The organism is Paractinoplanes maris, assembly GCF_023544465.1.
Taxonomy (GTDB): Bacteria; Actinomycetota; Actinomycetes; order Mycobacteriales; family Micromonosporaceae; genus Actinoplanes; species Actinoplanes maris.
On the sequence record NZ_JALPVL010000010.1, the window covers coordinates 1 to 111,521 of the forward strand.

Consider the following 111,521-nt stretch of genomic DNA (forward strand, 5'->3'; position numbering starts at 1 on the left):
TTCCAAGACCTCCCACTGCCCGTCGGTCAGTGAGGACTCGTACGCGGGTTTACAGACACAACGACACACACGTGATCTTCGCTGACATCGTTACCGAAGATCACACCGAGGTATCACAACACTCTCTTAGGCGACCAGGGCCCAGCGCCCGCGACGGTGGCGCGGGCGGGCGGCATACAGCTCCTCGACCAGGCGGCGCGCCCAGCGCATGCGAGGGGCGGCCAGCTCGGGATGGTCACCGTATTCACCAGCCACATCGACGGCGCAGCCGCGGACACCGTGGTGGTCACGCACGGCTATCCGGATCGCGTCGTCGACCGTGTCGAACGAGGGCCGGCTTCCGGTGGCGATCGGGCTCGTGAACAGGGCCTCAGCGCGAGCAGCGGTTAGAAAAGTCGTCATCGTCATCTCCTCCTCAACAGTAAGACCGACGGACCGTTCGTAACTCATCGTTGAAGCTAGACCGGGGGTACGACATTTTTTAGGCCGCAGCCGCGCACGAGATGAGAAATGCGCGTTGACCATGGAGGACATGACTAGCCGCCGCGTTGGTCGTCACGGAAAGTGATCGAACGGGGTGGCCGGCCGGTCGGTCCCGACGGAACGCCGAGGTGTATCGAGACTTCTGGAAACAGGCCACCGGTCGTCTACCACAAGCTGACCGGACGGGCGGCTGTCGCACGGCGTCCGGTGGTTTACGGGCAGGTCGCCGCCATGATCGTGTACGAGGGCTGTGTGATCACGACCCGTGGCGGAGGCCTCATCCATGACTGCGACAACCGCTGCGGCCGGCCCGGCGACGGCCACCGCCCCGGCGGCGGCCAAGCCGTCTCGTAACCGCTACATCGATACTCTGCGTGCACTCGCGATCGTCCGGGTCGTGGTCTACCACGCGTTCGGCTGGGCCTGGCTGACCTACGTGCTGCCCGCCATGGGTGTCATGTTCGCGATCGCCGGCTCGCTGATGGCCGCGTCACTGTCCAAGGCGGGCGCGCGCAAGGCCGTCTGGTCGCGTATCCGGCGCCTGCTGCCCGCCCTGTGGACGTTCGCCGCGGTGGCGCTGCCGCTGATGTTCTGGCACGGCTGGTCGAGCAGCGACCCCGACCACCCGCTGCACAAGCTCAACCTGATCTTCTGGCTCTTCCCGCTGGAAGACCCGCCGGGCAGCTCGTGGGGCGAGCCGTTCTGGGAGGTGCTCTGGTATCTCCGGGCGTACCTGATCTTCGTCCTGGTCTCGCCGATCCTGTACTTCGCCTACAAGAAGCTCGGCTGGGTCGTAGTGGCGCTGCCCCTCGCCGTCCTCGCGGCGCTGCACTTGACCGGTTTCCGCCTGCCCGACCCGATCGACGGCATCATGTGGGACTTCGTCACGTACGCGGCCTGCTGGATCGCCGGTTTCGCCCACCGCGACGGCCGCCTGCACCGGCTGCCGGTGGCGGCCTGGGCCGCGATGACCGCCGTGATCGGCGGCATCGGCCTGTACTGGCTGTTCACGCATCCGACGGACTGGGGCTTCGACCTCAACGAGGAGCCCATCGCCCGTACGCTGTGGTCGCTGGCCTTCGTCCTGATCGTCCTGCGTTTCCGCCCGACGATGGCGATGCTCGACCGGGCCGGCTTCAAGTGGGTCGCCGAGTCGGTCCGGGTCATCAACGCCCGCGCCATCACGATCTACCTGTGGCACTTCCCGCTGATCACGCTGGGCGCGCTCGTCCTCGAGCACTACCAGGTGCCGTGGGCGACCTTCCAGTACGTGGTCTGGATGCTGGTCCTCGAGGCGGCCCTGGTGCTGGTCGCGGTGCTGCTCTTCGGCTGGGTCGAGGACGTGTCGGCCAAGCGCAGGGCGTCGCTCTGGCCGGCGGCGACGCCCGCCCTGGCCGGGGCGGGAGCTTCGGTCGCGCTGAGCGCGCCGGTCACGGTTTCCCCGGGTACGGCGTCAGTCCCGGCCGCCGGCAGCTCGGTGAGCCCCGGCTACGGCACCAGCGTCAGCCCCGGCTACGGCACCCGCGTCAGCTCCGGCGACGGCACCAGCGTCAGCCCCGGCTATGGCACCAGCGTGAGTCCCGGCTATGGCACCAGCGTGAGTCCCGGCTATGGCACCAGCGTGAGTCCCGGCTATGGCACCAGCGTGAGTCCGGGCTACCACACCGGCCCAGCCCCCGCCTCCGGCCGCGCGCCGGGCACGAGTGGTTGGCCGCAGGCTGGCGGTGCCGCCCACCTTTCGGGATCGGCTGGCGAGGCGCCCCCGTCGGCGGGCGGCGTGGTGCCCCCGGCTCCGGGAAATGCGGCCCGAGGCGTGGCCCGCGTCCAGGGACTGACCCCCGAGAACCCGCCGAGCTAGTTCGGCAACTGGGGCGGAACGCACCCTGGGACGCCTCGGACCTCCCGCCGGGTTGGCCGAGATACTCGACGAGTGCGTTGGGCGATGCTTTCCCGTCAGGGGCATCGCCCTTCGGCGGCCGCCTGCGGGGCTGGGTGCGTCCACCGCGGCCGAGCGGGAAATGCCGTCGGCGCGTGGCGGGGGAACGCCTAAGGTCACCGCATGACCGAGACCTTCGTGACTTCCGGCCCGCTGCGCCTGTGGACCGAACGGACCGGTGACCCCGACCGCCCCGCCGTCCTGCTGATCATGGGTTCGGCGGCGCAGGGCTACACCTGCCCCGACGCATTGGTCACCCGCCTCGTCGAGCGCGGCGTCCAGGTCATCCGCTACGACCACCGCGACACCGGGCGCTCGAGCATCGTCGACTACGACCAGCATCCGTACGGCATCGCCGACCTGGCCGCCGACGTCGTGGCCGTCCTCGATGCCTACGGTCTGCCGTCGGCGCACGTCGTCGGGGGGTCGATGGGCGGCGTGATCGCCCAGTGGCTGGCCGTCCACGAGCCTTCCCGCGTGCGCTCGCTGACTTTGCTCTCCAGCACGCCGATGGGCTACGACCCGGTCCCGGTCTGGCAGCGGGCTCAGGCCGGTGAGCCGGCCGATCCGGGCGAGCTGCCGCCACCCGCCCCACAGTTCCTGCGGCACCTGAGCGACACGGCCGGCAGTTCACCCGGCGTGGAGTCCGACGTGGCCCTGTTCCGGGTCATGAACGGCGACGTCCGCCCCTTCGACGAGCCGGCCGCCAGAGCGATGCTCCAGCGGTGCTGGGCCCGGGCCACCGACCCGTCCGCCGCCGCCCACCACGACCGCGCCGTCGGCCGGATGAGCCCGGACCGGCTCGCCCCGCTCTCCGCGATCACCGCCCCCACCGTGATCGTCCACGGCGACGAGGATCCGATCTACGCCCTGGCCCACGCCGAGGCGCTGGCCGCGGCCATCCCGCACGCGCGCCTGCACGTGGTGGACGGCATGGGCCACGTCTATTTCTCGCCCGGTCTTCCCGAAGATCTCGCCGACCTGATCCCGGTCGACGCGCCGGCGGCTCCCTGAGCCACCGGCTGAGCGGCTGCCACCCGCGGGATGCGGGCGGCAGCCGCCGTGAGGGGGTCAGCCCTTGATGCCGTTGACCGCCGGGACCTTGAGGGTCCGCTTCTTGGCGGTTCCGCCGAGGACGATCTTGCGCACGGCCGTGTTGTTGGTGGTGCTCAGCTCGCTCAGTTTGCCGGCCGGGTTGGCCTTCACCTGGATGTAGTAGGTGCCGTTGGGCAGGCTGGTGACGTCGAACGACTGGCCCGGGCGGTCCTGGGTGTAGGTGTCGCCGTTGCCGATGTCCAGGACTTCCCGCACGCCGACCGACGACTGGGTGCCGCACGACGTCTCGAGGTCGGTGTTCTCCGGCCGCCACTTGGCCAGCGGGATCGTGTAGTCGACCTGATCGGTGTTGGCGAGGCAGAACGCCTCCTTGCCGCTGCGCACGGCGAGCTTCTTGTCCGAGCGGAGCAGGTTGTACTGGGCGAAGTCGGTGAAGTGCCAGTGGAAGTGACCGGCCCGCGCGTCCCACTCCATGGTGCCGGCCGGCACCGCGCCGACCTGGTTGCCCTGGGCGTCGAAGAAGTACTGGTACGCGTCCATCAGGCCCTTCCCGCTGCGCCGGAACCCGTCGACCAGCAGCGGCGAGGTGCCCGAGTTCCAGACCGTCGCCCCGAAGTCGACGTAGGCCCGCTTGCCCTCCTGGTGCATCGAGATGCCCCAGGCCGGCAGCGAGCGCAGGTCGGGCTTCGGCCCGGTGGCCGGGATCTTGCCGGCGGCCGGCCGGGTCGCCGCGACCCGGTACTCCGGCCGGTAGTCCGAGACCTGCCGGCCGTGGTCATGCTTGGTGTCGAGCGAACGCGCGTCGTCCGTCGCCTTGACGACGTTCATGGTGAGCGCGACGGTGGCGTCCTTGGTGGGCATCGCGAACAGCGTCCGGTAGGCCTGGTTGACCATGACGGTGACGCTGTACTTGCCGACCGGCAGGTCGAACCGCTTGTCGCCGGCGGGCATGTCGCTGGTCGTGGCCGACCAGCCGGCCTGGATGCCCCACACCGACCCGAGCGTGAACGGGTTCTCCTCGTTGCAGCCCATGGGGTACGGCGTCTGGGCCGGCGCGTCCGGCCGGGTGCGCACCGAGTCGTACGTGTTGGGGCAGAAGTCGGTGGTGTAGAGCTTGACCACCTTGCCCTTGGAGTTCTTGATCGTGATGGTCAGGAAGCGCTTGAGCCCCGACATGTCGGTGACCGTGCCGGCCGGCAACCGCTTCTTGCCCTGCGGACCGACCAGGTCGGCGACGATCGGGTCGGCGTAGGACTTGCGCTTCGCCCGGATCTCCAGTGCCTCGGGCCCGGCGACGACGTTGAGGCCGAGATCGAAGTAGACGTTGCCGCCCTCCTCGCTGACATACCGCTCGACCTTCACAGTCTTCCCGGTGGCGGCGAGTCGCACCCCGTCCGGCGTCGCGGCCGCGTCGGCCACCTGGATCCCCACGATCGCCAGCGTTGCCGGCATCACTCCGGCCAGCGCGGCCAGGCCCCACCTTCGAGTACGACTCACAACCAGATCCCCCCACGAGCACAGCGAAACGATGTGCGCCCATCGAAGCGGTTTCTCTGTGAGATCGCTGTGAGCCGGCGGCCATCTCGGATCGCCTGTCGTGGATCCGACGGCCGGTGCGCCGGGGGACAGGTCTAGCGGCGGGTCGCCCGTGCCCACTTCCACACCGCTCGCTGCACCAGCAGGGTGAGCAGACCGCCGAGCACGATCGAGGCGAGGTTGATCAGGAGCTGCACGGCCGAGCCGGCCGCCTCGTTGCGGACACCGTAGGCGAGGGCGACCGCCGCGTTGGCCGCCGCCGGCACCGTGGTCACCGAGATCAGCACCCCGACCAGCGTGCCCGCCTTGGCCGAGGTCAGCGACAGGATGCCGGCCACCCCGCCCAGGAAGCCGATGATCCACGAGAGGGCGTCGGGCCGCCAGATGAACTCGGTCAGCGGCCGGTCTTCGAGCAGCATCGACTTGCTGACCAGGTCGATGGAGGTCAGATACCAGACCACGCCGACCGTGACGATCATGCCGACCGGGAAACCCACGCCCAGCGCCAGCAGCGAGCGCCGGACCAGCCGCAGCTTGCCCTGCGCGAGGCCGACGCAGAGGGCGGCCAGCGGCCCGAACTCCGGCCCGACCACCATCGACCCGACGATCAGGATCGGCTGGTCCAGCAGCACGCCGATCGCCGCGATGATCGTCGCGACGATCATGAAGGCCAGGAACGACGCCGACAGGGCGGTCTCCTCGCCGGTCTGCTGCTCGATCTCGTGCCACACCACCGCGTCCACGCCCAGGCCGGGCACCCGCCGCTCAGCACGCCGGGCGGCGGCCGACATGGACGCGTCGACCCGCTCGACGATGATCGCCCCGTCGTTGTCGAGTCCGAGGTGCCGGAGCCGGTCGAGGACGGGGTCCGCGCCCTCCCGGACGACGTCGAACTCGATGACGTCGCCCTTCGGCTCGCGCGCCGCCCCGGGCAGGACCACGACATGGGTGATGGCCTCGTCGCCGGCGAGCGTGTCCAGCGCCCGCTCGGTGACCCCGTCCGGCGCGATGACCCGTACGTGCAGCATGCGTGCCCCTCAAGATCGCGCGTGACCGGATTCTAGACCGGGCCGCAGTCGCTCCAGGATCACCCCGGCGCCGTGTACCGGCATGAACCTAGCCTCCTAGGATGCTTTACGGCGTGTGAGCAGGTCCTGGTCATCGGGGCCGAGAGCGCTTCATCGGACGGTGTGGACTATGGCCTACTGCGACGGACCACAAGAAGCGCGGCCAGGACGACTGCGGCCACGGCGACAGCGCCCGCGACCACGGCGATGTAGTTGAATCCCGGCGACTCCGCCTGGAGTTCCGCGGCTGCCGGTGACGAAGCCGGCGCCGCCAAAGGAGCGGCGGACGTGGGAGCAGCCGATGGGGGTGCGGCCGACGTGGGCGCCGCGGCCGGTCGGTCGGGCAGGGGATAGCGGAGGATCACCGGCCGGGCGCCCGCCGAATCGCCGGAGGTCTCCGAGACGGTGAGGAGTGAGCGCCCGTCGGCGCTGTAGGTCACCGACTCGCCCTGCGGCTCGTCCGGCAGGGCGACCGCCCGGGGCTGCCCGGAGGTGAGTGCCCCGACGACGTCGCCGTCGGTTACGTCGTACTCGAAAGCGTCCGCGTAGGTGCGGAGCACGACGTGCCGTCCGTCGGGTGAGGTGGCTCCGCCGGTGACGACCGCCCGTCCCAGGAACGAGAACGGATTGCTGGTGCCGGTCAACGGCACGGTGACGTCACCGGCCTTGCGCAGCGTGGTCGTGGAGCCGCGCCGGAGTGCCCCCGCCGCAACGTAGATCCCCGCTGTGCCACCGCTTTTGGTGACGATGATCGGGTTGCCGTCGGCCGGAACCAGCACGGCTTCCGCGTCGTGCGCACCGTCGGGATAGGTCAGGCGGTGGAGGATCGGGGTCTTGGCGCCCGGCGCCAGCTTCCACAGGGCGACCGTCGTCCGGCTGCCGCCGTTGTCGCCGATGTCGGCCACCCAGAGTGTCCCGTCGGCCGCCCGGCCCAGGTCCTCGGTGTCGCGCGGCCTCGACGGGTACCGCACGGTCCGGGTGACCTTGCAGCTACCGTCCAGGAAGAAGATCCGCCGCCGGTCGGCGAAGTCCGACCCGTCGTTCACGACGACGTAGCCGGCGCCGGCGGCCACCAGGCCGGAGAGCTCGTCGAGCCGCTCGTCGCGGATCGTGCACACCCGGGCCGGGGCGGCCGCGGAGGCGACGGCGGGCGGAGCGAGGACCAGCGCGATCACCGCCAGGAGAACCAGGGCTGTTGTGCGCACGATGACCGATTTAACATCCTCGTCATGAGCCGCCCGACGATTTACGACGTGGCGCGTGAGGCCGGGGTCGCCGCCTCGACCGTGTCGCGGGCCTATGCGCGTCCGGGGCGGGTCAACGCGGACACCGCGAAGCGCATCTTCGAGGCGGCGGAGAAGATCGGATACCGTACGGCGACCGCGCTCCAGCCCCGGGCCGGCGCCGTGCAGCACGCGATCGCGCTGGTCGTCGCCGATGTCACGAACCCGTTCTACGGCGACATCATCAAGGGCGCCTACGAGGCCGCGCGGGAAGCGGGATACCAGCTGATCTTGTCGCACACCAACGAGTCTCCCAAGGTCGAGCGACAGACGATCGAGCAGGAACTGGCTCAGGTCGACGGGGTGGTGATCGCCAGCTCGCGGATGACCGACTCGGCGCTGCGCATGGTGGCCAAGCAGAAACCGGTCGTCCTGCTCAACCGGATCATCCCCGAGGCGAGCTGCGTGCTCAACGACGCCGAGCGCGGCATCCGGCGGGCGGCCGAGCACCTGGCCTCGCTCGGGCACGACCGGATCACGTACGTGGCCGGTCCCGAGACGAGCTGGTCGGACGGCACCCGGTGGCGGGCTCTGCGGCACGCCGGGGCGGAGCTCGGCCTCGAGGTGCGCCGGCTGGGACCGTACGAGCCGACCGTGCTCGCCGGGATCAGCGCCGCGCTCCGGGTGGTCGAGACCGAGTCGACGGCCGTGCAGGCTTACAACGACCAGCTCGCGATCGGCATCGTCAAGGGGTTGAGCCGTCTCGGCATGGCCGTCCCCGAGCAGGTCAGCGTCATCGGCTTCGACAACATCATCTTCGACGAGCTGGTCGAGCCGCAGCTCACGACCATCGCGTCCCCGCTCTACCGGATGGGTTTCACCGGCGTCCAGAATTGCATCGCCGTCGCCCAGGGCGCCCGGCCCACCGGACGGCCCCTCGTCCTTCCCGTACGCCTCGTCGTGCGCGGCTCGACCGCCCAGGTCCGCCGGGTCAGCGCCCGCCCTCGCTGAGCCGGAACAACACCTCGCCGGCGCGCGGGACCACCATGGTGGCGGGGTCGGCCGTGAACGCGGCGATGTCGATGGTGGCCGGGTCGCGATAGCCGAGGTTCACCGCGCGGCACACCTCCTCGGGGATGCCGGTGGCCAGCGTGACCTGCACCCGCAGCTTCTCGACACCGGTGTCCGCGTCGTACGTGCCGGCGCCGCGCAGGTGGGTGGAGTGGGCCAGCACGCCCCAGTGGATGTGCTTGAAGCGGTCCCACTGCTTCACGAAGTAGTCACGGCAGTGGTAGCCGATCTCGTGGATCTGCGGGTGGCTGGTCGCGATCTCGGTGATGTGCGGGGCGTACAGGATGACCTCGCCGCCGTCGGCCACCACCGGCTCGACCTTGTAGAAGCCTTTCGCCCCGGTCCAGATCTCGTCGTACATCTGCGGGATGAGCGACAGCACCCGCTTGACGGGGTTCTCGAGGTACGTCACGTGGGTCGCCGCGCTGATCTCGGCGGCGCTCGACCACGACGCGACGCAGTCGCCGAACGAGATCGAGTGCAGCGCGCTGCTGCGGTCGCCCTCGGCCAGTCCCGGCACGTCCGGGTCCTCCGGCGTCTCGGCGGTGACCACACAGAACGCGTACGTCTCGGCCGGGATCAGGGCCGCGCCGTCGTTGATCAGGGCGCGCACCGGGGTGAGCTCGGTCGTCCCGATGATCTCGGCCGAGGTGATCAGCGCGCCCAGCCAGTGCGACACGTCGATGATCTGCTGGCCGGCGACCCCCGGGAAGAAGTATTTGTTGCCGCCCGACATGCCGACCACCTCGTGCGGGAGCACCGGCCCGACCACGATCGCCACGTCGTGGTCGACGACCGCCCGGTTGAGCAGCACCGGCACGTCGCCGCTCATCCGCCCGCTCGACAGCTCCTCGATCCGCGAGCTGGGAATCGTGCCCAGGTCGGCGAACGTCGACGGCTCCCACCACTCATGGTTGATCACCTCGGTGTCCGGGAAGACGCCGACGTGCGCGGCCAGAGCCTCAGCCGTCATCGCGCCGTGCGTGCCCAGCGCGATGAGCACGGTCAACCGCGAGACCCGTCCGTGCAGAGCCTCGTGCACCGCCCCCACCAGCAGCGGCAACGGACAGGTCCGCGTCGCGTCCGGCACGAGCACACAGACGCTGCGCCCGTCCACCTCGAGCCCGGCCAGCTGCGCGCCGACGAACTCCCGCACCTCGGACTCGCCGAGGACCCGGTCGGCGCCACCCACCCGAGCCGCCCGCCCGATCACAGCCGAAGTCATGCCCTGATCCTTCCCGTCGATCCTGCGGTAGAGCCTTCCCTACGGCCGGCGCCGTCGTGCGCCGACACCCCTATTCCGTCACCCGCCCGGCCAGCACCTTGTGCGCCCACTCGAACGACATCCGGTGCGACTCGAGCTTCGACTCCACCGACGGCTCGTCGACCTCGATCATGAAGTCGCCGTCGTAGGAAGCCGGGATGGCGTCGAGCACCGCACCGAAGTCGACCACCCCGAGCCCGGGCTCGGCCCAGAGCCGCTTCGACGCGGTCTTCTCCCGGTACGAGCGCGCGTCTCCGTCCGCATCGCTCAGGTGGTCGGGGAACACATCCTTGATGTGGATGCCGCCGAGGCGGTCGGCGTAGCGCCGGATGAACGCCGCCGGGTCGATGCCGGCCCAGCGCAGATGACCGGTGTCCGGCCCGAACCCGATCACGTCGGCCCCGAGGTCGTCGAGCAGGCGGCTGATCTCGTACTCGGTCTCGAAGACCCCGCCGATGTGCGAGTGGTGCAGCGGCCGCAGCCCCTCGGCGGCCAGCGCCCGGCACACCGCCCCGCACATCTCGATCGCCCGCGCCAGGCGCCCCTCGTCGAAGTCCGCCCCGACGGCCGGTTGCTCCAGCCGCGCGGGTACCGCCATCGACGACACCATTGTGCGGTCCAGGCCCAGCTCGACCTGCGCGGCCGCGAAGCGTTTGGCCTTCTCGACCTCCCCGGCCGCGGTGACGGTGTCGTCGAACGGCGAGTTGAACAGGCTCAGCGACGGCGCCAGCCCGTACCGGCCGATCCACACCCGGTAGTCGGCGGCGGTCATGTCGTCGGGCACGTCCGCCTTGACCGCCGTGAAGCCGATCGCGTGGAAGTCGGCGAACGCCTCGTCGAACACCTCCCGCGTCTTGCCGGCCGAGGCCCAGTACGGGATGGGGTTGGCGGCGATCCGGCTCATCGGAGCCTCACCGGCTTCCCGGTCCGCGCCGACTCGTACGCCCCGGTGATGACCGCGATCGACTGCCGGTTGGTCTCCAGGTCGACCCGCAGCCGCGCGTTGCCGGCCAAGGCGTCCAGGAAGTTCAGGTACTGCATCCGGTGCGCGTCGGACAGCTGGCCCGGGTTGCTGCTCGCGGTGTCGTCACCGCCGCCCGAGGTCACCTGGGTCGTGCCCATCAGCCGCTCCTCGATGTCCTGGCCGACCGGCGTCGCGTGGAAGAACGCGAGCTGGTCGTTGTCGATGACCGCCGACCCGCGGTCGCCGTGCACCTGCAGGCGGGCGCTCAGGCCCGGGTACGCCGAGGTGGTCGCGTGCAGAACACCCAGGGCGCCCGACTCGAACCGTACGACGCCGGTGGCCACATCCTCCACCTCGATGCGCTCGTGAGCGAGTGTGCCCGTGTAGGCGAACACCTCCACCGGCCGCCCGAGCGCCGCCACGAGCAGGTCGACGGTGTGCACGCCCTGGTTCATGAGGGCACCGCCGCCGTCGAGCTCCCAGGTGCCGCGCCAGTCCCCGGAGTCGTAGTAGCTCTGCCCGCGCCACCAGTCGATGGCGGCGATGCCCGAGCTGACCCGCCCGAACTCGCCGGCCCGGATGGCCGCGAGGGTCTTCTCGGTGGACGGGTCGAAGCGGTGCTGCGAGATGACCGTGACGAGGGTGCCCGCCTTGTCCCGGGCGCGGATGATCTCGTCGGTCTTGGCCACCGTGACCTCGGCCGGCTTCTCGATGATCACGTGTTTGCCGGCTTCGAGCGCCTCGATCGCGACCGTGCCGTGCAGCCCGGTCGGCGTGCACACGACGACGACGTCGATGTCCTCGGCGGCCAGGGCGCCGGTCAGGGACGGGTACGGGCGGCCGCCGCGGGCCGCTGTGAGCTCGGCCGCCCGCTCGGGGACGACGTCGGCCACCGCGACCAGCTCCAGCCGGTCGGTGAGCTGGCTGGTCACCAGCCCGTGCTGGCGCCCGATCACCCCGGCGCCGACGATGGCGAATCTCGGCCGGCTGCTGCTGGGCGAAGCCTGCGCGGCTTCGCTCGACTGTTGTTCGTTGGGCTGGCTCACGCGTACTCGATCTCCTCGGTCTTGAGCAGGCCGGTGAAGGCGCTGTGGGCGGTGCGGAACAGCTCGGGCCCGGAGAAGCCGCCGGTGGCGTGCCCGCCGGCCAGGTGCGGCTCCAGCGAGAAGAACCCGTCGAAGCCGTCGTGCCGCAGCGCCCGGATCGTCTCGGCCACCTCGCCGTCACCCTGGCCGGCCGGGACGACACTGCCGTCGGCCAGCCGGGCGTCCTTGATCTGCATGTATTCGACATGGGGGCGCAGCTGCGCGTACCCGTCGGTGTACGGGCGCACGCCGACCTGCACGAAGTTGGCCGGATCCCAGGCCAGCCGCAGATAGGGCGAGCCCACCGAGCGGATCAGGTCGAGGCACCGGCTCGGCACGTCGCCGTAGATCTCCTTCTCGTTCTCGTGCAGCAGGATCAGGTCGGCTTCCTCGGCGACCCGGGTGAGGGCGCGCATCCGCTCGATGACCTCGGCCCGGTGGGCGGCCGGGTCGTCACCGGCCGGGATGAAGAACGAGAAGATCCTGATGTACGGGGCGTCGAGCAGGCGCGCGACCTCGGCGGCGTGTTTCATGCGGTCCAGGTGCGGGGCGAAGTCGTCGGTGACGGCTATCTTCCCGATCGGCGACCCGATCGAGGACACCTTCAACCCGTACGCGGTCAGGGTCTTCTTGACCGTGCCGAGCTGGTCGGGGGACAGGTCGAGGATGTTGACGTCCCAGGCGCTGCGCACCTCCACGTGCGTCATGCCCAGGCCGGTGACGACTTCGCACTGCTCGGTGAAGTCGGGGGAGATCTCGTCGGAGAAACCGGAGAGAGTCCACATCGGCGGTGCCCTTCAGCTGGTGGTTCGATAGATCTCGTCGATCAGGCGTTGCGCTCCGAGCGCTTCCCGGGGCCCGATCCAGAACGGTTCGGGATCGGGCAGCGAGCGGTAGAAGTCGGCGATCAGCAGTTCGTGCGACGCGCCCCAGTAGGAGCGCCCACCGCCGTCCGGGGCGAGCTCGGCGATCGTCTCGACCCGCCCGTCGGCGTACGCGACGCTCAGGTCGCCGCGGATGAGCAGGCTGCCCCGCTCGGCGACGATCTCGATGGTCACCGGCGCGTCGGTGGCGTTGGTGACCGTGGCGAAGAAGACGCTGCGGGCGCCGCCCGCGTGGTCGAGCACCAGGTGCGCGGTGTCCTCGACGTCGCCGGGCAGCCCGCCGTACCGGCCTGCGTGCCCGCTCATGCTCGTGACCTCGCCGGCCAGCCACTGCAGCAGGTCGAGCGTGTGGATGGCCTGGTTGATGAGGACGCCACCGCCGGCGCGTTCGCGCACCGACCGCCACGGCCGCGCCTTGTAGTAGCCGGCGTCGCGATGCCACAGGACGGTCGCCGACCCACCGATCACCCGCCCCAGCTCACCGCTCGCGAGCAGATCGCGGGCGGCCCGCGTGGTCAGGTTGTACCGGTTCTGCAGGCAGACGCCGATCTTGACCTGCGGGTGGTCCTCGGCCGCGGCCACGAGAAGCTCGGCCTGCTCGATCGTGTGGGCCACCGGCTTCTCGAGCAGCACGTGCACGCCTCGCTCGAGCGCGTCGGTCGCTATCCGCACGTGCCGGTCGTGCGGGGTGCACACGTGGACAACGTCCGGCCGGACCTCGTCCAGGAACGCGCGGTGGTCCCGCGACGAGTCGCACACGCCGACCAGATCGGCCCCGAGCTTCTCGATCGCCGCGAGGTGCACGACCGAGACGGTGCCGGGGCCGATCAGCGCGACTCTCACTTGACGCCGCCCGCGGTCAGCCCGCCGACCAGGTAGCGCTGGAAAGCCAGATACAGCAGCACGACCGGGGCCGCGCAGATCAGGGCGGCCGCCATCATCTGCGAGTAGACCGGCAGCGCGCCGCCCTCCTGCTGCGAACCGAAGATCTGCAGGGCCACGGCCGCGGTGTGCGTTTCCGGCCGGGTGAGCACCGACGCGAACAACACGTCGTTCCAGCCGAGCAGGAACGCGAAGATGCCGGAGACGACGATCGCGGGCAGGCTCAGCGGGAAAATGATCTTCCACAGGATGATGACGGTGTTCGCGCCCTCGGTCCGGGCCGCCTCCTCGAGTTCGCGGGGCAACCCGCGCAGGTAGGTGACCATCACCCAGGTCGAGAAGGGCAGGGCGAACGTCAGGTACGCCACGAACAGCCCCCACCGGGTGCCGATCACCGTCAGCCCGAGGTAGTTGCCGGCCGACGAGAACAGCACGAACACCGGCAGCAGCATCAGCGTGCCCGGGATGCTCTGCAACCCGACCAGGCCGCGCAGGATCGTCAACCGCCCGAGGAACGAGTACCGCACCAGCACGTACGCCGTGGTCGTGCCCAGCAGCGCGGACGCCACCGCCGTGAACGCGCAGACGATCAGGCTGTTGACGATGCCGGTGGACAGATCCGCCGTGGTCCAGATCCGGGTGTAGCTGTCCAGGCTGAACGAGCTCGGCCAGTACTCGCCCGACGCCACGCCGACATCGCTGTTGAGCGACGCCAGCACGATGTACAGCACCGGGATGAGCACCATCACGACCAGCACCGTGGTCACGGTGACCAGCAGCCAGCGGGGCAGCAGCCGGGTCGCCTCGGCGGATGCGGGAGCGCTCATCGCCGGCCTCCTTCGTCGTGGACGTCCAGGCGTACGGCCCGCAGATAGACGAACAACGGGATCGCGATCAGGACCAGGGACAGCACGGCCATCGCCGCGCTCAGGCCGAAGCGCAGGCTCTGGAAGCTGGTGACGTAGACCAGCATCGGCATCACGTTCACGTCCTCGGGGGCGGGCGCCCCGAACAGCACGAACGGCAGCGTGAAGTTGTTGATGTGGTTCAGCGTGGCCAGCAGGCAGGCCAGCAGCACCGGCCCGCGCAGATAGGGCAGGATCACCCGGCGCAGCTTGGGCCACCACGGAGCCCCGTCGACGGCCGACGCCTCGTGCACCTCGTTGTCCACCGACTGCAGCGCCGCGAGCGCCATCAGATAGATGAACGGCCACGCCGCCCAGATCTCGACCAGGATCAGCGCCCAGTACGAGCGGGGCCCGGTCAGCCACAGCCCGCCCTCGATGCCCACCTTGGACAGCCACGCGTTGACGACCCCGTCCGGCTGCAGCATCGTGCGCCACACCGTGGCCACCACGAACGACGGCAACACGTACGGGATGAGGAACACCGCCCGGACCAGCGCGCGGCCCTTGTACTTGTTCTGGGTGACCAGCGCGGCCGCGATCCCGATGGGGATGGTCGCGATCGTCGACAGCACGGCGAACGACACGCTGATCCAGATCGAGTTCAACAGGCCCGAGCTGAACGACTCGACGAAGTTGTCGAGCCCGATGAACGGCGCCTCGACCCACCGGCGCAGCGAGTACTGGTCCAGGTCGATCAGCGAGATCCACAGCGCGACCGCGAGCGGGATCAGGACGACCAGGATCATCAGCACCCCGCCCGGGGTGAGCAGCCACAGCGGGCGCTGTCGCTCGGTCACACCCCGGCGGCGCTGTTCCTTCTTGCTGGCCGCCTTCTCCGGCGGCCGGACGAGGGTCGTCATCTACTTGGCCCGATCCAGCGCGGTCTGGGCGGACTTCTGCGCGTCGGCGATCCGGGAGTCGATCTGCTGCGTGCTGATCGAGCCCTTGCCCAGGTCGGGCAACGACTGCACGGCCACATTGGTCAGCGCGAGCTGGATGTCACCCCAGGCGCCGGTGAACGGTGTCGCCACCGACTTCTTGGCGGCCTCGGTCACCGGGGCCAGCTGCTCGTCCGACGCCAGGGTCTGCAGCGCCGCCGCGTTGGCCGGCAGGTTGCCGAACTTCTTGTAGTAGTCGAGCTGCGTCTCCTGGTCGGTGACCAGCTTGACGTACTCGAAAGCCAGGTCCTTGTTCTTGGAGTAGTCGGCGACCAGCAGGTTGTCGCCGGAGAGGATGCTCGCGGCCTCGACGCCGTTCGCCGGGCGGCTGGTGGCGCCGGGCGGCACGGTCGGCAGCAGCGCGAACTTCCACTTGCCCTTGACCGCGCCCTGCTCCAGCGAGTTGATCGCGGTCGGCGTGGTCAGCATGAAGTAGCCGGTCTTGCCCTTGGCGAACGCGGCCACCGCCTGCGGGTTGGTCCAGCCGACGGCGGCCGGGTCGACCACCTTGTCCCGGGTCAGCCAGCCGAAGTACGTGTCGTACGCCTTCTGCACCGTGGGGTCCTGCAGCTTGGCCGTCTTGCCGTCGACCAGCGGGTTGCCGGCCTGCACGGACATGCCCCAGACGAACTTCCACGGGTCGAAGTTGTCCTTGTAGGCGATCGCCAGCCCGTACTCGTCGCCCTTGGTCATCTGCTTGGCCTGCTGACCCAGCTCGTCCCAGGTGGTCGCCGGCTTGTCGATGCCGGCCGCCTTGAGCATGTCGGTGTTGTAGGCCATGACGAACGGCCGGCTGACCCACGGGATGCCGACCTGGTTCTGCTCGTCCGGGCCGGAAATGCCCAGTGTGGCCGGGTTGAACTTGTCCTTGCCGCCGATCTTGTTCCATTCCGCGTCGCCCAGCTTGACGAAGGCGCCGGTGGAGTAGGCCGTCGGGGTGAACGTGGTGCCGACCGCGTAGACGTCCGGGCCGGAGCCTGACACCACCGAGGTCTGGATTTTGGTGAGCTCGTCGTTGGCGCTGGCGAAGGTCTCGAACTTCACCTCGGCGCCGGTCGCCGTCCTGAACTTGGTGCTGATGTCCTTCTGCCAGGCCGCGAACTCGTCGGGGTACTGCGTATTGGCCGCGATCAGGACGTTGAGCGTCTTGCCGTCGCCGCCTTCGCCACCCTCGTCGCCGCCGCCACACGCGGCCGCGGCCAGCGCCAATGCCGTCACACCGGCCAGCGCCGTAAGCTTTCGTGAATTCATCGGGAGATCTCCTCTGAGCTGCTAGCCGGAGGGAGTGATGGGGGTCACTGTGAGACGCGAGTTAACCTCCGCGCAATGAGTTGCCAGTTGTTGCCCGGTCACTGAGGCAACATGTGGCAACCGATTGCGATCACCTGGCTTCGCCGATGAGGCTCGGGCGCATGGCTGCCCTCACGTTGCACCCCGATCGGCTGTTGCCCGCCGAACCAGGCCTACGATCGATCGCCCGCCGCCTCTACCAGGAGGTCCGCGAGCTGCCGATCATCAGTCCGCACGGGCACGTGGATCCGCGCCTCATCCTGGACGACACCCCGTTCGTCGACCCGACCTCGCTGTTCATCCAGCCCGACCACTACGTGACGCGGCTGCTGCACGCCGGCGGGATCCCGCTGAGCGACCTGGGCGTGGGGGAGGGGCCGCTTCCCGAGACGCGGGCGCGGGAGGCGTGGCGGCTGTTCTGTGCGAACTGGTCGCTGCTGCGCGGGACCCCCGTACGGTATTGGTTCGAGTCCTCGCTGTCGGAGGTCTTCGGCGTCACCGAGCGGCCGTCGGCGCACAACGCCGACCAGCTCTACGACGCGATCCACGACAAGCTCGGCCAGGACGGCTTCCGGCCGCGCGCGTTGCTGTCCCGGTTCGACATCGCCTTCCTGGCCACGACCGACGACCCGGGCGACGACCTGGCCGCGCACCGCGCGCTGCGCGACGACGAGACCATCGCCACCCGGATCGCACCGACGTTCCGCCCCGATCGCTACCTCGAGGTGGGCCGCCCCGGCTGGGCCGGCATCGTCAAGGAGCTGGGCGGCGACGTGGGCGACTACGCCGGTTATCTCGCGGCGCTGGAGGAGCGGCGGCGCTACTTCATCTCGCTCGGCGCGGTGTCGGCCGACCACGGCCACTTCGACGCCGGTACGGAACCTCTGGAACCCGCCGAGGCCGAGCGCCTCTACCGTTCCGCGCTCGCCGGGACGGTCACGCCGCGCGAGGCCACCGCCTTCCGCCGGCACATGACCTTCGAGATGGCCCGCATGTCGTGCGACGACGGTCTCGTGATGACGCTGCACCCGGGCATCTGGCGCAACCATCACCCGGCCACCCTGGCCGCGTTCGGCGCCGACACCGGTCACGACATCCCGGTCGGACTGGAGCTGACCGCCGCGCTGCGGCCCCTGCTCGAACGGTTCGGCACCCACCCCAACCTGCACCTGGTGCTGTTCACCGTCGACCCCGACGTCTACAGCCGCGAGATCGCGCCGCTGGCCGGCTTCTATCCCGCCGTCTACGCCGGGGCGCCGTGGTGGTTCCTCGACAACCCGAGCGAGATCCGGCACTACCAGCACGCGGTCACCGAGATCGCCGGGTTCAGCCGGATGTCCGGCTTCATCGACGACACCCGCGCGTTCTGCTCGATCCCGGCCCGCCACGACATGTCCCGCCGCCTCGACGCCGGTTTCCTGGCCAGCCTGGTCGCCGAGCATCGCCTCGACGAGGACGAGGCCCTGGACACGCTGACCGCCCTGGTGGCCACCCAGCCGCGAGAGGTGTTCAAGCTGTGAGGCCGATCCGCGTCGTCCACCTGGGCCTGGGTGGCTTCTTCCGCGCCCATCAGGCCTGGTACACCGGCTTCGACCAGGAATGGGGCATCGCCGCCTTCACCGGGCGCTCGGCCGCCCTGGCCGAGACCCTGACCCGGCAGGAGGGCCGGTACACCCTGGTCGTCCGCGGTCCGTCGGACGACGACCGGCAGGTGCTGACGTCGGTGGTGGCCGCTTATCCGGGCAGCGACGCCCCGACGTGGCGTTCGCTGGTCGCCAGCCCGTCGGTCGCGGTCGTGACGATCACGATGACCGAGGCCGCCTACGCGCCCGAGGGGGTGGTGGCCGACCGTCTCGTCGCCGGGTTGTCCGCGCGGCGGCTGGCCGGTTCCGGCCCGATCGCCGTCGTCTCCTGCGACAACCTGCCCGGCAACGGCGAGGTCACCGCGCGCGTGGTGCACGAGCTGGCCGCCCGCCTCGACCCCGCGCTCGACGAGTGGATCACCGCGAACGTCTCCTTCGTGACCACGATGGTCGACCGCATCACCCCCCGGACAACCCCGTCCGACGTACGCGAGGTGAGCGAAGCCGGCGGCTGGCCCGACGCCGCGCCCGTGATCACCGAGCCCTTCACCGAGTGGATCCTGAGCGGTGACTTCCCGGTCGGCCGGCCGGAGTGGGAGCGGGGCGGTGCCCGCTTCGTCGACGACGTCGTCCCGCACGAGACGCGCAAACTGCTGCTGCTCAACGGCGGGCATTCCCTCCTCGCGTACGCCGGGAGCGCGCTCGGCCACGAGACGGTGGCCGAGGCCGTGGCCGACCCGGCCTGCCGCGGATGGCTCGACCAGTGGTGGGACGAGGCCTGCCGGCACGTGCCGCTGCCCGCCGGCGAGCTGACCGACTACCGCGCGGCGCTGCTCGACCGCTTCGCCAACCCGCGGATCCGCCACACGCTGGCCCAGATCGCCGCCGACGGCTCGCAGAAGCTGCCGATCCGCGTCGTACCCGTCCTGCGCGGCGAGCGCGCGGCCGGCCGCATGCCGGTCGGGGCGGCCCGCATCCTGGCCGCCTGGATCGACCACCTGCGCGGCGCCGGAGCCCCGGTCGCGGATGCGGGCGCCACCCCGTACGCGGAGAGGTCGGGCTCGGTCCGGGACGTCCTCGCCCTGCTGGCGCCCGACCTGGCCGACGACGCCGACCTGGTCACCGAGACGGAAGGACTGCTACGCGGGGCGGAGGTCGGCCGGTAGCGCGGCCCCCACGATCAAGCCGGCCCCGGTCGCCGCGGTCAGGGCATCCTGGAGCACGAGCCGTTCCGGCCTGTCCTGGCGGCGGGCCAGCGCGGCAACGTCCTCGAACTCCGGCATCACCTGCACCACGACGCCGTCCCGGTGCCCGACCTTGACCGCGATGCGGGTGTCGCCCACGGTGATGTCGGCGAACGCGCGCTCCAGGGCCACTTTCCCGAGCTCGGTGTGCCGGACGCCGAGCGTGCTGGTGTCGCGGAAGACCTGGTCGCGCAGCGCGGCGGCCAGCGTGGGCGGGCAGAGCACACTGAGCGTGTGCGCCGGCCGGCCCTTCTTCATCATGATCGGCACCAGCCAGGCGTCGGACGCGCCCCGGCGCAACAACCCGGCCAGGATCCCCGGCCACAGGCGCGGATCCAGGTCGTCCACGTTCGCTTCGAGCAGCACCGCCGACTCGGAGCGTTTCCGGGGTACGGCGGGAAAGCCGCCGCCCTCGGCCCGGGAGCTGCCGCCTTCGGCGGGTGAGCCGTTGCCGCCCGCGGCGGGAGAGCCGCCGCCCTCGGCGGGTGAGCTGCCGCCCTCGGCGGGTGAGCTGCCGCCCTCGGCGGGTGAGCTGCCACCCTCGGCGGGTGAGCTGCCGCCCTCGGCGGGTGAGCTGCCGCCCTCGGCGGGTGAGCTGCCGCCCTCGGCGGGTGAGCTGCCGCCCTCGGCGGGTGAGCTGCCGCCCTCGGCGGGTGAGCTGCCGCCTTCGGCGGGTGAGCCGCTGCCGCCCTCGGCGGGTGAGCCGCTACCGCCCTCGGCGGGTGAGCCGCTACCGCCCTCGGCGGGTGAGCCGCTACCGCCCACGGAGGGTGAGCCGCCGCCGCCCTCGGCGGTGCCGATCAGGACCCGTACGACATTGGCGTGCCCCGCCGGATTCCGGGTGCCCGCGCCGATGCCGACGGTGTCGAGCAGCATCGGCGGCAACGCCTCGCAGGCGTGGGCGAAGGTGCGCAGCAGCGCCAGCCCGGTCGGCGTGGCCAGCTCACCGTCACCACCGCCGGACACCCGCCACCCCTTGGCCAGCTCGGCCACCGCAGGCGCAGGAACCGGCAGCCGCCCGTGCCGGGCCCGCACGCTGCCCGACCCGAGCGCCACCGGCCCGGCCGACACGCCGGAGACGCTCAGGTCGGCCAGCGCCGCACAGCACCCCACCACGTCGGCGATCGCATCGAGCGCCCCGACCTCGTGGAAGTGCACGTCGTCGGCCGCGATGCCATGCACCCGCCCCTCAGCCTCGGCCAGCCGCCGGAACACGCCGGTCGCCGTGGCTCCGGCGTCACCGGCCCGGCCGAGCATCTCCCGCACGTCCCGCCACGTCCGATGCGGCGGATCGTCGGTAAGCGCCTCCACCTCGGCCTTGAGCGCCCGCAGCCCACCCCGCCTGACTTCCCGCGTACTCACCCGCACAGCCCCACCGGACACGGCATCCACCGCCGACTGCACCACCGCCAACGAGGCCCCCGCGTCCAGTAGCGCCCCCAGAAGCATGTCCCCGGCTACCCCCGCCGATGCATCGATCCAAACGTGCCGCCCCGTCACGCGTCGCCCGGCGCTGTGTCGCTGTGGCTCGCTCGAGGATGGTTGCCCCCCGGCGTTGTGTCGCTGTGGATTGCTCGAGGATGGTTGCCCCCCGGCGTTGTGTCGCTGTGGATTGCTCGAGGATGGTTGCCCCCCGGCGTTGTGTCGCTGTGGATTGCTCGAGGATGGTTGCCCCCCGGCGTTGTGTCGCTGGGGTTCGGCTGCGGATGGTTGTCCGGCGTTGTGTCGCTGGGGTTCGGCTGCGGATGGTTGTCCGGCGTTGTGTCGCTGGGGTTCGGCTGCGGACGGTTGTTGCCCGGCGCTGTGTTGCCGGGGTTTTGCTGCGGATTGTTGTCGCCCGGCTCTGCGGTGCTGTGGCTCGGCGGCGCCGCGATCTGGGCGGCGAGATGCCCCGCTCCGTAGCCGTTGTCGATGTTGACCACGGCGACCCCCGGCGCGCAGGCGTTGAGCATCGTGAGCAGCGCGGCCAGCCCTTCGAAAGCCGCGCCATACCCCACCGAAGTCGGCACCGCGACCACCGGCGCCGAGATCAGCCCCGCCACCACCCCGGGCAGCGCGCCGTCCATCCCCGCCACCACCACGACCGCCCGAGCCTGCCGCAACATCTCGACATGCGCCAGCACCCGGTGCAGCCCCGCCACACCCACGTCCACGACCAGTTCGGTAGCCCGGCCCAGATACCGCGCGGTCAGCGCCGCCTCGCGGGCCACCGCCAGGTCGGACGTGCCGGCCGCCACCACGACCACCCGCCCGCCGGTCGGCTCAGGCGGCACCGGCGGCCAAGCCAGCAGCCCCGCCTCCACATCGTGAAACGCGTCCGGCAGCACCCCGAGCACCGCCGCCGCGTGTTCCTTCCCAGCCCGCGTGAACAGCGTCACCACCTCGGCCCGCTCCCGCATCGCCGCCGCGATCCCCGCCACCTGCTCCGGCGTCTTGCCCGCGCAGTAGACAGCCTCGGGATAGCCCCGGCGCCGCGCCCGATCCAAATCAAGATCCGCGTATGAAGCCAGATCCGGGCCGGCTCCGTCGCCCGCCGGCAAGTCGGGATCAGGCGTCTGCTGGTCCGGTCGGGTGTCGGTCATCGAGCGGCTCAGCCTTCACTTTCCGTTGGGCCGGGCGTGTCCCCGCCGACGAAAGCGCCCGTGAACGCCCCCGACTGAATCCCTGCCAGATCGAGTGTGACGAAGCGGAAACCCGCCTCCGTCACGGCCTGGACTACCCGATCACGCAACGGCTCACTCACCGCCCGCACCAGGTCTCCCGCCGGAAGCTCGATCCGCGCCACCTCGCCGTGATGGCGCACCCGCAGATCACCGAAGCCGAGCCCCCGCAGCGCCGCCTCGGCCCTCTCCACCTGGCTGAGCTTACGAGGGCTGACGATCTGGAAGTGCGGAATGCGCGACGCCAGGCACGGCGCCGCCGGCTTGTCGGCACACGGCAGCTCGAAGACCCGCGCGATCCGCCGTACGGCCGCCTTGTCCAGCCCCGCCGCGGCCAACGGACTCAGAACCCGGTGCTCAGCCGCCGCCCGCGCACCCGGCCGATCCAGCCGGCGCACGTCATCGGCGTTCTCCCCGTACGCCACCGCGTCCAGCCGCTGCGCCACCACCACCTCGGCCCCGATCCGCGTGAACAGCTCGTCCTTGCAGTGGAAGCACCGGTCGGGCCCGTTCGCCCGGTACGCGTCCCGCTCACCCTCGAACGTCTCGACCTCGACGACCGGCACCCCGATCACCCTCGCCACCTGGTGCGCCGCGCCCCGCTCGTCGGCCGCCAAGCTCGGCGACACCCCGAGGATCGCCACCACCCGCCCGGCCCCGAGCGCCCGCTCCGCCAGCGCCAGCAACACGGACGAGTCGACCCCACCCGAATACGCCACCCCCAGCCGCTCGACCCCGCGCAGTTGCTCCGCCACATGGGCTGTCGCCCGCGCAGCCTCGTCGCTATCCGGTGATGTCACCCCGCAATTGCACGCCGCCGCCCCCGCCCGCTGGCAAGCGGTTGCCATTTGTTGCGGTGACCGCCAAGTCGGACGCACCACCACCCGCTCCTCAGGCGCTCTCCAACAGCTGACGAGCCGCCGCCCGCCGGAGCTTGCCCGACGGCGTCTTCGGCAACGACCCCGGCGGCAGCACGCGAACCACCGTGGGCCGCGCGTCGACCTCGGCGACCACCCGGCTGGTCACCTCGCGGGCGATCTGCGCCGCCGCCGTCTCGTCACCCGCCTGGCGCGACTCGGCCAGCACCGCGAACGACTCCCGTCCCACACCGGCCGGCAGCCGGACGGCGACCACGTTCCCCTCGCGCACACCCGGAACGGCCCCTGCGGCCCGCTCGATGTCGGTCGGATAGATGTTGCGACCGCCCATGATGATCACGTCCTTGCGCCGCCCGCACACCACGATCTGCCCGTCAGCCACGTAGCCCTCGTCCCCGATGTCGAGCCAGCCCTCCGCGTCGCCGGCCGGCTCCCACCCGCCCGGCGTCAGGTAGCCGTCGGTCACCGACTCGCCGCGCAACTGCAGACGCCCCACCTGGCGGTCACCGAGCGGCTTGCCGTCGTCATCGACCACCCGCACCTCGACACTCGGAAAGGGCCGGCCCAGCAACGGAATCTCCCGCACCGCCTCCCCGGAAGCGTCAGCCGGCACCGCCCGGTTGTCCCGCTCCAGCGCGACCGCGTCCACCCGGTCGAGCATCATCGGGTCGGCCACCCCGGACATCGAGATGACCAGCGTGCTCTCGGCCGCGCCGTAACAGCAGTTGACCGCACCCGGATCGAACCCGAACCGCGCCGCCACCTCGACGAACGCGCGCATGGTGGCCGGGTCGATCGGCTCCGCCCCGTTGCAGGCCACGCGCAACTTCGACAGGTCGAGCTCCCCCGGCGACACCCGCGCGAGCACGCGGGTCAGCACGGCCCACGCGAAGTTGGGCGCCGTAGTGATCGTGCCCCCATGGCGGCTCAGCAGCTCGGCCCACAGCAGCGGCCGCCCCAGGAAGTCGCCCGGCGTCACGCTGACCAGCTCGAGCCCGCTGATCATGGGCAGCGCCAGACACCCGATCATCCCCATGTCGTGGAACATCGGCAGCCACGACACCATGACGCCGTCCTCGCCGCAGCCGAGGTGCTCACTCGAGTCGCGCAGGTTGGCGTACAGATTGCGGTGGGTGATGCGCACGGCCTTGGGCTCGGCCGTCGAGCCGCTGGTGAGCTGCAGCAGAGCCGGCCCGTCCTCATCGGCGTCCACCGGCTCGATCTCCGCCCCGGCGCTGAGATCATCGGGGGAGAAGTGCCTTATCCCGTACGCGTCGAGGGCGGCCGCCATCTGCTCGAAGGGCGCACCGACCACCACCGACTGCGCATCGATCATCCGCAGCACGCGCAGAGTGTCGTCGCGCCACACCGCCAGGTCGGTGCGCGGGGTGGGCTGGTGCAACATCGTGATGCTGCCGCCCGCGAGCCACACACCCTGCGCCACCGGGGCGATCTCGGCCGGCATCCCGGCCAGCACCGCCACCGCCTGACCCGGCCGCAGCCCGCCGGCGACCAGCCCGCCGGCGATGCGCCGGGCCTGCTGATGCAGCTCCGTCCACGTGCGACGGACGGGCTGCCCGGGCTCGCCGGTCACCATGCCCGTGCGGGCTCGGGCGGCGTTGACGATGACACCTTCGACGAAGCGGCTCACGCGAAGCACGCTACGCGGAACGCCCCAAGATCGCGGGACTCGCGGTCGGGCCTGTGGATAACCACCCGAACGCCTCGGCGGCGTGACGAATGCTGTGGACAACCGGCCCGGCCGCGAGCCGGGAAGTGCCATGCTCCACGACATGCCACGACCAACCGTCTCGAGATCAGTCCTGCGGATAGGCGGCCGGATACGCCTCGGCGAAGTCGGCGGACCGGCCGACCGCCGCCCACTCCTCCACCTCGGCGATCTGCTTGCCGGCGTGGCTCCGCGCCATCTCGACCGCGTTCACCCCGATGGGCAGGTGCGAGGGCAGGTGCCGCCGGTGGACCACCTCGACGAGGATCTCGCCGGCGCGAGCCGGATCGCCCGCCACCAGGTTCTCGGCCCGGCCACCCATGCCGCCGGCGACCGCGCCGACCGTCGCCGCGTATTCCTCGGCGATGTCGTGGACGTCCATCGACGAGCCGGCCCAGTCGGTCGCGAAGCCGCTCGGCTCCACCACGAGCGTCCGGATCCCCAGGGGTGCGACCTCGGCCGCCAGCACCCGGGTGAAGCCGTCGACCGCGAACTTGGCCGCCTGATACGAGCCGAGACCCGGGGTGCCGCCGACGCGCCCGCCGATCGACGAGAACTGCACGATCGTGCCCGAGCCCTGCTTCTTGAGCACCGGCAGCGCTGCGCGCGTCACGTGATAGACGCCCCAGAAGTTGGTGTCGAACTGGCGCCGGAAGTCGTCCTCGCCGGTCGTCTCGATCGCCCCGATGTTGGCGTACCCGGCGTTGTTGACAACCACGTCGATGCGCCCGAATCGCGCGACGGCCTGCTCGACCGCCGCCCGGGCGGCGTCCCGGTCGGTCACGTCAAGAGCAACGGGCAGCACCCGGTCCCCGTACGCCTTCACAAGCTCGCTCAGATCGCCGGGCTGACGAGCCGTGGCGACGACCTGGTCGCCCGCGTCGAGGGCCGCACGAGCCAGAGCGGCGCCGAAGCCCCGGGAGGAGCCGGTGATGAACCATGTCTGTGTCATGCACTTAGTGAAACTCGGTTTTGTTAATACCGCAACCGTGTTGTGTAAGGTGAGGCCGTGATGTCCGCTACCCCGCGACGCGCCCGTAGTGCCGAAGCCAAGCAGGAACGTGAGCGCGCCATTCTCGAGGCCGCCCGCACGCTGGCGACCGCCCGCAGCGTGCGCGAAGTGACTCTGACCGACGTGGCCGCCGAGGTCGGGATGCACAAGTCGGCGATGCTGCGCTACTTCGAGACGCGCGAGCAGATCTTCCTGGCGCTGACCGCCGAATGCTGGCGGGACTGGACAGCCGACATCCGCGCTTCGTGGGACACCGCCCCGCCCGAGGTGGTGCTCGCCCGCTCGTTCGCCTCCCGGCCGCTCTTCTGCGACCTGCTGGCCCACACCCCCCTCAACCTCGAGCGCAACGTCTCGTTCGAAACCGTCCACGCCTACAAGCTGACGTCGCTGGCCGCGGTGCGGGTGGTCGCCGGCGATCTGAGCCGCCTTCTCGGCGTGAGCGACCAGCAGGCGTACGACCTGGTGGCGACCGCGGCCGGCCTGGCTGGGGCGCTGTGGCAGATGGCCGCGCCCGGCACCCGGCTGCGGGAGTTCTATGAGTCGGAGCCCGATCTCGCCCACGCGATCGTCGACGTCGAGCCCCGGTTGATCCGCGTCCTCGGCGCGATGGTCGCCGGCTTCAGATCTCCAACTGCTGCTCGATGACCCGCAGGCGGTGCCGCGCCATCGCCAGGTTGGCGCGCTCCCGCTGCAAAGCCAGATAGAGGAAGAGGCCGCCGCCGTCGGGCGCGGTGATCGGCCGAATCAGGTGGTATTGCGAGTCGAGGGTCACCAGGATGTCCTCGACCTTCTCCCGGAGGCCCAGCATTTCCAGCGTGCGGTATTTCGCCCGGAGCACCTCGGTGTTCACGGCCGCCGCGACCGACACGTCGAAGCCGAATCCGCCGCCCGCCGTGGCGAGCGCCATTCCGCTGGTCCAGTCCACGATCGCCACCGCGAGCGCGCCGTCCAGTTGCAGCGCGTCCTTGAGTGCCACGTCCATCTCGGCCATTCGCCGTGTGCTCCTTCCGCAGGCCTTTCACCGGCCTTCCGTGGGCCTTCCGTGGGCCCGCACCCAGCATCGCCGGAAACGGTGATCGTCGATCGGACAGAGTGTCCGTCAGCGCCCCGGCACCCGGTTCGAAAATTAATCTGTCCGGGCCGCCAATTGAAGAGTTCTGCAATGCAGCAGGTTCCGAATTGCACATTGGTGTGGCAAGTCACTCGCCCCCTAATGTGGTCGCCACGCATTTCCAGGTGGGGGAGACGTCGATGTCAGTGCCGCTCTACCAGGCAAAGGCCGAGTTGTTCCGCACCCTGGGCCACCCGGTCCGCATCCGCGTACTCGAGCTGCTCCAGGCGGGCCCCCGCCCCGTCCGCGACCTGCTGGCCAACATCGACGTGGAACCGTCCAGCCTCTCCCAGCAGTTGGCCGTCCTTCGCCGCACCGGAGTGGTCGTCTCGTTCCGCGACCACGGCCTGGTCATGTATGCCCTGAGCACCCCCGACGTGGCCGACCTGCTGGCCGCCGGCCGCCGCATCCTGGGCGCCGTCCTCACCGACCGGGACGGCCTGCTGGCCGAACTACGCGGCCACTCACCCGCCGAACAGCCCGCCGGTCAGCCCGCCGGCCAGTCCGCCGGTCAGCCCGCCGGCCAGTCCGCCGGTCAGCCCGCCAGCCCCGTTCGCTGACCCGCCTCGCCCGGCGGCGTCCGGCCGTCCCGGGCAGTTAGGCCGCACGTCGATCAACCGGATCACCGCCGGCACCCGATAGGGTGCATCGATGCATCGCACCGCGTTGGTCACCGGCGCCTCGTCCGGCATCGGTCTGGCGACGGCGACCGCGCTGGCCGCCCGCGGCTACCGGGTCCTGGGGACGAGCCGTCACCCCGAATCCCTCGCCCCGCATCAGAAAGCCGCCGGCGTCGACTACCTGCCGCTCGACCTGACCGAGCCCGACTCCATCGAAGCCCTGGCCGAGCAGGTGCGGACGGTCGACATCCTGGTCAACAACGCCGGCGAGAGCCAGAGCGGACCGTTCGAGGAGCTGCCGCCCGACGCTCTGCGCCGCATCTTCCAGCTCAACGTCCTGGGACCCGTACGGCTGACGCAGTTGACCCTGCCCGGCATGCGCGAGCGGGGCTACGGCCGGGTGGTGATGGTCGGCTCGATGCTCGCGTCGTTCCCGCTGGCCTACCGCTCGTCGTACGTCGCCACCAAGGCCGCCCTCAAGGGCTTCAGCAACGGCGCCCGGCACGAGTTCTCCCCGTACGGCGTCTGGCTGACCACCGTGGAGCCCGGCGCGATCAGCACCGGCCTCAGCGAGCGCCGCACCAGCTACATCGAGCCCGGTTCGCCGCACCGCGCGGACTACGAGCGCATGCTGGCCGCCCTCAACCGCAACGAGGCGGCCGGCGTCTCCGCCGAGCGGGTCGCCGCCACCATCGTCGCCGCCATCGAGAAGGACAAACCCCGTCAGCGTTACGCCGTGGGCAGCAACGCCGCGCTCGTCTTCCCCGCGCGGCGCTTGCTACCGGTCTGGCTGGCCGAGAAATTCACCCACCGCCGCCACGACCTGGCGCGCTGACCAGTTCCAGCTCGCGCGCCGGCTTGGCGTAGTAGTAGCCCTGGCCGTAGTGGTAGCCGAGCGCGCGCAGATAGGCGGCCTGCTCGGCGGTCTCGATGCCTTCGGCGACCGCGTGCAGGCCGAGACCGTTGCTGACGTGGATGAGCACGTCGACGATGACGGCGCGACCGCCTTCGGAGATCTCGTCGACGAACGACTTGCCGACCTTCAGGACGTCGACCGGCACGGTGCGCAGCAGGCCGAGTGACGAGTGGCCGGTGCCGAAGTCGTCGAGCGCGATGAGTACGCCCGCGCGGTGCAGTGCCTCGACGGCCTCGATGGCGACGCCCCGCCGAAGATCGCGATCTCGGTGACCTTGATGAGCAGGGCTCGCGGCTCCAGGCCGTTCTCGTCGAGGATGCGGCATACCACCTCGGCGAAGTCCGGCTCGCTGAGCTGGCGAGCCGAGACGTTGACGCTGACGTAGCACGGCGCCGCGTCGCCCAGTTCGCTCCGCCAGGCGGCGAGCTTGGCGCAAGCCGCGCGCATCACCCACTCGCCGAGCTCGACGATGAGGCCGTTGTCCTCGGCGATGGGGATGAAGGCGGCCGGGCTGACGAAGCCGCGTACCGGATGGATCCAGCGCACCAGGGCTTCGACAGCGATCGTACGGCCGTCGTGCAGCTCGACGATCGGCTGGTAGACGTGGAAGTCACCGTCCTCGAGGCTGTGCCGCAGGTCCGCGCCGAGTCGTTCGGCCGCTTCGGCGCGCTCGTCGAGCTCGATGCTGTAGATCACCAGGTGCCCGCCGGAGGCCTTGGCGGCGTAGCGGGCGGTGTCGGCCCGCCGGACGAGCTCGGCCGCCGTCACGCCGGTTCCGGCGGAGACGCCGGGGCGGGCGCTGAGCAACAGCTCGTGTTCGCCGGCGTGCACCGGGCCGCGAACGATCTCCGCGATGCGGGCGGCGACGGCGGCGGCCTCGCCCGGGTCGGTGTCGCGCACGCAGACGGCGAACTCGTCGGCGCCCATCCGCGCTACCAGGTCGTGGTCGCGGACGCTGTCGCGCAGCAACGCGGCCACCGCGGTCAGCGCCTGATCACCGGCGCCGCGGCCGAGCCGGTCGTTCACGTGTTAGAAGCCGGCCAGATCCAGCATCACAACCTGGCACGGCCCGTCCGCCGCGGCCCGGGCGGCCAGCCGCTCGAACTGGCGGCGGTTGGGCAATCCGGTCAGGTCGTCGCGCTCGGCCTGCTCACGCAGCTGGCCGGCCTGATCGTCGACCCGCGCGATGTACCCGGACAACCGGGTGGCGACGAGCACGAACAACGCCATCGAGCCGAACGCCATGGTCAGCCACCGGTCGTGCCCCGCGCCGCTCTCACCCTGCACGAACATGATCGCCGGGACCAGCAGCATCGAACCGGTCAGCACCAGCAGCCGCGCCCGGCCGAGGCTGTCGCGCTGCGCCGCCGGCGGATGGGCCGCCGAGGGGTGCAGAGCAGCCGCGCCCCAGATGACGTAGGCCAGCAGGCAACTCGCGAACAGGATCGAACTGTACGGGCGGTCACCTCCGGCAGCAGCGTGCAGACGGCGTTGGAAACCAGGGTCAACGCGCTGCCCGCGGTCAGCAACCACAGGCTCGCGCTGCGGCGCCCGCGCTGCAGCAGCATCGGCACGATCACCGCGCACAGCAGCGCGCCCGCAGCCGGATAGCCGGCCGTGACCACCCGCACGAGCACCGGGCCCACACTCCGCAGAATCGGGTCGATCACCACCGCCCAGTACACGACGCCCACGGCGACGATCGCCGAGTCGGTGACCGAACCGGCCCGAATCCGCCCGCGTTGCCGCGTGAGCAGGAAAAACGCCGCAACCAGGAACGGATAGGCACTCAGATAGAAGGCATCGGCCCACGCCGGGTACGTCATGACACCGTTCAGGGACAGCCAGGCGAACACCAGATCGCCGCAGGACCAGGCGAGCACGCCGACCCCGAGCAATTATTAGGCGCCCGCGAACCGGGCCCGATGTCGACGGGCGCCGGCCGTCATGACCGCGCAGGACCCCACCGACACCAGCGAGGACAACCCGGCCGTCCACCAGTCGTGGGGCAACAGCGGGTGGATGACGGCCGCGACACTCCCGCAGACCAAAAACACGGCCCACCCGCGCAAGGACGGCGTTCTCGGCACAGTCGTCCTTCGGCCGCCGCCGCCCGGATTTGAGCCCGCTGCGGGATCAGGACAGCGCGATCAAGACAGCGCCGGCCGCCGCAGAGCCTCGATGATGCGCAGGGCCTCAGCCTCGTCGGTCGTCTCCCGCCCGGCGCCGTCGGCCGTACCCAGCGAGACGCCTACCGCGTCGAGAACCACTCGCTTGGCCGACGCGTGCACCGCCGGGACGCCGGTCTCCACGATCTTCTCGACCACGTCGGGCCGGACCCCGCCACCGGCCATGATCTCGATCCGCCCGGCGGCCGACTCCACCAGAGCGGCCAGCGCCGGCAACGCGTCGGCCACGTGCGCGGCCCCCGCCGACGTCAGGATCCGCCGCACCCCGAGCCGGACGAGTTCATCAATGCCCGCGTACGGGTCCGCAAGGTTGTCGAATGCCCGGTGAAACGTCACATCGGCCCCGTCGGCCGCCTCAACCACAGCGGCCACCAGCGAGGAGTCGACCTTCCCCGCCCGCAGACCGCCGACGACCACCCCCGCCGCACCGGCCGACAAGACATGACGTACGTCGGAAAGGATCACCGAGAGTTCAGCAGCCTCATACTCGAACCCGCCCGGCCGCGGCCGCACCAGCGCATGCACCGGCGGCATCCCCGCCGTGGCCACCGCCGCCTCGACAAACCCCAGCGAAGGCGTCACCCCACCCAGCGGCAACGCCGAACACAACTCGATCCGATCCACCGGAAGCCGAGCCGCCACAGCCAACCCGTGCGCATCCTGAACAGCCAGCTCAAAGGCAACCATCAGGCCGCGCTCTCCCATGCGTCTCGCCGATCACAGACCGAAGAAGTATCCCATCGACACCCACCCAGCCGCGCAGAGGCTCAAAGCCGTCCACATTCCGACCCCAGCACAGACCCGACCGCAGCACCGAGCCCGGGGCTGACGGCCGCTCTGACTCTGATGGAGGTACCGGGCTTGGTGGCCGTTCGGGGTCGGGTGGCCGTTCGGGGTCGGGTGGCCGTTCGGAGTCAGGTGGCCGTTCGGGGTCCGGTGGCTGTTCCGGGTCTGGTGGCCGTACCGAGCCTGCCGGCCGCCTGAGCCCGACGGCCGCGCCCGGCACGGCTGGGGCATGAGGCCTGACAGCGGCATTCGCATGGGGGCAGCGCCTGCCGCGGCGTTGGTCTGGGATTGCGGCAGGCAGAGCGGCGTCATTGGCTAGCAGCTGAGCTGTCCGATCGTTCCTGGCTCACCGGCGGCACTGATCGAGTGTTAACGGTGGGTTTGCGGTACTGGCCCAGTCGCTTAAACCGGCTCCGCCGCGCCGTCCGAGCTCGCTGGGCCGCGACATCGACTCGGAAGCTGCGCTGACTCGGGGGACCAGCTGGGTCCGTCGGCTCGTCCGCTCTGCTGGCCCGGCCGTTGCTGGCCCGGCTGTTCCGCTGGGTCGGCCCGGTACCACCCCCGCAGCGGCTTTGGCCTGGCCGCGCATTCGGGCCGGCGGTGGCACCGGCTGGCTCGGCCGCTGCGCTGGCTCGGCGCGGGACTGGCGCAGCGATTGTCCTGTCCGCTGCGCCGTCCTGTCCGCTGCGCCGTCCTGGCGGCTGCGCTGTCCTTGCCCCGGCACTGGCTCAAACCCGGCACTGAGTCGGCCCCGGCACTGGCTCGGCCCCGGCCCCGCCTTCGGCACTGGCTCGGCCCCGGCACGTGCTCAGGTCGGTCGCGGCCCCGAGGGGCAGCAGCGGGGCATCGGATTTGTGCCCTACTCCCCGCTCGGAGCCCGGCGCTTCGGCGCCGTCCGTGCTGTCGACGATCTCGACCTCACCCCTGGCCCCGGCCCCGGCCCCGGCTCGATTCCGGCCCCGGCTCAGCCGCTGCCCCGGCTCGGCCGCTGCCCCGGCTCGGCCGCTGCCCCGGCTCGGCCGCTGCTCTGGCTCGGCCGCTGCTCTGGCTCGGCCGCTGCTCTGGCTCGGTCGCTGCTCTGGCTCGGTCGCTGCTCTGGCTCGGTCGCTGCTCTGGCTCGGTCGCTGCTCTGGCTCGGTCGCTGCTCTGGCTCGGTCGCTGCTCTGGCTCGGTCGCTGCTCTGGCTCGGTCGCTGCTCTGGCTCGGTCGCTGCTCTGGCTCGGTCGCTGCACTGGCTCGGCCGCTGCACTGGCCGGGCGCGCGGCACTCGCCTGGTAGCGGCTTTGGCGTGGCTGCGCCTTCGGGACGGCGGTGGTGCTGGCTCGGCGGCACCAGCTCGGCTGCTGCGCTGGCTCGGCGGCGTGATCGGCTTGGCAGCGGCTCCCGTGGCCGGCTGCGGTACTGGCCTACCGCGTACGCGTCCCGGTGCCTTCGGCTGCGCTGTCGCGCCGCCCGCCGGGGCGGCGGGGTGCCCGCCCTCATCCAGGCCCCGTCAGCTCTGGGGCACTTGAGCACCGACAGCAAGGTCGCCGCTCGCGTTGCTCTGGGTTCCCAGCCGCTCCGGATAGGGGAGTCATTGACCTCTGCCGCAGTGGCTGGTGGCGTTGTGGTTGTGGGCCTCGTTCGGGCGGGGCCGTTAGTTAGTTGGAGCTATAAGCGCAGGTGGTAGAGGTTTTGGCGGGGGCGTTGCTGGGGGTCGACGTGGGGCGGGGGGATGAATTCTGGTGTCTCGTCGGGCCCCAGGTGGATGTGCCAGTCGGCGGCGGGGTCGTGGATGAGGCGGTGGTGGGTGCGGCAGAGCAGGACGAGGTTGTTCAGGGTGGTGGGTCCGCCGGTGGTCCAGGCGGTGATGTGGTGGGCGTCGGTCCAGCCGGGTGGGCGGTCGCAGTCGGGGAAGGCGCAGCCACGGTCACGTACCGCCAGGGCGCGTCGCAAGGGGGTGGTGGCCAGCCGGCGGGTGCGGCCGGCGTCCAGGATCTGCCCGGCGCCGCCGAGGACGTGGGGCAGGATCTGGGCGTCGCAGGCCAGGCGGCGGGCCGCCGCGGCGGACAAGCGCTCACCGGTGTCGGTGGTGGCGGTGCCCAAGGCGTGGGTGAGGGGGTCGTAGGCGACGGTGACCGACAGTTGGGCGGGCTGACCGCCGTGTTCCGGCAGCTCACCGGTCCGGAGGGCAAGGCGGCAGATGTCGACCAAGGCATCGGCGCGGCGTTGACCGGGTGTGCGGGCGTCGTCGGGGGTTGGACCGCACAAAGGGTGCAGGGCGGCGCGCACAGTTGCCGCGTCCTCGGCACCGAGGAATCCGGAGAGGCGGACCAGGCCGTCGACGGGCGCCGACAGATGTAGTTCGCGGCGGGTGTGGGCGCGGGCTTCCTGTCTTGCCAAGTAGGCCTGCTCGGCCCGAGTTCCCAGCTCCGGAGCGACGTGGGTCAGGATGCGGTCACCGACTCGGGTCAGCTGCGTGGCGGTCAGTCGGCCGGCCATGTCGATCAGCACTCGTTCGGCTTCTGCCTCGACGGCGCCCGCATCCATCGTTGCCCCGGCGGAAGTGTGTCCGCTCTCATCCTCATCGCCGGCGCAGTCGTCACCGGCTCGAACAGCGTCGAAGGTGCCTGCCTCGGCGGGGATGGACTCGACGGCAGCGGCGATTGCCGCGGCCTGACGCCAATTCATGCGGCCGTCGAGCACTGCCTGCTCCACCTCGGGCCGGCGGCCCACTGTGGCGGCGCTCGCGGTCAGCTCACGGGCCGGCCGGGCGTCGAGCAGCAGCATCGAACGTAGCCAGCCGGCTGGGCCGCGATGTCCTTGTCTCGCCGGCACGCCTCGAACCGTCGCTTGCCGCAGAAGCCTGGCCTGCAGGACGACGGCAGCCTGCTCGATACGATGCGCCGCTCGCAGCCAGGCAACCAGCTCGTCGTCGCTCAGCGGCCACAGCGGAGCCGCAGCGGACTTCGCCACGTCCTCACCCAACTGCTGCACCGCTGTCACCATGGCACCGATTATCGAACATACGTACGACAATTCTGGGAACCGCAGACGCCCGCGTTCGCCATGTGAAACCGCCCTACCGAAGCCGCCATGACGCGCCGGCCGGTGACGCGCCGACCTCGTCAGCCGACTCGCTCACCTGCGCTCCGGGCGTCGATCAGCTGCCGCCCCAAGGTTCGAACAGCTGCTCCGCCGGCCGTACACGAGTTGGCCGGCTGATCGCGCCGGCCGCTACTGCAGGAGCGGTGCGGGAACTGCGTCCGCCGGCGGCCTACTTGCCGGCCGCGTCCCGGACGTCACTCCGGCCGTGGCCGACAAGGTGTTGGGCCGCGCGCCGTGCCGCTGGAGCGGTTCGGGACTTCGGGCCGCCCGCCTGCCGTCGATCCGCCGGCCGCAACTCGGATGTCACTCCTGGATGGCGCCGGCCGGCTCAGCGGCTTGTCGGTCATGGTCACAGGGTTTCGGCCGTCCGGCTGAAAGCGCCGACCACCGACCTCTTCCCTGTCGGGCCGGCGGCCCAGCCCACCTGGCACCCGTCAGCCGCAGGTCACTCCCAGGGGCGGCTGCGGCGAAGCGCGCCAACCGCCCACTACGATGTCAATCATGATCCACTGGGCGCTTCGGCCGGCTTCGGCGGCGGATGTCGAGGCGGTGGCGGAGTTGCGGGCGGTGGTGTTGCGGGCGGATCTGGAGCGGCTCGGGCGGTATGACGAGTGGCGGGTCCGGCAGCGCCTGCGGGACGCCTACGAGCCGGCTCACAGCTGGATCGTCGAGGTCGGCGCCGCGTTCGCCGGCTCCGTCTCGCTGCGGCCCGCTGCCGACGGCCACTGGCTCGAGCACTTCTATCTGGCCCCGCACCTGCAGGGGCAGGGCATCGGCACCGCCGTACTGCGAGGTTTGCTCGATCGGTGCGACCGGGACCGTACGGTCGTTCGGTTGAATGTCCTGCGGGGCAGTCCGGCCCGGCGGCTGTACGAGCTGCACGGATTCACCCTGGAGACTGAGGACCCGGTCGACGTGTTCCTGGTGCGCGAGCCCCGAACCGGCATCGGTGGCATCCTCAGTCAGACAGGCTCATTGACGTAAGGCATCACGGGAACTTCGAAAGGGCTGACATGGATACGCCGGGATATGTCCGGGCGACGCTGGCGAAGGCGGAGCAGACCGGTGCGCACCCGGCCGAGCTGGCCGCGCTGCGCCGACGCCTCGAGCAGCTGGAGCAGCCGCGGGCCGGTCTGCTGCCGGGCGAGTCGCTGGAGCCGCTGACCGACGTCCCCGGGCTGGAGGAGCTGCCCGAGCCGTCGGCCGAGCGGGCTCGGGAGGTCCTCGAGCGGCTGGTCGTCGTCAAGCTGAACGGCGGGCTCGGCACGAGCATGGGTCTGACCGGGCCGAAGTCGTTGCTCGAGGTCAAGCGGGGGATGAGCTTCCTCGACGTCATCGCGACGCAGGTGCTGGCGGTCGGGAAGAGCTACGACGTCACGTTGCCGCTGCTGCTGATGAACTCGTCGGTCACCCGGGAGCCGTCGCTGGCCGTGCTGGACCGCTACGACGCGCTCCGCGACCAGAAGGTGCCGCGGGACTTCCTTCAGGGCCGGGAGCCCAAGCTGCGCACCGACGACCGGTTCCCGGTGGAGTGGCCGGCCGACCCGGAGCTGGAGTGGTGCCCGCCCGGGCACGGCGACCTCTACACGGCGCTGCTGGCCTCGGGAACGCTCGATCAGTTGCTGGCGGCCGGTCTGCGCTGGGCGTTCGTGTCGAACTCGGACAACCTGGGGGCGACCGTCGATCTGCGCATCGCCTCGTGGGTGGCGGCCGAGGGCGTCCCGTTCGCGATGGAGGTCGTCCGCGGTACGTCCGCCGACCGCAAGGGCGGGCACCTCGCCCGCTATCACGACCGGGTCGTGCTGCGGGAGACCGCGCAGGTGCCCGAGGGCGACGACTCGTTCACCGACGTCGAGCGCTGGCGGTTCTACAACACCAACAACCTGTGGATCGACCTGGAGGCCTTGCGGCGGCTGCAGGAGCAGGACCCGGCGGCGCCGGAGCTCCCGCTCATCGTCAACCACAAGACCGTCGACCCCAAAGACCCTTCCAGTACGCCGGTGATCCAGCTGGAGACGGCGATGGGCGCGGCCATCGGGTCGGTCGCCGGAGCCCGGCCGGTGCTGGTGCCCCGGACGCGGTTCGCGCCGGTCAAGACCACCGACGACCTGCTCGTGGTCCGGTCGGACGCCTATGAGCTCACCGACGACGGCCGGATGGCCCCCACCTTCGAGGGCCCCGGTCCGGTCGTGACCCTGGACCCCAAGCGCTTCCGGCTGATGCCCGACTTCGAGAAGCGGTTCCCGGCCGGGCCGCCGTCCCTGCGGCAGAGCACCCGGCTGCGGGTCGAGGGCGACGTCACCTTCGGGGCGAATGTCGTCGTCGAGGGCGACGTGCAGGTGACCGGTCCGCAGTCCGTTCCGGACGGTGAGGTGCTGCGGGGGTGAGCCCACAGGTGCCGATCGTGGCCGTGGCCAGCGGCAAGGGCGGCGTGGGCAAATCGAGCGTGGCGGTCGCGATCGGGCGGGAGCTGGCCCGCTCCGGGCGCCGGGCCGGCCTGGTCGACGCCGACATCGCCGGACCCGACATCCCGCGCATGCTCGGGATCCGCCGCGACGTGCCGGCCCGGTCGGTCACCTTGGCCAGCTGGACCCGCGACGGGCGCGGCGGGTCCGGACTGGAGGCGGTGGAGGTGGACGGGCTCAAGGTCGCGTCGGCCGGCTTCCTGATGGCCGGCGGGCAGGGGCTCGCCCTCGGGTCGGACCTCAGCGACCTCATGCTCGGCCGGCTCCTCAACCAGACGAACTGGGGCGACGTCGAGGTTCTGGTCGTGGATCTGCCGCCCGGCATCAGCTTCACGCAGCAGGGCGTGCTGTCCGGTGCCGGGCGGGTGGGGACGATCCTGGTCGTGACGCCGGCCGAGGTGTCCCACCTGGACACCGGCCGGGCGCTGAGCACGTTGCGCGAGGTGCGGACGCCGGTGCTGGGCGGCGTGGAGAACATGGCGTACTTCGAGTGCCCGTGCTGCGGCGAGAAGACCGACCTGCACACGCCCGCCCCGCACGACCGCACCATCTGGGCCACCGGCGTCGACCGTCTCGCGCGCCTGCCGTTCCGCCCCGACGCGGCGATCACCGGCGCCGACCTGGCTCCCGTCCTCCAGGCGGTGGCGGCGCACCTCGGGGCCTGAGCCGCCCGCTACTCGTTGCGGGCGGCTTCCGGGCCGGTGATCTGGCGCAGCAGGGGCAGCGTCAGGCTGATGACGATCAGCGAGGCGAGCAGGCCGCCCAGGACGACCGCGTAGAAGGACAGGGCCGGCGGGCGCAGGGAGATCTCCATCTGGGCGCGCAGGAACAGATGGGTGGCCAGCAGGCCGGCGCCGAGGGCGACCACGGCGGCGGCCAGCAGCGGGGTCACGCTTTCCAGGGCCACGACCCGTTGCAGCGTACGCAGGGGGACGCCGGCCAGCCGCAGCATGCTGAACGGGCGCTTGCGTTCGCTCAGGCCGGCCGCGATGCCCACGGCGAGGCTGCACCCGGCGATCGCCAGGCTGGTCAGCACCACCACCTGGGCCAGGCGCTGCCAGCCCTCGAAGACCCGCATCGTCTCGGCGTTCCAGTCGGCCTCGGTGTAGGGCGTGTAGAGCATGGGATGGGCGTTGGCCAAGGTGGTGCGGGCGCCCTCGACCGCGGCCGTGGAGCCGTCGGTGTAGGTGACGATCGTGTCGGCCGGCAGGCTCGCCAGGCGGGTGGCGGGGATGTCGGCGGTGGGCCAGACGCCGTTCCAGCCGTCGGGGTCCTCCACGGTGTTGAAGACCCAGGCCGTCTCGGCTCCCGGCGCGCAGCGGCCGGTCGAGGACGTGTGGGCCAGGTCGGCGCAGGCGATCAGCGAGGACGGCCAGACCCAGCCACCGAGCGGGACGTGCGGGACCGGCAGATCGGCCGGTGGGCGGCGGGTGACGGCGGCATACCGTACGCCGGGCCCGCTCCTCAACGCGGCCGGCACCGGATCGCCGGTCGGGGCGGGCAGGCCGTCGCGGAAGATGGTGTAGAGAACCGCGTTGTCGGCGGTGGCGTTCAACTCTTTCGACCGGTCGGCGGCGATGGAGCCGATGATGCCGACGGCCACCGTGGTGACGAAGAGCGCGATGACCAGTCCGCTGACCGAGCGGAAGGCCGCCTTCGGGTGGCCGGCCAGGCGCCGGGCGGCGATCAGCCCGGCGGTGCCGTTGACCCGCCGGGCCGCGACCCGGGCCACCGCCATCGTCAGCCACGGGCCGGCCACGACGAGGCCCACCATCACCAGGAGGATGCCGGGCAGGAACGCCAGGATCTGCCCGTCCGTCGTGGCGGGACGCCGGCCGACGAAGAAGGCCAGCTCACCGAGACCGGCGAGCAGCGGCACGAGACGCCAGGCCCGCGGGGGCCGGGCGGCGGCGCGCCGGGCGATGCCGAGAGGCGACACCCGTACGCGCCGGAGCGAGACCAGAGCAGCGACCGCGGCCAGCAGCGGAACGCCGACGGCGACACCGCCGATCAGCGGCAGGCCCGGCGCGAGGTCGGCCGGGAACATGGCCGCGCCGGTGAACGGGACCGCGGCCAGGGCGTCGCGGGCCAGGAAGAAGAGGCCGAAACCGGCGATCGTGCCGGCGACGGCCGACACCATCGCCTCGACCGCGGCCACGACGGCGACCTGGCGTGGTGTCGCGCCGACCAGGCGCATCGCGGCGAAACGCTGCTCGCGGCGGGTGGCGGCCAGGCGGGTGGTGGTGCCGACCAGGATGACGAGCGGGAAGATGAGCGCGGCGGCGACCACCCCGAGAATGAGCTGCAGGCCCGAGGTGGGGATGCCGGACCAGCAGCCGTCGGGACAGGCGGTGGGAGCGGTCGTCGCGATGGTGCCGACCCGGCGGACTCCCGGTCGTGACGACAGCTCGTCGGCCGGGTAGCCGACAACGGCGACCAGCGAGCCGGGGGAGGGCAGGGCCTCGTCGCCGATCGTTCCGGCCAGGCGTCCGGGATAGCGGTCGGACAGCTCGGCGGCGGGTGTGGTGGCGATCAGCTCGGCCAGACCCGGGGACGCGAAATACTCGCCGGGGCCGGGCAGGCGGGGCAGGCCGGGCGGTACCGGCGAGCGCGGTCCGGTGGCGGCCAGGTCGACCCGGCCGATGGTCTGCGAGTCGAAACTGTCGATGCGCAGCTGCCACCACAGTGGATCCGGCCCGGCACTGTCCCGCGAATTGGCCCAGCCGTAGCGGTCGTTCTGCCCGGCGACACCGTTCAGACCGGCGAGCGCGGCGATCAGCATGCCGACCCCGAGCGCCATCGCGACCGAGATGACCACCAGCCGTACGGCTGCCTCACGACCCCCCGCCAGCGTGAGACGCAGACCGAAGCGCATCACGCGACGGCCTCCGCGGTGACCGCGAGGACCTTGCCGTCGCGCACCACAACTTCCCGATCCGCGTACGCGGCCACGCGCGGCTCATGCGTGACCAGGACGACGGTGGTGCCCTCGTCGCGGGCCGAGCTCACCAGCAGATCCATGACCTGCTCACCGGTGAGCGAGTCGAGCGCGCCGGTCGGCTCGTCGGCGAACAGCACGCGGGGACGGGCGACGAGACCGCGGGCCAGCGCCACCCGTTGCGCCTGACCGCCGGAGAGCTCACCGGAGGTGCGCCCCTCGAGCCCGTCGAGGCCGAGCCGGGCCAGCCAGACCCGGGCCTCGGCGGTCGCTTGGGTCCGCCGTACGCCGGAAAGCAGGAGAGGAAGCGCGACGTTTTCCTCGGCGCTGAGCTCGGGAACCAGCTGTCCGAACTGGAACACGAAGCCGAACCGGTCGCGGCGCAGCGCGCTCCGCCCGGTCTCGCCGAGCTGGTCGATGCGGTGCCCGTCGAAGTGGATCTCACCCGAGCCGGGGACGAGAATGCCGGCCAGGCAGTGCAGCAACGTCGACTTGCCGGAGCCGCTCGGGCCCATCACGGCGAGGATCTCGCCCTCGGCCACGCGCAGGTCGGCGCCGCGCAGGGCGGGCGTGCGGCCGAACGAGAGGTGGACGTCGCGGGCCTCGAGAACGGTCATCGCCGGACCTCCTGGGCGAGGGCGTCGAGCCGGGCCGCGGTGAGATCGATCCAGCGCAGGTCGGCCTCGATGTGGAACATGGCATGGTCGGCCAGCAACGCGTCGACGAGGCTGCCGGAGCGCTTGACCGTGGTCAGCTCGCGCATGCGTTGCATGTGGGCGGCGCGCTGGGTGTCGAGATAGTGCTCGGCCGGGCGGCCCAGCAGCAGCGACAGGGTCACCTTGGCGAACAGCACGGTCTGCAGGTGGGGCTCGGGCGCGACCGGCTCGGTCAGCCAGCTGTCGACCTCGGTCGCGCCGGAATCGGTGATGACGTAACGCTTGCGGTCGGGGCCGGCGCCCGCCTCGGGGTCGCTGATGACCACCTTGCCGTCGCGGGCGAGCCGGCTCAACGTCGAGTAGACCTGCCCGAAGGACAGTGGCTTGTCGCGCCCGAAGAAGGCGTCGTAGTCGCGCTTGAGGTCGTAACCGTGGCTGGGCTCGCGCTCGAGCAACCCGAGCAGGGTGAGAGGTACCGTCATGCGGCCGACTATACGCCGAGAGTATACGCCGAGAGAAGACCTGAACCGGGGCGGATCGCGTCCACAAAGGGACTGATCCCTTGCCGTGACCCAGCTCACTGTCCTACGGTCACGCCAGACCTTCGGAACTGTCCGCCGCTCGCTCGGCACGCGACCGCCGCCCCTGGAAGACCGCCGCCCCTCGAACAAGGGCTCCGACCATGATCGAGCACCTCCGCGCCGTCCTGCGGATGCACCAGATCGGCATCATCGATCTGCTGCGACCGCGCCGGCTGCTCCGCGCGGCCGCCGACAACTCCCGGCTCGGCCCGCAGGCCGCCCTGATCATGAAGGCGGCGGCCGAGCATCCGGACGCCCCGGCGGTGACCGACGACCGCGGCACCCTGACCTATCGGGAGCTCGACGAGCAGTCCAACGCGCTGGCCCACGCCCTGAAGGGCCTCGGTCTGCCGGACCGGTCGGTGGTCGGGGTGCTGGCCCGCGACCACCGCGGCCTGGTGCTGGCCATCAGCGGCACCGCCCGGGCCACCCTGCGGCTGGCGCTGATGAACACCGGCCTCGCGAAGCAGCAGTTCGCCGAGGTGGTCGCCCGCGAAAAGGTCCGGGTGGTGCTGTACGACAGCGAGTTCGCCGCCCTCGTCGAAGGCCTGCCGGACGACATCCCCCGCTACGTGACCTGGGGTACGGCGCCGGGCACGCCGATCGACGAGCTGATCGCGGCGCATCCGGTCACCCCGCTGCCGCTGCCCGACCGGCCGGGCGGTTTCATCATCCTCACCAGCGGCACGACCGGCCTGCCCAAGGGTGCCCCGCGAACCAAGGTGTCGCCGCTGGCCAGCGCGGTGATCGCGGACCGGATCCCGTTTCCCCGGCAGGGTGCCGCGGTGTTCGCGTCGCCGCTGTTCCACAGCACCGGCTTCGGCGCCTGGACCGTCGGGCTGTCCCTGGCCAACCATGCCGTGCTGCTGCGCCGCTTCGACCCCGAGGACATCGTCCGGGCGATCGCCGAGCACCGGGCGCAGATGCTGGTGGCGGTGCCGACCATGCTGACCCGGATCCTCGCCCTCGGTCCCGAGATCATCAGTAAGTACGACACGTCGTCGCTCAAGGCGGTCTTCGTCGCCGGGTCGGCCCTGGCCCCCGAGCTGACCAACCGGTTCCACGAGATGTTCGGTGAGGTGATCTACAACGTGTACGGCTCCACCGAGGTCGCGGTCGCCTCGGTGGCTCAGCCGGCCGAGGCCCGCCGGGCGCCCGGGACGGTCGGCCGGCCGCCGATCACCGTGCACGTCGCCCTCTACGACGCGAACGACCGCCGGGTCACCCGGTCCGGGGCGCACGGCCGGGTGTTCGTGCGTACCGGAATTCCGTTCGAGGGTTACACGGACGGCCAGCACAAGCAGGTCATCGACGGCTACATGGCCACCGGCGACCAGGGTCACTTCGATGACGAGGGCCTGCTGTTCATCGACGGCCGCGACGACGACATGGTCATCTCGGGCGGTGAGAACGTGTATCCCGTCGAGGTGGAGAACCTGCTCTGCGGGCGCGACGACGTGGTCGAGGCCGCGGTGATCGGCGTCGACGACCCCGATTTCGGCCAGCGGCTGCGCGCCTTCATCGTGCCCACCGACGCGTCGGCCCGCGATCCGCAGGTCGTCAAGGACTACGTACGGGCGCATCTGGCTCGCTACAAGGTGCCGCGCGACGTGGTGTTCCTGGACGTGCTGCCCCGCAACCCCACCGGCAAGGTGGTGCGCCGCGACCTGCCCACCGAACCGCCGGTGACCGGCTGAGCCTCGTCGGTCGGCGAGGGACTCCGGTCGATGCGGTCTACCGGTGGAGATCCAAATCTGTCACGATGACCTCCCTTTCGAAACGGAAGCAACGTTTCGGGTCCGGCTCGCGTCTCCAGTGTGTGCGGGGCCATGGACGGCGCCGGTTGGCATCCCCCCGAATGTGAGAGTCATGATTCAGCGACGCAAGGTGATCATCGGCGCGATGGGAGTGGCCGCGGCCGCCGCGGCTGCTGGGTGCTCCCCGTCCGGTAAGGGCGGCGGCGACGCCGCCTCCTGGGTCGGATCGGCCGCCGACGTCGAGCAGGCGGTGGTGCCGGTCCGGCTGAGCGTGACCCCGGCCGACGGGAACGCCGAAGTATCACCGGTGAAGCCGATCGTCGTCAGCGCCGAGAGCGGCACCCTCCAGTCGGTCACCGTCACCGCCGGTAAGGCGAAGGTCGACGGCGCGATGCAGGACGACGGCAGCTGGCGGTCGACCCAGGACCTTGCGTACGGCCGGAAGTACAAGGTGACCGTCACGGCCACCGACAGTGCGGGCGCGAAAACGACTGAGGGCACCACCTTCACGACGATGAAGCCGGAGAAGACGGCAACGGTCACCTTCCAGGCCAACGCCATGGTCGCGCTGAAGGAAGGGCGGACGTACGGCGCGGGGCAGCCGGTCATCGTCGCCTTCAGCCGCGCGGTCAACAAGAACGCGGCGGAGAAGGCGATCGAGATCAAGACGTCGCCCGCCGTGAAGGGCAAGTTCTACTGGCGCGACGACAAGACCGTGCACTGGCGGCCGGCGAAATACTGGGCCGCCGGAACGACGATCGACGTGACGGTCAACGCGTTCGGGGTCAAGCTCGGCAAGACCACGTACGGGGCGAAGAACGCGTCGACCCGCTTCCGGATCGGCCGGCAGCTGATCGCGATCAGTGACAACCGGACCCACCTGACGAAGGTCTACGTGGACGGCAAGCTCGTCCGCACCATGAAGAGCAGCCTCGGTAAGGGCGGGGGCACGACCGGGGCCAACGGTGAGCGCATCAGCTACTGGACGGCGGGCGGCCCGCATGTCGTGCTGGGCAAGAAGCGCAAGCACACGATGAGCTCGGCGAGTTACGGCGTGAGCGACCCCAAAGACCCGAACTACTACGTGTCGGAGAACATCGAGTTCTGCACCCGGATCACCTATTCCGGCGAATACCTGCACGCCGCTCCGTGGAACCGCTCGCTGGGCCGGGCGAACCTGTCGCACGGGTGCATCAACCTCAGCACGGCCGACGCCAAGTGGGTCTACAACAACTTCCGGATCGGCGACATCGTCGACGTCACGCACACGCCCCGCGACCTCCCGATCTGGAACGGCCTCGGCGACTGGACGGTGTCGTTCGACAAGTACGGCCGCTGACCCCTCCCCGTGAGTACAGCGGGGGCTGTACTGTCGTCGACATGGAGACGGTGACGCACGGCCAAGCGCTGGCCCGGTTCGGTCACGCGCTGTCCGACCCCACCCGAGCCCGGCTGCTGCTGGCGTTGCGGGAGGCTCCGGGCTACCCGGCTGAGCTGGCCGACCGGCTCGGTGTCACCCGGCAGAACCTGTCCAACCATCTGGCCTGCCTGCGGGGCTGCGGCCTGGTCGTCGCGGTGCCGGAAGGCCGGCGTACCCGTTACGAGCTCGCCGACACCCGGCTGCGGCACGCCCTCGGGGACCTGCTCGGCCTGGTCCTGGCGGTCGACCCGGCCGCCTGCCCGGAGGCCGCCGACAAGGGCTGCTGCTGATGAGCCTGCCGCTGATCCCGCTCACCCCGGCCGGGCCCGCACCGGGGCGCCGCGCTGTGCTGGCTCGCCGTCTCCGCCTGCTCGTCGCGGCCACGATCACCTACAACGTCATCGAGGCGGCCGTGGCGATCACCGCCGGATCGGCCGCGTCCTCGACCGCCCTGATCGGGTTCGGTCTGGACTCGGTCATCGAGGTGTCCTCGGCGGCCGCCGTCGCCTGGCAGTTCGCCGGCCGTGACCCGGAATCCCGCGAGAAGGTGACCCTGCGGATCATCGCGGTCTCCTTCTTCGCGCTGGCCGGCTACGTCACGGTCGAATCGGTGCGGGCGCTGCTCGGCGATGTGGACCCGCGGCATTCCACGGTGGGCATCGTCCTGGCCGCGGTGTCGCTGGCCGTGATGCCCGGTCTCTCGTACGCCCAGCGCCGCACCGGCCGCGAGCTCGGCTCCCGCAGCGCCGTGGCCGACTCCAAGCAGACCCTGTTGTGCACCTACCTGTCGGCCGTGCTGCTGGCCGGCCTGCTGCTGAACTCGCTGTTCGGCTGGGCCTGGGCCGACCCGGTCGCCGCGCTGGTCATCGCCGCCGTAGCCGTCAAGGAAGGCCGCGACGCCTGGCGCGGCGACGCCTGCTGCGCCCCGATCGCCACGGGTGGCTGCCCTGAGAACTGCTGTACCGCCTCGTGACACGTGACTGGTTGATCGGCCTGGCCGTCGCGGCGGCCTGCGTGATCGCGGGCTGGCTCACGCTGATCGTGCTCGCCCGGCGTCTGCCACCCGGAGTCCTGCGCGATCTGGCGGCGTTCATCCCCGACTGCGTGACCACCGTCCGGCGTCTCCGTGCGGATCCGCGAGTTCCGCGCCGGGCGAAGGTGGCGATCGTCATCGCCGGGATCTGGGTCGCCAGCCCCATCGACCTGATCCCCGAGTTCATCCCGGTGATCGGTCCGCTCGACGACATCGTCGTGGTCGCGATCGCCCTGCGCTACGCCGGCCGCCAGGTCCCCCGCGACGTCATCCTGGCCGCCTGGCCCGGCGAGACCCGGCTCATCGAACGCCTGCTCGGCCCGCCCAAGCCGCCACCGGGCACACCGCCGGTCTGAACAACGCCGAAGCAGCCTGCCGCCGACGGTCGAGCGAAGGCGCCTGGTGGATACAGCGATTCAGCCGAACGCGCTGTCCACAGCCCGAGACAGAACTGTCACGCGTGTCAGGGGACCGCACTGCGTTCGCTGATCGGACATTGCCGGCCCGATCGCACCGTCGGGCTCGGAGCACAACCGCGTCGAACGGTCAAACCTTGGTTGAATCGTCCGAGGCAAGGGACTCAGCGATCTTCGCCAAGCGGGGATAGCCCCAAGGCTTGCCGGCTACTTCAGCCCTCAACGCGGGGGACTTCTTCAAGAGATCCGTACAGTACAAGTCCCACGTATTCTCGTCCTGGGCCGCCGGAACGGCAGACAACGCATAGTGGCCGATGCAAAGAACGTCTGCGTACATTGCCGCAACCATTTCGACTCTGGCTGGATCGGCGACATCCAGCGCACACTCGCTTCGTTCGGGTGCGAAGTGCGGAATGAGAGAAGGGTCGTCGGCGAGGAAGCGTTGAACGTTGTGCAATCCCGCCAGGACGCTGTGCAGGGTGGCTACGCCATTCATCGTGGCCTGAAAGCCGACCTGCTTGGCGAGCACACGTGCTTGCCATCCCGAGAACAGCAGTGATCCGATGATGCCGATCGCACCTATAATTGCCAATGCTGTTGACATGCGGGTCTCCCTCGTCGCCTTTCCTCCATCTTTGCATCCAGCGGCAAGGTGCTCCGCTCGGCTATTTCGATCATCGAGAAGTGCCCTCTCTAGCAGGCGGCTCGATCGATGAGAAACAGGAAGTCAGTCAAAGATCGACACAGGGGAAGCTCTGAAGTTCCGCATACTTCAAGATCTGTAGTCGCGTAGCCCACCGACGTTGGCCACCGTTCCCGCGCGAGGGTGGTGCCTCAGCGCAGCTTTGGGGTCGTCGGCTGGATGCTGCCGATCAGCCGTGGCCGCACCACGGAGCGCCAGCACCGCACCGTGGGGTCTGAGGGTCGACTACAGGCAGACACGGCTATGTCTGGGGTAACCACACGCGCATCGTCGACGGGCCGTGGGATGCCCAGTCGTGGTAGGGGCGGAGGGTGATGACGGCTTCCTTGAAAGGGGGGTCGGGGCGGATGGTGGTGTATGGCCAGTCGTCGTCGGGTGGCTCCAGGATCTGGCCGTGGACGGTCACGCCGCCGGTGCCGTCGTCGGTCAAGGGCCGGGAGGCGTCCAGGGAAAACGTGTCGACGGAGGGGTCGGCGGATTCGGCGCAGTAGACGAGCGGGCCGCGTTCGACGGCCACGCAGCCTCGGACGGCGTCCACGCGGGGGTCGGGGTGGGTCAGGCGGGGGTGGACGGGCAGGGACAGGGTGATGGTGTCGCCTGGGGTGAAGTGGCGGCGCAGGGGGGCCCAGCCGGGCTCGACCGGGGCTCCGTCGAGGGTGGACCCGGTGGCCCACGAGGGGATCCGCAGCGTCAAGGTCCAGGGTGTGGTGGGGGAGCGGTGGATCCGTACGGTGATCTGGCCGCTCGTCGGGTAGTCGGTGTCGACCTCGAGGGACACGTCAGCGGTCTCGAGCGTCGCGGCGGCGTACTGGTGCAGTTGGATGCCGTTGTCGTCGGTGGTGGCGACGTAGGCGGCGAGGCTGGCGAACGTGCGCGAGATGTTGGTCGGGCAGCAGGAGACCGTGAACCAGGGCGCGCGCAGCGTGGAGGAGGCGCGGGGCACGATCTCGTCGGGCGGGGGTACCGTGCCGAGCGTCCGCTGGTGCAGGGTGTTCGTGTAGAAGAAGCGCGTGCCGTCGTCGGACGGGGACGTGGCGATGACGTTGAACAGGGTGCGTTCGATCAGATCGGCGTACCGGACGTCGCCCTGGGCCAGCAGCAGCCGCCACGCCAGCATCACCGAGCCGACGCCGGCGCACGTCTCCGAGTACGCGCGGTCGGGCGGCAGCACGAAGTCGTCGCCGATCGCCTCGTCCTGGTGGCGCGCGCCCACGCCGCCGGTCAGGTAGACGCGCCGGGCCACCGTCGTGCGCCACTGCCGCGCGACCGCCTCCAGCAGTTCGTCGTCGCCCGTCTCGGTGGCCACGTCGACCGCGCCGGCGGCCAGATACATGGCCCGGACCGCGTGGCCGCGCAGCACCGGAGCCGACCGCACCGGCAGGTCGTCCTGGAAGTAGGCGCGCCCGAACTCGATGTCGGACAGGACGTGGTGGCCGCGCCGCTCCACGAACAGCCGGGCCTGCTCCAGATAACGGGGGTTGCCGGTGACCCGGTAGAGCTCGACCAGCGCCGGCTCCACCTCGGGATGCCCGCACACCGACTCGATCCCGCCCGGCCCGAAGACCTCGCACACGTGGTCGGCGGCCCGCACCGCGACGTCGACGAACTCGTCGTGCCCGGCGGTGCGGGCCCGGGCCACGGCGGCTTGGATCAGATGCCCGTACGAGTAGAGCTCGTGCCCCCACTCCAGATCGCTGTATCGCGGTGGCCGCCCGGGCCGGCCGAAGTTGGTGTTGAGGTAGCCGTCCGGCTGCTGCGCGGCGGCCACGCGAGCCGCGACGGCCCGGAACCGGGCGTCGACGGCCGGGTCGCGCGTGCGGCCGTACTCCCAGGCCAGCGCCTCCAGGAATTTGTAGACCTCGGTGTCGGAGAACTCCCGGCCCCGCCGCGGGGCGCCGTCGAAGTTCGCGAGCCAGCCGGACCGGTCGAGCCAGAGCTCGACGTGGTCGAGCGTGGCCGACCCGTTGACCTGCTGGCGGCGGGCCCAGAAACCGGGGGCGCGCAGGGTGACCGCGCTGAGCCCGAGCGGGCGCAGGCGGCCGCGGCTGGGCACGACGGGAGACGGGACAGTCATGTGAGCATCACCCCTTGAGAGCGCCGGACATGAACCCGCGGACGTAATGCCGTTGCAGGGCCAGGAAGAGCACGACGCACGGCAGCGCGAGCACGACCACGCCGGCTTCGGTGGCGCCGTAGTCGACGATGCCCATCACCTGTCCGCGCAGGTTGGCCACGGCCAGCGGCAGCGGCATCTTGTCGGAGTCGCTGATCAGCACCAGCGGCGTGATGAAGTCGTTCCAGGCGGCCAGGAACGCGAACAGCCCCACCGTGACCAGGCCGGGCTTGGCCGCCGGGAGCAGCACCCGCAGCAGCGCCCGGAACGAGCCGCAGCCGTCGATGAGTGCCGCCTCGCGGAGCTCGTCCGGCACCGCCTCGAACGAGATCCGCATCATGAACGTCGCGAACGGCAGCTGGAACATCGACAGCACGAGCGCCAGCCCGACGAGCGAATTCTGCAGCCCCAAGCTGTTCAGCAACACATACAGAGGGATCAACAGCGTCGCGTACGGGACCATGAGGATCGCCAGCGTGACGAGGAACAGGGCGTTGCGGCCGGGGAATCGGAAGTTCGCGAACGCGTAGCCACCGGTGACCGAGGCGAAGAGGGTGAAGGCCACGGTCAGCAGTGAGATGGCCGTGGAGTTGAGGATGTACTGACCGATGCCGGCCTGGTAGGTGGCCAGCGTGGCGTAGTTGCCGAAGCCCCAGCCGTCGCTCTGCCGGGTGCCCGCCTGCGGTGAGACGGAGGCCAGGGAGGCCCAGACCAGCGGGAACAGGAACACGATGGCCAGCCCACCGGTGAGCACGACCTGGGGCGTACGGATCAGCAAGCGCGACACCCGATCAGCTCTCCTTGCCGCGCAGGCCGCGGAATTGCAGCACGTTGACGATGAGAAGGGCGGCCAGCACCACGATGGACAGTGCGGCGGCCCGGCCGAGGTTGTTCTGGCCCTGGAAGGCCACGTTGTAGACGAGCTGCACGATGGTGACCGTGCTGTTGTCCGGCCCGCCCTTGGTGAGGATGTAGAACTGATCGAAGGCGAGCAACGACCCGGTGACACAGAGGATCGTGCACAGTGCCAGTGACGGCCGCAGCAGCGGCAGGGTCACGTGCCGGAAGGTCTGCCCGCGGCTCGCCCCGTCCAGACGGGCCGCCTCGTAGACGTCGCCCGGAATGCTGTGCAGCCCGACCAGGAGCAACAGCATGTAGAAGCCGGCGAAGCGCCACACGATCAGCGCGACCGTCGACCAGAGCGCCGACCACGGGGTGCCCAGGAACGAGATCTGCCCCGGGAACGGGCTCGCCTGCGGTGAGTAGAGCGCGTAGAACAACAGCGACGCCGAGGCCAGCCCGAGCGCGGAGGGCACCAGGAACGACGTACGCAAAAAGCTTGTCCAGCGCGACGACTCCTGCACCAGCAACGCGAGGCCGAGCGCGAGCCCGAGGAGGATCACCGTGGTCACCACCGTGTATTTCACGGTGAACCAGACCGCCGGCCAGAACAGCCGGTTCTCGAGGGCGTCGGTGAAGTTCTCGGGCGCGTTCCAGCCCCGGTTGCCGGCGAACAGGCCCCAGTCCGAGACCGACATCCGGCCGACCAACAGGATCGGCAGAACGAAGAAGACCAGGACGAACAGGGCCGTCGGGGTGGCGTAGGCCCAACCGGCGGCCGGGTTTGCCTTGGCCACGCTATTGGGCCAGGGCGTCGGTCAGGGCGGTGTTGTCCTGGGCCAGGCTCCCGGCCTCGCCGTAGACCTGGTTGCGGACGAGTGTCATCCACGGGCTGCCCGGGGCGTTGAAGGCCTGCTGGAAGTTCACCGACACGGGGGTCTTGCTCTGCGGCAACGAGGCCACCCTGTTGACGACGGCCACCCGCGGATCCTTCTGGCTGTACTTGTTGTCGGCCAGATCGGTCCGCGACACCGTGCTGCCGGTCGCGGCGATCACGTCGACCTGGGCCGCTTCCGAGCTCAGCCAGGACAGGAAGTTCCAGGCCTGCTCGCTGTGCTTGGAGTCCTTGGAGATGCCGATGCCGTCACCGCCCACGAACGTCGAGGCGCCCCCGTCGACGCCCGGGATCGGGACGACGCCGACATCGACCGTCTTGGCCGCGGTCGACAGAAGCGTGGCCGGGTAAGGCATCACGCCCACCTTGCCCTCCTGGAAACCGGCCACCCAGGTCGCCCCGGTCTCGTCCTTGGCGCCCGGGGCGATCGCGCCCGCGTCCTGCAGCTCGCGCCAGGTGCGGTAGACCTGCTGGGCGGCCGTCCCGTCGAGCAGGGACTGCGTGCCTTCAGGGTTCATCACTTCCTGGCCGCCGGCCCAGACCATGGGGAACCACGTGAAGACGTTGCAGCCGCCGCAGTTGCCGCCGAAGTAGGTGCCGTAGGTGTCCTTCTTGCCGAGTTGCTGGATGGCGAGGGCCTGATCCTTGAACTCGTCGATGGTGGACGGGCCCTTCTCGGGGTCGAGGCCGGCCTCCCGGTACAGCTTCTTGTTGTAGAAGATGACCGACAGGTCGAGGACGAACGGGAGCACGTATCTCTTGTCCTCGAACGTGCCCGCTGTCAGGTGCCCCTGGTTGATCTTGTCGGCGTACGGGAGGAGTTCGATCCGCTCGGAGAGGTCGTCGAACAGTCCGGCCTTGGTCCAGTTGGGCACATAGACGATGTCGGCGGCGAACAGGTCGGGCAGGCCCCCGCTGCCGGCCGCCGCACCGACCTTGGCGACGTAGTCGTCGTTCGGCGTGACGGTCAGCTTCACCTGGTTCTTGTGGGTCTTGTTGTAGGCATCGACCAGCGCCTTGGCCTGCAGCTCCAGCGGGGCGCGGGTCCAGAGGGTCAGTTCCGAGCCGTCGTCGGTGCCCTCGGCGGTGATCTCGCCACCGCCGCCCGAGGCGTCATCGTCGTCCCCGCCGCAGGCCGCGGCCGAGGTCAGCAGGCACGCGATCATGGTCACGGCCACCGCTCTGCGGATGCTCAAGGTGCTCCTCCGTTTTCGGTCAGGCGATTCACGGGGAGTATGGTGGCAGCTTGTCAGTGCAGCTCAAGCCGGTTCCTAGGCCGGGAGCCGATCTGCCGAAAAGGTTTTCAGGAACCTAAACCTGCGGCTATTTTGCTGTCAAGAGCCGTGTCGTCCGTTCGTCGTCAGGAGAGGAAACGAGGTTGGAGCGAGCCACTCTGCGCGACGTCGCCCGGCTGGCCGGCGTGTCCGTCGCGACCGCGTCCAAGGCGCTCAACGGTCAGCCGCAGGTGCGCGCCTCGACCCGGGAGCGGGTGATGCAGGCGGCGTCCCAATTGGACTTCTCGCCCAACACGCACGCCCAGGCCCTGATCACCCAGCGCACCGGGACGGTCGGGCTGCTGACGTCCGATCTGGAGGGTCGTTTCTCGATCCCGATCCTGATGGGCGCCGAGGACGCTTTCGGCACCGGCCAGACATCGGTGTTCCTGTGCGACGCCCGCGGCGACAGCATCCGCGAGCGCCATCATCTGCGGGCGTTGCTGTCCCGCCGGGTCGACGGGCTGATCGTGGTCGGCGCGCGGCCCGACAGCCGGCCGTCGCTGGGCCGGGATCTGCCGGTCCCGGTCATCTACGCGTACGCCCCGTCGGAGGACCCGGCCGACCTGTCGCTGGTGAGCGACAACGAGGGCGGTGGCCGGCTGGCGGTCGACCACCTGATCCGCACCGGCCGCCGCCGCATCGCGCACATCACCGGCGACGCCACCTACGGCGCGGCGCAGGACCGGGCGCGCGGGGCGCTCGACCGGCTGGCTCAGGAGGGCTTGGAGGTGGCGGGCGGCGAGGTGTGGTTCGGCATGTGGTCGGAGGCGTGGGGGCGGGGGGCCACCCGGATGCTGCTGGAGCGCTGCCCCGACGTCGACGCCATCTTCGCCGGGTCCGACGAGATCGCCCGTGGCGTGGTCGACGTGCTGCACGAGGAGCGCCTCGACGTGCCGGAGAAGGTCGCCGTCGTCGGCTACGACAACTGGACGATCCTGGCCGCGAACGCGAGGCCGCCGTTGACGACGATCGACCTCAACCTGGAGCAGCTCGGGCGGGTGGCCGCCCAGCGGCTCTTCGCGGCGATCGGCGGGACGCTGGGCTCCGGCGTCGAGAAGTTCCCGGGCAAGCTCGTGACCCGCGAGTCGACCGCCCCGCTGCGCTGACTCACGGCCGGGCTGACTCACTGCGGGCTGATCCATCGTGGGGCTGATTTACTGCGCGGCTGACTCGGCTCGGGGCCGGCTTGGGGCGGGGCGGCTCACATCGGCTTAAGGCAGGGCCGGCTCGCGGCGGGGCCGGCTCGCGGCGGGGCCGGCTTGGGGCGGGGCCGGCTCGCGGCGGGGCCGGCTCGCGGCGGGGCCGGCTTGGGGCGGGGCCGGCTCGCGGCGGGGCCGGCTTGGGGCGGGGCCGGCTCGGGGCGTACGGGAAGCCTCGGAGCCGCTCTCAAGGCGCTCGAGCAGGGACGCGCCAGGGTGCGGCGCTCGGCGTCGGTCAGCCGGCGCGGGATCATCTCGCTCAGGACGCGGAGGCACCGATCGGGTGTGTGGCGGCCGGGACGGGAGCCGGGCGCCGATGCTGCGCACGTACGCTGATCCGCCCCTCGTGGAGGTGGACGACCTGGTCGGCGAACGGGGCCGGGCGGGTGGTCGAGGCCAGCACGGTGAGGCCGAGCGCGGTGAGGGATTCGAGCAGTCGCCGCTCGACATCGGGTGGGAGAGTCGCGGTGGCCTCGTCGAGCACCAGCAGCCCCGGACGCCGCAGGACGGCTCGGGCCAGGCCGATCCGCGAACGGTGCCGGGCGGGGTCGCCGGCCTCGGGCAGGGCGGCGATCCGCAGCGCCTCGGACACCTCGGCATCGTCGTAGGCGCCGCCGAGCGTGACATTCTCCCGGATCGACCCGGCGACCACGAACGGCCGGCGCGTCACCACGGCCACGGCCGACGCGACCCGGTCGGCGGGCAGCCGGCGCACATCGACGCCGTCGAAGCGGACGGAACCCCGGGCCGGGGCCAGGCCGGCGGCCACATCGAGCAGCGCGGTCGCGCCCGGCCCGGCCGCCACGGTCAGCGTGCCCGGCTCCAGCACCAGGTCGGCCCCGGCCAGGACCCGGCGGCCGCCACGCGAGACGCCGGCCCCCCGTATCTCCACCCGCACCACGTGGACCACTCCCCGCACTCAAGACCTATGATGTCTATCAACCTAGTAGGTCTTGACCGGCTCTGTCCAGGCGTCCGGAGTGCAGCGGGAGCAGCTCGTCGGCGAGGTCGATGATGCGCTGGTCGTGCGTGGCGACCACGACGAGCGTGCCGCCCGCGACCGCGCCGGTCAGCGCCGCGAGCACCAGGGCCACGTGCTCGTCGTCCTGATGGGCGGTGGGCTCGTCGAGCAGGGCCACGGCCGGGCTCAGGGTGAGGGTGCGGGCCAGGGCCGTACGCTGCTGCTCGCCCAGCGACGTGTCGTGTGCGGGCCGCGCGGCCAGCGCGTCCAGGCCCAGGCGGGCCAGCAGCCCGGGATCGGGCTCGTGGCCGCGCAGGCGCGCGGGCAGGTGGGCGTTCTCGGCGACCGTCAGCTCGGGGGCGAGCGCCGGGCGCTGGGGGAGCAGGGAAACGGTCGCCCAGTCGTCCACCGCGGTGGCCGGCTTCCCGTCGACCGTCACCTCACCCCGGGACGGCGCCATGATGCCGGCCACCAGATGCAGCAGCGTCGACTTGCCGGAGCCCGACCGGCCCGCCAGCACGGCGAGCCGGGCCGGTGGCAGGGAGAAGCTGACGTCGCTCAGCACGGCGGTGGTGCCGCGCAGGTGGGTCACCGCGTCCAGCCGTACGAGATCTGCCGTCACAACGCCCATCCTGCCTGACTCGGCCCGGCCGCACCCGCCCCCAACGGGTGTCCCGGCTGCTTCATGGTTCCTGACAGACGGCTGGGAACTAACTCGCCGCGGGGAGCGACCTACGAGACGGCAGCATCCCCATTCGTCGTGGACCCCCGGAACGAGGAGCCCATGTCAGCCGTCCCCCAGACCCAGGTCAAGCCGGCCGCGTCCCCCCGGCCTCCGCAGAAGTCGAGCGGCTTCGGGCCGCTTCTCCTACGCCTGCACTTCTACGCCGGCATTTTCGTCGCCCCCTTCTTGTTCGTCGCCGCGCTGACCGGCCTGGCCTACACGCTCACGCCGCAGCTCGACCAGATCGTGTACGCCCACGAGCTGACCGTGGCGAGCACCGAGGGCCAGCCGCGGCCGTTGGCCGACCAGGTCGCCGCCGCGCGCACCGCGCACCCCGAGGGCACGATCGCCACGATCCGGCCGGGCGAGGGCGACGGCACCACGCAGGTCGACTTCACCGTGCCCGAGTTGACGAACGACCGGCAGCACACGGTCTACGTCGACCCGTACACGGCGGAGGTACGCGGTCAGCTCACGACGTGGTTCTCCTACACACCGCTGAAGACCTGGTTCGACGACTTCCACCGCAACCTGCAGCTCGGCGATCTCGGGCGGCACTACAGCGAGTTCGCGGCGAGCTGGCTGGCCGTGATCGCGCTCGGCGGGCTGGCGCTCTGGTGGCGGCGGCAGCGCGGAAACCGTACGGCTCGAAGGCTTCTGACCCCGGAGCTGTCCGCCCGCAAGGGTGTCCGCCGCACGCGCAGCTGGCACGCGGCCACGGGGGTGTGGCTCACGGTCGGACTGCTCTTCCTGGCGGCCACCGGGCTGACCTGGTCGCGCTACGCGGGCGGCAACTTCGGTGCGGCGCTCGACTCGCTCCAGGCGGGGACGCCGTCGCTGTCCACCGGTGTCACGGCTGCCGGCGGCGGTCATCACGGCTCGTCGTCGGGCGCGGTGGCGTTCGACCCGGCCACAGTGGACGCGGTGGTGCGGGTCGCCCGCGACAACGGGCTCGACGGACCGCTGGAACTGGGCGCCCCGGCCGACCCGAGCACCGCGTGGACCGTGGCCCAGAACGATTCCGAGTTCCCCGTACGCAAGGACCGGCTCGCCGTCGACGCGGCCACCGGGACCGTGGTGGACCGCAGCGACTTCGCCGACTATCCGGTGCTGGCGAAGCTGACGAGCCTCGGGACGAGTGCGCACATGGGCATGCTGTTCGGCGTGGCCAACCAGAGCCTGCTGGCGTTGCTGGCTGTCGGGCTGCTGTGCGTCATCGTCTGGGGTTACCGGATGTGGTGGCAGCGTCGGCCCACCCGCTCCGGCCGGCGGGCATTGGCCGGCGTGCCGCCGGTGCAGCGCGGTGCTTGGCAGCAGTTGCCGCCGTGGGCCATCGTGGTCGGCGTCCCGGTGGTGATCGCGCTCGGCTGGGTGATCCCGTTGCTGGGTATTCCGCTGGCTGCCTTCCTGGTGGCCGACATCGCGCTGGGCGCTCTGCGCTCCCGCCGCCGAAACACTGCCATCCCCATCTCCCCACCGCCCGCCGGAAGCTGAACCGCCAAGACTGCCGTGCGCGTCTGGCCGCCAACCTGCCCGGCGGTGGTTGAACCTTTCCTGCGCGTCTGGCCACCCACCTGCCCGCCCGAGGTTGAACCGCCCAGACTGCAGTGCGCGTCTGGCCACCCACCTGCCCGCCGGAGGTTGAACCGCCCAGACTGCCCGTGCGCGTCTGGCCACCCACCCGCCCGCCGGAGGTTGAACCGCCAAGACTTCCCCGCGACGCCGCGCCCGAGCGAGCCCACGTCACGTCTTGCCACCCACCTGTCCGCCGCAAGCTGAAACCGTCGAAACTGTATTGGCCGTCTGCCCCGGCGAATCGCATCGCCGGGGCGGGCCGCGGTCCGCATCGGAACGGGCCCCCGGGCCCCGCGCCCATTCCCCGCGTGCCGATTTGCTGTGCCCTGTGGATGAGGGCCCCTACTCGTGCAAGCGGGCGTCTCCTGCGGTCTCGCTGGGCTGTCCTGTCGTGACTAATGTGCGGGCGTCCCGGCCCCATCATCCGGGTCGATCTGATGCGAGCCGCCGGCTGCTTCCTGCGCGTTCCGCTCGAGTTTCGCCCAGTACTTCTTGCGGGCTGCGGTGTCGATCGGCTCCTCGTACTCGGGCAGCATCCCGGTCCGGCCGTCGATCTGCTCCCGCAAGATGTCGGCGTGCCCGGTGTGCCGGGTGGTTTCCTGCAGGACGTGGAGCAGGATCGTGAACAGCTTGACGTCCGGCCGCGACCACCACGGCACGTGGCCCGGCGCGTCGAGGGCAAGCTCCTCGATCGTCGCGTCCGCATGTCCCCAGGCACGCTGATAGAAGTCGACGATCTGTTCGCGGGTCTCGTCCGGGGCCGCCCACAGGTCACTGCCGTCCGCGTCCTGCCATCGCCCCAGCGGTTCCGGGGACGGGCGGCCGAAGACCTCACCGAAATACCAGGACTCGAGGGTCGCCATATGTTTCACCAGGCCGAGCAGGTTGGTCCCGGTCGCCGTCAACGGGCGGCGGACGTCGTACTCGGACAGGCCGTCGAGCTTCCACACCAGCGCCTGACGAATCGACTTGAGCCTGCCGTGGAGGTGGTCTTTGGCGAAGTCATCGATCATGGACCACGAGCCTGCCATCCGACCGCGAGCGGAGCACACCCGGACCTCGACACCGTGGGTGAACTCGCCGCACGCCTCCGACGCGCCCCGCCCTCCAGGCGATGCCCAGGCCGTTGCCATGCGCGTGCTGCCGACTCACTGACCCGTAACCCCGGAATTGAAATGGGCTCACATGGCGAAATCGTCGGGAGTGATGCCGAGATGGGAACGGGTGTGTTCAACCTGGGCGCGCATGAGTCGGATACCGGATGCCGGGTCACGTCGGATCGCCTCGGCGTTCTGGCGCACACGTCGCCCGACGGCGAGGGCCCAGTCGCTGCCGTCGTCCCTGGCAGCACTTTCGGCCACGTCGGCCGTCCGCACTGCCGCCTCGAGATCACCGCGGATCACCTGGAGGCAGAAGAGTTCTTCCTGGAAGTGAAAGTTCTCCGGCCTCTGCGCGGCGTCGGCTTCAACGAGAGGCGCGAAAGTCGCCAGTGTGCCGAAACGATCGAAGTACGGCAGGGCCTGGTCGCGGATCAGGTCGAGAATCTCCAGCATCGGGCCCTCGGCCTCTTCCACGGACGTAGGAGCCGGGGCAGGCCAGTAGGGGTGAATGTCGCCCAGTGACTTGAAGTACTGCCAGCGTCCGGTGACGCCGTCATCGGGTTTGGCGAGTAGGACCACCAGATACTTGGCATCGAACGCGGTGGAGAAGTTGCTGCCCCCAAGCGTTACGCAGCAGGCCAGCCAATTGGCCGGCCGTCGATAGAGGAATCGACCTGAGCGACTGGCGACGTCCCATTCGCCGGGCAATCGCGGGATGACGTATCTCCTCATACCGCCGCCCCACACCCGACTCTTCAAGATGCCTCCCCGACACCGGCGGCTGGAAGTCCGAGACACGAGGAGTCCCACCGCTCAGGCCTATCCTCGCTGCGCTCAAGGCATCAGCGGGCTGGATCGAAAAACTTGCCCGCGAGAAATCGCCTACGCACCCGCAGACCAGGCACGACCGTCCCCGCGCCATCTGCCGATGAAGATCAATCACTGATCACGGGACAGAACCCCTCACGCGCTAGAAGTCGCTGCGCTCACATGCGGGCAGTGAAAGTGAGCGGATCGCTCAAATGTGCTTGGACGGTGACTGTGACGAGGGTCGGGTGTCCTTCGATTGACGGCAGGACGGCGACCGCGACGTCGTCGGCTACGCGCTGGACGGCTATCGGGCTGCCGTCGGCGGTCCGGATCGACCACGAGTGGACCGGGCCGGCCGCTCGATCCAGGCACAGGTGCACTACAGCGGTCGCGCCGACGCGTTTTTCTGAGCGAACGAGCATTCGGCGCTCACCGGCGTAGGCGGGCACCGAGGCTCGCTCCGGACAGGAGGCGCCGGTCTTGGCCGGATCCAGGTGTGGCGCGCTCAGCAGGAGCGATACGACGGCGGCCAGCGCGACAACGGCGGCACCGAAACCGACCAGGAGACGGTTCGGCCGGTGGTGCTCGTCGCGCACATTCGCGCACGGACGTGCGGGCATGAGCTCATGTGCGCCGTGCCGCCCGTGCCGCACGGCCGGCCCGTGGGACGGGGTGGCTCGGCGGCGGCGTGTCGCAGGGCAGTGGCGGGTCCCCGAAGTCCGGTGCGACGCGTCTTGATCTCCGAGCTCCATGCCCGGTAGTCGTCCGCCACCCGGCGATGGTTCCCGTGTCTCTTTCCAGAACCACGCTGACGTGCACAGATGTGGCTCGGCAGGCACAGGCGTGCGGTCGCCGGTCGCTCGGAAGCGAGCTGAGCGGTCTTCTCCGGCTGAGGCATGTCGTCGGCGGGCGGCGGGGGGCATGTGGTCGTTGTTGGTCGCGGCCGTCACTGCGGGGGAGGGGGCGAACCGGGGCCGACCTGATCATCGTTAGCGTGGCGGGGTGAGGTGTCATCTGTGAGCGAGACCGTCGAAGGCTGCACGGTGACCGTGTGCCGTGACTGCTGCTGCGGCAACGCGCTGAAATATCCGTCGGTCGACCACGACGCGCAGCTCGACCGGCTGCGCGACGCTTTGTCGCCGGCCCACCGCATCCGTACGAGCCAGTGCCTCGACGTCTGTGCCGAGGCCAACGTGATGGTCGTCCATCCCACCCCCGCCGCCCGCCGCCGGGGCGCCCATCCGGTCTGGTTCGGCCTGGTGCTCAGCGACGCCGTCGAAGCCGACATGGTGGCCTGGGTCGAGGCGGGCGGTCCCGGTGTGGCGGAGATTCCGGCCGTGCTCGACCTCTCGGTGATTCCGGCCCCGGGCCGCTGACGAGCACGCCGGTGATGCTGTGCGGGTCGTAGAGTGAGTGCCGTGCCGGGTCCCGAGGTCGACGCCGGGCCCGCGCTCGAGGCCGCCGCCCTGCTCGGGCCCTATTTCGCCTGGCAGCCGCACCGACCGGATCCCGCCGATCGAGCCGGCCGGCTGCCGTGCTCCGCTGATGCCGGCTGGCGGCCGATGTCGGATCTGCTGGACCCGGAGGTTGTCGCTGAGCGGGTGGCGGCCGGGCGGCGGACGCTGTGCCGCATGTCGGGGCTGGGGCCGGAGGCCATCGAGGAACGGGTCGTGGCGTCGACGATCTTCCTTCAGCTGGCTTCGCGGCTGGTGTCGCCCCTCGTGGCGGCGGCGTCGGTGCATGGCGCGTTGCCGGTGGCCGACCCGGCGCGCCTGTGGTGGCAGCCGGTGGAGGGCGGGCCGATGCCGATCGCCTACGGCGGTCTCTCGGCTGTCGCCTGCGCCGGCTGGGATGCCGCTGAGGTCGCTGAGGCCTTCACCCGTACGGAAATTCGCGCTCTGGTCGAGCCGGTGCTCGAGGTTTTCCGGGAGCGGTTCAGACTGTCGCCGCAGGTGCTGTGGGGCAACGTGGCCTCGGCGCTGGGCGGCGCGGCCGGGATGATCGCCGGTAACGCCCCGGGCTTCGCCGAGCGCAGTGCGGCCGTCGTCGCGGCGGTGCTCGCCGTACCGCCGCTGACCGGGACGGCCGCCCTGATCCGGCCCGATCCGACACGGGCGCGCTGGTTCCTGGTCCGGCACAACTGCTGCCTCTACTACCGCATCCCCGGCGGCGGCACCTGCGGCGACTGCGTGCTGATCCCGGAGGACGCTCGGCGCCGGCACTGGCAGGCGGTGCTCGCGCGCTGACGGGAGGACCGCGACACGGCTGCCGGTCGCGTCCAGCATGACGGCGGCCGCGGCTCACAAACGTCAGCCGCGGCCCTTCACGAGCGGCAGCAACACCTCGTCCACGATCGCGACCAGCACATCGTCCTGGCGTTCGTGCTCGACGGTGCCGAGCGGGCCGAGCGAGCCGAGCGGCTGCGGCGCGGTGGCCGGGATCGGCCGTGAAAACGTCGGGCGGGCGGCCGGTGTCCCGCTCGGCAAAGCGGGACACCGGAGATCGCTCAGAAGTCGTCGTCGAAGCTGACGCTTCCGGTCACGCCGACCTGGTAGGCCGAGACGCGGCGCTCGAAGAAGTTGGACAGCTCCTGCACGTCCTGCAGCTCCATGAAGGCGAACGGGTTCCGGCTGCCGTACATCGGGTCGATGCCCAGCACGGCCAGCCGGCGGTCGGCGACGTGCTGCAGGTATTCGCGCATGTCGGTCAGGGACATGCCGGAGACGCCCTGGGTGAGCAGGTCCTCGGCGAACTGGACCTCGCACTCGACGGCCTCGGCCAGCATCTGCTTGACCTGGTGTTCCAGGTCGGCGTCGAACAGGTCGGGCTCCTCCTGGCGCACGGTGTCGACCACGTCGAAGGCGAACGCCATGTGCATGCTCTCGTCGCGGAACACCCAGTTGGTGCCGGAGGCGAGGCCGTGCAACAGGCCCCGGGAGCGCAGGAAGTAGACGTACGCGAAGGCTCCGTAGAAGAACAGGCCCTCGATGCACGCGGCGAAGCAGATCAGGTTGAGCAGGAACGCGCGCCGGTCCTCGCGCGTGCGCAACGTGCGCAGCTCGTAGATCGAGTCGATCCACTTGAAGCAGAACTCGGCCTTGCGCGCGATCGACGGGATGTTCTCGACCGCGGCGAACGCCTCGAACCGCTCCTGCTCGTCCGGGACGTACGTGTCGAGCAGGTTCAGATAGAACTGGACGTGCACGGCCTCCTCGAAGAGCTGCCGGGACAGGTAGAGGCGGCCCTCGGGCGAGTTGACGTGCTGATAGAGGTTGAGCACGAGGTTGTTGGCCACGATCGTGTCACCGGTCGCGAAGAACGCCACCAGCCGCGACACCAGGTGCTGCTCGGCCGGCGACAGCTTCGACAGGTCGGCCAGGTCGTTGTGCAGGTCGACCTCCTCGACGGTCCAGGTGTTCTTGATGGCGTCCTTGAACCGGTCGAAGAAGTGCGGGTAGCGCATCGGCCGCAACGTCAGGTCCATGCCGGGATCGAGCAGCGTCTGCCGGGTCGCGGCGGGAGCGGGGGGAATGGTGGTCACTGGCAGGCCTCGCAGGAGTCGGGGTTTTCCAGGGAGCAGGCGAGCGCGGCCGGGGCGACGGAGACGGTGGCCTGCTGGATGCGGGTGGCGGGGCGGGAGCGCAGGTAGTACGACGTTTTCAGGCCGGCCTTCCAGGCGTAGAGATACATCGACGAGAGCTTGCCGATGGTCGGTGCGCTCAGGAAGAGGTTGAGCGACTGCGACTGGTCGATGTAGGGCGCCCGCGCCGCGGCCAGGTCGATCAGGGCCCGCTGCGGGAGTTCCCAGGCCGTCCGGAAGAGCTCGCGCACCTCGGCCGGCAGCTCGGCGATCTGCTGCACGGAACCCTCGGCCCGCTTGATCCGCTCCCGGATGGCGGCGGTCCACAGGCCGCGGGCCTTCAGTTCCCGTACGAGATAGGTGTTGATCTGCAGGAACTCGCCCGACATGGTCTCGCGCTTGAACAGGTTGGACACCTGCGGCTCGATGCACTCGTAACAGCCGGCGATGGACGCGATGGTCGCCGTCGGGGCGATTGCCACCAGCAGCGAGTTGCGCAGACCGCTCGTTCGCACGCGGGCGCGCAGATCCGTCCACCGTTGGGTCTGGGTGGGCGTGACACCCCACAGGTCGGGGTGCAGCTCGCCCCGGGCGGCGCGGGTCTCGGCGTACGCCGGATGGGCCCCGAACCGCTCGGCGAGCCCGGCCGACGTCTCCAGCGCGGTCAGGAAGATGTCCTCCTGCACCCGGGTCGACAGCTCCCGCGCCCCGGCCGAGTCGAACGGCAGCCGCAGCGTGAAGAACGCGTCCTGCAGCCCCATCAGCCCGAGGCCGACCGGCCGCCACCGCGGGTTCGACTTCGCGGCCTGCTCGGACGGGTAGTAGTTGATGTCGATCACCCGGTCGAGGAAGACGACAGCGGTCCGCACGGTCTCGCGCAGCTTCTCCCAGTCGACGCCGCCGGCTGTGACGTGCGCGGCCAGGTTGACCGAGCCGAGGTTGCACACGGCCGTCTCGTCGTCGCTGTTCACCTCGAGGATCTCGGTGCACAGGTTCGACAGGTGGATCGTGTTGCCGGGCGCCCCGGTCTGGTTGGACAGCGCGTTCGAGCGGTCCTTGAACGTCATCCAGCCGTTGCCGGTCTGCGCGAGGGTGCGCATCATCCGGCCGTACAGGTCGCGGGCCTTGACCGTCTTGACGGCCTTCTTCTCGGCGGTGCGGTAGGCGAGGTCGAACGCGTCGCCGAACAGGTCGGGCAGCTCCGGAGCGTCCGACGGGTCGATCAGCGACCAGTCGCCGTCGGCCTCGACCCGGCGCATGAACTCGTCCGGGATCCAGTTGGCCAGGTTCAGATTGTGCGTACGCCGGGAGTCCTCGCCGGTGTTGTCGCGCAACTCGAGGAACTCCTCGATGTCCGGGTGCCACGGTTCGAGATAGACGCAGGCCGCGCCCTTGCGCCGGCCGCCCTGGTTGACCGCGGCCACGCCGGCGTCGAGCGTCTTGAGGAAGGGGACGATGCCGTTCGACCGGCCGTTGGTGCCCCGGATGAGCGCGCCCCGGCCGCGGACGCGGGACCAGGCGATGCCGATGCCGCCGGAGAACTTCGACAGCTTCGCGACCTGGTGGTACCGCTCGTAGATGGAGTCGAGCTCGTCACGCGGGGAGTCGACCAGGAAGCAGGACGACATCTGGGTGTGCCGGGTGCCCGAGTTGAACAGCGTCGGTGAGCTGGGCAGATAGGCCAGCGACGACATGAGGCGGTAGAAGCCGATCGCCTCGGCCGGTGACGTGGACAAACCGCACGCGACTCGCAGCAGGAAGTACTGCGGCGTCTCGAGCACCACGCGCTCCTGCGGGTGGCGCAACAGATAGCGGTCGGCCACCGTGCGCAGACCGAAGTATTCGAACCGCAGGTCGCCGTCCGGGTCGACCGCGTCGTCGAGTTCGCACGCGTGGCGCGCGGCCAAGCCGGCCGTCTCGTCGCTGATCAGCCCCTGGAGGTGCGCGTTCCGGATCGATTCGCTGAAGCTGTGCACGCCCTGGAGGCGGACTTCCTGATCGACGTACGCGGCGAGCAGACGGGCCGCGAGCTTCGAGTACTGCGGTTCCTCGCCGATCAGCTCGGCCGCCGTCCGGATCGTGAGCTGGTCGAGCTCGGCGGTGGTGGCACCGTCGTAGAGACCGCTGACCGTCCTGGTCGCGACCCGCAGCGGGTCCACCTCGCCGAGGTCGGCGACCCAGCGCTCGACCGCCTGGACGATCGTGGTGACGTCGACCGGCTCGAGACCGCCGTCGCGCTTGCGCACCCGCGGGTGCCGGCGTTGCTCCGGCACGGCGGTCGTGCCTTGGATGACCGTCATGTTTCCCTCTTTCACGCCTTCGCGGGATCGAAGAGCGCGCAGGGGGACGCCGCCCGGACGCGACCGCACCCGGACTGATGGCGTCGGCCGTCCCACGCGGCCTTCGACCACCGCACGCCACGGCGGCGCACGGTGCGCTGGCAGGTCTTCGGACTCGTGGGCGCCCAACTCGTTGCCTACTGGCCGTCGCTTCCCAGGCCCTGCGGCCCAGTGCTTCTCTGACGGCGGTCGTTCCCACTCACCGCTGCGGGGCAGTCCCGGATTCCCACCGGGTTCCCTCTTGCCTCGATCATCGCGAGCGATGATCGAACCAGCTGCGGGCACACCATATCTGGACAGCGGGGCCGATCGGCAACACCAGATGCTGTGCCGGGCGTGTCGTGGTCATCCGGTGACAGCCCCGATCGTCCGCGGCGGCCGGCGGTCTGATCCACTGGTCGCATGGAGCAGGAATCCGGAGTGCGGGTGGACCACGGTGTCGTCAGCGGGACGTTCAGTCTCGACGGGCAGACGTTCGACGTCGACAACAACGTCTGGGTGGTCGGGGACGCCGACGAGTGTGTGGTGATCGACGCGCCGCACGACGTCGACGCGATCATGGCGGTGGTCGGCGAGCGGAGGGTCCGGGCGATCGTCTGCACCCACGCGCACGACGACCACGTGCGGGTGGCGCCGGCGCTGCGCGACCGCACCGGGGCGCCGATCCTGCTGCACCCGGCCGAGCGGCCGCTGTGGGAGCTGACCCACGGCACCACCGTCGCCTGGGACGCCGACCTGGCCGACGGGGAGCAGATCGAGGTGGGCGGCACGGTCCTGACCGTGCTGCACACGCCGGGGCACGCGCCGGGAGCGGTCTGCCTCCATGCGCCCGACCTGGGCTGTGTGTTCACCGGTGACACCCTGTTCAACGGCGGGCCGGGCGCGACCGGGCGGTCGTACTCGGACGCCGGCCTCATCGTGGCCTCGATCCGGGCCAAGCTGTTCGCGCTGCCCGGCGACACGGTCGTGCACACCGGCCACGGCGACGACACCACGATCGACCAGGAGAAAGCCGCCCTCGGACAGGGGTGACGCGGGTCGCATGTCACAGGCGGCGGGGCTGCCTTGTCGAAGCTGGCGAACGAGACAGCAGAGACGAAGGAAGTGACGGACATGAAGATCGCCGTGCTGGGTGGGACCGGGCTGATCGGCTCGCAGGTTGTCCAGCTGCTGCGGGAGCACGGGCACGACGCCGTGCCGCTGTCGCCGAGCAACGGCGTCGACGTGATCACCGGTGAGGGCCTGGACCAGGCCTTCAAGGGTGTCGACGTCGTCGTCAACCTGACCAACTCGCCGACGTTCGACGAGGCCTCGATCGACTGGTTCCGCACGTCGATGACCAACATGGTGGAGGCGGCCGGGCGCGAGGGCGTCGGCCACGCGGTCATCCTGTCGATCGTCGGCGTCGACCAGGTGCCCGAGCTCGATTACTACCAGGCCAAGGTCCTGCAGGAGGAGGTCCTCAAGGGCAGTGGACTGCCGTATTCGATCGTCCGGGCCGGCCAGTTCTTCGAGTTCATGAAGTCGGTGCTCTCGTGGACGGTCGACGGTGACACCGTCCACCTGCCGGCCACGCCGGTGCAGCCGCTCGCCTCGGCCGAGATCTCGCGCGAGGTGGCTCAGGTGGCCGCCGGCCGGCCGCTCAACGGCATCGTCAACATCGCCGGGCCCGAGGTCTTCCCACTCGACGAGCTGGGCCGCATCGCCCTGGCCGCCCAGGGCGACACCCGTACGGTGGTCACCGACCCCGCCGCGGGCATGTTCGGCGCCGTCAAGGGCGACGTGCTGACCGCCCCGGCCGACGCGGTCATCGCCAAGCAGACCTTCCGGGAGTTCCTCGCCGCCCAGAGTGAGTCGGCCGCGCGGAAGTGACTCAGAGGCGCTGGGCGCCGAGAACCGAGAGCAACTCCAGCTTCTCGGCACTCTCGGTGCCCGGCGTCGCGGTGTAGACGACGAGTTGCTGCGACTGGTCCGGGTCGACCAGCCGCTGACAGAACAGCTCGATCGCACCGACCTGAGGATGGATCAGCCGCACCTGACCGCAGTACGGCCCGGCCACCGGGTGCTCCCGCCACAGCGCCGCGAACTCCTCGCTCTGCTCGAGAAGGGCGGAGACCAGAGCCCCCGTACGGGATTGCCGGCCGTCCCGGGTGTAGGACGAGTGCAGATCGGCGACGATCAGCCGGCTCTGCTCCGCGCGGTCCTCGGCCGGATAGACCAGCCGCTCCGCCGGATCGGTGAACCAGCGGTAGTGCTTGCTCCGCGCGAGTCCGCTGTGGACGCTCTCGTCCCCGATCAGGGCGACCGACAGCGGCGTCTGCAGCAGCGTCTCCCCGAGCGGGCTCACCACCTGAGCCGCCGCCCCGCGCAGACCGTCGAAGATCCGCCGCATGCCCGGGTTGATGTGCTCCGAGCCGCCCGCCCGCCGCCCGGTCGCATAGCCGGCCAGCCGGAACAGGTGCTCCCGCTCCTCGAGCGAGAGCCGCAGCGCGCGGGCCAGCGCCTCCAGGATCTGCTTCGAGGGGTGCGGCCCGCGCGGCTGCTCCAGCCGGGTGTAGTAGTCGATCGACATGCCGGCCAGGACCGCGACCTCCTCCCGCCGCAGACCGCGCGTGCGCCGCCGGCCGCCGCGGGGCAGCCCCACGTCCTCAGGTTGCAGCGCCTCCCGGCGGCTGCGCAGGTAGTCGGCGAGCAGCGCGCGGTCCATCGTCACACCCTCGCGAAGTCCACGCCGGCCAGCTCGGCCGACACGTCCCACAGCCGGCTCGCCGCGGCGAGGTCCCGGGCCGGGCGATAGATCGCCAGCTCGGTCGGCTTCCCGGTGAACTGCCCGAGACCGTCGGGCCCGTAGAGCCGCCCGCCCGCGGCGGACGGGCTCGTGGCCGCGTACAGGGCCGGGCGCAGCCCCTGATCGACCCCCTGCACGAAGACCCCCCAGCGGGCGAGACGCGCCATGATGGCTTCGAGGCGGGCCGGCTTGTCCCGGCCCAGGTTCGGCCCGGCGGCATAGAGGCCGGTCAGCGTTGTGCCCGGGTGCGCGGCGTTGCTGACCAGGCCCCAGTCCCCGGCGCGGGACCGCCGGTCGAGCTCCAGCGCGAAGAGCAGGTTCGCCAGCTTCGACTGCCCGTAGGCCTTGATGGCCGCGTAGTCGCGGACGCTCTGCAGATCGTCCCAGGTCAGCTTGGCGCTGCGGGCGGCGCTGCTCGTCAGCGTGGTGACCCGGGCTTGCCCGGCGATCAGCTGGGGCAGCAGCCGGGCGGTCAGCGCGAAGTGCCCGATGTGGTTGGTGCCGAACTGCAGCTCCAGGCCGTCGGCGGTCGTGTGCCGGACGGGTGGCGCCATCACGCCGGCGTTGTTGATCAGGATGTCGACCGGCCGGTCGATCGTCCCGGCGAACTCGGCCACCGAGGCCAGCGAGGCCAGGTCGAGCGTCGCGAGTGTGACGCGGGCGCCCGGCGCCTCGGCCCGGATGCGGGCGACGGCGGCCTCGCCCTTGGCGCGGTCACGGACTCCCAGCACCAGTTCGGTGCCGTCGGCGGCGAGGCGGGTGGCCAGTCCCAGGCCCACGCCACTGCTCGCCCCGGTCACCACGGCCAGCTTGGTCTTCACGAGAATCTCCCAGGTCGTCAGCGGATTTGTCTCCACCTTGGCGCGGCCCGCGGGCGGTAACCATGGTCTACGAGTACAAGGTCCAGCGATGCAGCTTGCCGGGGTTGAGGACGATCCAGAGCGCGCCGATCTCCCGCGCGGACCCGGTGGCCACCAGGACGGCCACCGGGCTGCCGTCGTCGCGGCGCCCGACGATGCCGGGCCCGCCGTTCACCATGCTCACCGTGAGCAGCAGGCCGGCGAACAGGCCGGCCAGGAGCAGGGCGACCTCGGCCGCGCCCCGCACCGGCTCGGGCGGGGCGGGCACCTGACCGCCGCCGTCGCAGACCGCCACGACACCGGGGGCCAGCAACAACTCGATGGCGGCCGGGTCAGCGGCGGCGCAGGCGCCGGCGAGCAGGTGGACCACATGCATCAGCCGGGCGGCTCCCGTCAGCCACGGTGGCCGGCGGTCGCACCCACCGGCTCAGCGCCCGGCTCGCCGCCGGTCTGGAATGCCCGCCGGGGATCCTGCACCGAGGCGAGTGAGACGATGTCGCGCCCGTAGAGCAGGGCCGTCGCCCACACTGCGAGCACGCGCACCTTGCGCTCCCAGGTGGGCACGGCCAGCACGTGATAGCCACGGTGCATGACCCAGGCTGGGAAACCTTTGATGACGATGCCGTGCCACTGGAAGATGCCGTGGCCGAGACCGAGCGTGGCCACGGTGCCCAGGCCGGCGTGCCGATAGGGCTTCGTCGGGTGCCCGCGCAGCGAGGCGATCAGGTTCTTGGCGAGCAACTTCCCCTGGCGTACGGCATGTTGCGCGTTCGGCACGGTCGCCGCACCCGGCCGGCGGACGGCGAGGTCGGGCACCGCGGCGTCGTCGCCGGCGGCCCACGCGTCCCCGACCGGCTCGGCGTCGGTGCCCACCCGCAGATCGGCGCGCACCACGACCTGGCCGCGGGCGTCGATCGGCAGGTCGGTGTGGTTGTGCACCATCGGGTTGGCGCCGTTGCCGGCAGTCCACACGATCAGCTCCGAGTCGAACTCCTCGCCGGTGGAGAGCACGATGTGCCCGTCCTCGGCCGAGCGCAGTCGCGCGTCGAGGTGCACGTGCCCGCCCCGCTTCTCCAGGTGGCGCACCACCCAGCGGCCGGGCTCGTCGGTCACCTCGGGCAGGATGCGGTCGCGGGCCTCGATCAGGTGGAAGCTCAGCTCCGACGCGTCCAGCTCGGGATACTTCTTGAGCAGCGAACGGGCCAGTGACAGCAACTCGCCGAAGCCCTCGACCCCGGAGAAGCCGCCGCCCACGAACGTGACGGTCAGCAGGCGTTGCCGCTGAGGTCCGCGGGGAAGGATGGCGGCCTGGTCGAAGGCGGTCAGCAGGCGGTCGCGGATGGCCACCGCCTCCTCGACGTGCTTCATGCCGATCGCGTGCTCGGCGACGCCCGGGATGGCGAGCTTGCGGGTGACCGCCCCGGCCGTGACGACCAGGATGTCGTACGTCTGGGAGAAGCTCCCGCCCACGGCGGGCCGGATGACGACCGTCCGGTGGGCATGGTCGATCCGGGTGACCGTGCCGGTGATGAGCGTCGTCTTCCTCAGGTGCCGGCGCAGCGCGACAGCGGCGTGCCGGGCCTCGACCGAGCCGGCCACGACCTCGGGCAGGAAAGGCTGATAGGTCATGTACGGGCGGGGGTCGACGACGATGACCCGCGCCTCGTCCTCGCGGAGCTTCTTCTCGAGCCTCCACGCCGTGTAGAAGCCGGCATAGCCACCGCCGACCACCAGGATCGTCCGCATCGTGCCCTCGGTTTCTCCCGCCGTCGGCGGGCTGACGAGCTTGTCGCCCGCTGAGACCGGGCACGAGGCGGTTCTGTGACAGCCGGGGCCGATCGATCAGCCGACGGCGGCGATCTTCTCCGGGTTCATCATCCAGAGGACCTGCTCGATGCCGTCGGGGGAGGCGTCGATCGTCAGCACCGCCAGCGTCTCGTCGCCGCGGTGCAGGACGGCGGCGGTCTGCCCGTTGGCCGGGATGAAGCGGACCTCGACGCCGTCCCACCACCAGGCCGAGAAAGCCGCGATATACCTGGCCACGCGGGCCGCGCCGACCACCGCGCGCCGCGAGACCTGCCGGGCCCCGTTGCCGTCGGAGATGCTGGCCACCTCGTCGGCGAACAGTTTCTCGAGCGCGGCCAGATCACCCGAGCGGGCGGCGGAGATGAAGGTGGCGAGCAGCTCGCGCTGGGCGGTGGTCGACACCGGCGCCTTGCGCTCACCGGCGACGTGCTTGCGGGCCCGGCTGACGAGCTGGCGCACGGCCGGCTCGTTGCTCCCGAGGATGTCGGCGATCTGGCCGTACGGGTAGTCGAACGCCTCCCGCAGCACATAGGCCGCCCGCTCGGTGGGGGTCAGCTTCTCCAGCAGCATGAGGACGGCGAACTCCAGCGCGTTGCCGGTCTCGGCGCCCAGATAGGGGTCGGCACCGGTGTCGATCGGCTCGGGCAGCCACGGTCCGACATACGTCTCCCGGCGCACCCGGGCCGACTGGAGGTTGTTGATCGCGAGCCGGGTGGTCGTGGTGGCCAGGAACGCGGCCGGATGGTCGACCCGGTCCCGGTCGTACGTCTGCCAGCGCACCCAGACGTCCTGCACCAGATCCTCGGCCTCGGCGGCACTGCCGAGCATGCGGTAAGCGATGCCGAACAGGCGTGGCCGCACCTGCGTGAAGACCTGTGTGGCCTCGTCCAGATCACCCAGACTCATGGTCGCCCCCTCCCGGCATCTCATCCTGGCCCGGTCGCGAGCCCGAAAGCCAGGATCGGGCCCAGTGACGATCGACTCCGTCACAACCGCGCGGGCTGTCCGGTCACGGCTGATGGACCGCAACACCGCACCCGAAGGGGAAGATCATGCCCAACGACACCCAGCCCACTGTCCTGCTCGTGCACGGTGCGTTCGCCGAGGCCGCCAGCTGGAACGGCGTGATCGAGCGCCTGACCGGCGCGTCGGTCGACGTCATCGCCGTGGCGAACCCGTTGCGCAGCCTGGCCGGCGACGCGCAATACCTGAGCGACGTCATCGACGGGGTGGGCGGGCCGGTCCTGCTGGTCGCCCACTCGTACGGCGGCATGGTGACGACCGAGGCGGCCGCCGGCAACGACGAGGTGAAGGGTCTCGTCTACGTCGACGCGTTCGCCCCCGCCACCGGCGAGTCGGCGTTCGCGCTGTCGCTGAAGTTCCCCGGCAGCACGCTCGGCGACGCGCTGACCGCCACTCCGGTCTCCACCGGCGGCAACGAGTTCACCATCCGCCGCGATGTCTTCCACCACCAGTTCTGCGCCGACGTGCCGCCCGCCCAGGCCGCCCTGATGGCCGCGACCCAGCGCCCGGTCACCGAGGCCGCGCTGGCCACGGCCCTGGCCGCCGACGAGCCCGCGTGGGGCTCCCGGCCGTCCTGGTTCGTCTACAGCGACGCCGACCTCAACATCCCGGTCGAGCTGCACCGCTGGATGGCCACCCGGGCCGGCGCCAAGACCGCCCGCGAGATCGCCGGCGCCTCGCACGCCCTGAGCGTCTCGCAGCCCCAGGCCGTGGCCGAGACGATCCTCGAGGCCGTCGCCGCCGTCTGACCGGACGATCCGCCCGCTTCCGATCCGGAGGCGGGCGGCTCTCGCTCTTGACAGTGGCCCCGGTCACAGTGTTTAACTAACGTACCAGTTCGTACATTAGCGATCCACGGGAGCCGGGAGCATGCGCTGTGGCTTGATCGGGGCCGGCATCGGCACCTCGCTGTCCCCGGCGCTGCACGAGGCCGAGGGCCGGGGACACGGCCTCGACCTCAGCTACGAGTTGTTCGACACCGGCTCACCGGCGTCGCTCGGTGAGCTGCTCACCACGGTGCAGTCCACCGGCTTCGCCGGAGTCAACATCACCCATCCCTTCAAGCAACAGGTGATCGGCCTCCTCGACCACCTGTCCCCGCAGGCCCGGGCGATCGGCGCGGTCAACACCGTCGTCTTCCGCGACGGCCGGCGGTTCGGCCACAACACCGACGCGTACGGCTTCACCGAGGCCTACCGCGAGCTGGTGACCGGCCGGGTCGTGCAGACCGGGGCCGGCGGTGCCGGTGCCGCGTGTGCCTATGCCCAGCTCACCCTGGGCGTCGAGCAGCTGACCGTGGTCGACCCGGACGCGGGCCGGCGTGAGCAGCTCGCCGCCCGGTTCGACGATCCCCGCCTCACGGTCGCCGCGCCGCAGGACCTGCCCGCGGCGATCGCCGGCGCCGGCGGACTGGTCAACGCCAGCCCCGTCGGCATGCGGGCCCACCCGGGACTGCCGCTGCCCGCCGAGCTGCTCCACCGCGGCCTGTGGGTCGCCGACATCGTCTACATGCCGGTCGAGACGCCGCTGCTGCGGGCGGCCCGCGACGCCGGGCTGCGAGCGGTCGGCGGGACGGCGATGTGCGCCTACCAGGCCGCCGCCGCCTTCGAGCTGTTCACCGGGCGGACCCCCGACACCGCGCGGATGCTGCGCCACCTCGACGCCGTACTCCAGAAAAACGGAGACCGCCATGAACCCCTCCCCGACCCGAGCGCCCGCTGAGACCCGCGACCTCCCCGAACCCCTGTCCCTGCGCCGCATGGTCGGCCCCGGCGTGGTCGCCGTGGGCATCGGCATGGCCGCCGGCGAGATCATCCTGTGGCCCTACCTGACCGCGATCGGCGGTCTCGGCCTGCTGTGGCTGGCCTTCTGCACCCTCGCCGTCCAGTTCGTCATCAACATGGAGATCGAGCGCTACACCCTGGCCACCGGTCAGACCGTGGTGGCCGGCTTCTCCCGCTGGTGGAAGGGCTGGGGGATCCTGATCTGCCTGGCCGGGGCGTTCCAGTACGTCTGGCCGGGCTGGGCCACGAGCGGCAGCACCGTGCTGACCTATCTGGTCGGCGGGGGCGACCCGGTCTGGATCACGGTGGCCACGCTCGTCGTCATCGGCGTCCTGCTCTCGGTGTCCAAAGTGGTCTACAACACCGTCGAGCGGGTCGAGGTCGTCAAGGTCGGCCTCACCATCTTCTTCCTGCTCGTCGTGGTCGTCTTCGTGATCTCGCTGGGCACCTGGGGCGACGGCGCCACGGCCACGGTCACCGAGTTCGGCCAGATCCCCGACGGCATCACCTTCACCCTGCTGCTGAGCGCGATCGGGGCGGCCGGCGCGGGCGGCGTGCACAATCTGGTGCTCAGCAACTGGATCCGCGACAAGCGCTACGGCATGGGCGCGCACGTCCCGCGGCTCGTCTCGCCGATCACCGGCCGCGAGGAGGCGGCCGGCACCGACCGCTACACGTTCCCGGTCGACGAGGCCAACCTCGCTCGCTGGCAGGTCTGGTGGAAGCGGGCCAACGCCGAGCACCTGGCCACCTTTGTGACGGTCTGCTTCGTGACCATCACCATCATGTGCCTGCTGGCCTACCAGTTGCTGTTCGGGCGGGACGACGTCAAGAACGACACCTCGTTCCTGCGCATCGAGGCCGGCCTCCTGGCCGACCAGGTCGGTCCCTGGCTCAAGGTGCTCTTCCTGGCGGTCGCCGTGGTGTCGCTGTGGGCGGCGGCGATGGGCCTGCTCGACATCATCGGCCGGGTCGCCTCGGACTTCCTGCGCCGCAACTACCTGATGACCTCGGCCCGCTGGACCGAGCCGCGGCTCTACCTGACCGTCGTCTGGGCCGAGATCGTGCTGGGCTCGGCCATCCTGCTGGCCGGCTTCAGCCAGCCGCTGGGCCTGCTCATCGTCTCCACCTGCGCCGCGTCGGTGGTCACCCTGCTCTATTCGATTCTGCTGGTCCGGCTGAACACGCGCGACCTGGTGGCGGAGGTGCGGCTGCGCGGCTGGCGCCTCGGCGGGATGCTCGTGGCCATCGGCTTCTACGGCTTCTTCGCCGTGGCCATGGTGGTCACGCAGCTGCAGCGCCTGTAGGCACCCGGTTCGTGAAGAGGTCCTCGAGGGCGGCCGCGGTCATCGGCCGCCCGAAGAGGTAGCCCTGGGCGAACTGGTAACCCGCCTCGGACAACTGGGCCGCCTGGGCCTCGGTCTCGACCCCCTCGGCGACCGCATCGATGGCGAAGTCGCTGGTGAAGCCGATCAGATTCCGTACGATGATCTCGCCCGCCTGCCCCGCGGTGGCGCCGCTGACGAAGGACTTGTCGACCTTCAGGACGTCGACCGGGCAGTCGAGCAGCAGGCTGAGCGACGAGTGCCCGGTGCCGAAGTCGTCGAGGGCGATCCGTACGCCGAGGGCCTTGAGCCGGTGCAGCTGCGCGACCGCGAGATCGGCGGCCAGCACGGCCGTCTCGGTGACCTCGAGCATCAGCCGATCCGGCTCCACGTCGTTCCCGGTCAGCAGCGCGGCCACCCGGTCGACGAAGTGCGGGTCCTCCAGCTGGCGGGCCGAGACGTTGACGCTGATCCGCCCGGGCGCCCGGTCGCCGAGGCGGCGGCGCCAGTCCACCGACTGGCGTACAGCTTCGCGCAGCACCCAGTCACCGATCTCGACGATGGAACCGTTGTTCTCGGCCAGCGGGATGAAGGCGTCCGGTCCGAGCAGCCCGTGCTCGGGGTGCCGCCAGCGCAGCAGCACCTCGGCCCCGATCGGGGAGCCGCCGGGGAGGGTGACGATGGGCTGGTAGAGAACCGTCAGCTGTCCCTCGGCCGGGGCCCGGCGCAGCTCGGCGGCCAAGCGGGCCTCGGCGTCGGCGGCCCGGTCCATGGCCGCGTCGAACCAGTGCCAGGCGTTTCCGCCCGCGTTCTTCGCCGCGTACATGGCGACGTCGGCCCGCCGCAGCAGCTCGGCCGGGACGTCGCCGGGGCGGGTGGTCGTGACGCCGACGCTGGCCGCCGTGACCACCGTGTGGCCGGCCAGCTCGGCCGGCGCGCCGACCGCGCGGATCACCTTGCGCAGGAGCACTTCGACGTCGCCGCCGTCCGGGATGACGATCGTGAACTCGTCGCCGCCCAGACGCGAGACGGAGCCCCGGCCGCCGACCACCTCGGTCAGCCGGCGGCCGGTGACCCCGATGAGCAGATCGCCGACGTGATGGCCCAGCCGGTCGTTGACGGTCTTGAAGTCGTCCAGATCGAGCAGGGCGACGTGGAAGCGGCCGCGCTCGCCCAGCAGCTGCGCGAGGTGCTGCTCCATCCGGGACCGGTTGGCCAGACCGGTGAGACTGTCGTGGGTGGCCTGGTGGGTCAGCTTCGTCTGGTAGTCGCGCAGCTCGTCGACCAGCCGCTGGTTGTCGCGCAGGGCCAGGATCTGCCGCACCACGACCAGGGCCGTGAGCACGACGGCGGCGATCTGCATCGTGGTCGTCTCGGTGGCGTCGCCGGTGCCGGTCGAGAGCAGCAGGACGTCGGTGATGGCGACGGCGGCGTAGGGAAGGACGCTGATCCGCTGCGAGACGCGGCGGGTTGCGGGCGTACGGTCGCCGTTCGACCACTGGCGGGCGGCGGCGAGATTGATGGTGAGCGCGGCGACCGGTACGGCCAGCAGGCTGCTCGACAGATGGACGTAGTCGCTGATGAACGGTGACATGCCGCCCAGCGACGCGGCGATCGACGCGCCCACCGCCAGGATGTGGATCGCCTGCCGGTCGAGCCGGCCGGCCCCGGCGAAACCGACCTTGACGAAGGTCGCGACACCGACGAAGGCCGACAGCATGATGGCCAGCATCGGACCGGCCGAACCGGTCTGGGCCATCCAGCGGTCGTGGTCGCGCAGGGAGAGATGCCAGACCAGCGCGCCCAGCGTGACCAGGACCATGCAGGCGTCCAGGCCGAAGCGGATCCAGTCGGCCCGGCTGCGCTGCCAGGACGGCAGCCGCAGCAGTGCCCAGATGACCAGGCCGAGCACGGCGAGATAGAGGGCGACGGTCACCGGCCCGATGCGTTGCGAGGGCATCGCTCCGCCGACCGCGTCGACCGCGTTGCTGACGCTGCCGGCGGTGAAGAAGGCGCTCGCCACCGAGAGATGCCGCCAGAAGCGCCTCGTGCCCGCGTCCAGGCGCTGGTCGCGGGCCGCCCGCAGACAAGCGATCCCCGCGAGGGCGGCGCCGACCGGCAGCGGCACCCAGCCGATCACCGGATGCGCATAGGTGTGCGTCAGCCCGGCGAAGAACCAGGCCGCGCACAGCACGACGAGCAGTGCGCCGGCCAATTCGAGCCCGTGCACCCGAAAGTATCGAGGCATGTCTTTCCCGTCCCCTGCGAATGTCGGCCGTCCCCATCGGCAGCCCCGCCGCCGACTTGAAAGGTCTGCCCGGAGCGTCCGTGCCGGGCGTCGGCTCAGCGAAGCGGACGGGCGCGACTAGAGTCGGGTGAAGGCGGGCAGGAGAGGAAACGGATGGCAGCGGGAGCGGCGTCGCCCGGTGAGCGGGTCCGGGATGCCGAGCGCACCCGGGCCGAGATCGTCGAGGTCGCGACGCACGAGTTCGCCGATCAGGGTTACGCGGGCGCGCGGGTCGACGAGATCGCGGCCAAGACGCGCACCACCAAGCGGATGATCTACTACTACTTCGGCGGCAAGGAGGGGCTCTACCTCGCCGTCCTCGAACAGGCCTACCAGCGCATCCGGCTGCTCGAGCAGAAGCTCGACGTCGACCACCTGGAGCCGGTCGAGGCGCTGCGCAAGCTGGCCGAGCTCACCTTCGACCACCACGAGGAGCACCAGGACTTCGTCCGCCTGGTGGCGATCGAGAACATCCACTACGCCCAGCACCTGCTCAAGAGCGAGGTCCGCGAGGGCCTGGCCGCCCCCGCGCTCGAGGTCCTGACCCGCATCATGCGGCGCGGCGTGGAGGCCGGCCTGTTCCGCGACGACCTCGACGCCCTGGACGTCCACATGATCATCAGCTCGTTCTGCATCTTCCGCGGGGCCAACCGCTACACGTTCCGGGCCATCTTCGACCGCGACCTGCTCGATCCGTCCCTGCGCACCCACCAGCGCCAGATGATCGGCGACCTGGTCGTCGCGCACGTGACGGCCGCGCCACCACGGTAGGACGTATTCGGTATGTCCGCCGGACATCGATGACGGTCTTTGCGTGACTAGGGTCGGGGCAGGACACCCCCAATCCCCCCGCAGGAGGGTCTGATGTTTCTACGACGGATGGCGGCCGCGCTGTTCTCGGCCGTCGCGTTCGCCGGTGTGCTGGTGGCCGGCTCGGCTCCGGCCTCGGCCGCGCCCCGCGTCCTCTACTACGACGCCAGTCAGGCGCAGGAGTTCGTGGCCGTGGTCAACCAGGGCGCCCAGATCTGGAACAGTCGCGCCACGAACGTGCGCCTCGAACCGGTCACCGCCGGCCGCACGCCCAACATCCGCATCTACGCCGACAACGGCTGGCCCCGGGCCCAGACCACCTCGCTCGGCAACGGCCGGGTCTGGATGGGTCGCCAGGCCGTCGACCAGGGCTACTACCCGCCGCGGATCGCCGCCCATGAGCTGGGTCACATCCTCGGCCTGCCCGACCGCCGCACCGGCCTGTGCGCCGACCTGATGTCGGGCAGCAGCGCCCCGATCTCGTGCACCAGCTCCTACCCCAACGCGCGCGAGCTGGCCCAGGTCGAGGCCAACTTCCGCTCGTCGGCCGTCGCCCGGGTCACCCCGCAGACGTACGTCTGGCAGCCCGCGCTCGCCGGAGCCGCGAGCTGACGAGCCCGGCCGCGCGGCAGGCACCGGCCTGCCGCGCGGCACCGCTCAGCACATGGGCCGCGGTGCCGAATATCGGGTATGCGTGTGCCACGCGTGAGCAACCAATGGGGGCGTCCCGCCGTGATGCCCCTGATGGTGTGGTTGCTGGTGGGACTCCTGAGCAGCACGCTGCTGCTGTGGCAGCAGGACCGCAGCCGCGACGCGGTGGCCGGGCGCTTCGACAACGGGGTCGGCACGCTGGGCGATTTCATGAGCGGGGTCGCGGCCGAGGCCCTCGCCCGCGAACGCCTGCAGGCCCAGGCCTCCCTGGCCGACCCGGTCGTCACGGCCCGCGACTTCCAGCGGGCGGTGACCGGTTTCGGCTACCCGGCCGCCCTGCTGCTGGATGGCCGGGGTCGCGTGCTGAACGTCGTTCCCGAGGATCCGGGGTCGATCGGCCAGGAGCTGGCGAGCCGCTACGACCATCTGCGCGCGGCGCTGGAGGGCCGACCGGCCGTCTCCGGAGTGGTCGACTCGGCCACCCGCGGCATCCCGGTCGTCGCCTTCGCCGTGCCGTTCGAGACCGCCGGGGGCCGCCGCGTCTTCTCCGGGGCCCTGCCGATCCGGGCCAGCCCGCTGGCGTCGTACTTCACCAGTGCCCTGTCGCTGGACGGCGCCCGCGTGCAACTCGAGGACGCGGCCGGTGCCATCGTCGCCGCCACCCGGCCGTTCACCACCACCCAACCCACCCTGGGCAACCAGGAGCCGGCGCTGGCCGCCGCGCTCGCGCGGGACGCCGGCGGCCGCTACGAGTCCGGGGGGACCTGGTGGCGCTACTCGTCCGTGCCGGTCGCCGGCACCCCGTGGCGGCTGTCCGCGACCGTACGCGAAGACGTGCTCTACGCCTCGCTGCACAACACCGAGGTGGCCGGCCGGGTCGCCCTGGGCGGGGCCGCGCTGGTCGGCCTGGCCGTGGTGCTGGCCATGGGCCGCGCCCGGGCGAGCCGCCGCGACCTGCTGCTCAGCGAACGCCGCTTCCGCAAGGTCTTCGACGGCTCCCGGATCGGCATGGTGCTCACCGACCTGACCGGCCGCTGCCTGCGGGTGAACCCGGCCGCCGGTCAGATCTTCGGCCGGGGAGAGGAGGAGCTGATCGGCCGCAGTGTCGAGGATTTCGCCCACCCCGACGACATGGGCCTGACCACCGGCCGCATGCGGGACTGCCTGAACGGGCGGCTCGACGGCTTCGATCTCGAGAAGCGCTACGTCCGGGCCGACGGCGAGGTCGTCGAGGCGTCGATCACCAGCGCGGTGCTGCGCGACGAGGACGACCGCCCGCTGTATTTCGCCACCCAGATCATCGACACCTCCGAGCAGAACGCCCTGGAGCGCGAACGCGACCGCAACCAGGCCGAGCTCGCCCGCCGGGCCGAGGAGCTGCAGGACGCCAACACCCACCTGGCCGACGTGATGGCGATGCTCAGCCACGACGTCCGCCAGCCCCTGGCCAAGATCGTCGGGCTGGGCGAGCTCCTGCTGGAGGAGTGGGACACCATGCCCGAGCACGCCAAGACCCATGACGTACGGCGGATGACGGTGGCCGGGCACCGGGCGAACGACCTGGTCACCGACATCCTGATGCTCGCCCAGTTCGACGCGGGCGCGATGCCGGCCCGCCCGGTGCGCATGGACCTCGCGCACGCCGTCCGTGAGGCCGTGACGGCCCACCACGTCAGCGCCGGCACCCCGATCTCGGTCATCGCCCCGGACGAGACGACCGGCCTGGCCGACCCGGGTCAGCTGCAGCTCATCCTGGGCAACCTGCTCACCAACGCCTCGAAGTACGGCCGCCCGCCGATCGAGGTGACCGTGTCCAACGCCGGGGAGCTCGTGACCATCCGGGTGGCCGACCACGGCGAGGGGGTGCCGCCCGAGTTCGTGCCGCACTTGTTCGACCGCTTCGCCCGCGCCGGCTCGGGCGTCGCGACCACCACGGCGGGCACCGGGCTCGGGCTCTACCTGGTGCGTCAGCTGGCGCTGGCGGGTGGTCTCGACGTCGCGTACGAGCCGAACCACCCGCACGGCGCGGTCTTCACCCTGACCGTGCCCCGCACTTCACCCGGCTCCCGCGTGCGCGACAGCGAGCACCAGCTGACCGGCTAAGGCCTGTCCTGTGCCTCACTCCCACGTGATCGACAGGACAGGCCTTAGCTCAGGGGGCGGCGGGGGCCTGGCGGGCGAGGACCGTCAGGGGCTCGCCGCTCAGCCGGCACACCGTCCACTCGTCCAGCAGTTCGGCGCCGAGCGAGCGGTAGAAGCCGATGGCCGGCTCGTTCCAGTTCAGCACCCGCCACTCGAAGCGCTCGTAACCGCGCTCGACGCACGCGGCGGCCAGAGCGGCGAGCAGGGCCCGGCCATGGCCTTCACCCCGCGCGTGCGGCCGCACGTAGAGATCGTCCAGGTGCATGCCGCGGGTGCCGGTCCAGGTCGAGAAGAACGGGTACCACACCGCGTATCCGACGATGTCCGTACGGTCGTCCTCGGCGATCAGCGCGGAAGCGGCCGGGTCCGCGCCGAACAGCGCTTCGACCAGCTGGGCCTCACTGGCCTTGGCTTGGCCGGGGGCCCGTTCGTACTCGGCGAGCTCCCGGATCATGGCCCGGATCTGCGGGACGTCGCCCACCTCGGCAGTTCTGATCATGGGGCAATCCTGCCGCAGCGGTCGCGGGGATGTCAGGCGGCGAGCAGATCGGCGATCGCGGCCAGGCCGGCCTCGATCGTGCGGCTCGGGGTGTTGCCGAAGCCGAGAATCAGGCGAGGGCGGCTCGTGGCCATGCCGTAGAGGCCTACGCCACGATCAGCGGCCTCGGCTATCAGGTGCTGCTCGTCGGTGGTGGGGGAGAGGTTGAGCACGGCGTGGAAGCCGGCGGCCAGGCCGGTCACCGCCAGGTGGGGAGCGTGGCGGGCCACGGCGGTGATCAGGGTGCCGCGGCGGGTGGCGTATTCGGCCCGCATGCGGCGCAGGTGGCGGTCGTAGCGGCCGGACTCGATCAGGACGGCCAGGGCGTACTGGTCGACGACGGGGCTGCCCCGGTCGGCCAGCCACTTGCCGTGGGCGATCGCCTCCCGCAGGCGGGGCGGGGTGATGATCCAGCCCAGGCGCAGGGCGGGGGCCAGCGACTTGCTCACCGTGCCCAGGGAGACGACGCAGTCGGGGGCCAGGCCCTGCAGGGAGCCGACCGGGTCGCGGTCGTAGCGGAACTCGGCGTCGTAGTCGTCCTCGATGATGGTGCCGCGGTGCTCGCGGGCCCAGGCGATCAGGTCCCGGCGGCGGGGGCCGGTGAGCACCACGCCGGTCGGCCACTGGTGGGCCGGGGTGACCAGCACGGCCCGGGCCCCGGTGCGGCGCAGGGCGCCGACGTCCAGGCCGTCGTCGTCGACCGGCACGGGTACGCAGGTGAGGCCGGCCGCCGTGGCCAGGCCGGTGACGGTGGCGCCGCTGCCCGGGTCCTCGACGGCGACCGTGGTCACCCCGGCGGCCGCCAGCGCGTCGATGACCAGGCCGAGCGACTGCTGCGTGCCGGTGCCGACGATGACATCACCGGCCGTGGCGGTGGCGGCTCTCACCCGTACGGCGTAGGAGGCCAGCACCTCCCGCAGCCGCGACGGCCCGGCGGCCTCGCCGTAGTCGAAGGCCGCGTCCGGCATCGTGCGGCACGCCTCCCGGACCGCCCAGGCCCAGTCCTCGCGCGGCACCAGCCCCAGGTCGGGGACCCCGTGCCGGAAGTCGGCCACCGCGAACCCGCCGCGCGCGGCCGGGACCGGGCCGGGGCGGGGCGCCGGGAAGGAGAGGGCCGCCACCCGGGTGGCCGATCCGGGGCGACTGGTGAGATAGCCCTCGGCCTGCAACTGGGCGTAGCAGTCCTGGACGAGCCCGCGTGACAGGCCGAGCGTGCGGGCCAGCTCGCGGGAGGAGGGCAGCGGCTCGCCGGCGGCCAGGCGACCGTCCCGGATCGCCGCGCGCACCTGATCCTCCAGCTGCGACCGCAACCCGGTGCCGCTCCCACGGTCGATGGTCACGAGAAGCGAAGGCCCCGAACCGGCCCACTCGACGGGCATGGAACTGGACCTTACCAGTGGCCCGGCGCCCTCCTAGCGTGATGAGCATGACGACGACTCAACCGGTCCACAGCGGACTGATAACCGGCCCGCTGCTGCTGCGGTGCGTGTCGATTCTCGGTTCGTCGATCGGGTTCTTCCTGCCGCTGTCGGTCGTGCCGATGTTCGCCGGGCCGTCCGGGGCCGGCACCGCCACGGTCGCCCTGCTGCTGGCCACGGTGGCCGGCGAGATGGCCACCCCGCGGCTGGTGGGCCGGATCGGCTACCGGGCGGCGCTGGCCCTGGGGCTGGTGCTCCTGGGCGTGCCCACCCTCGCGCTGACGGTCAGCGCCGAGCCGTGGGTGATCCTCGCGGTGTGCGTGGTGCGCGGCCTCGGGTTCGCGATCTGCACCGTGGCCGGCGGAGCGCTGACCGCCATGCTGATCCCGGCCGGGCGTCGCGGCGAGGGCCTGGCCCTGGTCGGACTGGTCAGCGGGGTGTCGAGCCTGCTGGCCCTGCCGGCCGGGGTGTGGGCCGCGAGCCGCTGGGGCTTCTCGCCGGTGTTCGTGGCGACGACGGTCATCACGTTGCTCGCGCTGGTGTCCGTCCCCGGGATTCCCCATCGGAGCTCGACGGTGGCCGGCCCGGCCCAGGCGCCGTGGAAGCTGCTGCGCCCGGCGACCATTTTCGCCGCCTCGACCGCCGCCCTCGGGGTCTTCGTGACCTTCCTGCCGCTGGCGCTCGGCGGTCAGCACGCCGCGGTCACCGCGGTCGCGTTGCTGGTGCAGCCGTCGGCCGCGACCGCCGCGCGCTGGGCCGCCGGACGCCTCGGCGATCGGCACGGTCAGAGCCGGCTGCTCGCGCCGGGGCTGGCGCTGAGCGCGGCGGGCACGGCCGGCCTGGCGCTGATCGGCCGGCCGGCGGCCGTGATCGCGGCGGCCCTGATCTTCGGCGCCGGGTTCGGATTGCTGCAGAACGCGACGCTGGCCCTGATGTACGACCGCATGCCGGCCGGCGACGAGAGCACGGTCAGCGCGGTCTGGAACATCGCCTACGACCTCGGCATGGCGGCCGGCGCCCTCGGTGCGGGTCTCCTGGTCGTCCCACTCGGTTACCCGGCCACCTTCGTCGTGGCCGCCGCGGTCACGCTCACCGCCTACGTCCTGATCCTGAGGAGAGATTGATGCCTGATCGCCGTCGCCGTGGCGGTGCTCACCACGGGCGGGCTCGCGCTGGTCGAGTTGCCCGGCGTTCAGCACACCTTCGATCTGCTCTGGTCGCTGCGTTACAGCTTCGTCATCGACGCGGTGGACGCCTTTGTCAGGAGCCGTACCGAGAAGTGAGCTCCGAGCCGATGCGGGCCAGTTCCGACCGTACGGCGGGAGGCTCGACCACCTCGACGGCCGAACCCCAGCCGGAGAGCGTGCGGGCGATGTCGCGGGGCGTCGGGGCGCCGACCCGGACCCGCACCCGGCCGTCGCCGAGCGGGTCACCGGGGTGGCAGTGGCGTCCGAAGTGGTCACGCAGCACCCACACGAAGCGCTCCGGGATCAGCACGGTGGCCCAGGTGCGCGAGCGGCGTTCCTCGATCGTGCCGACCACCTGATCCCAGGCCGCGTCGAGCGTGAAGTCGCCGGGCCGGTCGAAGGTGGCGCCGGTCGTCTCGAGGTCGCCGATCCGGTCGAGCCGGAACGTGCGCTGCCCCCGCTCGGTGCCGGCGATCAGATACCACACGCCGTCCTTGTCGATCAGCCCCCACGGGTCGGCCTCCCGCCGTACGTCCTTGTAGCGGAACCGGATCCGGTGCCGCCGGACCACCGCCTCCTGCACCCGCCGCACCGCTTCGGGGCGGTCGCGGGTGTTCTCGCCCCAGCGGGACGGGTCGATCAGCGTGGCGCCGGCCGCCGCCTGGGCCTCGGTCCGATAGGTCTCGGGCAGCGCCCGCAACAGCTTGCGCAGCGCCGCCTTGACCTCGTCGGAGGTCGACGCGGCCGGCCCGGCCAGCAGGAACAGCGCCCGCGCCTCGGACGCCGTCAGCCCGCTGAGGTCGGTGCGCGCCCCGCCGACCAGCTGCCAGCCGCCATGCCGGCCGGGCTGCGGATAGACCGGGATGCCGGCCGCCGACAGCGCCTCGAGGTCGCGGCGGGCGGTGGCCACCGAGACCTCCAGCTCGGCCGCCAGTTCGGCGGCGGTGACCCGGCCCCGCTGCTGCATCAGCAGGAGGGCGGCGACAAGACGGTCGGCTCGCATGCCCCGAATACTGCCCGGAAAAGTGCTCAGAAGGTGAGCACTTTACGGCGGAGGATGAGTCCATGACCACTTCAGCAGCGCTTCGCGGACTCACCACCGTCACCCTCTTCGCCGACGACCTCGACGCCGCCCGGGCCTGGTACACCGAGGTTTTCGAAGTCGAGCCCTACTTCGTCCGCGACGGCGCCTACCTGGAATGGCGCATCGGCGACTACCAGCACGAGTTCGGCATCCTCAACAGCCGGTTCGCCCCGCACCCGCTCGGCGGCGGTCAGCCGGCCGGCGTGATCGTCTACTGGGCCGTGGACGACGTCGAGGCCGCCCACGGCCGACTGCTCACGCTGGGCGCGACCGAGCACGACAAGCCGACCGAGCGCGGCCCCGGCTACGTGACCGCGTCGGTGCTCGACCCCTTCGGCAACGTGCTCGGCGTGATGCGCAACCAGCACTACGACGACGTGCTCGCCTCGATGAGGAGCCGGCTCGCTACTTAAGCAGGGTGCAATAGAGCAGGCCCCCGGTGAACAGGAACGGATTGGGGGCCTTGCGCCATTCGGCGGCGGTCGGCAGGCGGCGCTTCCAGATCACCTTGGCCAGGCGGCCCGGGCCGGTGAGATGGCTCTTCACGCCGTCGACGACGCAGCCGCCGATCGGCTTGCCCAAGGACACCGCCGCGCCGGCGTCGCCGTCGGCCCGCCTGTTGTGGACGGTGCCGCCCTCGGCGGTGTCACCGTCGTCGTCCATGAGGATGAACGTGGTCGGCAGGAAGCGGGCGCAGGTGAAGCGGTCGGCCTCCTCCGTGGCCAGCACGACCAGGTCGCCGGTGGCCGGCCCGACGATGCCGTCGGCCATGACGCCGTGCTCGACCTGGAACCGCATGACCGCGGCGTAGGTGGCGTCGCCGAACTGTCCGTCGGCGTCCACCCCGAGGACGCGCTGCACACAGCGGACCCCCTCGGGCGGGTTGACGTAGTGGTTGGACGGTCCGACGTAGCGGATGCCGGGATTCGCGTGGGCTGCGCTGCCGGTTCCGGCGAGCAGAGCGGCCGTCGCCACCGTGGTGGCCAGTACCGCGCCGATGCGCTTGAGGGTCATGTCGTTCCTCCGAGTCAGCGGTTGGTTCGCCGCCACCACGGGGGAGGAGCCGCTCCGGTTCACGCCGGTCCGGGGAGAACCCGATCGGGTGATGCCGGCCGGCGTCGTCGCCGGGCCGAGCCGCGGCCCGGCGGTCCGACCGTGTCGATAGGATGTCGATCATGGGCGAACCGTGGAAGGTGCTCGATCAGCACGTCCGTCCCGACTTCCGCAAGACGGTGGTGTTCAGCGTGATCGCGCTGGCCGCGCTCATCGTGGGCACGCAGGCCGGCGACATCGACTCGCCGGAGCTGCGGGACCGGCTGATCGCGTGGGGCTGCGCCGCGCTGGTCGCCCTGGCCGGTCTGGCCGCGACCCGCACCGCGTCGCGCGAGGTGCACCGGATCGCGCAGGCCCGCGGCGGGGAGGTGGCGGCCACGCCGCTGCGCCTGATGGTGCAGCTCGCCGGCTATCTGCTCACCGTCGTCGTGGTGTGCGACCTGCTCGGCGTCGGGCTGCGCAACCTGCTGGTCGGCGGCGCGGTGACCGGGGTGATCCTCGGCCTGGCCGCGCAACCGGTGCTGAGCAACCTGTTCGCCGGTCTCGTCCTGCTCTTCGCCCGCCCGTATCTCCCCGGCCAGCAGGTGCGGATCTTCTCGGGGGCGATCGGCGGCCCGCACTACGGCACGATCGTCGCCGCCGGGCTGCTCTACACCGTGCTCGACACCACCGAGGGGCCGCTCAACATCCCCAACTCGGTGCTGCTGGCCTCGGCCGTCGGACCGTCCGACGGCGAGCCCGAGGAGCCCACCGACTCTCCGGACCCGGTCACACCGGACTCCGTCACACCGAGCCCCGTCACGCCGAGCCCCGTCACACCAGGTCCCGTCACATCCGGTCCCGTCACGCCGGATCAGGAAGCCGCCTCGGCGGCCACCGCCGCCGCCCTGTCCGAGATCGCCGACGAGCCCGGCCGCAAACCCAGCGAGGACTGAGCGGTGGCGGACCTCGGTCATGCTTGATCTGTGCGATTGATCCTGAACGTCCTCTGGTTCATCTTCGGCAGCGGCTTCGTGCTCGCGATCGGCTACGGCGTGGCCGCCCTCATCTGCTTCGCGCTGATCGTGACGATTCCCTTCGGGATCGCCTCGTTGCGGCTCGCGGTCTACGCGTTGTGGCCCTTCGGCCGTACGGTGGTCAGCCGCCCCACCGCGGGCCTCGGCTCCGGCGTCGGCAACATCATCTGGGTGGTCGTGGCCGGCTGGTGGCTGGCCCTCACCCACATCGTGGCCGGCGTCGCCCAGTGCGTGACCATCATCGGGATCCCGTTCGGCATCGCCAACTTCAAGCTCGTACCGGTCGCTTTCTGGCCCCTCGGCCGGGAGATCGTCGACCTCAGCGAGTGACGCGCACCGCATCGCGGCGCCGGGGAACGGGCGTGAGCTGCGCAGGTCTGCCGCCGGCGCGACCGTGACCGGTGACACCGCGCGCAGCGGCGCTGCGTCCCGGGCCGCCCGGGTACCACGCGCCCGACACCCGGGGCCGGAAAGACCAGGGACCTTCCCTGGGCCGGCCGGTGGGGACGAAGGGCCAGAGTGACGTCATGGACGACTCCATCGCGTACCCCCCGGCGGGCATCGCCGCCCGGGACCAGAGCCACATCCTGTTCGCCCAGACGATGCTCTTCGTCGCGGGCACCGCCGCCCTGTTCGCCTTCGGCGCCTATCTGGGGCGCGACCTCGGCGGCGGCACGGCCATCATCGCCTACATCGCCTCGTTTGCCGCCCTGATCGGCATGCAGTTCGCGGCCCGCCGCTCGCGGGAGCTCACGATCGGGCTGCTCGCCGCGTTCGGCCTGTTCATCGGTCTGGCCGTGGCGCCCACGCTGTCCTACTACGCCAGCCAGGACCCGCAGGCGCTGTGGCAGTCGGGCGGCGCGACAGCTCTGTTCATCGCGGGCTTCGGCGCGGCCGGCTACGCCACCCGGCGCGACCTGTCGGTGCTGGCCCGCTACGCCTTCTGGGCGCTGGTGGCGCTGATCGTCTTCGGCATCGTGCTCATCTTCGTGAACATCCCGAACGGCGCCCTGATCTACGCGGTGCTCGGCCTGGTCATCTTCGCCGTGCTGACGATGGTCGACTTCCAGCGCCTGCGCCGCAACACGGATCTCAACTCGGCCCCGCTGATCGCCGCGTCGATCTTCCTGGACATCCTCAACGTCTTCCTGTTCTTCCTGCAGATCTTCGGCGGCCGCTCCAACGACCGCTGACCAGCCGCCAGGACGCGCCGGCGACGAACGACCGTCAGGGCGCGCCGGCGAGGAGTCCGCCTCAGGTGCGGTGGTGGCCCAGCCGGTCAGTATCCGCCGTGGGACCCGCTGTCCCAGTCACCGGGCGTGGGGTCGTTACCGGTCCCGCCGGAGTCGCCGCCGCTGTTGTCGGCGACGCGCGGACGACCGCGGTTCCTGGCCCAGGAGATCACGCCGAGCACGATGACGGCGAGCAGGATCACGCCCAGGGCGATCGCACCGACCAGCTGAATGGTGGCAGTCATGGCGGCAGCGTAGACGCTCAGGTCGCGGTGATCTCGACGTCCCCGCGGGCGGTGCTGGGATCGACGGGACGCCCCTTCTGCGTCCACCGCACGCGGCCGGCGGCGGCGAGCCGGCGGGCCGCGCGCCGCACCTCCTCGCGCTCACCGTCGACGCCGGCGAGCGGGAAGCGCCGGGTCCGCCCGGCGGTGGCCAGGATCCGCGCCTCGAGCTCCCGGTCGCAGTCGCGCAAACCCCGTCGCCGGCACGCACTGCTGCACCAGCGCACCTGATCCCAGTCGTCGGCCCACGCCTTGCGCCAGGTGATCGCCCGCCCGCACGAGGCGCAGGTCTTGGGTTCCGGAGACGGCACAGAGCCGATCTTAAGCAGGGACCCCACGATCGCTGTGGGGAAGTGCGGGCCCAGCGCGCCGGCACCAGATTCTCGCGGTGCCCGTCTTGCCACCCCGCCTGCCCTGTGACGCATCGGCGATCATCTCGGTGAGGGGCGGAACCCATGGCACTGCCGGGAAAGAAGACGGGGCGCGTGACGCGGTCGCTGGACGCGACGTCGACGGAGATCGCCGCGTTGCGGTCGTCGCTCGGTGATGCCGCGCCGGAGAGCCGGAGGTAGCCCTCCCGGTCACGGCGACCAGAAGGCGTCGGGGAGGGTCCGGACGTCGGCGGCGGAGCGTTCGAGAAGGGCGGCGATGGGCAGCAGGGCGATCGAGGCCGGATCGCCGGCGCCGGCCATCCGGCGGATCACGGCGGCCTGGCGTTGCGCTCGCTGGGGGACCACGGCGCCGAGGACGCGGCGGTCGCCGGCGTAGCCATACGCGTCGAGCAGGAGATGCAGGCGGCGGGACCGCTCCCGCCGGTCCTGCTCGCTGACCGGGCCGCCGTCGTGCGGGGACGCCAGGGGGACCCAGGTCAGGGCGGAGAACGCCAGGTCCCAGTCGGGGGTGGACGGGCCGGCGACGTCCCAGTCGCAGAAGCCGATCAGCCGGTCGCCGTCGACCACCGCGTTGTACGGGGACGCGTCCTGATGGCCGATGATCAGACCCGGACCCATCGTGCCGCCGATGAACCAGTGCTCGTCCGGCGGCGGGGTGAAGCCGGCGGTCAGGTCGTGGACCCGGCGAAGCCACCGGCCGACCTGGGCCAGCATCGCGTCGGCCGACGCCCAGCCGGGCGGGGAGTCGCGGCCGGCGAAGGTCTCCCCGGGCAGATAGGTGAGCATCTCGCGGCCCTGGTCGTCGAAGCCGAGCGCGCGCGGTGCGGCGTCGAAGCCGGCCGCCTCCAGATGTCGCAACACCGCGTGCACGCTCGCCGTCCAGGGTGCGGCCCGCTTGTGGACGACGCCGTCGATCAGGACGGCGCCGGTCGTGTTGCCGCCGGGCAGGACGACTTCGGGCATGCACCGTGTGTAGCAGGCGCCGACCGGCGGGGACACCGAGTTTCTCAGCGGGCCGGCGCGGTGGGCGACGGGGTGTGGCCGGGGGCGATGGAGGCCTGCACCATCAGGGCGGCGGCGCCGATGGCGGCGGCGTCCCGGGGCTGGGCCGAGAGCTCCACGACGGTTTCGTGGCGGTGCCGGGCGTGGGCGGTCGCGGCCAGATGGGTGCGCAGGCGGCGGGCGTAGATCGACCCCGCCACCGCCATGCCGGGGCCGGTGAGCACGAGGCGGCCCAGGTCGAGCAGGTTGACCATCGAGGTGACGGCCACGGCCAGGTAGGCGGCGGCGCGGTCGACCAGCTCGAAGGCCTCGGGATCACCGCTCACGGCGGCCCGGGCCAGAACGTCGTACGCGCTGGGAACCGAGACCGGCAAGCGCAAGCGAGCCGCCAGGGCGTCGTCGGCGCGGGCGGCCTCGACGGTGGCGGCCATCGACGCGTAGCGCTCGACGCAGCCGGTGTTGCCGCAGGGGCACGGCCGTCCGTCGTACGCGATCGACAGGTGGCCCAGCTCGCCGGCGTCAAAGCTCGTGCCGCGGAACAGCGCGCCGCCGAAGACCAGGCCCGCGCCGACGCCGGTGGAGAGGTAGACACTGCCGAACGACTGGTCACGCGAGACGCGGCGGCTCCAGAACTCGCCCAGCGCGGCCGCCGCTGAGTCGTTCTCGATCAGCACCGGCAGGCCGAGGCGGTCGGCCAGCACCCTCGCCCAACCGGGGGCCACGCGGGCGGCCGGCGCGACCACGGCCAGGCCCTCGACGCGGTCGCGGGGCAGGTCGAGCCCGGCCGTGAAGTCGTCGAACCGGGTGGCCAGCAGCGCCGGCTCGGGCCGATCGCCGAGCGGGACCACCTCGCGGCCGACCACCCCGCCGGTCAGGTCGACGGCCACGCAGGTGACCGTTTCCGGTCCGAGGTGGAAGCCGATGCCGAAACGGCTGCCGGGGGCGATCGCCAGCAGCTTGCGGGGCGCGCCGCGCACCGAGTCGGCCGAGCCGGACTCGAGGATGACGCCGTCGGCGATAAGGTCGCGCACGATGACCGAGATGGACGGCTGGGTGAGACCGGTGAGCTCGGCCAGCTCGACCCGGCTGACCGCGGCCGCCGACCGGACCACGTCCACGACGAGGGCGCGGCTGCCCGGCCCGGCCGCGGGCGCTTCTCGACGTGCCATCAGTGCGTCCTTGTCTCGCTCGACTGCCCAGGCGCTACCGTACCTGGGTGACACAGGGGCAGCGGCGGGTCGGGCTCGTTCTCGCGCGTGCCTCGCGGGTGCTCGGCGAGGAGCCGTATTACCACGAGTTCCTCGAGGGGCTGGAGCGCGTGCTCACCCCGGCCGGGGTGTCGGTGCTGGTCACGGTGGTCACCGACCGGGCGGCCGAGAGCGCCGTCTATGAGCGCTGGGCCGCCCAGGGGCGCGTCGACGGTGTGGTGCTGGTCGACCTGGCGCCGGGCGACACCCGGGTCGAGCTGATCGCCCGGCTCGGCCTGCCGGCGGTGGTGCTGGGGGCGCCGTCGACCGCGCCGGGGCTGCCGACCGTGTGGACCGACGACGCCGGGTTCGCGCAGGAGGCCGTGCGGTTCCTGGCCGACCGCGGGCACCGGGTGATCGGGCACATCAGCGGGCCGCACACCTTCGCCCACACCCAGCTGCGGCAGGCGGGGGCCGAGACCGAGGCCGGCGTACGGGGTGTGGCTCTGCTGCGGGCCGAGGGCGATTACTCGTACGAGTCGGGGCGTGCCGCCACTGCCGCGCTCCTGCCTCAGGGGCCGACGGCGATCGTGTGCGACAACGATCTGATGGCCCTGGCCGCCCTCGACGAGCTGCGCGACCGTGCGCTCACCGTGCCCGGCGACGTCTCGGTCGTCGCGTGGGACGACTCGGCGTTGTGCCAGCTGGCCACGCCGCCGTTGTCGGCGATGAGTCACGACGTCGGGCGGATCGGGGAGCTGGCCGGGGGAGCTCTGCTCGACGCCCTGGCCGGGAAGCCGCCGGCCGTCTACGAGGCACCCGCCGCCCACATCGTGGCCCGAGCCAGCACGAACTGAACCCGTCGCCGACCTGCCGTTTCTCGATCCTGCGACCACTTAAATTATTAATCTATGGTTGACATGACGGCAATGTAGGTCACATGCTGGGCGCCCGACGACGAATGGGTAGCGGCATGATCAATAGACGGCACTTCCTCGAACTGGGCGTGGCGGCGACCGCCCTGGCGCTCGCGGCCGGATGCACCGGCGGCGCGGGCGGGGACGACGAGACGGGCACGACCGGCGGTGCGGTCACCGGCGAGATCACGGTCCTGACCAATCGCACCGACCTGGCCGAGACGACCCTTCCGGCGTACGCGAAGAGGTTCGAGGCCGAATACCCGGGCACCAAGGTCAGCTTCGAGCCGGTGACCAACTACGAGGGCGACGTCACCACCCAGCTCAGCTCGGGCGACTACGGCGACGTGCTGCTCATCCCCAACACGGTGGCCGTGGATCAGCTGGGGCAGTTCTTCGAGCCGCTCGGCAGCACCGCCGATCTGAAAGCGAAATACCGGTTCGTCGACGAGAAGGCGTTCGACGGGCAGGTCTACGGGCTGTCGATCGGCGGTGTGGCCAACGGGTTCGTCGTCAACAAGCGGATCTGGCAGCAGGCGGGCATCACCGCGCCGCCCGCGACGACCGACGAGTTCCTGGCCGGCCTGGCCGCGGTCAAGTCGAAGACCGGGGCGGTGCCGTTCTACACGAACTACAAGGACGGGTGGCCGCTGAGCTTCTTCAACAGCCAGCGGGCGATCGTGGCCGACCCCGCTATCAACGACAAGTTCCCGGCCGACCCCGCGCCCTGGCAACCCGGCAAGATCGAGTACGTCACCGACGGTCTCCTGTTCGACATCGTGCGCGGCGGTCTCAGCGAGAAGGACCCGCTCACCACGAACTGGGAAGGCTCCAAGCCGATGATCGCGACCGGCAAGGTGGCCACCATGTTGCTCGGCTCGTGGGCCGTGCCGCAGATGAAGGACGCGGCGAAGGCGGCCGGGGCGGATCCCGCGGACATCGCGTTCTGGCCGTTCCCGTATCAGAGCGGGGGCAAGTTCCACGCGCGCATCGAGGGTGACTACAAGGCGGCCGTGAGCAAGTCGTCGGACAACAAGGCGACGGCGCGGGCCTGGCTCGACTGGTTCGTGACCGAGTCGGGCTTCGCGGGCGACCAGGAAGCCATCCCGCCGGTCATCGGGCAGCCGCTGCCGGCGTCGCTCCAGGCGTTCCAGGACACCGGGGTCGAGCTGGTCGAGCTGCCGGCGGCGACCACCAACGCCGGCAAGGAGGACGAGATCATCAAGGACTCCGAGATCGACCTGGCCGGCCACATCTACCGGCAGAAGCTGGTGGACATCGCCCGTGGTGCGGCCAAGGGCTCCAAGGAGTCGTACTTCGCCGACCTGAACAAGCGGTGGGGCGAGGCGCAGCGGCGGGTCATGGGATGACGGCGCTGCCCTCGCGGCCGGAGTCGCGGGTTCCCCCGGTATTTCGCGCGGAATCGCGGGTTTCGCGGGCGGGCGCTTCGCCACCGGACCCGCCTCGGAGGAAGCGCCGGGTCGCGACGCACTGGCTCTATCTGGGCCCGGCCGTGGCACTGCTGATCACTTTCACGTACGTGCCGGTCGCGAACATGGTCTGGTACAGCTTCCACAAGTGGGACGGCCTCGACGTCACGATGGACCCGGTCGGCTGGGACAACTACGTACGGGTCCTGACCGACGAGCGCTACTGGCGGGTCTTCCTGATCAGCCTCTACTACTTCGTGGCGTCGTTCGCCCAGATCGCCATCGCGCTCTACTTCGCGGTGCTGCTGTCGTTCAACACCCGGTTCCGCAACCTGTTCAAGGGCATCCTGTTCTTCCCGTACCTGCTCAACGGCGTCGCCGTCGGGTTCGTGTTCCTGTACCTGTTCCAGCCGGGCGGCACGCTCGACAGCGTTCTCGAGCTCGTGGGGCTGGGGGAGCACACGCGGCTGTGGCTGGGCGATCCGGACGTCGCGAACATCTCGCTCGCGGGGACGTCGGTGTGGCGGTTCACCGGGTTGAGCTTCGTGCTCTTCCTGGGGGCCATCCAGTCGATCCCGGGCGAGATCTACGAGGCGGCGGATCTCGACGGGGCCAATCGGTGGCACCAGTTCCGGTACATCATCGCGCCGGGCATCCGCCGCATCATCAGCCTGAGCTTCATCCTGGCCATCTCGGGAAGCCTGGCCGTCTTCGAGATCCCGTTCATCATGACCGGCGGCGCGAACGGCACCCGCACGTTTGTCGTCCAGGCCTACGAGACGGCGTTCCAGTTCCGGCAGATCGGTCTCGCCTCGGCCATGGCCGTGGTGCTGCTGCTGATCGTCCTGCTGGTCACCTGGATCCAGCGCCGCCTGATCCCCGACGACGAGGTGAGCCTGTCATGACCCCCGGACGAGCGTCCACCGCGGCCCCGAGCCCTGGGTGGGGAGGTGGGCGGGGAGCGGCGAACGTGGCCGCGACCGGCAAGTACGCCTCCCTGGTCGTGGCGTCGGTGATCGTGCTGGTGCCGTTGGTCGTGGTGCTGTTCGCGGCGTTCAAGACCCACGCTGAATACAGCACCAGCGGACCGCTGACCCCGCCGCGGAACTGGCTGAACTTCGACAACTTCGCGACCGCCTGGTCCCAGGGGCACATGCTGCGCGGCTTCTGGAACACGACGGTCATCCTGGTGATCTCGCTGGCCGGCACCGTTTTCGTGGGCACGCTGGCGGCGTACGCGATCAGCCGTTTCTCCTTCGCCCTGAAGCGTGTCGTGCTGGGGATGTTCCTGGTCGCGGCGCTCGTGCCGGGCGTGACGACGCAGGTGGCGACCTATCAGATCGTCAAGTCGATGGGCCTGGTCAACACCCCGTGGGCGGCGATCGTGCTGTTCCTCGGCACGGACATCGTCTCGATTTACATCTTCATCCAGTTCATGCAGTCGATCCCGCGCAGTCTCGACGAGGCCGCGGTCATCGACGGCGCCAGCCGCTTCACCGTCTACCGCAAGGTGATCCTGCCGCTGATGCGCCCGGCCATCGCCACCGTCGTGATCATCAAGGGCATCGCCATCTACAACGAGTTCTACATCCCGTTCCTCTATCTGCGATCACCCGACCTGAACGTCATCTCCACCGCCCTGTTCCGCTTCAAAGGCCCGTACGGCGCCCAGTGGGAGACGATCGCGGCCTGCACGATGATCGTCATCCTCCCCACGGTCCTGATCTTCCTGCTGCTCCAGCGCTTCATCTACAACGGCGTGACCGCCGGAGCCACCAAGTGACCACGTCGCCGCAGCTCCCACGCCCGCCGCGAGAGCTGTCGCGAGCGCGGTATGCGCCTCTGAGCACCGAATCGAACCATCGTGTCCCGGCAGGAGCCATGAAATGAGCAAAGTCAGTCAAGACCTGGCGGGAACCTGGACCTTGAGCGGGCCGCCCGGAGAGATAGCGGCGACGGTTCCCGGCTGTGTGCACACGGATCTGCTCGCCGCGGGCAAGATCGTGGACCCGTTCCTGGGCGAGAACGAGAAGGCTGTCGACTGGGTCGGCCGGGCGAACTGGGTGTACGAGCGCGACATCGCCTGGGACGGGGAACGGCCGGACCGGATCGAGCTGGTCTTCGACGGGCTCGACACGGTGGCCGACATCGACCTGGACGGCGTGGTTCTCGGGTCGACGAGCAACATGCACCGGAGCTACCGGTTCGACGTGACCGACCTGCTGGGTGCCGGGGTGGGCCGGCTCCGGGTGCGGTTCACGTCGGCCTACACCGAGGCGGAACGGCTTCAGGCGCAGCTGGGACCGCGGCCGAACGCCTATCCGGAGCCGTTCAACTTCGTGCGCAAGATGGCGTGCAGCTTCGGCTGGGACTGGGGCCCGACCCTGGTCACCGCGGGCATCTGGCGTGGGGTGCGCCTCGAGGGCTGGACCACGGCGCGGCTGAGCGAAGTCAAGCCCCTGTGCACGTTCGCCGACGGGTGTGGACGCCTCGATCTGAGCGTTTCGATCGACCGAGCACAAACACGCGGTCTGCGGATGCGCGTTCTGCTCGACGGTCGCCAGGCATATGACGGGTCGTACGCCGAAACGCTCACCATCGATGTCGACGGCGTTCAACCGTGGAACCCGCGCGGCTACGGCGATCCCAGCCTGCATGACTTGACCGTGCTGCTGCTGGACGGTGATTCCGAGCTCGATCGGTGGGAGCAGCGCACCGGCTTCCGGGCTGTCCGCATCGACGAGACCGATGGGCAGTTCGTCTTCCACGTCAACGAGCAGCCGGTGCTCGTGAAGGGCGTGAACTGGATCCCGGACGACATCTTCCCGTCGCGGATGACCCGCGAGCGGTATGCGCACCGGCTCGGCGAGGCGGCCGCGGCCGGCGTCAACCTCGTACGGGTGTGGGGTGGCGGCATCTATGAGAGCCGCGACTTCTACGAGGTGTGCGACGAGCTCGGGCTCCTGGTGTGGCAGGACTTCCTGTTCGCCTGCGCCTGCTATCCGGAGGAGGAGCCGCTGCACTCCGAGGTCGTGGCGGAAGCCCGCGAGAACGTCGTGCGATTGTCGCCGCATCCCAGTCTGGTGGCGTGGAACGGCAACAACGAGAACCTGTGGCTCCACGGCGCGGACGACTGGGCCTCACGGCCGGGCGGCGACCGCAGCTGGGGCGAGACGTACTACCTGAAGACGCTGCCCGACATCGTCTCCACGCTGGATCCGACCCGTCCCTACATGGCGGGCAGCCCGTGGTCGGGGTCGTGGGAGCACGAGCCCAACTCGACCGAGGTGGGCACGTTCCACTCGTGGGACGTCTGGAACCGGGAGGACTACCTGCACTACCGCGACTCGACGCCCCGGTTCGTGGCCGAGTTCGGCTGGCAGGCCCCGCCGGCCTGGCGCACGCTGCGCGAGGCAGTGACCGACGAGCCGATGCGCCCCGACTCACCCGGCGTCCGGCACCACCAGAAGGCGATCGACGGCAACGCCAAGCTCGCCCGCGGCCTGGCTCACCACTTCCCCGAACCCGGCCGTTCCGAGCTGGGCGGCCCTGAAGCGCGCGGTACTGAGGCTTGGCATTTCCTCGCTCAGCTCAATCAGGTGCGCGCGGTGCGGACCGGGATCGCCCACTGGCGATCGCACTGGCCGCACACGGCGGGGACGATCCTGTGGCAGCTCAACGATCTGTGGCCGGTCATCTCGTGGGCGGCCATCGACGGGGCGGGGCGGCACAAGCCGCTCTACTTCGAGATGCGGTCGCTGTACGCGGGGCGCGCGGTGACCATCCAGCCGCGCGGCGGTGGGTTGGTGGTGGCCGTTATGAACGATCGCCCGGAACCGCTCAGGGAAACTGTTCGGATCGCGCGCATGGACATCCACGGTGCGGAAGTAGGCGTGTCCGAGACGGTCGTCGAGGTGGCGCCCCGGTCGAACCAGCTGGTTCCGATCCCGGCTGAGTTGACGGCGGAGGGCGCTGACCCGTCCGACGTTCTGGTCGCGCACGTGGGAGATGTACGGGATCTGTGGTTCTTCCGGGATTTTCATCTCGAGGATCCGGAGCTGACGGTCACCGTGGACGCCGTCCCGGACGGACTCGACGTGACTGTGCGAGCGGGCGGACTCGCGCGTGACGTGCTTCTGCAGCCCGACCGCCTCCATCCCGGCGCCACCGTGGATCAAGGCTTCGTGACCCTGCTCCCGGGTGAGGTCACCACGTTCCACGTTCGCGGCCCGGCGGTCCCCGACGCCGAGCTCATCCAAGCCCCGTGGGTCCTGACCGACCTCGCGACGGTCCTGCGGCACGAACGGCCGGCGCAACCCTGAGACGCCGTCCCCCCACGGAAAGGGCAGGACAAGCAGTAAGTCGCCGTCCCCCAACGGAAAGGACATCCCCATGAAGATCCCCCGGCCCGTGCTGGCCGTCGGCGCCATCACGGCGCTGCTCGGTGCGGGCATGGTCCATCAGGCCGGTGACGCTTCGGCGTTCGCGGCCACACCCAAGAGCACAGTGATCAACTATCTGCGGTCGATCAGTGGTACGTCGATCGTCTCCGGGCAGCACAACAAGGAACCAGCCTCGGCGCCGGGTGCCTACACGCAGCAGGTGCATGACGTCACCGGGCAGTGGCCGGGGCTGTGGGGCGGGGACATGATGTTCCGCGCCGACGACGTCAACAACCGGCAGCGGGTGGTCGACCAGGCCAAGACGGAGTGGCGCAACGGGTCGCTCGTCGCGCTCACCTGGCACGCGTGTTCGCCCACGGCCGGGCGCACGTGTGAGTTCGACGGTGGCGTCAAGACCCGCATCTCGGACAGTCAGTTCCAGCAGGTGGTCACCGGCGGCACCGCGCTCAACCAGACCTGGCGCAGCCGGATGGCCGAGGTCGTCCCCTACCTGCGGCAGCTCAAGGACGCCGGGATCCCGGTGCTGTGGCGGCCGTTCCACGAGATGAACGAGACGTGGAACTGGTGGGGCGGCCGCCCCGGTGCCAACGGCGGGGCGAAGATCTTCCAGCAGATGAAGGACTACTTCGACAGCCAGGGCCTGGACAACCTGATCTGGGTGTGGAACGTGCAGGACAACCCGGCCGGCGGCTGGTCCTCGTACTATCCGGGCGGCAACTATGTCGACGTCGTCTCGCTGGACGCCTGGTACAAGGCGTACCCGTCGGCCGCGGACTATCAGCAGACGCAGTCGATCGCCGCGGGCAAGCCGATCGCGATCGCCGAGATGGGCAAGGTGCCCGACAGTGCCCTGCTCACCAGTCAGACCCGGTGGGCGTACTTCATGATCTGGTCGGAGCAGCTTCGCGGCAGCAACACCAACGCCGAGATCCAGGCCGGGTATTACCATCCCCGGGTGCTGAACCAGGGCGAGGTCCGCTTCTGAGGTACGGGCGGTGGCGCGACCGGTCGCGCCACCGCCCGTTGCGGCGCAGCGGTCAGGCGGTCAGCCGGCGGCGCAGCCAGGCGGTCCGGGTGCCGCGGGCGTCGGCCGACAGCGGAGCGTCGGGGAACAGCGCGTCGAAACCGTGGAAGCCGCCGTCCCAGATGTGCAGGTCGGCCCGGCCGCCGACGGCCCAGATGCGGAACGCGTACGTCACGTCCTCGTCGCGGAACACCTCGGCCGAGCCGGCGTCGAGGTAGGTGGGCGGCAGGTCGGAGAGGTCGCTCGCCAGCGCGGGGGAGACGTACTCCGGCACGACCTCACCGGTCAGCCCGGCCAGCACCGAGCGCCAGCCGAAAGCGTTCATCTCGCGGGTCCAGACGCCGGGGGTGCCGGAGAACTGGCGGCTCGACGTGGTGGCGTTGCGGTGGTCGAGCATCGGGCCGATCAGCACCTGCGCGGCGACGGCCGGGCCGCTGCGGTCGCGGGCCATCAGCGTGACCCCGGCGGCCAGCCCGCCGCCCGCGCTGGCCCCGGCCACAACGATGCGCGACGGGTCGATGCCCAGCTCGGCGGCGTGCTGGGCCACCCAGAACAACCCCTGGTAGGCGTCGTCGACCAGCGCGGTGCCACCGGATTCCGGGGCCAGGCGGTAGTCGACCGACACGACGACCGCGCCGAACTCGTCCAGCCACTCCAGCGGGATGTCGATCTGGGAGTAGCGGTTGCCCATCACCATGCCGCCGCCGTGGATCCAGTAGACGCAGGGGGCGCCGTCGGGCTCGGGCGGGCTGAGGATCGTCAGGGGCAGCGGTGCGCCGTCCGGGCCGGGGATGGTGACCTCCCGCCGGGTGACCGCGCGGCCCTCGAGGAGCGGTTCGATGGCCGGCGCCGCGAACGGCCGGATCTGGGCGAGGGTCTCCCGGTCGAGACCCGGGAGGGCCGGCAGGCCGGCGAGGAGCGTACGGAGCTGAGGGTCGATCTCGGTCGGTGTCGGCATCAGGATCAGAACGCAGCCTTGCCGCCGAGCGGCACCTCGTCGGTGTACTCGGACTCGCCGGTCAGCAACTCCTGCAACGCGGCGACGAAAGCCCGTGCCCGTGCGCTGCCGAAGAACGCGCTGTGCGCCTGCTGGCTGGTCCACCCCTCGGTGACGTGGACGACGTCCGGGTTGCCGGCCGACCGGCCGACGAGGAAGACGACACAGTTCTCGTCGGGCAGGGACGGAGCATCCAGGAGCAGTTTGACAACCTCGTCGCCACGACCGGCCTGGGCGGTCATCGTGGCGTGAAATCCGTGGGTGACGGTCATGCGCAGTGGCCTCCTTCAAGACCACTCGATCGAATCACCCGGACCGGGGCGAGCGGGAGAACGATCCTGCCGAATCCTTGCCCGATCCTCTCGACCGCCCGGCTCAGGCGGCGATCCGGCCGGCGCCGCGGCGTACCCGAAAGTCAGACCCTGGCCGATGGTGGCGCCCGGCCCCGGATGGACGCGACCGCACGCGCGTCCGTCCGGTGACCGGCATCGGGAACGGCGCGGTCAGCGCGGGCGGGCGCAGTCGGCACCCGATCGGCGTACGTCGAAGGGTCTCCGGGTCTCGGCTCCATCGCGCTTCGCTCTGGAAGGCTCACGCCGGTGGCGGCGGGTGCTCGCGGATCCACCCGAGGTACCGTCGATCTCGGCGGCCGGTTGTAGCGGCCGGCCGCCACACCCTGACCGCTACCAGGGGTGAACAGATGACCGACTCCGCCGGCCGCTTCGCAAGCGAGCTCCGCCGTCTTCGTGCCGACCGAGGCCTCTCCTATCGTGCCCTCGCGGACCGGGCGAACCAGGGGAAGAGCTACATCGAGGACCTGGAGAAAGGGCGCAAGCCGCCGAACGTCGCAGTCGCGGCCAACCTCGACAAGGCCCTGGGCGCGGGCGGCCAGCTGGTCGCCACGCTACAAGGCGTCGAAGTCGACGACTGCTTCAGCGCCGAGATGGAAGCGCTCGAGCTGTCCCGGCGGGTCACAGCCTCAGACGTCAGCACCGAGACCCTCGATCGGCTGGAACACGCCGCCGACACCATGGCGATGGCCTACGCCACCATCCCGCCCGATCAGCTGCTTCCCCGCGTACGCCGCCATCTGGAGTACGTCGGGACGCTCGTCGACGCCAGGAAGACACTCGCGCAGCATCAGCGGCTGCTCGTCGTCGGCGGCTGGTTCTCGCTGCTTCGAGCCACGCTCCACATCGACCTCCGACAGAGCGGCGCGGCGTCCGCCTATCTCGACACCGCGGCCCATCTGGCCGAGCAGACCGGCCACGCGGAGATCGCTGCCTGGTGTCTCGAGACCCGGGCATGGGACGCCCTCACCGCCGGCGACTTCCGCCGTGCTCTTGAGCTGTCCCAGCACGCTCAAGGCGTCGCGCCGGCCGGCGGGTCCGCGATCATCCAGGCGACCGCCCAGGAGGGACGCGCCTGGGCCCGCCTGGGCGATCGCCGGCAGACCGGCCGGGCCCTCGATCGTGTGGAACGGATGGCCGAGCTCAAGACGCCGCCAGAACACCCTGAGCACCACTACCAGTACGACCCGGCAAAGGCACACTCGTATGCCGCAACGACGCTGGCCTGGGCCGGTGACCCAGCCGCGGAGAGTGCGGCGCGTGAGGTGATCGCGGAGCTGGAGGACGAGGGAGCGCGACCCCGCCGGATCGCCTCCGCGCAGCTGGACCTCGGCCTGGCGCTGCTGGCCGGCGGTAAGCCCGATGAGGCCGCCGACGCCGCATCCCAGGCGATCGCGTCCGGCCGGATCGTCCCGTCGAACTGGGTGGCGCGCGGCCGAGGTTGTCACCGGAGTGCACAGCGCCGGCATAGCCGAGAGTCGAGACCTGCACCAACTCGCGCTGATGTACCGCCCGGAGCTTTCCTCGTAGCTGTCCGCCTTTTTGCGGACAGGCGGACACCGCTGGCGGACAGCCAGAACCTCCACACTGCGTGATCGGTCGTCCACGATCAGGCGCGAAGGCGGCGGGTGATCGCCGAGCGGGTCGGCTGGCCGGTCGGGGCAGTGGAGGCCTGCGAGCGTATCGAGGAGCTGCGTCCGGGCCTACGCGTCGGATGGTTCAGCGAGAACACGACGCGTGGCTTCGAATGCCCGGCCGGCTTCTACGCCTGGCTCGACGGCGACGACCCCGGCACGACCGTCTACCCGACCGACGGGCCGCCGCGCTGGATCAAGCGGCACGAGTGGTACGGCCCGACGCCTGAGGCGCTGGAAGAGGCACTGAGCACGTGGCCGTGACCGATCTGCCCTCCTGGGGCCGCGCCGAGATCGCCGTACGGCTCGGCGTGCACCGCAGCCGGGCGTGCTGACCAATGTATTCGCAGCTCAAAGACCAGGCCCGAGTTCCCCCCACCTACTTGCGGTTGTAGAGGCGCATGGTGAGGGTGCCGAAGATCAGGACCAGGATGGCGCTGGCGGCGAGGGTCCACATGGTCTCGGCCATGTCGGGGGTGCCGGCCATGATGGAGCGGATGGCGGTCACCAGGTGGGTGATGGGGTTGACCTGGACGAAGGCCTGAAGCCAGCCGGGCATGGTGCTGGGCTCGACGAAGACGTTGCTGAGGAAGGTCAGCGGGAACAGGACGAGCATGCTGACGCCCATGACGGATTTCTCGGAGCGCAGGAAGAGGCCGAACATCGTCCAGATCCAGGAGAACGCGAACGAGAAGACGACCAGCAGCGCGATGCCGGCGAGGACGCCGAGGAGGCCGCCCTCGGGGCGGAAGCCCAGGATCAGGCCGACGACCATGATCGTGGTGGCGGCCAGGATGTAGCGCAGGACGTCACCGAAGATCATGCCGACCAGGGCGGCCGGGCGCCAGACCGGCAGCGTGCGGAAGCGGTCGAAGACGCCTTTCTCGATGTCGGTGTTGAGGCCGACGCCGGTGTACATCGTGATCATCACGACGCTGGTGACCATGATGCCGGGCAGGAAGAACTGCAGGTATTCGCTCGTCGAGCCGGCCAGCGCGCCGCCGAACAGATACGTGAACATCAGCGTCATGATGATCGGGAACGCGGTGACGTCGAACAGCTGCTCGGGCACGTGCTTGATCTTCAGCAGGGCTCGCCAGCCGAACGTCAGCGACGCCGACAGGGCGCTCGGGCGCTTGGGGCGGTCGGCCCGCGCCAGCACCGCGCCCAACGTGTCCCGCGACGGCGCATAGGTGGAGACGGGCTCGGCAGTGTCGGTGCTCATGCGGGAACCTCCTGCGGGGCGGGAGAGTCGGTCAGGGCCAGGAACACCTCGTCGAGACTGGGCTGGCCGAGGGAGAAGTCGTCGACCACGATGCCCGCCTCGGCCAGCCGGGCCAGCGCCCGCGACGCCAGCTCGGCGGCGCCCTGATCGGAGCCGGCCTCGGCGCGCGCGGTCAGCGCCAGCGGATCGGAACCCTGCTGCACGGTGGTGCCGAGCACCGACGCCAGCAACCGCTCGGCCTCGGGTCGCTGGGCCGCGTCTCTCAGCCGGACGTGGACGGTGCCCGCCCCGATCGAGGACTTCAGCTCGCCCGGAGTGCCCTCGGCGATCACCCGGCCGTGGTCGATCACCGCGATGCGCCCGGCCAACTGGTCCGCCTCGTCGAGATACTGCGTGGTCAGCAGGACGGTCGTGCCCGCCGCGACCACGATCCGGATGATGTCCCACACCTGGTTGCGGCTGCGTGGGTCGAGGCCCGTGGTCGGCTCGTCGAGGAAGAGCAGATCGGGGGTGTTGAGGATGCTGGCGGCGATGTCGATGCGCCGCCGCATGCCGCCGGAGTATTTCTTGACCTGACGGCCGGCCGCCTCGGTGAGCCCGAACGCGGCCAGCAGCTGGGCCGACCGATCGCGCGACTGTGCTTTGGTGTGGCCGAGCAACCGGGCCAGCAGCACCAGATTCTCGCTGCCGGTGAGGTCCTCGTCGACCGATGCGTACTGCCCGGTCAGGCTGACCCGGCTGCGCACGGTGTCGGCCTCGCGCACCACGTCGTGGCCGAAGATCCGGGCCGAGCCGCCGTCGGGTCGCAGCAGCGTGGCGAGCATGCGGACCACAGTGGTCTTGCCGGCGCCGTTGGGGCCGAGCAACCCGTAGACCGTGCCGGGGGCGACCGTCAGGTCGACGCCGGCGACAGCGGTGTTGTCCCCGAATGTCTTGATGAGACCGGCGGTCTCGATGGCCGGTGCGGTCATGGCTTGTCCCTCCGTTGGGCGTGGGCCACATCTTCGCGTGAGGGTACGACAAGTTTCGAAACAGCGAGCACCCCGCCGGGCGCGGACAGGCGTTAGATTGCGACGATGTGCGTCGACAAAGTGACTCGTCGTTCCCTGCTCTTCGGCGCGGCGGCCACGACCGCCGCGGTCACGCTGCCCGCACCGGCCCAGGCCGCTGCCCCGAAACGCCCGAAGTCGGGCCTGCAGGACCTCACCCATCCGGTGAGCCCGTCGTTCCCCGCCTTCGAGCCGGGGGAGGAGCCGTCCAGCCGGGTCGCGACGTCGATCCCGGACGACGGCTACTACATGCGCGAGTGGACGATCCTCGAGCACTTCGGCACCCACGTCGACGCGCCGGCCCACTTCACCGCGGGCGGGCGGACGTCGACCGAGCTCTCGCTGCGCGAGCTGATCAGCCCGGCCGTGGTCATCGACATCGCGCGGCGGGCCGCCCGTGAGCCCGACACCACGGTCACGGTGGCCGACCTGGTGGCCTACGAGCGGCGGTACGACCGGATCCCGCGCGACGCCGCCGTCCTGCTCGACAGCGGCTGGGCGGCCCGGGCCGGGAGTGTGGACGCCTACCGGGGCACCGACGCCGAGGGCACGCTGCACTTCCCGGGTTTCAGCGTCGACGCCTGCGAGTGGCTGCTCACCAAGCGGCGCATCCGCTGCCTCGGCGTGGACACGCTCAGCATCGACCCGGGCATCTCGACCGGGTTCGAGACCCACCTGGCGCTCACTGGGGCCGACCGTTACGGCGTGGAGAACCTCGCCCATCTGGACCGCGTCCCCCGCCGCGGGGCCACCCTGACCGTCGGTCTGATCCCCTACGAGAACGGATCCGGCGGCCAGGCCCGTGTCTTCGCGAGCTGGTAGGGAACCCGGGAAATCAGAAGAAGTGAAGATCTCTCGAACCGAATGACACGTCCGCGACGTACAGTGCGATCGGGAGCATACGTGCTTCGACGAGGAGGTCGGGATGAGCACCGAGGACAAGCGCAGGGAGTTCGACGACATCGTCGCCCGCCTGACCACGGATTACCCCGCGCTGAGCCGCGCGCCCTGGCCCCGCTGGCCCCGCCCGGTGCTGATCACCGTGCTGGTCACCGCGGGCGTCGTCTGGGGTTTTCTCTCCGTGGCCATGGTCGCCTGGGGTCTGCGGGGTCTGGCGCTCACCGCAGCGGTCGTGATCACCGCCGCGGTGGCCGCCGTCATGGACGCCCGAAAACCCTAGCGAAAGGGCCCCGTCACGCAGTACGTGATGCCCCCGGAGGACGCTCCGGAGGTTCCGCGCTGCGACGAGAAATAGAGCCGGTTCCCGGCCGGGGTGAAGGCCGGACCGGTGATCTCCGATGACCCCTGCCCGGTCACCCGCAGGAAGACCGAGATCTTGTCGTCCGGCGTGATCAGGCAGATGTCCATCGTCCCGCCGTCCTCGGCGACGTAGAGGTCGCCCGACGCCGTCCCGGTGACGTTGTCGACCCCGGTCAGCGGGGCCGTGCCCGAGCTGACCAGGCTGTCGTCGTAGGCCAGCTCGTAGGTGCCGGTGGCCAGGTTGACCTGCCAGACCCGGTTGTCGCCCTTGGTGGTGAACCAGACCGTGTCGTTCGCGTAGTGGCAGCCCTCGCCACCGTTGAACGACTTCGCGCCGGACACCTGGTTGCGGGTCGCGGTCGGGGAGCCGTCCGGGTCGGGCACGTCGGCCCAGGCGAATGTGCCCGAGGTGGCGCTGCCCGCGCGGAACACCTGCAGCCGGCCGGCCGACAGGTCGCCCCAGGTGGCCGGGATGAACCGGTAGAACTTCCCGTTGGTCTCGTCCTCGGTGAGATAGACGACCCGGCGTACGGGATCGGCCGCGGCCGCCTCGTGCTTGAACCGGCCCATCGCGGGCCGCACCACGGCCGTCCCGCCAAGGGGGTAGGTCTCCCAGACCCGCCCGAGGCTGACCTCCTCGCACGACAACCAGGTGTTCCACGGTGTCTTGCCGCCCGCGCAGTTCTGGTTGGTGCCGCTCAGGATGCGCGACGCGCCGGTGACCTGCCCGCTGGAGTTGAAGACGATCCGGGACGCGCCGCCGCCGGCCGACGAGGACACCTCGGAGTTCGAGACGTAGATCCAGCCGGTGCCGTTGGGGACGACCGCGCCACCGTCGGGCGCGTCGTGCCAGACGTACGACGTGCCGGGCACCGCTTGCCGCGAGCGCGCCACCACCTGGCTGGTGAAGCCGGCCGGCAGCTGGATGCCGTTGGCGTCGGCCGCCCGCAGTGCTCCGTAGGGCCCGGTCGCGTTCTGCGCCGGGGCCGCGTACGCCGCGGGCCAGGCGGTGAACGGCAGCGCGAGTCCACCGGCTCCGGCGACGGTGGCGCGCAGCAGGGAACGTCGGTCCATGAATCCTCCTCGAGGGTCGCTCCCCGCGAAGCCTTCTGGGTGCCCCTGGCCGCCGGGTGAACGGCACGCTACCTATTGACGGCGGTCAATCGTCATCGCCGCCGTGCTGCTCGCGCCGAGGCACGCCGCCGGCGCAGGAGAACCTGAACTCGTAGCGGCCGCCGGACCCCTCGAAGCGGACCTCCACGTCGTCGTCCGGCCCCCGGTCGTAATCCTTCACCCGATAGCCCGGTGCTGGGGCCCAGCTGTCGAGATATGCCTGGCCGCCGGGCTCGCAGTGCACGGTCACGGTGCCGCCGGGGCTGGGAAACACGGCCCGCGCGGGACGCGCGCCCGAAACCGGCGGCGAAACGGACGGCGACGGCGACGGCGGCGCGCCGGAGGCTGGCGGGGTGGCCGCGGCCAGCTGCCGGGTCACCTCGTCCGGACTGAGCACCCCACCCTGCGTACCGGTCAAGCTGTCACCCACCAGGCGGATGCCGCCCAACCCGGCCAGGGTCGCGACCAGGGCCGCGGCCAGCCACCCGGCGGCGACGACGACGGGACGCGGTGGTTGCGAACGCATGATCCGAACTATGCCCGACGCTTCGCTAAGACTGTCTCGGCGCCGCCCTAAAGGAAGGTAAAGAGCGCCGGCGGGGCCGGGCGGGCCGACTACCCTCGGGCCAATGGCCCGGCTGCTGCTGATCGAGGACGACGCGACCATCCGAACCCCGCTGATGCGGGCTCTCAAGGAGCGCGGGCACGCCGTCGCCTCCGTCGCGACGGCCATGGAGGGTGTGCAGGCGGCGCTGACCGACCGGCCCGACCTGGTCGTGCTGGACCTCGGCCTGCCCGACCTCGACGGCCGGGAGGTGTTGCGGATGCTGCGGGCGGTCAGCCAGGTGGCGGTGATCGTGGCGACCGCGCGCGACGACGAGACCGAGATCGTGCGGGTCCTCGACGCGGGGGCCGACGACTACGTGGTCAAGCCGTTCACCGCCGCGCAACTCGAGTCGCGGATCCGGGCGGTGCTGCGGCGCGGCGCGACCCCGCAGGCCGACCCGTCGATCACGGTGGGGGAGCTGACGATCGACCCGGCCGGGCGGCAGGTGCGGCTGGCCGGTGAGAGCGTCGAGCTCACTCCGCGCGAGTTCGACCTGCTGCACCACCTGGCGACCCGGGCCGGGCAGGTGGTCACCAAGCGGGAGCTGCTCACCGAGGTGTGGCAGATCCCGTACGGCGGGGCCGACAAGACCGTCGACGTGCACCTGTCGTGGCTGCGCCGCAAGCTGGGGGAGAGCGCCACCGCCCCGCGTTACCTGCACACCGTGCGCGGCGTCGGCGTGCGGCTGGGCGTACCGGACTCGCCGCGGTGAGGAGCCGGCTCACCCTGCTCGTGCTGGCCACCACGAGCCTCATGATGATCGCGTTCCTGGTGCCGCTGGCCCTGCTCGTCCGGCAGGTCGCGCAGGACCGGGCGACCGTGCGGGCCACCGCCGACATCCAGAGCATCGTCACCCAGGCCGGCACGGCCGATCCGGCCGATCTGCGGGTCACGGTCGAGCAGCTGGCGGCCACGTCGGGCCGTCCGATCTCGGTCTTCCTGCCGGACGGCACCGTGCTGGGCACGCCCTCCTCCCGTACGCCCGCGGTGCGGTTGGCCGCCCTCGGGCGGAGCCTCACCGTGGAATCGGGGGGCGGCCGCGAGATCGTCGTCGCGGTTGGCGGCCGGGTGGATGGCCCGGCCGTCATCCGTACGGTGGTCTCGGCCGCCGAGGGCAACGCCGGGGTGACCCGGTCCTGGTTCGTGTTGTTCGGGCTGGGCGCGCTGCTGGTGGCGCTGGGCGTTCTGGTGGCCGACCGGCTGGCCCGGACGATCGTGCGGCCGATCACCGACCTCTCCGACGTCTCGCACCGTCTCGCCGGCGCCGAGCTGACCGCGCGGGCGTCACCGGAAGGACCGCGGGAGGTCCGGGAGGTGGCCGGCGCGCTGAACCACCTGGCCGGCCGCATCCAGGAGCTGCTGCGGGCCGAGCGGGAGCAGGTCGCCGACCTCTCGCACCGGTTGCGCACGCCGCTGACCGCGCTGCGCCTGGAAGCCGAGGGGCTGCGTGATCCGGAGGAGAGCGCCCGGCTCGGTGCGGCCGCCGACGCGCTGGAACGGGCGGTGAGCGGGCTGATCCAGCAGGCCCGGCGGCGCACGGACGGGGAGGCGGAGCCGGCGCTGTGCGACGCGGCGGTGGTGGTGGCCGATCGGGCGGCGTTCTGGGCGGTGCTGGCCGAGGACACCGGACGCGAGATGACCGTCGATCTGGTGGCCGGTCCGCAGCCGGTCGCGGTGAGTGCCGACGAGCTGGCCGCGGCCATCGACGCGCTCCTGGGCAACGTCTTCGCGCACACCCCGGACGAAACCCCCTTTTCCGTACGGCTGGAAGCGGTGCCGGGCGGGGCGGTGCTGACGATCGCCGACCGGGGGCCGGGGATGCCGGCCGGTCTGATCCGGCGCGGGGTCAGTGGCGGGGACTCGACCGGCCTGGGTCTGGACATCGCCCGCCGGGCCGCCCAGACCGCCGGCGGCCACCTGGAGATCACCGGCGCCGATGGCGGGTCGGTGGTGACGATGACGCTCGGGCGGCCTTAACCGGGCCTTAGCGATCTTGCGGTGCGCCGCTATCCAAGAAAGCGGGAGTCTCCTGGTGTCAGCAGGAAACAACCGGGAGGAAATATCATGAAGCGCTCGTACGCTCTGGCCGCCGCTGTCGGGGCTGTCGCCGTTCTCGGGCTGGCGGGTACGGCTCTGGCCGCCGCCGACGACAGCTCCACGCCGTCCGCCGCCCCGTCCTCACCTTCGCCTTCGTCCTCGGCCTCACCTTCGTCCTCGTCGTCGTCCTCGTCGGATACGTTGCGCGGTGACGGCAGCCTCGACGACGACTCCGGTGCGTCGCCGTCGGCGTCCGCGACGGTCGAGCCGGGCTCGGTCACGCCGACTCCGCGGGGCAGTGGTTCGGCCTCGTCGGGGCTAGGCAGCGCGGCCGGTGGTGCCGCGACGTCGTTCTCGGCCGAGCAGGCGCGGGCCAAGGCGCTGGCCACGGTCGGCGGGGGCCGGGTGACCAAGGTGGAGGCCGAGACCGAGCACGGGCGGGCGGTCTGGGAGATCGAGGTCTGGTTCAACGGTGTCGAGCACGACCTCGACATCGACCGCCGGACCGGCGCCGTCACCGACCACGACCGTGACCCCGCCGACGACCGCGGCAGGGACGACGCCCGGGGCAGTGGCGATGACGACGATCGGGGCCGCGGCGAGGACGACCGTCACGGTGATGACGGCCGTCGCGGTGGGGACAGCAGCGGCCGGGGTGGGGACGATGACCGCCACGGCGACGACCACGGCCGGCACGGTGGTGACGACGACCGCCACGGCGACGACGACTGACCGGGCGTGGCGCCGCTCCGGGCGGCCGGATTCTCAGGGATTCGGCCGCCCGTTTCGGCGCGTATGCCGGGTCGGATCGGAATGTCAAGTCCATGGTGATCTTGCGTTGTGGCGGTTCCTTAGGTGAGGCTGACCTAAGACGTCGCTGGAAGGTTGTGGCCCATGACTGATTTCGCCGCCCGGATCCGCCGCGCCACCATGGCCGAGCACCGTGACGCCGAGACGCGCAGCTTCATCTCGCGGCTGATGGCCGGTGAGGTCTCCTACGCCGGATACGCCGCCCTGACCGCCCAGTACCTGCACATCTACCGCGAGCTGGAAGCGGCCGCCGTCCCGATGCGCGACAACGTGATCGCGGCCGGGTTCGCCGACCCGGTGCTCGACCGGGTGCCGTCGCTCGAGGCCGACGTGGCACATCTCGGCTCGGCGGCGATCGAGCCCCTGCCCGCCACCCGGCGCTACGTCGAACGTCTGCGCGCCCACTGCCACACGTCGCCGGCGCACTTCATCGCCCACCACTACGTCCGCTACCTCGGTGATCTCAGCGGTGGGCTGATGGTGGGGAAGTCGGTGTCCCGGACCTACGGGCTGGGCCGCGAGGGCGTGTCGTTCTACACGTTCGCCGGCATCCCGGACGCCAAGGCCTACAAGATCGCCTACCGCGAGCGCCTCGACCGGCTGCCGTCGGTGCTCGGCCCGGCCGTGCTCGACGAGCTGCTCGCCGAGTCGCAGCTGGCGTTCCGGCTCAACGCGGCGATCTTCGCCGAGCTGGGCGACCGGCACCCGGCCGCGGTGGCAGCAGCCTGATCGCCGGCATGAGCGAGGTCGATGGCGGCCGAACGGGCGCACTCGGGTGCCGCTCCGCGGCCACCCGCTTTTGACCCGCGAGATGTAGGCCTAGGTTCCTAGGATGCTTTAGAACCTGCGATCATGGGCACGTGGAGACCCCTTACGTGGCTGTCGATGTGGATGTGCTCGAGCGGAATCTGGCCGGCATGGCGGCGAGCGCGGCCGATCGCGGGCTGACGTTGCGGCCGCACGCCAAGACGCACAAGACCCTGGAGATCGCGCGGCGGCAGATCCGGCACGGCGCGGCCGGTCTGACGGTGGCGACGGTGCGGGAGGCCGAGATCTTCGCGGACGGCGGGGTGGGTGACCTCTTCATCGCGTACCCGATCTGGCCCTCGCCCGAGCGGGCCCGGCGCCTGCGCGAGCTGGCCGGCCGCGTCGCCCTGCGGGTCGGCATCGACTCGCTCGAGAGCGCCGAAGCCCTGGCCCGGGCGGTCGGCCCGCTCGACGTGCTGGTCGAGGTGGACAGCGGGCACCATCGCAGCGGTGTGCGGCCCGCCGACGCCGAGGCGCTCACCGCGGCGGCGGAGAAGCTGGGCCATCGCGTACGGGGGATCTTCACGTTTCCCGGTCACAGCTACGGACCCGGCTTGCGGGATCAGGCCGCGCTCGACGAGGCCCGGGCCCTGGTCGACGCGGATCCGCACGCCGAGGTCCGCAGCGGCGGCTCGACGCCGACGGCGGAGCTGGCCGACCTCGGGCCGCTCAACGAGATCCGCCCCGGGGTGTACGTCTTCAACGACGCGCAACAGGTCGAGCTGGGCATCCGCGACTTCGGCGACGTGGCCCTGACCGTGGCGGCGACAGTTGTCAGCCGTACGGGGAACCGGGTGATCGCCGACGCCGGCAGCAAGGTCCTCGGGGCCGACCGGCTCGCCTTCGCCACCGGGTTCGGCCGCCTCCCGGACGTGCCCGGCGCGCGGATCGTCGCGCTCTCCGAGCATCACGCCACCATCGAGTTCCCCGACGAGCCGCCCGCCCGCGGCGACGTCGTGCGCATCGCCCCCAACCACGTCTGCACCACCGTCAACCTGGTCGACGAGCTGGTCGTCGTCTCCGGCGGCGCCCAGGTCGACAGCTGGCGGGTCGCCGCCCGGGGCGCCAACAGCTGACCGGTAATTTGATCGGGTGACCACGCCGTACCGCTCCGAGATCAGGCTCCGTCTGGACGACCCCGCCGCGCAGCGGGACGTGATGGCCCTCGGCTACCGCCGCGAGGGGATAGCCCGGGGCGCGGGTCCGGACCGGGAGGACATGAGTGTCTGGGCGCGGCTGGCCGACGACCCGGAGGGCCCGGCGCCGCGGGTGCTGCCCGACCTGCCGGGGGGCGAGCTCACCGACGGGGTGATCCGGGTGCGGCCGCTGCGGGCCGAGGATCTCGACGGCTGGTACGAGCTGCGCACCCTGCCCGAGGTGGTGGCGACCTCGGTGCCGCCGGAGGCGCCGCCCCGGGCGGAGGTCGAGCGTCTCTTCGCGTACGCCGAAGGTCGCTGGCTGGCCGGCGAGGCCGCCGCCATGAGCATCGTCGACGCCCGGAGCGGATCGTTCGCCGGTCAGATCGCGCTGTACTACTTCCAGCCGCACCATCGCGAGGGGATGCTCGGCTACGGGGTGCTGCCGGCGTTCCGCGGCCGGGGTTACGCGCGGCGGGCGGTTGAGCTGGTGACCCGGTGGGCCTTCAACGAGGCGCGGCTGCAGCGGGTGGTGGCCGGCGCGGCGGTCGACAACATCGGCTCGCAGAAGACGTTGCAGGCGGCCGGGTTCGAGGTCGAGGCGCGGCAGGTGGGCATGTTGCCCGCTCCGGGCGGAGGCCGCGTCGACAGCGTGCTTTATGTCAGACGCCGCCTCTAGGGTTCGGTCATGAAAGCTCACCCCGGGGTCCTCTTCACCGACCACACCGTCACCGTGCCGCTCGACCATCGCCGGCCCGGCGGGGAGACGATCGAGGTCTTCGCGCGCGAGGTCGTCGCGTCCGGGCGGCCGGTCGGCGATCTGCCGTGGCTCGTGTTCTTTCAGGGCGGGCCGGGCGGCATCCCGCCGCGGCCGTTGCGGGCCGAGGGGTGGATCGGGCGGGCCGTCCGGACCCACCGCGTGCTGCTGCTCGACCAGCGCGGCACGGGCCGCAGCACGCCGTTGACGGCCCGCACGGCCGGTGGCCGCTCAGCCCGGGAGCTGGCCGACTATCTGCGCCTGTTCCGGGCCGACAGCATCGTGGCCGACGCCGAGGTGCTGCGCGGGCGG

At 71.0% G+C, this 111,521-nt stretch carries 110 protein-coding genes, 1 pseudogene and 1 riboswitch (1 of these 112 running past the window's edge); of the genes and pseudogenes, 51 read left to right on the top strand and 60 right to left on the bottom strand.

Annotation, left to right across the window (positions count from 1 at the left end):
- Window positions 1–126: 126 nt before the first annotated feature.
- A complete protein-coding gene (locus NAG42_RS27465; protein WP_250034561.1) occupies window positions 127–402 on the bottom strand; it encodes a hypothetical protein in 276 nt (91 codons plus the stop codon).
- Between the two features lie 364 nt (window positions 403–766).
- On the opposite strand from NAG42_RS27465, the gene NAG42_RS27470 reads away from it, so the two are divergent.
- Both NAG42_RS27470 and NAG42_RS27475 read left to right on the top strand, forming a co-directional pair.
- The gene (locus NAG42_RS27470) at window positions 767–2,341 is read left to right on the top strand and encodes an acyltransferase family protein (protein WP_250034563.1); all 1,575 of its coding nucleotides are present in this window, start codon (window positions 767–769) and stop codon (window positions 2,339–2,341) included.
- Between the two features lie 201 nt (window positions 2,342–2,542).
- Entirely contained in the window at window positions 2,543–3,433 is an 891-nt protein-coding gene (locus NAG42_RS27475; RefSeq protein WP_250034565.1) for an alpha/beta fold hydrolase, read from the top strand.
- A gap of 57 nt (window positions 3,434–3,490) precedes the next feature.
- Here the strand turns inward: NAG42_RS27475 and NAG42_RS27480 are convergent, their stop codons facing one another.
- From NAG42_RS27480 to NAG42_RS27490, 3 genes are all read right to left on the bottom strand, one after another.
- Window positions 3,491–4,972, bottom strand: coding sequence for a lysyl oxidase family protein (locus NAG42_RS27480; RefSeq protein WP_250034567.1), 1,482 nt, complete (start codon window positions 4,970–4,972; stop codon window positions 3,491–3,493).
- Between the two features lie 134 nt (window positions 4,973–5,106).
- Window positions 5,107–6,039: a DUF389 domain-containing protein gene (locus tag NAG42_RS27485; protein WP_250034569.1), complete on the bottom strand. Its 933-nt coding sequence runs from the start codon at window positions 6,037–6,039 to the stop codon at window positions 5,107–5,109.
- Between the two features lie 167 nt (window positions 6,040–6,206).
- Window positions 6,207–7,283, bottom strand: a complete 1,077-nt coding sequence (locus NAG42_RS27490) for a hypothetical protein (RefSeq protein ID WP_250034571.1) — start codon at window positions 7,281–7,283, stop codon at window positions 6,207–6,209.
- A 24-nt stretch (window positions 7,284–7,307) separates the two neighbouring features.
- Here NAG42_RS27490 and NAG42_RS27495 point away from each other — a divergent pair, with 24 nt between their 5' ends.
- Window positions 7,308–8,312 (top strand): LacI family DNA-binding transcriptional regulator, encoded by a 1,005-nt coding sequence (locus NAG42_RS27495; protein WP_250034573.1) that lies wholly within the window; start codon window positions 7,308–7,310, stop codon window positions 8,310–8,312.
- On the opposite strand, the gene NAG42_RS27500 is transcribed toward NAG42_RS27495, so the two are convergent.
- The 8 genes from NAG42_RS27500 to NAG42_RS27535 form a co-directional block, all read right to left on the bottom strand.
- Entirely contained in the window at window positions 8,293–9,597 is a 1,305-nt protein-coding gene (locus NAG42_RS27500) for a lactate racemase domain-containing protein (protein WP_250034574.1), read from the bottom strand. The two genes, NAG42_RS27495 and NAG42_RS27500, sit on opposite strands and share 20 nt — an antisense overlap.
- 70 nt (window positions 9,598–9,667) lie before the next feature.
- Window positions 9,668–10,540 (bottom strand): sugar phosphate isomerase/epimerase family protein, encoded by an 873-nt coding sequence (locus tag NAG42_RS27505; RefSeq protein ID WP_250034576.1) that lies wholly within the window; start codon window positions 10,538–10,540, stop codon window positions 9,668–9,670.
- On the bottom strand, window positions 10,537–11,646 hold the full coding sequence (locus NAG42_RS27510; RefSeq protein WP_250034578.1) for a Gfo/Idh/MocA family protein: 1,110 nt from the start codon (window positions 11,644–11,646) through the stop codon (window positions 10,537–10,539). The genes NAG42_RS27505 and NAG42_RS27510 overlap by 4 nt, the downstream gene beginning before the upstream one ends.
- Window positions 11,643–12,470: a sugar phosphate isomerase/epimerase family protein gene (locus tag NAG42_RS27515; protein ID WP_250034580.1), complete on the bottom strand. Its 828-nt coding sequence runs from the start codon at window positions 12,468–12,470 to the stop codon at window positions 11,643–11,645. The genes NAG42_RS27510 and NAG42_RS27515 overlap by 4 nt, the downstream gene beginning before the upstream one ends.
- Window positions 12,471–12,482: 12 nt before the next feature.
- A complete protein-coding gene (locus NAG42_RS27520; RefSeq protein WP_250034582.1) occupies window positions 12,483–13,412 on the bottom strand; it encodes a Gfo/Idh/MocA family protein in 930 nt (309 codons plus the stop codon).
- A complete protein-coding gene (locus tag NAG42_RS27525; protein WP_250034583.1) occupies window positions 13,409–14,278 on the bottom strand; it encodes a carbohydrate ABC transporter permease in 870 nt (289 codons plus the stop codon). The genes NAG42_RS27520 and NAG42_RS27525 overlap by 4 nt, the downstream gene beginning before the upstream one ends.
- Window positions 14,275–15,219: a carbohydrate ABC transporter permease gene (locus NAG42_RS27530; protein WP_250034584.1), complete on the bottom strand. Its 945-nt coding sequence runs from the start codon at window positions 15,217–15,219 to the stop codon at window positions 14,275–14,277. Before NAG42_RS27530 ends, NAG42_RS27525 begins: the two co-directional genes overlap by 4 nt.
- Window positions 15,220–16,548, bottom strand: coding sequence for an extracellular solute-binding protein (locus NAG42_RS27535; protein WP_250034586.1), 1,329 nt, complete (start codon window positions 16,546–16,548; stop codon window positions 15,220–15,222). It lies immediately after the preceding gene.
- A 161-nt stretch (window positions 16,549–16,709) separates the two neighbouring features.
- On the opposite strand from NAG42_RS27535, the gene uxaC reads away from it, so the two are divergent.
- Window positions 16,710–18,107 carry a glucuronate isomerase gene (gene uxaC, locus NAG42_RS27540; RefSeq protein ID WP_250034588.1) on the top strand — a complete coding sequence of 466 codons (1,398 nt, stop codon included), beginning with the start codon at window positions 16,710–16,712 and terminating at the stop codon, window positions 18,105–18,107.
- A complete protein-coding gene (locus NAG42_RS27545) occupies window positions 18,104–19,336 on the top strand; it encodes a mannitol dehydrogenase family protein (protein WP_250034590.1) in 1,233 nt (410 codons plus the stop codon). Before uxaC ends, NAG42_RS27545 begins: the two co-directional genes overlap by 4 nt.
- On the opposite strand, the gene larC is transcribed toward NAG42_RS27545, so the two are convergent.
- The 5 genes from larC to NAG42_RS27570 form a co-directional block, all read right to left on the bottom strand.
- Window positions 19,310–20,914: a nickel pincer cofactor biosynthesis protein LarC gene (gene larC, locus NAG42_RS27550; protein WP_308201198.1), complete on the bottom strand. Its 1,605-nt coding sequence runs from the start codon at window positions 20,912–20,914 to the stop codon at window positions 19,310–19,312. The two genes, NAG42_RS27545 and larC, sit on opposite strands and share 27 nt — an antisense overlap.
- Window positions 20,911–21,996, bottom strand: coding sequence for a nickel pincer cofactor biosynthesis protein LarB (gene larB / locus NAG42_RS27555; protein ID WP_250034593.1), 1,086 nt, complete (start codon window positions 21,994–21,996; stop codon window positions 20,911–20,913). The genes larC and larB overlap by 4 nt, the downstream gene beginning before the upstream one ends.
- A gap of 8 nt (window positions 21,997–22,004) precedes the next feature.
- Window positions 22,005–22,874, bottom strand: coding sequence for an ATP-dependent sacrificial sulfur transferase LarE (larE, locus tag NAG42_RS27560; RefSeq protein WP_250034595.1), 870 nt, complete (start codon window positions 22,872–22,874; stop codon window positions 22,005–22,007).
- 91 nt (window positions 22,875–22,965) lie between these two features.
- On the bottom strand, window positions 22,966–24,603 hold the full coding sequence (locus NAG42_RS27565) for a fatty acyl-AMP ligase (RefSeq protein WP_250034597.1): 1,638 nt from the start codon (window positions 24,601–24,603) through the stop codon (window positions 22,966–22,968).
- 166 nt (window positions 24,604–24,769) lie between these two features.
- Window positions 24,770–25,633: an SDR family NAD(P)-dependent oxidoreductase gene (locus NAG42_RS27570; RefSeq protein ID WP_250034599.1), complete on the bottom strand. Its 864-nt coding sequence runs from the start codon at window positions 25,631–25,633 to the stop codon at window positions 24,770–24,772.
- Window positions 25,634–25,693: 60 nt separating this feature from the next.
- Between NAG42_RS27570 and NAG42_RS27575 the strand changes: the two genes are divergently transcribed.
- Entirely contained in the window at window positions 25,694–26,338 is a 645-nt protein-coding gene (locus NAG42_RS27575) for a TetR/AcrR family transcriptional regulator (protein WP_250035094.1), read from the top strand.
- Here the strand turns inward: NAG42_RS27575 and NAG42_RS27580 are convergent.
- Window positions 26,313–26,684 (bottom strand): hypothetical protein, encoded by a 372-nt coding sequence (locus tag NAG42_RS27580; protein WP_250034602.1) that lies wholly within the window; start codon window positions 26,682–26,684, stop codon window positions 26,313–26,315. The two genes, NAG42_RS27575 and NAG42_RS27580, sit on opposite strands and share 26 nt — an antisense overlap.
- A 260-nt stretch (window positions 26,685–26,944) precedes the next feature.
- Between NAG42_RS27580 and NAG42_RS27585 the strand changes: the two genes are divergently transcribed.
- Both NAG42_RS27585 and NAG42_RS27590 read left to right on the top strand, forming a co-directional pair.
- A complete protein-coding gene (locus tag NAG42_RS27585) occupies window positions 26,945–27,364 on the top strand; it encodes a metalloregulator ArsR/SmtB family transcription factor (RefSeq protein ID WP_250034604.1) in 420 nt (139 codons plus the stop codon).
- 91 nt (window positions 27,365–27,455) lie between these two features.
- Window positions 27,456–28,259, top strand: a complete 804-nt coding sequence (locus NAG42_RS27590) for an SDR family oxidoreductase (protein WP_250034605.1) — start codon at window positions 27,456–27,458, stop codon at window positions 28,257–28,259.
- Here the strand turns inward: NAG42_RS27590 and NAG42_RS44415 are convergent.
- The 6 genes from NAG42_RS44415 to NAG42_RS27615 form a co-directional block, all read right to left on the bottom strand.
- Complete coding sequence (locus tag NAG42_RS44415; protein WP_308201204.1) at window positions 28,228–28,578, bottom strand: EAL domain-containing protein; 351 nt, start codon at window positions 28,576–28,578, stop codon at window positions 28,228–28,230. The two genes, NAG42_RS27590 and NAG42_RS44415, sit on opposite strands and share 32 nt — an antisense overlap.
- Window positions 28,467–29,366, bottom strand: a complete 900-nt coding sequence (locus NAG42_RS27595; protein WP_308201199.1) for an EAL domain-containing protein — start codon at window positions 29,364–29,366, stop codon at window positions 28,467–28,469. The genes NAG42_RS44415 and NAG42_RS27595 overlap by 112 nt, the downstream gene beginning before the upstream one ends.
- Window positions 29,367–29,369: 3 nt before the next feature.
- A complete protein-coding gene (locus tag NAG42_RS27600; RefSeq protein WP_250034607.1) occupies window positions 29,370–29,669 on the bottom strand; it encodes a GGDEF domain-containing protein in 300 nt (99 codons plus the stop codon).
- Window positions 29,663–30,223 carry a hypothetical protein gene (locus tag NAG42_RS27605; RefSeq protein ID WP_250034609.1) on the bottom strand — a complete coding sequence of 187 codons (561 nt, stop codon included), beginning with the start codon at window positions 30,221–30,223 and terminating at the stop codon, window positions 29,663–29,665. The genes NAG42_RS27600 and NAG42_RS27605 overlap by 7 nt, the downstream gene beginning before the upstream one ends.
- A gap of 267 nt (window positions 30,224–30,490) precedes the next feature.
- A complete protein-coding gene (locus tag NAG42_RS27610) occupies window positions 30,491–31,234 on the bottom strand; it encodes a copper homeostasis protein CutC (RefSeq protein ID WP_250034611.1) in 744 nt (247 codons plus the stop codon).
- Between the two features lie 1,731 nt (window positions 31,235–32,965).
- The gene (locus NAG42_RS27615) at window positions 32,966–34,303 is read right to left on the bottom strand and encodes an HNH endonuclease signature motif containing protein (protein ID WP_250034612.1); all 1,338 of its coding nucleotides are present in this window, start codon (window positions 34,301–34,303) and stop codon (window positions 32,966–32,968) included.
- Window positions 34,304–34,903: 600 nt separating this feature from the next.
- Here NAG42_RS27615 and NAG42_RS27620 point away from each other — a divergent pair.
- The 3 genes from NAG42_RS27620 to NAG42_RS27630 are packed head-to-tail and all read left to right on the top strand — an operon-like array spanning window position 34,904 to window position 37,532.
- A complete protein-coding gene (locus NAG42_RS27620) occupies window positions 34,904–35,386 on the top strand; it encodes a GNAT family N-acetyltransferase (RefSeq protein WP_250034614.1) in 483 nt (160 codons plus the stop codon).
- A gap of 29 nt (window positions 35,387–35,415) precedes the next feature.
- Entirely contained in the window at window positions 35,416–36,789 is a 1,374-nt protein-coding gene (locus tag NAG42_RS27625; RefSeq protein ID WP_250034616.1) for a UTP--glucose-1-phosphate uridylyltransferase, read from the top strand.
- Window positions 36,786–37,532 (top strand): Mrp/NBP35 family ATP-binding protein, encoded by a 747-nt coding sequence (locus NAG42_RS27630; protein ID WP_250034617.1) that lies wholly within the window; start codon window positions 36,786–36,788, stop codon window positions 37,530–37,532. The genes NAG42_RS27625 and NAG42_RS27630 overlap by 4 nt, the downstream gene beginning before the upstream one ends.
- 8 nt (window positions 37,533–37,540) lie before the next feature.
- Here the strand turns inward: NAG42_RS27630 and NAG42_RS27635 are convergent, their stop codons facing one another.
- From NAG42_RS27635 to NAG42_RS27645, 3 genes are read right to left on the bottom strand one after another with little or no spacing between them, the layout of a single operon-like run.
- Window positions 37,541–39,742, bottom strand: a complete 2,202-nt coding sequence (locus NAG42_RS27635) for an FtsX-like permease family protein (RefSeq protein ID WP_250035095.1) — start codon at window positions 39,740–39,742, stop codon at window positions 37,541–37,543.
- A complete protein-coding gene (locus tag NAG42_RS27640; protein ID WP_250034619.1) occupies window positions 39,742–40,422 on the bottom strand; it encodes an ABC transporter ATP-binding protein in 681 nt (226 codons plus the stop codon). The genes NAG42_RS27635 and NAG42_RS27640 overlap by 1 nt, the downstream gene beginning before the upstream one ends.
- Entirely contained in the window at window positions 40,419–40,943 is a 525-nt protein-coding gene (locus tag NAG42_RS27645; RefSeq protein WP_250034620.1) for a PadR family transcriptional regulator, read from the bottom strand. Before NAG42_RS27645 ends, NAG42_RS27640 begins: the two co-directional genes overlap by 4 nt.
- 200 nt (window positions 40,944–41,143) lie before the next feature.
- On the opposite strand from NAG42_RS27645, the gene NAG42_RS27650 reads away from it, so the two are divergent.
- From NAG42_RS27650 to NAG42_RS27670, 5 genes are all read left to right on the top strand, one after another.
- The gene (locus NAG42_RS27650) at window positions 41,144–42,739 is read left to right on the top strand and encodes an acyl-CoA synthetase (RefSeq protein WP_250034622.1); all 1,596 of its coding nucleotides are present in this window, start codon (window positions 41,144–41,146) and stop codon (window positions 42,737–42,739) included.
- A 172-nt stretch (window positions 42,740–42,911) separates the two neighbouring features.
- The gene (locus tag NAG42_RS27655; protein WP_250034624.1) at window positions 42,912–44,138 is read left to right on the top strand and encodes a L,D-transpeptidase; all 1,227 of its coding nucleotides are present in this window, start codon (window positions 42,912–42,914) and stop codon (window positions 44,136–44,138) included.
- A 41-nt stretch (window positions 44,139–44,179) separates the two neighbouring features.
- Window positions 44,180–44,509 (top strand): ArsR/SmtB family transcription factor, encoded by a 330-nt coding sequence (locus NAG42_RS27660; RefSeq protein WP_250034626.1) that lies wholly within the window; start codon window positions 44,180–44,182, stop codon window positions 44,507–44,509.
- Window positions 44,509–45,192, top strand: coding sequence for a cation efflux transmembrane domain-containing protein (locus tag NAG42_RS27665; protein WP_250034628.1), 684 nt, complete (start codon window positions 44,509–44,511; stop codon window positions 45,190–45,192). Before NAG42_RS27660 ends, NAG42_RS27665 begins: the two co-directional genes overlap by 1 nt.
- Entirely contained in the window at window positions 45,189–45,608 is a 420-nt protein-coding gene (locus tag NAG42_RS27670; RefSeq protein WP_250034629.1) for a YkvA family protein, read from the top strand. The genes NAG42_RS27665 and NAG42_RS27670 overlap by 4 nt, the downstream gene beginning before the upstream one ends.
- A 190-nt stretch (window positions 45,609–45,798) precedes the next feature.
- On the opposite strand, the gene NAG42_RS27675 is transcribed toward NAG42_RS27670, so the two are convergent.
- From NAG42_RS27675 to NAG42_RS27695, 5 genes are all read right to left on the bottom strand, one after another.
- Complete coding sequence (locus NAG42_RS27675) at window positions 45,799–46,272, bottom strand: hypothetical protein (protein WP_250034631.1); 474 nt, start codon at window positions 46,270–46,272, stop codon at window positions 45,799–45,801.
- Between the two features lie 340 nt (window positions 46,273–46,612).
- Window positions 46,613–48,445: a glycoside hydrolase family 127 protein gene (locus tag NAG42_RS27680; protein WP_250034632.1), complete on the bottom strand. Its 1,833-nt coding sequence runs from the start codon at window positions 48,443–48,445 to the stop codon at window positions 46,613–46,615.
- Window positions 48,446–48,452: 7 nt separating this feature from the next.
- A complete protein-coding gene (locus NAG42_RS27685; protein ID WP_250034634.1) occupies window positions 48,453–49,271 on the bottom strand; it encodes a carbohydrate ABC transporter permease in 819 nt (272 codons plus the stop codon).
- Between the two features lie 4 nt (window positions 49,272–49,275).
- On the bottom strand, window positions 49,276–50,121 hold the full coding sequence (locus tag NAG42_RS27690) for a carbohydrate ABC transporter permease (protein WP_250034635.1): 846 nt from the start codon (window positions 50,119–50,121) through the stop codon (window positions 49,276–49,278).
- A gap of 1 nt (window position 50,122) precedes the next feature.
- Window positions 50,123–51,415, bottom strand: a complete 1,293-nt coding sequence (locus tag NAG42_RS27695; RefSeq protein ID WP_250034637.1) for an ABC transporter substrate-binding protein — start codon at window positions 51,413–51,415, stop codon at window positions 50,123–50,125.
- A 182-nt stretch (window positions 51,416–51,597) separates the two neighbouring features.
- On the opposite strand from NAG42_RS27695, the gene NAG42_RS27700 reads away from it, so the two are divergent.
- The gene (locus NAG42_RS27700; protein ID WP_250034638.1) at window positions 51,598–52,602 is read left to right on the top strand and encodes a LacI family DNA-binding transcriptional regulator; all 1,005 of its coding nucleotides are present in this window, start codon (window positions 51,598–51,600) and stop codon (window positions 52,600–52,602) included.
- A 352-nt stretch (window positions 52,603–52,954) separates the two neighbouring features.
- Here NAG42_RS27700 and NAG42_RS27705 read toward each other — a convergent pair whose 3' ends face one another.
- Window positions 52,955–53,587, bottom strand: a complete 633-nt coding sequence (locus tag NAG42_RS27705) for an ATP-binding cassette domain-containing protein (protein ID WP_250034640.1) — start codon at window positions 53,585–53,587, stop codon at window positions 52,955–52,957.
- Window positions 53,588–53,633: 46 nt separating this feature from the next.
- On the bottom strand, window positions 53,634–54,278 hold the full coding sequence (locus NAG42_RS27710; RefSeq protein ID WP_250034642.1) for an ABC transporter ATP-binding protein: 645 nt from the start codon (window positions 54,276–54,278) through the stop codon (window positions 53,634–53,636).
- A 162-nt stretch (window positions 54,279–54,440) separates the two neighbouring features.
- On the opposite strand from NAG42_RS27710, the gene NAG42_RS27715 reads away from it, so the two are divergent.
- Window positions 54,441–55,874 carry a PepSY-associated TM helix domain-containing protein gene (locus tag NAG42_RS27715; protein ID WP_250034644.1) on the top strand — a complete coding sequence of 478 codons (1,434 nt, stop codon included), beginning with the start codon at window positions 54,441–54,443 and terminating at the stop codon, window positions 55,872–55,874.
- A gap of 476 nt (window positions 55,875–56,350) precedes the next feature.
- Here the strand turns inward: NAG42_RS27715 and NAG42_RS27720 are convergent, their stop codons facing one another.
- The 3 genes from NAG42_RS27720 to NAG42_RS27730 all read right to left on the bottom strand — a co-directional run bounded on the left by NAG42_RS27720 (window position 56,351) and on the right by NAG42_RS27730 (window position 58,485).
- Window positions 56,351–56,968 carry a DinB family protein gene (locus NAG42_RS27720; protein ID WP_250034646.1) on the bottom strand — a complete coding sequence of 206 codons (618 nt, stop codon included), beginning with the start codon at window positions 56,966–56,968 and terminating at the stop codon, window positions 56,351–56,353.
- A gap of 168 nt (window positions 56,969–57,136) precedes the next feature.
- Window positions 57,137–57,814, bottom strand: a complete 678-nt coding sequence (locus tag NAG42_RS27725) for a hypothetical protein (RefSeq protein ID WP_250034648.1) — start codon at window positions 57,812–57,814, stop codon at window positions 57,137–57,139.
- A gap of 227 nt (window positions 57,815–58,041) precedes the next feature.
- Window positions 58,042–58,485: a hypothetical protein gene (locus NAG42_RS27730; protein WP_250034650.1), complete on the bottom strand. Its 444-nt coding sequence runs from the start codon at window positions 58,483–58,485 to the stop codon at window positions 58,042–58,044.
- A 423-nt stretch (window positions 58,486–58,908) separates the two neighbouring features.
- Between NAG42_RS27730 and NAG42_RS27735 the strand changes: the two genes are divergently transcribed.
- Together NAG42_RS27735 and NAG42_RS27740 are read left to right on the top strand one after the other, a co-directional pair.
- Window positions 58,909–59,241, top strand: a complete 333-nt coding sequence (locus NAG42_RS27735; RefSeq protein WP_250035096.1) for a hypothetical protein — start codon at window positions 58,909–58,911, stop codon at window positions 59,239–59,241.
- Window positions 59,242–59,283: 42 nt separating this feature from the next.
- Complete coding sequence (locus NAG42_RS27740) at window positions 59,284–60,111, top strand: (2Fe-2S)-binding protein (protein WP_250034651.1); 828 nt, start codon at window positions 59,284–59,286, stop codon at window positions 60,109–60,111.
- A gap of 63 nt (window positions 60,112–60,174) precedes the next feature.
- Here NAG42_RS27740 and NAG42_RS27745 read toward each other — a convergent pair whose 3' ends face one another.
- The 3 genes from NAG42_RS27745 to NAG42_RS27755 are packed head-to-tail and all read right to left on the bottom strand — an operon-like array spanning window position 60,175 to window position 63,745.
- Window positions 60,175–60,351, bottom strand: a complete 177-nt coding sequence (locus NAG42_RS27745) for a hypothetical protein (RefSeq protein ID WP_250034653.1) — start codon at window positions 60,349–60,351, stop codon at window positions 60,175–60,177.
- Between the two features lie 20 nt (window positions 60,352–60,371).
- Window positions 60,372–61,349 (bottom strand): ribonucleotide-diphosphate reductase subunit beta, encoded by a 978-nt coding sequence (locus NAG42_RS27750; RefSeq protein WP_250035097.1) that lies wholly within the window; start codon window positions 61,347–61,349, stop codon window positions 60,372–60,374.
- 53 nt (window positions 61,350–61,402) lie between these two features.
- On the bottom strand, window positions 61,403–63,745 hold the full coding sequence (locus NAG42_RS27755) for a ribonucleoside-diphosphate reductase subunit alpha (RefSeq protein ID WP_250034655.1): 2,343 nt from the start codon (window positions 63,743–63,745) through the stop codon (window positions 61,403–61,405).
- Window positions 63,746–63,867: 122 nt separating this feature from the next.
- Window positions 63,868–64,075, bottom strand: a riboswitch (cobalamin riboswitch).
- A gap of 111 nt (window positions 64,076–64,186) precedes the next feature.
- Between NAG42_RS27755 and NAG42_RS27760 the strand changes: the two genes are divergently transcribed.
- Window positions 64,187–64,816: an MBL fold metallo-hydrolase gene (locus NAG42_RS27760; protein WP_250034657.1), complete on the top strand. Its 630-nt coding sequence runs from the start codon at window positions 64,187–64,189 to the stop codon at window positions 64,814–64,816.
- A gap of 81 nt (window positions 64,817–64,897) precedes the next feature.
- Window positions 64,898–65,656, top strand: coding sequence for an SDR family oxidoreductase (locus NAG42_RS27765; protein WP_250034659.1), 759 nt, complete (start codon window positions 64,898–64,900; stop codon window positions 65,654–65,656).
- A gap of 1 nt (window position 65,657) precedes the next feature.
- Here NAG42_RS27765 and NAG42_RS27770 read toward each other — a convergent pair whose 3' ends face one another.
- The 5 genes from NAG42_RS27770 to NAG42_RS27790 form a co-directional block, all read right to left on the bottom strand.
- The gene (locus tag NAG42_RS27770) at window positions 65,658–66,491 is read right to left on the bottom strand and encodes a helix-turn-helix transcriptional regulator (RefSeq protein ID WP_250034661.1); all 834 of its coding nucleotides are present in this window, start codon (window positions 66,489–66,491) and stop codon (window positions 65,658–65,660) included.
- A 2-nt stretch (window positions 66,492–66,493) separates the two neighbouring features.
- Entirely contained in the window at window positions 66,494–67,393 is a 900-nt protein-coding gene (locus NAG42_RS27775; RefSeq protein WP_250034663.1) for an SDR family oxidoreductase, read from the bottom strand.
- Window positions 67,394–67,460: 67 nt separating this feature from the next.
- Entirely contained in the window at window positions 67,461–67,808 is a 348-nt protein-coding gene (locus NAG42_RS27780; RefSeq protein WP_250034665.1) for a sigma-70 family RNA polymerase sigma factor family protein, read from the bottom strand.
- 17 nt (window positions 67,809–67,825) lie between these two features.
- Window positions 67,826–69,178: an NAD(P)/FAD-dependent oxidoreductase gene (locus NAG42_RS27785; protein ID WP_250034667.1), complete on the bottom strand. Its 1,353-nt coding sequence runs from the start codon at window positions 69,176–69,178 to the stop codon at window positions 67,826–67,828.
- A gap of 96 nt (window positions 69,179–69,274) precedes the next feature.
- Window positions 69,275–70,144, bottom strand: a complete 870-nt coding sequence (locus tag NAG42_RS27790) for an RNA polymerase sigma-70 factor (protein WP_250034669.1) — start codon at window positions 70,142–70,144, stop codon at window positions 69,275–69,277.
- Between the two features lie 146 nt (window positions 70,145–70,290).
- On the opposite strand from NAG42_RS27790, the gene NAG42_RS27795 reads away from it, so the two are divergent.
- From NAG42_RS27795 to NAG42_RS27805, 3 genes are all read left to right on the top strand, one after another.
- On the top strand, window positions 70,291–71,010 hold the full coding sequence (locus NAG42_RS27795; protein WP_250034671.1) for an alpha/beta fold hydrolase: 720 nt from the start codon (window positions 70,291–70,293) through the stop codon (window positions 71,008–71,010).
- A gap of 121 nt (window positions 71,011–71,131) precedes the next feature.
- Complete coding sequence (locus NAG42_RS27800) at window positions 71,132–71,983, top strand: shikimate dehydrogenase (RefSeq protein WP_250034673.1); 852 nt, start codon at window positions 71,132–71,134, stop codon at window positions 71,981–71,983.
- Window positions 71,952–73,352, top strand: a complete 1,401-nt coding sequence (locus NAG42_RS27805) for an Nramp family divalent metal transporter (RefSeq protein WP_250034675.1) — start codon at window positions 71,952–71,954, stop codon at window positions 73,350–73,352. Before NAG42_RS27800 ends, NAG42_RS27805 begins: the two co-directional genes overlap by 32 nt.
- On the opposite strand, the gene NAG42_RS27810 is transcribed toward NAG42_RS27805, so the two are convergent.
- Window positions 73,330–75,618 carry a putative bifunctional diguanylate cyclase/phosphodiesterase gene (locus NAG42_RS27810; protein WP_250034676.1) on the bottom strand — a complete coding sequence of 763 codons (2,289 nt, stop codon included), beginning with the start codon at window positions 75,616–75,618 and terminating at the stop codon, window positions 73,330–73,332. The two genes, NAG42_RS27805 and NAG42_RS27810, sit on opposite strands and share 23 nt — an antisense overlap.
- A gap of 153 nt (window positions 75,619–75,771) precedes the next feature.
- Here NAG42_RS27810 and NAG42_RS27815 point away from each other — a divergent pair, with 153 nt between their 5' ends.
- From NAG42_RS27815 to NAG42_RS27825, 3 genes are all read left to right on the top strand, one after another.
- Window positions 75,772–76,428: a TetR/AcrR family transcriptional regulator gene (locus NAG42_RS27815; protein ID WP_250034678.1), complete on the top strand. Its 657-nt coding sequence runs from the start codon at window positions 75,772–75,774 to the stop codon at window positions 76,426–76,428.
- Between the two features lie 93 nt (window positions 76,429–76,521).
- Window positions 76,522–77,079 carry a snapalysin family zinc-dependent metalloprotease gene (locus NAG42_RS27820; protein ID WP_250034680.1) on the top strand — a complete coding sequence of 186 codons (558 nt, stop codon included), beginning with the start codon at window positions 76,522–76,524 and terminating at the stop codon, window positions 77,077–77,079.
- A gap of 132 nt (window positions 77,080–77,211) precedes the next feature.
- Window positions 77,212–79,221 (top strand): sensor histidine kinase, encoded by a 2,010-nt coding sequence (locus tag NAG42_RS27825; RefSeq protein ID WP_250034682.1) that lies wholly within the window; start codon window positions 77,212–77,214, stop codon window positions 79,219–79,221.
- Between the two features lie 49 nt (window positions 79,222–79,270).
- Here NAG42_RS27825 and NAG42_RS27830 read toward each other — a convergent pair whose 3' ends face one another.
- Window positions 79,271–79,759, bottom strand: coding sequence for a GNAT family N-acetyltransferase (locus NAG42_RS27830; protein WP_250034683.1), 489 nt, complete (start codon window positions 79,757–79,759; stop codon window positions 79,271–79,273).
- 32 nt (window positions 79,760–79,791) lie between these two features.
- Window positions 79,792–81,177 carry a MocR-like pyridoxine biosynthesis transcription factor PdxR gene (pdxR, locus tag NAG42_RS27835; RefSeq protein ID WP_250034684.1) on the bottom strand — a complete coding sequence of 462 codons (1,386 nt, stop codon included), beginning with the start codon at window positions 81,175–81,177 and terminating at the stop codon, window positions 79,792–79,794.
- A 47-nt stretch (window positions 81,178–81,224) separates the two neighbouring features.
- Here pdxR and NAG42_RS27840 point away from each other — a divergent pair, with 47 nt between their 5' ends.
- Entirely contained in the window at window positions 81,225–82,340 is a 1,116-nt protein-coding gene (locus tag NAG42_RS27840) for an MFS transporter (RefSeq protein WP_250034685.1), read from the top strand.
- A gap of 18 nt (window positions 82,341–82,358) precedes the next feature.
- Window positions 82,359–82,499: a hypothetical protein gene (locus tag NAG42_RS27845; protein ID WP_250034686.1), complete on the top strand. Its 141-nt coding sequence runs from the start codon at window positions 82,359–82,361 to the stop codon at window positions 82,497–82,499.
- On the opposite strand, the gene NAG42_RS27850 is transcribed toward NAG42_RS27845, so the two are convergent.
- Window positions 82,477–83,406: a helix-turn-helix transcriptional regulator gene (locus NAG42_RS27850; protein WP_250034687.1), complete on the bottom strand. Its 930-nt coding sequence runs from the start codon at window positions 83,404–83,406 to the stop codon at window positions 82,477–82,479. The genes NAG42_RS27845 and NAG42_RS27850 overlap by 23 nt on opposite strands.
- 62 nt (window positions 83,407–83,468) lie before the next feature.
- Between NAG42_RS27850 and NAG42_RS27855 the strand changes: the two genes are divergently transcribed.
- A complete protein-coding gene (locus NAG42_RS27855; RefSeq protein WP_250034688.1) occupies window positions 83,469–83,900 on the top strand; it encodes a VOC family protein in 432 nt (143 codons plus the stop codon).
- Here NAG42_RS27855 and NAG42_RS27860 read toward each other — a convergent pair.
- Window positions 83,893–84,501, bottom strand: a complete 609-nt coding sequence (locus tag NAG42_RS27860) for a peptidoglycan-binding domain-containing protein (RefSeq protein ID WP_250034689.1) — start codon at window positions 84,499–84,501, stop codon at window positions 83,893–83,895. The genes NAG42_RS27855 and NAG42_RS27860 overlap by 8 nt on opposite strands.
- Before the next feature lie 161 nt (window positions 84,502–84,662).
- Here NAG42_RS27860 and NAG42_RS27865 point away from each other — a divergent pair, with 161 nt between their 5' ends.
- From NAG42_RS27865 to NAG42_RS27875, 3 genes are all read left to right on the top strand, one after another.
- Entirely contained in the window at window positions 84,663–85,475 is an 813-nt protein-coding gene (locus NAG42_RS27865; protein ID WP_250034691.1) for a mechanosensitive ion channel family protein, read from the top strand.
- 30 nt (window positions 85,476–85,505) lie between these two features.
- Complete coding sequence (locus tag NAG42_RS27870; protein ID WP_250034693.1) at window positions 85,506–85,886, top strand: YccF domain-containing protein; 381 nt, start codon at window positions 85,506–85,508, stop codon at window positions 85,884–85,886.
- Between the two features lie 197 nt (window positions 85,887–86,083).
- On the top strand, window positions 86,084–86,749 hold the full coding sequence (locus NAG42_RS27875) for a Bax inhibitor-1/YccA family protein (protein ID WP_250034694.1): 666 nt from the start codon (window positions 86,084–86,086) through the stop codon (window positions 86,747–86,749).
- A gap of 86 nt (window positions 86,750–86,835) precedes the next feature.
- On the opposite strand, the gene NAG42_RS27880 is transcribed toward NAG42_RS27875, so the two are convergent.
- From NAG42_RS27880 to NAG42_RS27895, 4 genes are all read right to left on the bottom strand, one after another.
- The gene (locus NAG42_RS27880; protein WP_250034695.1) at window positions 86,836–87,033 is read right to left on the bottom strand and encodes a hypothetical protein; all 198 of its coding nucleotides are present in this window, start codon (window positions 87,031–87,033) and stop codon (window positions 86,836–86,838) included.
- 17 nt (window positions 87,034–87,050) lie between these two features.
- A complete protein-coding gene (locus tag NAG42_RS27885) occupies window positions 87,051–87,383 on the bottom strand; it encodes a DUF2256 domain-containing protein (protein ID WP_250034696.1) in 333 nt (110 codons plus the stop codon).
- Window positions 87,384–87,653: 270 nt separating this feature from the next.
- Window positions 87,654–88,427 carry a phosphotransferase gene (locus NAG42_RS27890; protein ID WP_250034697.1) on the bottom strand — a complete coding sequence of 258 codons (774 nt, stop codon included), beginning with the start codon at window positions 88,425–88,427 and terminating at the stop codon, window positions 87,654–87,656.
- 44 nt (window positions 88,428–88,471) lie between these two features.
- The gene (locus NAG42_RS27895) at window positions 88,472–89,635 is read right to left on the bottom strand and encodes an ROK family protein (RefSeq protein WP_250034698.1); all 1,164 of its coding nucleotides are present in this window, start codon (window positions 89,633–89,635) and stop codon (window positions 88,472–88,474) included.
- Window positions 89,636–89,682: 47 nt separating this feature from the next.
- On the opposite strand from NAG42_RS27895, the gene NAG42_RS27900 reads away from it, so the two are divergent.
- The 6 genes from NAG42_RS27900 to NAG42_RS27925 all read left to right on the top strand — a co-directional run bounded on the left by NAG42_RS27900 (window position 89,683) and on the right by NAG42_RS27925 (window position 97,388).
- Complete coding sequence (locus tag NAG42_RS27900) at window positions 89,683–90,510, top strand: LacI family DNA-binding transcriptional regulator (protein ID WP_250034699.1); 828 nt, start codon at window positions 89,683–89,685, stop codon at window positions 90,508–90,510.
- Between the two features lie 116 nt (window positions 90,511–90,626).
- A complete protein-coding gene (locus NAG42_RS27905) occupies window positions 90,627–91,940 on the top strand; it encodes an ABC transporter substrate-binding protein (RefSeq protein ID WP_250034701.1) in 1,314 nt (437 codons plus the stop codon).
- Window positions 91,941–92,083: 143 nt separating this feature from the next.
- Window positions 92,084–92,905 carry a carbohydrate ABC transporter permease gene (locus NAG42_RS27910; protein ID WP_250034702.1) on the top strand — a complete coding sequence of 274 codons (822 nt, stop codon included), beginning with the start codon at window positions 92,084–92,086 and terminating at the stop codon, window positions 92,903–92,905.
- Complete coding sequence (locus tag NAG42_RS27915; RefSeq protein ID WP_250034704.1) at window positions 92,902–93,783, top strand: carbohydrate ABC transporter permease; 882 nt, start codon at window positions 92,902–92,904, stop codon at window positions 93,781–93,783. Before NAG42_RS27910 ends, NAG42_RS27915 begins: the two co-directional genes overlap by 4 nt.
- 103 nt (window positions 93,784–93,886) lie before the next feature.
- Entirely contained in the window at window positions 93,887–96,322 is a 2,436-nt protein-coding gene (locus tag NAG42_RS27920) for a glycoside hydrolase family 2 protein (RefSeq protein WP_250034705.1), read from the top strand.
- A gap of 70 nt (window positions 96,323–96,392) precedes the next feature.
- The gene (locus tag NAG42_RS27925) at window positions 96,393–97,388 is read left to right on the top strand and encodes a glycosyl hydrolase (protein ID WP_250034707.1); all 996 of its coding nucleotides are present in this window, start codon (window positions 96,393–96,395) and stop codon (window positions 97,386–97,388) included.
- Window positions 97,389–97,440: 52 nt separating this feature from the next.
- Here the strand turns inward: NAG42_RS27925 and NAG42_RS27930 are convergent, their stop codons facing one another.
- On the bottom strand, window positions 97,441–98,385 hold the full coding sequence (locus NAG42_RS27930; RefSeq protein ID WP_250034708.1) for an alpha/beta hydrolase: 945 nt from the start codon (window positions 98,383–98,385) through the stop codon (window positions 97,441–97,443).
- A 5-nt stretch (window positions 98,386–98,390) separates the two neighbouring features.
- A complete protein-coding gene (locus NAG42_RS27935) occupies window positions 98,391–98,696 on the bottom strand; it encodes a putative quinol monooxygenase (protein WP_250034709.1) in 306 nt (101 codons plus the stop codon).
- A gap of 428 nt (window positions 98,697–99,124) precedes the next feature.
- On the opposite strand from NAG42_RS27935, the pseudogene NAG42_RS27940 reads away from it, so the two are divergent.
- Window positions 99,125–100,304 (top strand): annotated as a pseudogene (locus tag NAG42_RS27940) (helix-turn-helix domain-containing protein).
- 98 nt (window positions 100,305–100,402) lie between these two features.
- Complete coding sequence (locus NAG42_RS27945; RefSeq protein WP_250034711.1) at window positions 100,403–100,672, top strand: hypothetical protein; 270 nt, start codon at window positions 100,403–100,405, stop codon at window positions 100,670–100,672.
- Window positions 100,673–100,787: 115 nt separating this feature from the next.
- On the opposite strand, the gene NAG42_RS27950 is transcribed toward NAG42_RS27945, so the two are convergent.
- Both NAG42_RS27950 and NAG42_RS27955 read right to left on the bottom strand, forming a co-directional pair.
- Window positions 100,788–101,633 carry an ABC transporter permease gene (locus NAG42_RS27950; RefSeq protein WP_250034712.1) on the bottom strand — a complete coding sequence of 282 codons (846 nt, stop codon included), beginning with the start codon at window positions 101,631–101,633 and terminating at the stop codon, window positions 100,788–100,790.
- Window positions 101,630–102,604: an ATP-binding cassette domain-containing protein gene (locus NAG42_RS27955; RefSeq protein ID WP_250034713.1), complete on the bottom strand. Its 975-nt coding sequence runs from the start codon at window positions 102,602–102,604 to the stop codon at window positions 101,630–101,632. The genes NAG42_RS27950 and NAG42_RS27955 overlap by 4 nt, the downstream gene beginning before the upstream one ends.
- 105 nt (window positions 102,605–102,709) lie before the next feature.
- Here NAG42_RS27955 and NAG42_RS27960 point away from each other — a divergent pair, with 105 nt between their 5' ends.
- The gene (locus NAG42_RS27960) at window positions 102,710–103,504 is read left to right on the top strand and encodes a cyclase family protein (protein ID WP_250034714.1); all 795 of its coding nucleotides are present in this window, start codon (window positions 102,710–102,712) and stop codon (window positions 103,502–103,504) included.
- Between the two features lie 103 nt (window positions 103,505–103,607).
- The gene (locus NAG42_RS27965) at window positions 103,608–103,862 is read left to right on the top strand and encodes a hypothetical protein (protein WP_250034715.1); all 255 of its coding nucleotides are present in this window, start codon (window positions 103,608–103,610) and stop codon (window positions 103,860–103,862) included.
- Here NAG42_RS27965 and NAG42_RS27970 read toward each other — a convergent pair.
- Complete coding sequence (locus tag NAG42_RS27970) at window positions 103,859–105,016, bottom strand: alkaline phosphatase PhoX (RefSeq protein WP_250034716.1); 1,158 nt, start codon at window positions 105,014–105,016, stop codon at window positions 103,859–103,861. The genes NAG42_RS27965 and NAG42_RS27970 overlap by 4 nt on opposite strands.
- Window positions 105,017–105,101: 85 nt before the next feature.
- Window positions 105,102–105,581: a septum formation initiator gene (locus NAG42_RS27975; RefSeq protein ID WP_250034719.1), complete on the bottom strand. Its 480-nt coding sequence runs from the start codon at window positions 105,579–105,581 to the stop codon at window positions 105,102–105,104.
- A 103-nt stretch (window positions 105,582–105,684) separates the two neighbouring features.
- Between NAG42_RS27975 and NAG42_RS27980 the strand changes: the two genes are divergently transcribed.
- The 7 genes from NAG42_RS27980 to NAG42_RS28010 form a co-directional block, all read left to right on the top strand.
- Window positions 105,685–106,374 (top strand): response regulator transcription factor, encoded by a 690-nt coding sequence (locus NAG42_RS27980; RefSeq protein WP_250034721.1) that lies wholly within the window; start codon window positions 105,685–105,687, stop codon window positions 106,372–106,374.
- A complete protein-coding gene (locus NAG42_RS27985) occupies window positions 106,371–107,639 on the top strand; it encodes a HAMP domain-containing sensor histidine kinase (RefSeq protein ID WP_250034723.1) in 1,269 nt (422 codons plus the stop codon). Before NAG42_RS27980 ends, NAG42_RS27985 begins: the two co-directional genes overlap by 4 nt.
- Window positions 107,640–107,726: 87 nt before the next feature.
- Window positions 107,727–108,431: a PepSY domain-containing protein gene (locus NAG42_RS27990; RefSeq protein WP_250034725.1), complete on the top strand. Its 705-nt coding sequence runs from the start codon at window positions 107,727–107,729 to the stop codon at window positions 108,429–108,431.
- Window positions 108,432–108,593: 162 nt separating this feature from the next.
- The gene (locus tag NAG42_RS27995; RefSeq protein ID WP_250034727.1) at window positions 108,594–109,238 is read left to right on the top strand and encodes a biliverdin-producing heme oxygenase; all 645 of its coding nucleotides are present in this window, start codon (window positions 108,594–108,596) and stop codon (window positions 109,236–109,238) included.
- A 131-nt stretch (window positions 109,239–109,369) separates the two neighbouring features.
- Window positions 109,370–110,392: an alanine racemase gene (locus NAG42_RS45085; RefSeq protein ID WP_250034729.1), complete on the top strand. Its 1,023-nt coding sequence runs from the start codon at window positions 109,370–109,372 to the stop codon at window positions 110,390–110,392.
- 16 nt (window positions 110,393–110,408) lie between these two features.
- Complete coding sequence (locus NAG42_RS28005; protein WP_250034731.1) at window positions 110,409–111,131, top strand: GNAT family N-acetyltransferase; 723 nt, start codon at window positions 110,409–110,411, stop codon at window positions 111,129–111,131.
- Window positions 111,132–111,140: 9 nt separating this feature from the next.
- Window positions 111,141–111,521: the 5' end (the start) of an alpha/beta fold hydrolase gene (locus tag NAG42_RS28010; RefSeq protein WP_250034733.1), read on the top strand. Its footprint extends 876 nt past the window's final position; 381 of the gene's 1,257 nt are visible here — the first part of the coding sequence; the start codon lies at window positions 111,141–111,143; its stop codon lies beyond the right edge, outside the window.

What these genes read in the sequence shown, in the direction of transcription:
- NAG42_RS27465 (WP_250034561.1), bottom strand. Translation starts at nt 402, where the DNA reads ATGACGACTTTTCTAACCGCTGCTCGCGCTGAGGCCCTGTTCACGAGC.
- NAG42_RS27470 (WP_250034563.1), top strand. Translation starts at nt 767, where the DNA reads ATGACTGCGACAACCGCTGCGGCCGGCCCGGCGACGGCCACCGCCCCG.
- NAG42_RS27475 (WP_250034565.1), top strand. Translation starts at nt 2,543, where the DNA reads ATGACCGAGACCTTCGTGACTTCCGGCCCGCTGCGCCTGTGGACCGAA.
- NAG42_RS27485 (WP_250034569.1), bottom strand. Translation starts at nt 6,039, where the DNA reads ATGCTGCACGTACGGGTCATCGCGCCGGACGGGGTCACCGAGCGGGCG.
- NAG42_RS27495 (WP_250034573.1), top strand. Translation starts at nt 7,308, where the DNA reads ATGAGCCGCCCGACGATTTACGACGTGGCGCGTGAGGCCGGGGTCGCC.
- NAG42_RS27500 (WP_250034574.1), bottom strand. Translation starts at nt 9,597, where the DNA reads ATGACTTCGGCTGTGATCGGGCGGGCGGCTCGGGTGGGTGGCGCCGAC.
- NAG42_RS27505 (WP_250034576.1), bottom strand. Translation starts at nt 10,540, where the DNA reads ATGAGCCGGATCGCCGCCAACCCCATCCCGTACTGGGCCTCGGCCGGC.
- NAG42_RS27515 (WP_250034580.1), bottom strand. Translation starts at nt 12,470, where the DNA reads ATGTGGACTCTCTCCGGTTTCTCCGACGAGATCTCCCCCGACTTCACC.
- NAG42_RS27525 (WP_250034583.1), bottom strand. Translation starts at nt 14,278, where the DNA reads ATGAGCGCTCCCGCATCCGCCGAGGCGACCCGGCTGCTGCCCCGCTGG.
- NAG42_RS27530 (WP_250034584.1), bottom strand. Translation starts at nt 15,219, where the DNA reads ATGACGACCCTCGTCCGGCCGCCGGAGAAGGCGGCCAGCAAGAAGGAA.
- NAG42_RS27535 (WP_250034586.1), bottom strand. Translation starts at nt 16,548, where the DNA reads ATGAATTCACGAAAGCTTACGGCGCTGGCCGGTGTGACGGCATTGGCG.
- uxaC (WP_250034588.1), top strand. Translation starts at nt 16,710, where the DNA reads ATGGCTGCCCTCACGTTGCACCCCGATCGGCTGTTGCCCGCCGAACCA.
- larB (WP_250034593.1), bottom strand. Translation starts at nt 21,996, where the DNA reads ATGACCGACACCCGACCGGACCAGCAGACGCCTGATCCCGACTTGCCG.
- NAG42_RS27570 (WP_250034599.1), bottom strand. Translation starts at nt 25,633, where the DNA reads ATGACACAGACATGGTTCATCACCGGCTCCTCCCGGGGCTTCGGCGCC.
- NAG42_RS27575 (WP_250035094.1), top strand. Translation starts at nt 25,694, where the DNA reads ATGTCCGCTACCCCGCGACGCGCCCGTAGTGCCGAAGCCAAGCAGGAA.
- NAG42_RS27580 (WP_250034602.1), bottom strand. Translation starts at nt 26,684, where the DNA reads ATGGCCGAGATGGACGTGGCACTCAAGGACGCGCTGCAACTGGACGGC.
- NAG42_RS27585 (WP_250034604.1), top strand. Translation starts at nt 26,945, where the DNA reads ATGTCAGTGCCGCTCTACCAGGCAAAGGCCGAGTTGTTCCGCACCCTG.
- NAG42_RS27590 (WP_250034605.1), top strand. Translation starts at nt 27,456, where the DNA reads ATGCATCGCACCGCGTTGGTCACCGGCGCCTCGTCCGGCATCGGTCTG.
- NAG42_RS27610 (WP_250034611.1), bottom strand. Translation starts at nt 31,234, where the DNA reads ATGGGAGAGCGCGGCCTGATGGTTGCCTTTGAGCTGGCTGTTCAGGAT.
- NAG42_RS27615 (WP_250034612.1), bottom strand. Translation starts at nt 34,303, where the DNA reads ATGGTGACAGCGGTGCAGCAGTTGGGTGAGGACGTGGCGAAGTCCGCT.
- NAG42_RS27620 (WP_250034614.1), top strand. Translation starts at nt 34,904, where the DNA reads ATGATCCACTGGGCGCTTCGGCCGGCTTCGGCGGCGGATGTCGAGGCG.
- NAG42_RS27625 (WP_250034616.1), top strand. Translation starts at nt 35,416, where the DNA reads ATGGATACGCCGGGATATGTCCGGGCGACGCTGGCGAAGGCGGAGCAG.
- NAG42_RS27635 (WP_250035095.1), bottom strand. Translation starts at nt 39,742, where the DNA reads ATGCGCTTCGGTCTGCGTCTCACGCTGGCGGGGGGTCGTGAGGCAGCC.
- NAG42_RS27640 (WP_250034619.1), bottom strand. Translation starts at nt 40,422, where the DNA reads ATGACCGTTCTCGAGGCCCGCGACGTCCACCTCTCGTTCGGCCGCACG.
- NAG42_RS27645 (WP_250034620.1), bottom strand. Translation starts at nt 40,943, where the DNA reads ATGACGGTACCTCTCACCCTGCTCGGGTTGCTCGAGCGCGAGCCCAGC.
- NAG42_RS27650 (WP_250034622.1), top strand. Translation starts at nt 41,144, where the DNA reads ATGATCGAGCACCTCCGCGCCGTCCTGCGGATGCACCAGATCGGCATC.
- NAG42_RS27655 (WP_250034624.1), top strand. Translation starts at nt 42,912, where the DNA reads ATGATTCAGCGACGCAAGGTGATCATCGGCGCGATGGGAGTGGCCGCG.
- NAG42_RS27660 (WP_250034626.1), top strand. Translation starts at nt 44,180, where the DNA reads ATGGAGACGGTGACGCACGGCCAAGCGCTGGCCCGGTTCGGTCACGCG.
- NAG42_RS27665 (WP_250034628.1), top strand. Translation starts at nt 44,509, where the DNA reads ATGAGCCTGCCGCTGATCCCGCTCACCCCGGCCGGGCCCGCACCGGGG.
- NAG42_RS27675 (WP_250034631.1), bottom strand. Translation starts at nt 46,272, where the DNA reads ATGTCAACAGCATTGGCAATTATAGGTGCGATCGGCATCATCGGATCA.
- NAG42_RS27680 (WP_250034632.1), bottom strand. Translation starts at nt 48,445, where the DNA reads ATGACTGTCCCGTCTCCCGTCGTGCCCAGCCGCGGCCGCCTGCGCCCG.
- NAG42_RS27715 (WP_250034644.1), top strand. Translation starts at nt 54,441, where the DNA reads ATGTCAGCCGTCCCCCAGACCCAGGTCAAGCCGGCCGCGTCCCCCCGG.
- NAG42_RS27720 (WP_250034646.1), bottom strand. Translation starts at nt 56,968, where the DNA reads ATGATCGATGACTTCGCCAAAGACCACCTCCACGGCAGGCTCAAGTCG.
- NAG42_RS27730 (WP_250034650.1), bottom strand. Translation starts at nt 58,485, where the DNA reads ATGCCCGCACGTCCGTGCGCGAATGTGCGCGACGAGCACCACCGGCCG.
- NAG42_RS27750 (WP_250035097.1), bottom strand. Translation starts at nt 61,349, where the DNA reads ATGGACCTGACGTTGCGGCCGATGCGCTACCCGCACTTCTTCGACCGG.
- NAG42_RS27755 (WP_250034655.1), bottom strand. Translation starts at nt 63,745, where the DNA reads ATGACGGTCATCCAAGGCACGACCGCCGTGCCGGAGCAACGCCGGCAC.
- NAG42_RS27760 (WP_250034657.1), top strand. Translation starts at nt 64,187, where the DNA reads ATGGAGCAGGAATCCGGAGTGCGGGTGGACCACGGTGTCGTCAGCGGG.
- NAG42_RS27765 (WP_250034659.1), top strand. Translation starts at nt 64,898, where the DNA reads ATGAAGATCGCCGTGCTGGGTGGGACCGGGCTGATCGGCTCGCAGGTT.
- NAG42_RS27770 (WP_250034661.1), bottom strand. Translation starts at nt 66,491, where the DNA reads ATGGACCGCGCGCTGCTCGCCGACTACCTGCGCAGCCGCCGGGAGGCG.
- NAG42_RS27780 (WP_250034665.1), bottom strand. Translation starts at nt 67,808, where the DNA reads ATGCATGTGGTCCACCTGCTCGCCGGCGCCTGCGCCGCCGCTGACCCG.
- NAG42_RS27785 (WP_250034667.1), bottom strand. Translation starts at nt 69,178, where the DNA reads ATGCGGACGATCCTGGTGGTCGGCGGTGGCTATGCCGGCTTCTACACG.
- NAG42_RS27790 (WP_250034669.1), bottom strand. Translation starts at nt 70,144, where the DNA reads ATGAGTCTGGGTGATCTGGACGAGGCCACACAGGTCTTCACGCAGGTG.
- NAG42_RS27795 (WP_250034671.1), top strand. Translation starts at nt 70,291, where the DNA reads ATGCCCAACGACACCCAGCCCACTGTCCTGCTCGTGCACGGTGCGTTC.
- NAG42_RS27800 (WP_250034673.1), top strand. Translation starts at nt 71,132, where the DNA reads ATGCGCTGTGGCTTGATCGGGGCCGGCATCGGCACCTCGCTGTCCCCG.
- NAG42_RS27805 (WP_250034675.1), top strand. Translation starts at nt 71,952, where the DNA reads ATGAACCCCTCCCCGACCCGAGCGCCCGCTGAGACCCGCGACCTCCCC.
- NAG42_RS27810 (WP_250034676.1), bottom strand. Translation starts at nt 75,618, where the DNA reads ATGCCTCGATACTTTCGGGTGCACGGGCTCGAATTGGCCGGCGCACTG.
- NAG42_RS27815 (WP_250034678.1), top strand. Translation starts at nt 75,772, where the DNA reads ATGGCAGCGGGAGCGGCGTCGCCCGGTGAGCGGGTCCGGGATGCCGAG.
- NAG42_RS27820 (WP_250034680.1), top strand. Translation starts at nt 76,522, where the DNA reads ATGTTTCTACGACGGATGGCGGCCGCGCTGTTCTCGGCCGTCGCGTTC.
- NAG42_RS27825 (WP_250034682.1), top strand. Translation starts at nt 77,212, where the DNA reads ATGGTGTGGTTGCTGGTGGGACTCCTGAGCAGCACGCTGCTGCTGTGG.
- NAG42_RS27830 (WP_250034683.1), bottom strand. Translation starts at nt 79,759, where the DNA reads ATGATCAGAACTGCCGAGGTGGGCGACGTCCCGCAGATCCGGGCCATG.
- pdxR (WP_250034684.1), bottom strand. Translation starts at nt 81,177, where the DNA reads ATGCCCGTCGAGTGGGCCGGTTCGGGGCCTTCGCTTCTCGTGACCATC.
- NAG42_RS27840 (WP_250034685.1), top strand. Translation starts at nt 81,225, where the DNA reads ATGACGACGACTCAACCGGTCCACAGCGGACTGATAACCGGCCCGCTG.
- NAG42_RS27850 (WP_250034687.1), bottom strand. Translation starts at nt 83,406, where the DNA reads ATGCGAGCCGACCGTCTTGTCGCCGCCCTCCTGCTGATGCAGCAGCGG.
- NAG42_RS27855 (WP_250034688.1), top strand. Translation starts at nt 83,469, where the DNA reads ATGACCACTTCAGCAGCGCTTCGCGGACTCACCACCGTCACCCTCTTC.
- NAG42_RS27860 (WP_250034689.1), bottom strand. Translation starts at nt 84,501, where the DNA reads ATGACCCTCAAGCGCATCGGCGCGGTACTGGCCACCACGGTGGCGACG.
- NAG42_RS27865 (WP_250034691.1), top strand. Translation starts at nt 84,663, where the DNA reads ATGGGCGAACCGTGGAAGGTGCTCGATCAGCACGTCCGTCCCGACTTC.
- NAG42_RS27875 (WP_250034694.1), top strand. Translation starts at nt 86,084, where the DNA reads ATGGACGACTCCATCGCGTACCCCCCGGCGGGCATCGCCGCCCGGGAC.
- NAG42_RS27880 (WP_250034695.1), bottom strand. Translation starts at nt 87,033, where the DNA reads ATGACTGCCACCATTCAGCTGGTCGGTGCGATCGCCCTGGGCGTGATC.
- NAG42_RS27890 (WP_250034697.1), bottom strand. Translation starts at nt 88,427, where the DNA reads ATGCCCGAAGTCGTCCTGCCCGGCGGCAACACGACCGGCGCCGTCCTG.
- NAG42_RS27895 (WP_250034698.1), bottom strand. Translation starts at nt 89,635, where the DNA reads ATGGCACGTCGAGAAGCGCCCGCGGCCGGGCCGGGCAGCCGCGCCCTC.
- NAG42_RS27905 (WP_250034701.1), top strand. Translation starts at nt 90,627, where the DNA reads ATGATCAATAGACGGCACTTCCTCGAACTGGGCGTGGCGGCGACCGCC.
- NAG42_RS27915 (WP_250034704.1), top strand. Translation starts at nt 92,902, where the DNA reads ATGACCCCCGGACGAGCGTCCACCGCGGCCCCGAGCCCTGGGTGGGGA.
- NAG42_RS27920 (WP_250034705.1), top strand. Translation starts at nt 93,887, where the DNA reads ATGAGCAAAGTCAGTCAAGACCTGGCGGGAACCTGGACCTTGAGCGGG.
- NAG42_RS27925 (WP_250034707.1), top strand. Translation starts at nt 96,393, where the DNA reads ATGAAGATCCCCCGGCCCGTGCTGGCCGTCGGCGCCATCACGGCGCTG.
- NAG42_RS27930 (WP_250034708.1), bottom strand. Translation starts at nt 98,385, where the DNA reads ATGCCGACACCGACCGAGATCGACCCTCAGCTCCGTACGCTCCTCGCC.
- NAG42_RS27935 (WP_250034709.1), bottom strand. Translation starts at nt 98,696, where the DNA reads ATGACCGTCACCCACGGATTTCACGCCACGATGACCGCCCAGGCCGGT.
- NAG42_RS27950 (WP_250034712.1), bottom strand. Translation starts at nt 101,633, where the DNA reads ATGAGCACCGACACTGCCGAGCCCGTCTCCACCTATGCGCCGTCGCGG.
- NAG42_RS27955 (WP_250034713.1), bottom strand. Translation starts at nt 102,604, where the DNA reads ATGACCGCACCGGCCATCGAGACCGCCGGTCTCATCAAGACATTCGGG.
- NAG42_RS27960 (WP_250034714.1), top strand. Translation starts at nt 102,710, where the DNA reads ATGTGCGTCGACAAAGTGACTCGTCGTTCCCTGCTCTTCGGCGCGGCG.
- NAG42_RS27965 (WP_250034715.1), top strand. Translation starts at nt 103,608, where the DNA reads ATGAGCACCGAGGACAAGCGCAGGGAGTTCGACGACATCGTCGCCCGC.
- NAG42_RS27970 (WP_250034716.1), bottom strand. Translation starts at nt 105,016, where the DNA reads ATGGACCGACGTTCCCTGCTGCGCGCCACCGTCGCCGGAGCCGGTGGA.
- NAG42_RS27975 (WP_250034719.1), bottom strand. Translation starts at nt 105,581, where the DNA reads ATGCGTTCGCAACCACCGCGTCCCGTCGTCGTCGCCGCCGGGTGGCTG.
- NAG42_RS27980 (WP_250034721.1), top strand. Translation starts at nt 105,685, where the DNA reads ATGGCCCGGCTGCTGCTGATCGAGGACGACGCGACCATCCGAACCCCG.
- NAG42_RS27990 (WP_250034725.1), top strand. Translation starts at nt 107,727, where the DNA reads ATGAAGCGCTCGTACGCTCTGGCCGCCGCTGTCGGGGCTGTCGCCGTT.
- NAG42_RS27995 (WP_250034727.1), top strand. Translation starts at nt 108,594, where the DNA reads ATGACTGATTTCGCCGCCCGGATCCGCCGCGCCACCATGGCCGAGCAC.